Consider the following 115,343-nt stretch of genomic DNA (forward strand, 5'->3'; position numbering starts at 1 on the left):
GTGCCCGGCGACTCCGGGGACTCCCAGGCGTCGGTCCACTCGTTCTTCAGCAGCCGGGCGGGCTTGCCCGTCCACGACCGGGAGCGCACGGTGTCGCGGGAGGTGGCCTCCAGGATGCGCCGCCTGGCCATCTCGGGGGTGTCGGCCTCCTCGACGGTCAGCCAGATGGACCCGGTCCACACGCCCTCGGCGCCGAGCGCCATGCCCGCCGCCATCTGGCGCCCGTCGCCGATGCCTCCGGCGGCCAGCACCGGTACGTCCACGGCGTCCACGACCTGCGGGATGAGCACCATCGTGGAGATCTCACCGGTGTGCCCACCCGCCTCGGTGCCCTGGGCGACGACGATGTCCACGCCGACCTCGACCTGTTTGACCGCGTGGCGGGGGGTGGAGGCCAGCGCCGCCACCTTCACCCCTTTGGCGTGCGCCTGCTCGACCACGTCGGCGGGCGGCGGGCCGAGGGCGTTGGCCAGCAGCGCGATCGGGTGCCTCAGCGCCACCTCGACCTGCGGCCGGGCGGTGGCGTCGGTCCAGCCGAGCAGGACCTTGCCGGCGTCGGAACCGGACAGCTCCGCGACGCCGTGCGCGGCCAGCAGGCCGTCGACGAACGCGCGGTGGCCGTCGGGGATCATCCCCTGGAGCCGTTCCACCAGGTCCCCGGAGGAGTCGGCGCCCAGCTCGGCCCCCGCGTAGGAGGCGGGCATGACCACGTCGACGCCGTACGGCCTGCCGTCGACGTGGTCGTCGATCCACTTGAGCTCCGTCTCGAGCTCTTCCGGGGTGAAGTAGAGGGCGCCGAGCACGCCCATCCCGCCGGCGCGGCTGACCGCGGCGACGACGTCCCGGCAGTGGCTGAACGCGAAGATCGGAAGCTCGATGCCGAGCATGTCCGTGACACGTGTCCGCATGCGCCCACGGTACGGTCGCGCCCAGCTAACTGCAACGCGTTCTAGTCTAGAACCTTTCGTCGGTACCGCCGGAGAGGCCGTCGGCACCGCCGGGGGACTTCGCCGAGAACATGTTTCAGCGGGGCATCCTGCGCCAGATCGCGCGGGGCAGCACGCGCATCACCGCGAAGACCGCCCGCAGCCTGCCGGGCACCCACACGACCTCGGCCTCCGAGCGCAGCCCGGCGATCACCGCGTCGGCGACCTGGCCCGGCGTGGAGGACATCGGCGCGGGGGACATGCCCGCGGTCATCCTGCCGACGACGAAGCCGGGCCGGACCACCATCACCCGGGCGCCCGAACCGTGCAGCGCGTCGCCCAGCCCCTGCGCGAAGCCGTCCAGGCCCGCCTTGGCCGAGCCGTACACGAAGTTGGCCCGGCGCACCCGCACCCCGGCCACCGAGGAGAGGACCACCAGCGTGCCGTGACCCTGCTCGCGCAGCCGGCGGGCGGCGAAGAGCCCGGCGGACACGTGCCCGCCGTAGTTGACGGCGACGGCCCGGGCGGCGGCCACCGGATCGGCGTCGTAGGCCGCCTGGCTGCCCAGCACCCCGAAGGCGGGGATCACCACGTCGAGGTCGCCGACCAGTTCCGCGGCGGCCTCGATCACCTCACCGTGCGTCTCGGGGCGGGAGGCGTCGAAGTCCAGCAGGTGCACCTCGGCGGCGCCGATCACCGGGGGGGTGTCACCGGCGTCACGGGCAGCGAGCACGACCCGGCGGGCGCCGTCGCGGACCAGCCGCTCGACGATCGCCAGCCCGATCTCACTGCGCCCGCCCAGCAGCAGCACGGTGTCCACCGCGCCCAGGGCGTTTCTCATCGGGCAAGCCTCCCAGCGAGTTTCACAGGCCCGCGCCGCACAGCCGGCCTCACAGCAGGAGCCTCCTGGCCAGGTCGGAGCGGAACACCCCGCCGGGATCGGCCCCCTCGCGGACCTTACGCCACTCCCCCAGCCGCGGATACATCGCGGCCGCCGTCTCGGCCGACATCCGCGAGTCCTTGGCCAGGTAGACCCGCCCACCCGCCTCGGCGACCCAGCCGTCGAACTCCCGCAGCAGCGCGGCCAGCCCGGCGCGGCCCGCCGGGATGTCCAGGGCGAGCGTCCAGCCGGGGATCGGGAACGACAGCATCCCCGGCGTGCCGGGGCCGAACCGTTTGAGCACGGTGAGGAAGGAGACCACGCCCTCGGCCGACAGCCGGGAGACGATCCGCCGCAGCGTCGCCTCCGCACCGGCCGGCACCACGAACTGGTACTGGACGAAGCCACGCGGACCGTAGACCCGGTTCCAGCCGTCCACCGAGTCCAGCGGGTGGAAGAACGGCGCGAGCCCCTGCAGGAGGCCGGTCGCGGGACGCGCCCGGCGGTACCAGGCCTCGTTGAACGCCCGCACGGTCACCGGGTTGAGCAGGCCGCCCGGCGCCCAGGGCGGGGCCTTCAGCCGGGCGGCGGGCGCGAACGCCAGCGGGTCGGCGCCGCGCGGCAGCTCCTCGCGGCCCGCGTGGTCGCCCCGGGTGAGCACGCTGCGGCCCATCCGGCCGCCGGAGGCGAGCAGGTCGATCCAGGCGACCGTGTAGCGGTAGCGGTCGTCGGTGGCGGCCATCGTCTCCAGCGTGTGGTCCAGGTCGCGGGTGCGCTCGACGTCCACCCGCATGCGCGAGGTCTCGATCGGGACGCACCGGAAGACCGCCTCGGTGATCACGCCGGTGAGCCCCATCCCGCCGACCGTGGCCCAGAACAGGTCGTCGTCCGGCGTGAGGGTACGGCCGGCGCCGTCGGCCGTGACCAGGGTGAGGGAGCGCAGGTGGGCGCCGAAGGAGGAGTCGGCGTGGTGGTTCTTGCCGTGCACGTCGGCCGCCACGGCCCCGCCGACCGTCACGTGCCGGGTGCCCGGCGTGACCGGGACGAACCAGCCCCGGGGTACCAGGGCGGCCATCAGGTCGTGCAGGCTCAGCCCGGCGGCCGCGGTGACCAGGCCGGTGCTCTCGTCGATGGACCACGAGGTCAGCGCGGTGCAGTCGAGGACCAGTCCCCCGGCGTTCTGCGCCGCGTCGCCGTAGGAGCGGCCGAGTCCCCGGGCGGCGACGCCCCGGCCGGGGGCCCGCCGTACCAGCTCGGCGACCTCCCTCGCGGAGCGGGGGCGGGCCAGGCGCGCGGGGGTCGGTGCGGTACGGCCCCAGCCGGTCAGGAAGGTCATGGCAGATAGATCCCGAGGGCGAGCGAGACGAGCAGGAGTGCGACGAACGCCTGGATGTGCCGGTCGCGCAGGGCGAGCTCCTCGGGCTCCTCCCCCACTCCCCGGTCCACCAGCAGGTTGTGCCGTAGGACGATGAGCACGAAGGGGACGATGCTGATCCCGTGGAACGGCCCCGGGTGGTCGCTGAGCGCCCACAGGCAGTAGGTCACGATCATGGCGCCGGAGGACATCATACGGACGCCCGCCAGGTATCCGGGAGTGTAGGCGGCCAGGATGGCCCGCGTGGAGCCGCCGCCGGAGGCGCGCAGCTCGGCCTCGCGCTTGCCGGCCACGAGCTGGAGCGAGCCGAGCGAGACCACCACGAGGAACCAGCGCGTCACCGGCACGTCCACGGCGACCGCCCCGGCGTAGGCGCGGACCACGTGACAGGCCGCGACCGCCACCAGGTCCACCACCTCCCGGTGCTTGAGCCAGTAGGTGTAGGAGAAGGTCAGCACCAGGTATCCGGCGACCACGGCCGGAAGCCGCCAGCCGCCGGACAGCGCGGCGACCGCCGGAGCCAGCGCCACGAGCAGGACCCCGGCGACCCGCGCGAGCCGTACCGGGACCAGGCCGGCCGCGACCGGGCGGTGCCGCTTGCGCGGGTGCCGACGGTCGGCCTCGACGTCGGCGGCGTCGTTGAGCAGGTAGGTGCCGCTCGCGGCCACGCAGAACGCCGCGAAGGCGACCAGCGAGCCCAGCAGCCCCTGGACGGTCACCAGCACCCCGGCCGCCGCCGGGGCCGCGAAGACCAGGACGTTCTTCAGCCACTGGCGCGGCCGGCAGGCCCGGACGAGAGCGGCGGGCGAGAAACCGCGGGCAGCGCGCGCGGCCGCCGGCGGGTCCGCCGGCGGCCGCGCGACCACCGTTTCCTCGTTCACCGTCCCGGCTTGTCAGGCCCTGCCGGCACCGCGGACCGCGAAGAACCCGCCGGCCAGCAGGGCGACGCCCAGCACGAGCAGGACGAGCGGGATCGTCACCTTGATCATGGTGATCTGGCTCTTGCCCTCGGTGGCGTTCTTCACCAGGTCGTTGACCGTCTGGGGGGTCATCTTCGCCGTCGCCACGAAGGCGACGGTGCTCTTGGCGCCGTCCTGGGTCTTGAGGACCTCGTGGCGCTGCTGCTCCTGCTTGACCGGCGAGCCGGTGGTGGGCTCGATCCAGTACGTGTTCTTACCGTCGTAGAACCGGTCCACCTGGATGTCGCCCGTCGTGTCGGTCACCCCCAGGATCGAGGCGGGGACGGTGCGGGTCTCGGTCTTCGTCGGCGGGACGTCCTGCTCGAACCGGTAGACCCGCAGCCCGTTGACCGTCTCCTCGTCGACGAACTTGGCGTCGAAGGCCCTGCCGGCGGTGGAGTTGAAGACCTTGTAGGTCTTCTTCTCGACGTCGAACGGGAACTTGTAGATCTGGCCCTCCATCTTGACGGGCTTCTTGTCGATGTTCACCGCGCAGCAGTCGACGCCCTCGCCGGTGTATTTGTTGAAGGCGCTGCGCCGCTCGCCGAAGGAGACGTCCGGATTGCCGTTGGTCACGTCGCTGACCGCGGTGAACTCGTCCCAGACGACCCGGTCGCCCTGGGACTGGGAGACGTCTCCGCGGGTGGTGACGGTGATGCCGAGGTCGCCGGTCATCACCTTGAGAGCCTTGGGGTAGAAGTATTGGGCCCCCTGGGCCTCCAGCTTGCTCACCCCGTACTGCGCGGCCGGAGCCGCGATCAGGCTGCCGCCGATCTGGAAGCGCACCAGCGGTGCCAGCACGATGAGGAACGCCCCGACGGCTATAAGGACTACTCCGACGATCCGGCGCATCTACCCTCCTGGGGGGATCACAGCTTGGGGGGTTTAGGGGGAGATTTGTGGATTAACAAAGCTACTGGCCAGTATGTTAGGTGGCGAGAGTGACCGACGTCACGAGGGATGCGGAAAAGTGACCGAAACAGGTTCTACATTCGGGTCCCTCTCCCGGCGGGATCTCCCCGCGCGCCAGGACGGCCCTCCCGGACACCAGGACGACCTTCCCGAGCACCGGGACGACTCTTCCGGACGTCAGGACGAGCTCCCCGCGCGCCGGGACGGCTCCCCGGGGGGCCTTCCCCGCACCGGCGGCCACCTGGACGCCCTCGACGGCGTGCGCGCCGTCGCCTCGCTCGCGGTGCTCGTCTTCCACGTGGCGACCGAGTCCGCGACCGCGCTGGAGGAGGGTTTCGGCGGCGCACTGCTCGCCCGCGGCGACGTGGCCGTGCCGATCTTCTTCGCCCTCTCCGGGCTGCTGCTCTACCGCCCCTTCGCGGCGTCGCTGCTGCTCGGCGGCGCCCCCGTCCGCACCCGGGCGTACCTGTGGAAGCGGGCCGTGCGCATCCTGCCCGCCTACTGGCTGGTGACCGTCACGGCCATGCTCATCTGGTCGCGCGACCACCTGTCCGACGGCTGGACCTGGTTCCAGCTCCTCACCCTGAACCAGAACTACGTCACCGACCCCTGGTGGTTCGCCCTGGGACCGAAGGGCCTGGCCCAGATGTGGAGCCTCTCGGTCGAGGTGGCCTTCTACGTCGCGCTCCCCCTGATCGCGGCGGGCCTGGCGGCCTTCGCCCGGCGCGGCGGCGAGGACGTGCGCGCCCGCGCCGGACGGCTGCTCGCCGGCCTGGGCGCGTTGGCGGCGCTGTCCTTCGCCTGGACACTGCTGAGCTACTACCCGCAGTACCGGCCCTACCTGAACGTCTGGCCGCCCAGGTCGATGATCTTCTTCGCCGCCGGGATGGCCCTGGCCGTGGTGCTGGTCTGGGTGGAGGCCGACCCGGACGAGAGCTCCCCGGCGCGGCGGTTCAGGAGGGCGGCGGCCGCCTCCCCCGGCTCGTGGTGGCTGGTCGCGGCCATGGCGTACGCGCTCGCGGCCTCCCCGGTCACCGGGACCCGATTCCTCGGCATCGACGGCGTCTGGTCGGGGATGTTCGAGCTGGTCCTCTACACGGCCGTGGCGTCCTGCCTGCTCGTCCCGGCCGCGCTGCCACCGCCGGGCGACTCGCCGGTCAGGCGCCTGCTCGCCAACCGGGTGATGGGCTTCCTCGGCCGCGTCTCCTACGGCGTCTTCCTCTGGCAGTTCGTGGTGATCTACCTCTGGTACGGGTTCACCGAGCAGCAGCCGTTCTCCGGCGGCTTCCTGGGCAACCTGGCGGCCGTCACCGCCGTGACGCTCGTGCTGGCCACCCTGACCCACCGGCTGGTGGAGCGGCCCGCCCGCCGTCTGAACCGCGTCGTCTCCCAGCCCGGCCGGCCGCCGTCGACCCGGCCGTAGGGTCACGGACCTTTAATTAGTATGCACAAATACCTCTTCGCCGCCATCGCCGAGGTGCTCGGCGACGCCGTCACCCCCGAGGTGGCCGAAGCCTGGGAGGAGGTCTACTGGCTGATGGCGGAGGCGCTGATCGCGCTGGAGGCCGGCCTCCGGCGCGACCCGGGCGAGAGCTGGCTGCAGGCGACGGTGACCGAGCGGCGGCCGCAGACCGCGGACGCGGTCTCCTTCACCCTGCGGCCCCAGACCTCGCTGTCCTTCAAGCCCGGCCAGTACGTCAGCGTCGCGGTCACCCTGCCCGACGGCGCGCGGCAGATCCGGCAGTACAGCCTGTCGTGCGCCCCGGAGCGGGACGACTGGCGGATCACCGTCAAGCGGGTGCGCGGCGACGACACCCCGGACGGTGAGGTGTCCGGCTGGCTGCACGCGAACGTCCGGGCCGGCGACGTGCTGACGGTCTCCGCGCCGTTCGGCGACCTGACCCTGCCCGAGGGCGACGCCCCGCTGCTCCTCGCCTCGGCCGGGATCGGCGCCACCCCCGTCCTGTCGATGGTCGATCATCTGGCGGCCACCGGCTCCACCCGCCGGGTCACCGTCGTCCACGCCGACCGCACCCCGGCCGACCACACCCACCGGGGCGAGCTCACGCGGCTGGTCGCCGCCCTGCCCGGCGCCACCCTGCACCGGTGGTACGAGGAGGCGGGCGACTGCTCCTGCCGGCCGGCGCCGAACGTCGGCCACGTCGACCTGGCCGGGATCGACCTGCCCGACGGACTGGTCGCCTGCCTCTGCGGGCCGCTGCCGTTCATGCGCGCCGTCCGCTCCCAGCTGCTCCGGCGCGGGTTGCCCGCCTCGGACATCCACTACGAGGTGTTCGGCCCCGACCTCTGGCTCGGCCGGGACTGACCGGGGCCTGCGACCCGGACCGCGCGGCCGCCGTACGGCGGGGCTAGGAGGACGGATCACCCTCGGCGGCCGGCGTGCCCAGGGCCACGGCGGCCAGGCAGACCGGGGCCGTCGGGTCGTCCATCACGATCCGCATCCCCCGGCTCACGGCCGTCACCGGAAAGTGGATCAATCCGCCGGGCGTCTTCCGCAGGTTGAGCACGATGCGCTCCTGCCCGACCTCCACGGTCACCGAGACCGGCCGGTCGGCCGAGTAGGCCAGGCCGCCCGCGGTGGCCGGCCCGCCGAAGGAGAGCGCGTCCGGGAAGACGGCGGCCCCGTTCACCACCGGTAGGCAGAGCTGGTCCTCGGCCCGGGCTGCGAAGAAGCCGAAGACCTTCATCCGGACCAGTTCGCCGTCCCGGTTGAAGACCCGGGCGTCCTCGGTCGGCTCGGGATGGGCCATCCTCGCCCGTACGGCGGGACGGGCCAGCGGGGCGAGCAGCCGGTCGCTGAGCCGCCGGTCGCCGTTCCACGACAGCACGATGTCCCCGGGGAGCGGGGTCGGGTAGATCACGACGTTGTCCGGTGCGGCGGCGAGCTGCGCGGCGGCGGTGTCCAGGTAGGCCCGGACGCGCTCGCCGCTGAGGGTCTCCCGGTAGGTCACGGTCGAGATCACCGACAGCACCAGGTAGGCCCCGGTGGTCAGCCCGGCGACCAGGACGAGCGGGGCCCGGGCGGGCAGCGCGCGGCGGTAGGCGCCGTCCTCCCCCTTGACCGGCAGCAGCGCCAGGCCCAGACAGACCGCCAGGACCACGGCGGCGTCGGCGACGTAACGGGTCTCCGCGCCCACCAGCGCCACGTGGCCGCCCCGGGCGATCACCGTCGGGACGGCGTCGGCGAACAGCAGGTAACCGGCCAGGACGATCCACGCCCGCAGCGCTCGGCGCCGGTGGACGACCGTGACCGCCAGCAGTGCCGCCAGCACCGTCCAGGAGAGGGCGACGACGGCGTCGGAGGGGCCGGCCAGGCCACCGGTCGGGGTGACCGGCGCCCACGTCACCGGGCCGCCGACCGCCCCGCTGGGGAACGTCCGGCCCAGCAGGCGCGAGACCAGGCCCACGGCCACGTCGGGATCGGGCACCGACGCGCCCTCGCCCGGGGCGGTCCCCATCCTGGCGAGGTAGACGATGGTGTAGGCGGCCATCACCATCACGTGCGCCGACCACAGCCGCCAGTGCCACCGCACCTCGCGGCACATCGACCGGACCCAGCCGGTCTCCCGGTCCCGGAGGAAGGCCGTGGTCAGCGCGTAGAGCAGGAAGGCGACGAAGACGCCCTTGGTGCTGAAGGCCATGCCGGCCACGCACCAGGCCAGCGCGTGCCGGCCGTACCGGGCGCCCTCCCCGCGGGTGAAACGGACCTGGGCGGTCAGCGCGAGCACCAGGACGAGCTGGAGCGGGACCGCGTTGACGGCGGCCGCCCACCAGCCGAACGCCGGGACCGTCAGCGGGGAGAACAGCAGCAGCGCCAGCGGCGGCAGGATCGCCGGGCGGGTGCCGAACAGGGTCCGCAGCAGCCGGAGCGCGAGCACGCCGAGCAGTGTCTGCGCGGCGAGGGTGACGGCGGCCACCAGCAGCCAGTCGTAGGGGGCGATCCGCGACAGCACCCAGGTCAGCGCGATCGCGCCGGGCATGAAGTGGCCCTTGTGCACCCGGGTCACGTAGTCGAGGGTGAGGCCGTTCTCGTAGGCGTTGCCCACGAACAGCAGGTCGTCCTCGACGAAGTAGGAGTCGCGCAGGATCAGCGCCCGCAGGACGAGTGAGGCCACGATGAGGGCGACCGCGGCCGGCAGCACCGGGCCGCGCAGGGCCGCCAGCCAGCCGGGCAGCGTGATCCGCAGCGCGGGCGGTTCCGACCGCCCGGTCTCCATGGCCTCCACCGGCTCTCCCTCTGATCCCGCGCTCCGGCGGGACACCCTACGAGCAGGACAAGATTGCTATCAATGCGGTGTTATGCTCCGGCGCACCCGATCTGTTTGACTCGGTGAAGAGCTGATCTGTTCGACTCTGTCGGGACCTGATCCGTTCCACATCTGTCCGACTCCGTGGAGGAGCAGCGTTGGAGATCCCTCAGGCACCGTTCCGGGCCACGCTGGGCCGGTCGGTCAGGTTGCTCGGCGCCTTCCGCAAGGAGCAGAGCGACCCCGACTTCTTCTACGGCATGCTGGCCCGCGACACGGTCGCCCAGCTCGCCGCCTACACCGAACTGGACGGCGCGCTCGTCGCCGACGTCGGGGGCGGCCCGGGCTACTTCACCGACGTGCTGCGGGCCGTGGGCGCCCGCCCGGTGTGCGTGGACTGCGACGCCGGCGAGATGCTGGCCCGCCAGGGCGCCGCCCCCGAGGGGGCGGTGCTGGGCAGCGCGCTCGACCTGCCGCTGGCCACCGGTTCGGTGGACGTCTGCTTCTCCTCCAACGTGCTGGAGCACGTGCCCGACCCGTGGCGGATGGCCGACGAGATGGTCCGGGTGACCAGGCCGGGCGGCGTGATCTACCTGTCGTTCACCAACTGGCTGTCGCCCTGGGGCGGTCACGAGACCTCTCCCTGGCACTACCTCGGCGGCCACCGCGCCGCCGCCCGCTACACCCGCAAGCACGGCAGGTCCCCCAAGAACGTCTACGGCGCGAGCCTCTACCCCGTCTCGGTGGGCGCGGCGCTGCGCTGGGCCGGCCGGCAGCCCGACGCCACGGTCCTGGACGCCCTGCCCCGCTACCACCCGCGCTGGGCGACCCCGGTGATCCGCGTCCCGGGGCTGCGCGAGATCGTGAGCTGGAACCTGCTGCTCATCCTGCGCCGGCACTGACCGCCCCCGCCGGACCGCCGCCGGCCGCCCTCGGGGGGACCGCCGGCGCCCGCGCCGCGCCGCCGGCCGGCCTCTCCGGTACGGCGGCGCCGAGCACCACCGCCCGCAGGCAGGCGGAGCCCCCCGGGACCGAGATCCGCACCGGACCCCGGGCGATCTCGGCCGGGAAGTAGACCCGGTCCCGGCCGGCCCGGAGCAGGACCTCGCTCCGCCGGCCGCCCCTGAGCACGGTCACCGGGGCGTCCCGCGACACCCGGTAGTCGATGCGGACGATGTTCCCCGCGCGGGCCTCGGGCAGGTCGGCGACGGCCGTACCGCCGCGCAGCGGGAGGCAGGAGCCGGCCGGCGCCGCCACGTACCCGCCGAAGACGGTGGCGGGCACCAGGTGGCCCCGGTCGTCGAAGGTCACCGCGCGGTGGGCCGCCCCCGGACGGCTGATCCGCTCGCGCAGCGCGCCCCGGGCCAGCGGGCTGAGCGCCCGGGAGGTCAGCCGGTCCTCCATCGCCTGCCAGGGGAACATCAACCTGTCGGGCAGCAGGGCGGGGTAGACGCCCGTCTCCGGGCCGAGCGCGGCCAGATCCGCGCGGGCCGCCTCGAAGTAGGCGCGGTTGGCCTCGCCCGGCAGGCCCCGGGCGAAGCCCGAGGCCGACACCAGGGCGAGCACCACATAAGCACACACGGCCGGCAGGACGGACAGGGAGACGGCCTGCGAGGACCCGCCCGCCGGGGGCGGCGCCCCGGTGCCCGAGGGCGCCTCCCCCGGCGGAGGCTCGGCCCTCGGGGACGGACCCCGCGGCGAGGGGCCCGGCCCGGGTGGGAGATCCCGCCACGGCATCAGGACCAGGGCCAGGCAGACGGCGAGCACGGGCATCGCGTCGGCGATGTAGCGGCTCTCGGAGGCCGACCCGGGTCCCGTCCGGACGATCATGATCAGCAGGCCGTCGGCGACCAGGAGATAGCCGGCCGCCAGCGCCCAGGCGGGGACCGCCGCGGGGCGCCGGCGGCAGGTGCCCGCCACGACGGCGGCCAGGACCAGCCAGGCCACCGCGACCTCGACCGGCCGGTGGGCGACCAGCGGCCCGGTCGTGGTCTCCGCGCCCCAGCTCAGCGGGCCCCCCACGAGCAGGGTCGGGACCGTGCCGCCGAAGAAGGTCCCGGCGTAGTCCGTCGCCGTGTAGAAGTCCGGGAACGCGAACCCCTGGCCGCCGGCCCGCCCGGCGGCCAGGACGTAACCGAGGAGGTAGGCGCCGCCCACCGCCAGGTGGGCCGCCCACAGGCCCAGGTGCCTGCGCGCGGCCCCGATCACGCCGTGCTCCCGGGCCGACAGCAGCACCGTCAGGAGCAACAGCACCGGCGGGATGAGGAGCGCCTTCTCGAAGAAGAGCAGGCCGGCACAGGTCCAGGCGACCCCCGCGAGCGCGTGCCGGAGCCCGCCGGTGCGGATCAGCAGCACCTGGGAGCACATGGCCATGAGCATGGCCACCTGGAGGGGCAGGATGTTGAGCGCCGCCGCGAACCAGGTGCCGGCCTGGAAGTTGGCCGGCGCGAACAGGAAGAAGGCGAGCGGGACGAGGATGAGCGGCCGGGCGCCGCACAGCAGGCGCAGCAGCCGGTACAGCGCCAGGGCCGCCGCCGCGCACAGCGCGAGGATCACGGCCGAAGCCAGCGTCCAGCCGTAGGGGGAGATCGCCGTCATGACGCGGACCAGCGCGAGTGAGCCCGGCATCAGGTGGCCGATGTGCACCCGGAGCAGGTGATCCCAGCCGAAGGGCTCGGCCACGGCCCGCCCGATGAAGACGATGTCGTCCTCGGCGAAGTAGGACCGGCTGAGCAGCCATCCCTTGAAGGTGAGCCCGGCCAGCAGCAGGAGCGCCGCCGTGACCGCGAGCCCGTGCCGCCGCACGGAGGCGCTCCGCGCCCAGCCCGGCAGCCGCAGCTCGACCTCGACCGCGCCGCCGCTCATGCGCGCTCCCGTCCCGGCCGCTCCGCACCGGCCGCACGCGCCTGCGGCCCGGTCTCCTCCGGCCCGGGGGGCCGGGGCGGTCTGCGGGGACGGCGGCCCAGGAACGCCAGTACGAGTCCGGCCGCGAGGAAGAGGCCGGGCAGCAGGTCGCGGACGGCGAGCACCCACCGGGTGAAGGCCCGCGCGTCGGCGGCCCTGCCCCTGACCTCCTCGGGGGGCATCGACAGGTCCGCCCGGAGGCTCACCCTGCGCTCGATGCCGTCGGGGGTGCGCAGGCCCTGGCGGTGGCTCTCCCGCACCTTGACCGTCATGCCGCTCTCCGGTTCGACCCAGATCGTGCGGGTCACCTGGGCGTAGCGGGAGACGCCGATGGCCCGCCACTCGGGCAGGCCCAGGACCTTGCCGGGGAACTGTCCGGGGATGTCCTCGATCTTGATCGGGCCCGCCGTGTAGGTGTAGCGGTAGGTCCGCAGGCCCTCGACCTGCTCCTGCTGCTCGTAGCGGAGCGGGACCGCCGTGCGCAGCACCGTGTCGTACATCGGGTAGGAGCGCGGCTCGGCGCGGAAGGGCAGCCGGAAGGCCAGGCCCGTCTGCCGGGCCCTGGGGTCCTCGTCGACGTACTCCCCGCAGCAGGCGACCGCCATGCCCGTCCTGCGGTCGAAGGCGGTCCTGCGCTCGTGATAGTCGATCCGGTCGCCGGAGGCGGTGGTGAGCGAGGCGAACTCCACCCACACCGCCGTGCCGGCGTCTCCGGCGCGGGTGTCCCCGCTCACCGTCCTGGTGGACACCAGCGGGACGTGGGCGTGGGAGGTGAGGGTGGCGGTGTCGAAGTAGTCGGCGTCCCGGGCGACCAGGTGGTAGGTCGTGCTCTGCTCCAGCGGCAGCACCAGGACGCTGTCGTAGACGTAGAAGCGCAGCAGCGCCGCGAGGGTGACGAGGAAGGCGCCCGTGCCCGCGAGCACCGCCCGGGAGGTCGCGGAGCGGATGACCGGCCGGGAGGCCGCGGAGCGGGTCACCGGCCCACCGCCACCGGCCCGGACCGGCCGGCCGGGGCGGGCCGCGCCGGAGGAGGCGCGGCCGGGACCCGCTCGGGGACCGAGGCCATCAGCCATGCGAGCGTCAGCAGGCAGAGCACCTGCGGCACGGCGCCGGTCAGCGGGCCGGCGAGCGCCGCGGTCGCCTCGGCCCCGCCGTACACGGTGCCCGCGGCGAGCGCGAGACCGGCCAGGCCGGGCGGGACGGCGAGCACCCAGGGCGCGGTGGCCGCGCCCGCGAGGCCGGGCAGCGAGGTGAGGCGGGCGTGCCTGGCCCGGGCCACGGCCCCCAGCCAGGCCCACAGCGCCAGCGCCCCGGTGACGATCGCGGCGCCCGCGGCGCCGCCGGTCCACAGGCCGACGAGCGGGGCGAGCGGCCAGATCCAGGCCGCGCGGACCGCGGCGGGCGCCGTCGCCGGCGGCGGGGCCGTTCCGGAGGGGCGGACGAGCGCCAGCGCCGCCACCAGGAGCACCAGGATCCAGCCGCCGAACAGTGCCGTGCGGTAGGCGGAGTCGGGCTCGTAGCGCATGGTCACCACCCCCTGCCCGGCGGGCAGCTCCCACGCCTGCCGCCAGCCGTCCAGCCTGGCCGGCGGCAGCCGCCTGCCGTCGAGATATGCCTGCCAGCCGGCGTTGTGGTTCTCGTTGACCACCAGGTAGGAGGGGACCGAGGTGGAGACCCGCACCCGGCGCTCCCCCTGCCCCCACGACTCCGCGACGGTGGGCGCCGCCGAGACGGCGCCGGGGGCCGCCTGGGCGGCGGCGGACCGGACGACGACCGACTCGATCCTGAAGGCGTCGGTGGCGGCGGCGGTGATGCGCGCCGTGCCCGTGCCCAGCTCGACCGGATCGCAGGCGCGGTAGCCGAGCGGGCGGCCGTTGACCACGTCGTCCAGCGTGCCGTCCACGATCTCGGTGGGCACGGCGTTGCCGTTCACGGTGAGCGTCGGACCGTAGCCGCAGGGCAGTCGCAGCGGGAACGGCGCGAGCGAGCCGACCGGCTTCACCCCTGGGATGGTGACCTCCGCCACCTCGATCGCCCGGGACGCGGGGGCGGTGAAGCCGATCACCAGGCGGTCGGTGCGGATCGGCGAGAAGGCGACCCGCCCGTCGGCGCCGATCCAGCCCTGCACCGTACGGCCGCCGCCGCTCACGCTCACCTTGACCGGCGGCTGCCCCAGGAACGAGTCGGGGAACAGGACCATGATCTGCGAGATCCTGATCTTCTTCCGGAGCTTGACGGTCAGGGTCGGGTGGCGGTCGAGGGGCTGGGCGTACCAGAGCGTGGTCAGGTCCCCGTCCATGGCCGCGCGGCCGAGCACCGCCGGGTGGTCGGTCACCATGGAGGAGGCGCTCACCTGGGGGAAGACGCCGGCGACAGTGGTCAGCAGCCGGGCGGAGAGGGGATCGGTCAGCACGGCCCTGCCGGTGACGGTCAGCTCCCCGTCGTCACGGACGGCGAAGGTCCGGTCGAAGCCGCGGCCGTCCTCGCCCGTGATCTCCAGGGAGGGCGAGCAGGTCCAGCTCGCCGATCCACGCATGCAGGCGGTCGCCGCGCCCTGGCGGGTCAGCAGCACCGTGCCGGGGTCCGCCGCGCCGTCGGCGGGGACGGCGATGCTGCGCGTGGCCCGCACGCCGGGGATCGCGACCTCGGTGATGCCGACGCGGGTGCCGACCCGGATCCTGGGCTCGGAGGCGAGCTTGGTGACCCGGATCCGCAGCCAGGAGGTCCGGCCGGCCGGCGGGTGCAGGAGCTGCGGGTCGGCGGTCTCCTGGACCGGCACCAGGCGCGTGCCGCCCTCGGTCTCCAGGGCGACCTCCGCCACGGGCGGCCCCAGCGTGCCCTTCTCGAACGCGACGGTGATCCGGGGCATGTCGACGCGCTCGACGAAGCGCGCCTCCAGCCACTCCCCGACCGCGCCGTTCCAGCCGTCGGAGCGCCACCCGGTGCGCGGGTCGCCGTCGAGCGCCGCGTACGGCTGGCGTCCCGGATCGCGCCCGCCGGCGGCCCCGATCCCCGATTCGGCGGAGGAGGCTCGCACGTCCTCGATGCCGGAGTAGCGGGCGGTGGCGGTGGCGTCGGCCCAGGCGGGGTCGGTGAGGTCGCTCTGCCGGCCGCGCTCCAGCGGCTGCTCCTCGGTGAGCGTGGCGGTGGCGATGCGGCGCAGATCGCCGAAGACGATCTCGCGCCGGCGCAGCGTGTCGGTCACCACCCGCCGGCCCGGAGGCGTCGTGGCCGTCCCGGGCTCGTCGCCGATCATCATGGGCCGGTCGTCGTCGAGCAGCCCCTCCTCGGCCAGGGCGAGCGCCGCCTCGGGGGCCCCGGCGACCCGGAGCGTCCCGTCGCGAGGGACGGTGGCGACCGGCGGCGCGGGGTCGGGGACCGCGTAGACCTCCAGCGCGGGATAGGGCTGCTCGACCCAGCCCGCGGCCGTCGGGCTGGACCTGGCCCCGACCTCCGGCCCGAAGGCGGCGACCCGGCGCAGGCCGGTGGAGTCCGTGAGGGTCTGGTGGACCCGCGCGGGCCAGGCCGTGCCGAGGCTCTGGCGGGCGAGGTCGTTGCGGACCAGCAGGTGGGTGACGCCGATCCGGCGCAGCGCCGAGGTGAGCCCCGGCGAGCCCCGGCCCGTGGCGAAGCGCTCGTCCACCGCCTGGACCAGCCGGGCCAGCCCCGGCGAGCCCCAGGGGACGTTGGTGTGGGTGGCCCAGCGCACGGTCAGCAGCGACTGCATGGGCTCGTCCATCGGGCGGCCCCACAGATACTCGCCCCGGCGCGAGCCGGGGACGGCCAGGACCATGCCGTCGCCGGTGTTGCGGTTCAGCCAGGTCGCGGCGTCCCTCCAGTAGGAGGGGATCTCGGCGAACGCCCCCGTGGGGGTGACCCCCGCGGCGACGGGCAGCGTGGTGAGGGCGACGAGCCCGGCGGTGGCGGCGAGGACGGCTCTGCGCAGCCGCGCGGGAGCGGTCAGGGGCAGCGCCGCCAGGCCCAGGGCGAGCGGGAGCCGGATGAGGGCGTCGAATTTGTGCAGGTTGCGGAAGGGCGCGAGGGGGCCGTCCAGCAGCGCCCTCACCTGGCCGGTCCACGGATGGGCGAGCGCGTCGGCGTGCCCGGCGGAGACGATGACGACCCCGGCCAGCAGGCTGATCGCGAGGAAGGCCCGCTCCGGGGTCGCGCGGGCGGCGATCCCGGCGAGGCCGCACCCGGCGGCGAGCGCGGTCAGCGCGATCAGCACGGGCCCGGTCGCCTGCGCGAAGGCCGCCGGCAGCCACGCCTCCCCGTCCACCGGCAGGAACGCGATCCAGCTCGACGTGCCCCGCAGGACGTTGATCAGCGAGGTGACGCTGGTGGTGGCGCCGGCGGTCTCGATGAACGGCAGGAAGGAGAAGATGTAGCGGCCCATCACCAGCAGCGGCGCCAGCCACCACATCGACACCGCGCCCACGCAGCCCAGCCACCACAGCAGCAGGCGCCGCCGGCGGCGCCCGCCGCGCCGGGTCAGCAGGTACAGCAGCGGCACGACGAGCACCGCCAGCTCGGCCACCGCGTTGACCCCGCCGGCGAACAGGAACGCCAGGGCCGACAGGGCCGCCGCCCGGCGCGGGCTCGCCTGCGGCCGGGTGCCGTGCACGAGCGGCAGCAGGATCCAGGGCAGCACGGCGCTCGGCTGGAACTCCGAGGAGTTGACCCCGATCAGCGCGACGGCGTGCGGGGCCAGGGCGTAGGCGAGGCCGGCTAGGACCCGGGTGGCGGGGGTGCCGGCGCCCATCGCGCGGGCGACCCGCTCGACGCCGGCGAACGCCGTGCACAGCACCAGCGTCATCCACAGGCGCTGGATGTTCCACGGGGGCATGTCCAGCGCCTGGAAGAGCGCGTAGAACGGCCCCATCGGGAAGAGGTATCCGTAGGCCTGGTTCTGCAGGTGGCCGAAGAACGCGCCGTCCCACAGGTGGACCGCCCGGGCCAGGAAGCCGAGGGGGTTGAGCGCCATGTCGAGCTTGGTCTCGGAGATCACCTGACCGGGCGAGGTGTTGAAGGCGATGGCTCCGAGCAGCAGGAAGCCCGCCAGCATGTGCAGCCGGTGCCGCAGCCGGGCAGGCCCGGCGTCCACGCTGTCAGGGGTCAATGCGGCACTCAAGTGGGGTCGGTCTCACCTACGGCGAGACGGAGATCGGCGGTCCGGGCCGGCGAGCCCGCGGACCGGTCCCGGCGACCGGCCGTGGGGAGTTCTGTGGCGATGAGCCTGGTTATCGTAGCGCCGGTTCTCCCCCAGGTGAACTCCCCCGCCCAGGCCCTGCACGCCCGCTGGATCTCCGTGCGCCGCACCGGGTCGGCCAGCTCCCCGATCGCCCGGTCGACCACGTCGGCGAGCGCCTCGCCGTCGCGGACCAGCCAGCCGGTCACCCCGTCCTTGACGGAGTCGCGCAGCCCGGCGACGTCGTAGGCGACCGTGGGCACCCCGGAGGCGGCGGCCTCGATCACGGTCAGGCCCCAGCCCTCGAACTCCGAGGCGGTCACGTTCAGCAGGGCCGAGCCGAGCACGGCGTTCTTGTCCGGCTCGCTGAGGAAGCCGTGCAGGTGCACCCGGCCGGAGACCTCCAGCTCGGCCGCCCGGGCGGCGAGGGCCCCGGACTCCGGGCCGCGTCCCACGACGTGCACGTGCAGGCCGGGCCGGCGCTCGCCCAGCTCGGCCGCCAGGGAGACGACGCGCTCGACCCGTTTGTGCCCGACCAGCCTGCCCAGGTAGAGCAGGGCGGGGTCGCCGGGCAGGGCGTGCCGCGCGGCCGGGCGGGCCGCGGGGGCGCCGTTGGGCACGACCTGGATCGGGGCGAGCCAGCGCAGCCGCGTGCGGAGGTCCTCCCGGGACGACTCCGAGACCGTGACCGTCGTGCGGCGGCGGTAGAGCAGCCGCGCCACCGGCCCCTCTACGAAGCAGCCGATCCTGGCCAGCCACGGTGGGAGGAAGGCGTGGAACTGCCGGTCGTGCACGTGGTGGACCAGGCAGATCACCACGGTACGGCGGCGCACCACCAGCGGGGAGAAGAAGGGGACGCCGTTCATCGAGTCGATGACCACGTCGAAGCGGCGGCGGCGCAGCAGGAGCCAGAGCGGCACGAGGAGGTAGACGAGGTAGCGGTTGCCCATCCTGCGCAGCTCGACGCCGTCGCGCCGCTCGGACCTGGCCTGGCCCGGCTCGCGGGCGGTCGCGAAGTGGACCGAGGCCCCCTGGGCGGTCAGGTGGCGGCTGACCTGCCAGGCGTACTCCTCGGCGCCGCCCGCCACCGACTGCTGGGGTTCGCGGAAGTTCAGCACCGCCACCCGGACCCCGCGTAACGGAGCCTCGGGGGCCGGTACGGCCTGCACGCTCGGGCGGGGCCACTGCGGGGCCGGCGGGCGCGGTCCGGCGCTCGGGGTCCCGCCGGAAAAGGCCACGGTGTCGGCCACGGTGTCTCCTCGTCCTCTACGGCGACGGCGCGCCCGACTCAGGGCATGGCGGAGCCACACCCCGTTCCTGATGACTGGTGCTCAAGCCCGGCGGGCTGGAGAGAAACGGCGTCCGGGGCCCTCAGGCCCGGCGGATCACCTGTCGCCGTAGTTGTACAGCGGCCGGTTGGGCGGCTCCGGCGTGGGCGAGGCCACGTTGACCACTGCCACGGAGGCACCGACCGCAAGGACGGCCCCAACGGCCAGGGCTGCGATCACTCGTATCACTGAGCTCTCCCTCTAAAGTCCTGACAGTGTGCCGAGAGTAGAACGTGATTCATCTCATAGGCCATAGCCTTAGTGAAACCGTGACAAAGAAAGTTACCGCCGGGTACTTCCAGGAGCTGCGGATACACGAGCTCAAGAGCGTGGATCAAGACGTAGCAGGCGGAGTTCGCGGCCCTGGAAGACGGTCGCGGCACCTTGGAACGTGTTATCGCCAGGCTCCGCCAGCACGTAGCGGATCCCGAGGGCCGCCAGCGCCGCCGCCCGCTCGCCCGGTCCGGCGCGCAGCGCCGTCTCCGCCGCGGTGACGGCCGGGTCCTCCGCCGCGACCCGCAGCCGGCCGCCGCCGGGCAGCCCCACCAGCAGCGCGTCGTTCCAGAGCACCCGGCGCCGGAACATCTTGGTGGCGGGGTCGAGGACCACCCGGTGGCCGTTCCACGCGAACGCCCGGTGCGCCCCCCACGGCAGCGACAGCAGTGCCCCCGGCGCCGGGTCGGCGTTCACGATCGCCTGGACCCGGCGCCACTCGTCCGGGTAGTCGACCGCCGCCAGCCTGCCGAACGCGCCCAGCGCGAACGTCGGCAGGACCAGCACCGGGACGGCCACCGCGACCGCCGCGACGGCGCGGGAGCCCCACCGCGCGACGGCACCGGCCAGGCCCACCGCCTGGAGCAGGACGAACGGGGCCAGGTAGAGCTGCCCGTCACGCAACGGCCCGAACCCGGGCCACCAGGCGATCAGGCCCTTCAGCGGGCCCGGCGCCCAGGCCCCCGCCAGCGCCACCGCCAGCCCGGCCCCCGCCGCCACCGCCAGCCCGGCCCGGTACGGCGGCGGTTGCGGGGTGCGCAGCCGGGCGAACCCCCAGAGCGCGACCGCGGCCAGTGCCAGCCGTACGAGCGCCGACCACCAGGACCCCTGCCCCGGCACGACGGCGTTGGCGTTCCAGATCCCGCCGAGCGTCAGCAGGCTCCCGGCCGTCCCGAGCGGCCCGTCGGCCCGGGCCGCGAACGCCTGGACCCCGGCGGGGTCGGTGACGGCCCGGCTGAGCAGGGCGGGCACCAGCCAGGGCAGGCTCAGGCACCCCAGCGCCAGCGCGGCCTCCGCCACCCGCCGCGCCCTCGCCGGGAGAGCGGGGGCCGGCGCGGCCGCCGCCGTCGCGAGCACGGCCAGCGCGGAGACCAGCATCGCCTGGAACCCGCCCACCGCGGCCGGGATCAGCGCGGCGACCAGGCGGAGCCGCCCGCCGAGCGCGACCGCGCGCACCGCCCAGGGCAGCCCGGCCACCCCCAGCAGCAGCGCCCACTGGCCGAGCAGGAGCCGCTGGGCGAGGTATGCGTTCCAGGCGTAGAAGGCCGCGGCCGCCAGCCGGGGGCCGAGGCGCCGCGAGGGCACCAGGGCGGCCGCGCCCGAGGCGGCCAGCACGAAGATCCCGATCAGGATCGCCTTCTGGACCGCCTGCGCGGGTACGACGCGCGAGAGCAGGGCGACCACCAGGTCGCTGGGCACGGCCCGGGGGAAGCCCGCCCCCGGCGGGATCAGCGGCGGATCGGGCACGAACACCATGTCGTACCTGAGCACGTATCCCGGTCCCAGCGCGGGTCCGAGGGCGAGCAGCCCGAGCAGCAGCCCGAGCAGGGCGGGCGCGGACCGGTTCACCGTCTCGACCCACCCACTGCGCATAGTGACCGACTTTAGGCGGTGCCTAGGGATATGTCCGCAGGCACCGCCTCAGCCGGCTACTTGCCCGGCTCGGGGTCGCGGGGCAGGCCGAGCATGCGCTCACCGATGATGTTCAGCTGCACCTCGGTGGTGCCGCCGTAGATCGTCATGGCGCGGGTGGCCAGGACGGCGCGGTTCCAGTAGCCCGCGTCGCCGAGCTTCATGTCGGCGGCGACCACGGCGGAGGCGCCGAGCAGCCCGACCGCGCACTCCGAGACGTGCTGGGCGTGCGAGGTCGACAGGAGCTTGCGGACCGAGGCGTCGGCGCCCGGCTCGGCACCGGTGAGCTGCTTCAGCGTCACCCGCAGGCCGAGGGCGTTGATCGAGTGACCCTCGCAGACCACCCGGGCCAGCTCCTGGCGCTCGACGGGGGTGAGCTCGCGGCCGAGCCTCCCGGCCAGCCCGACCAGGTCGGGGACCGACGAACCGGTGCCGCCGGAGCCCGAGGAGAGCGAGACCCGCTCGTTGGACAGGGTGTTGCGGGCGACCTTCCAGCCCTGGCCGACCTCCCCGACGACCAGCTCGTCCGGGACGAACACGTCGTCGAGGAAGACCTCGTTGAACAGGTTCTCACCGGTCATCTCGGTCAGCGGCCGGACCGTGACGCCCTGGCCCTTCATGTCGACCAGGAAGTAGGTGATGCCGTCGTGCTTGGAGCCCGCCGAGGAGTTGCGGGCGATGCAGATGCCCCACTCGGCGACGTGGGCGACCGAGGTCCAGATCTTCTGGCCGTTGAGCCGCCAGCCCCCCTCGACCTTCTCGGCCTTCATCTGCAGCGAGGCCAGGTCGGAGCCGGCGCCCGGCTCGGAGAAGAGCTGGCACCAGATCATCTCGCCGCTCAGCGTGGCGGGCAGGAAGCGCTCCTGCTGCTCGGGCGTGCCGTAGGCGGCGATCGACGGGACCACCCAGGCGCCGATGATCATCTGGGGCAGCTTGACGCGGGCGGCCTTGAGCTCCTGGAAGATGAGCACCTGCTCCAGCGGTCTGGCGTCGCGGCCCCACGGCCTGGCCAGGTGCGGCATGACGTAGCCGGCTTTGGCCAGCGCCCGCTTCTGCTCCCTGCCCTCCAGCTTGGCGATCTCGGCGATCTCGGCCCGGATCTCCGCGCGCAGCGCGGCGGCGTCGTCGGGCAGATCGATCTCCATCTCCCGGCTCACCCCGCTCAGCGCCAGCGAGGCGACCGTCTCGGCCCAGTCGGCGGAGGGGCCGAGCAGCGCGCGCAGGGTCAGCGCGCGGCGGTAGTAGAGGTGGGCGTCGTGCTCGTAGGTGTAGCCGATGCCGCCGAAGATCTGGACGGCGTCCTTGGCGCACTGCACGGCGGCGTCGGGGGCGACCACGCCCGCGATCGCGGCGGCGTAGGCGGCCTCGCCGGCGGCTCCCTCGGTCGCGCCCGCCTCCCCGCCGGCCCCGCGGCCGGCCCGCTCCGCGGCGCGGGTGGCGTCCCATACGGTGGCCCGGGCCTGCTCCAGCGCGACGAGCATCCGGGCGGCCTTGTGCTTGATGCCCTGGAACTGGCCGATCGGACGGCCGAACTGCACGCGCACCTTGGCGTACTCCGACGCGGCGCGCACGCACCACGACGCGACGCCCGCGGCCTCGGCGCCGAGCAGGATCGCGGCCAGGTCGAGGACGTCCGGTCCGTCCAGCCCGTCCAGCACCCGCCCCGCCGGCACGGCCACCTCCTCCAGTTCGACCTTCGCGACGCCGCGGGTCAGGTCGAGCGAGCCGAGCGGGGTGACGGTCGCCGCGGAGGCGTCCAGCGCGACCCACTCCTCGCCGCGGTCGGTGCTCACCGGGAGCACCAGGACGTCGGCGAGCGTGCCGCCCAGGACCGGCTCGGCGACGCCCCGGACGGTCAGCGTGCCGTCCTCCCCGTGGGTCCCGGTGATCGAACCGGTCAGCGCGACCGCGCCGGTCAGCGTGCCGTCGGCCAGGCCGGGCAGGAGCTCGCCCCGGGCCTTGCCGTCGGAGGCCAGGATCACGGCGCCGGCGAGCACGGTCGGGACGTAGGGGCCGGGGGCGACCCGCTCGCCGAGCGCCTCGACGGCGACGGCGGCCTCCAGCAGGCCGTAGCCGCTGCCGCCGTACTCCTCCGGCAGGTGCAGGCCGAGCAGCCCCTGCTCGGCGAGGCCGGGCCAGAAGGCGGGGCGCTCCTCGGTCTCCGCCGCGACGGCCGCGCGCACGGTCTCGGAGCGGATGTTCCGCTCCGCCCAGCCGCTCACCGACTCGTGGAGCGCCTCGTGCTCCTCGCTCAACCCGATCGCCATGACAGCCTCCAGACACGGTTCAGTGGCAGAACCATATTCTAGAAGGTGGTTCCATCACAACGCGCGGACACTCGCCACCAAAGGTGCGATATCAGCCCAGAGCTGCTTGCGCGTGTCGGGCACGGTCACGAAGAGGATGGCGGGCTTCCGGCGGCCCACGTCCAGCAGCGCGAGCGCCGCCTGGGAGCTGCGCACAGCCCCCTTGACCCGGTAGGTCACCCGGTAGCCGAAGGTCCAGCCCCTGCCGGCGACCGGCTCCTGCGAGGCGGTCCAGGCGACCCTGCTGCCCGCCGGGTAGTGCTTGCGGACCGTCCACCTGACCGCGCTCAGCGCCGCCTTGCGGAAGTCGGCGCCGGTCTTCAGCGCGGCGGCCGGCGCCGCCCCGGGGAGCGGGCCGGAGGCGGCCATCGTGCGCGGCAGCCGCGCCGCGCCCACCAGCTGGCCGGCCGAGAACGACGGGATGGCGCCGAGCGCCCACGGGCCGCCCAGCCTGGCGTAGGTGATCGCGGCCTTGGCGTCGGTCACCGAACCCAGCACCGGACTCGGCGTGCCCGGCAGCGGCTGCAGGGCCTTCACCCTGGGCACGCCGGGCAGCGTGATCGTGGGCACGGCCCGGGGGAGCATCGGCTCGGTGGCGGCGTCGGCCTGCGGGAGCGGCACCGGATCGTCGGGCTCGTCACCGGCGAACAGCACGAAGGCCCCGACGATCGCCGCGGCGCTGACGACGGCGGCGACGACGCTGATGGCCGCCCGGAATCGGGCGACGCCCGTCCGCGCCGGCGGAGCGGGGTGCGGGACCGGGCCGGCTCCGCCGGGCACGCCGCGGTTACCGAGAGTGCCGGAGGGGTGGGACGGATCAGGGTCGGGGAACGCTCCATCGGAGCCGCGCCGCGAGACGAGCACGGCCTCCTCCCCGTCTCCGATGGGGAAGCGCCGGGGCACCCGGGTGCCGATCATCGCACCGTCATCGTCACGGACAGCGGGTATAGGTGCCGTGAGCGCCTCATAGGACGGGACATATCTCTCACGAGAGCGCCCGGAGGAGTTTCCACCAACGTCCGCCATAGGCGTCACATTACGTCACCTCCCGTGATCGATACACCGGCTCACAATTACACTTAAGCCACGAGGTGCCCATTTTCCCTGGTGATGTCTGCCCTCTTCCATAAACAGAATGTCGTTCTGTATGGTCACGCCATGAGGGGCTTCTACGAGATCGCCGTGGCCGACCCCGGACGCGTCGCCGTCGTCGCGGGCACCGCCACGACGTACGGCGAGCTTCACGCCCGGGCCAACCAGGTCTCCCACGGCCTCCTCGCCCGCGGCACCCGGCCCGGCGACGCCGTGGTCACGGTCCTGCCCAACGGCGCCGACGCGGTCACGATGATGCTCGCGACCTACCAGATCGGCGCCTACCACGTCCCGGTGAACTGGCACTACACCGCCGAGGAGGTCGGCTACATCGTCACCGACTGCGCGGCGCGCGTGGTGGTGGGCTCCGGACGCCACGCACACGTCCTGCCGGCCGGCTCCGTGGAGCCCGGCGACCTCGCCGCGGGACGGCCCGCCGCCCCGCCCCGGGAGCGCCGGGCCGGATCGATGATGCTCTACACCTCCGGCACCACCGGCAGGCCCAAGGGCGTCCGGAGGCGGCTGATCGATCTCACCCCCGAGGACCTCCACCCGATCCTGACGCGCAAGAGCTGGCGGCACTTCGCGCTCCCGCCCGACGGCGTGCACCTGCTGCTTTCCCAGCTCTACCACTCCGCCCCGTACGGCCAGGCGATGATGGCCCTGCAGCTCGGTCACACGCTCGTGGCCACCGAGCGGTTCGACGCCGAGGAGACGCTCGGGCTGATCGAGCGGCACCGGGTGACCAACACGTTCATGGTGCCGACCATGTTCCACCGGCTGCTGGCCCTGCCCGCGGAGATCAGGGAAAAGCATGATTTATCGTCATTGACTCACCTCTATCACGGCGCCGCCCCGTGCCCGCCCGCCACCAAGCAGGCGATGATCGACTGGCTCGGCCCGGTGCTGTGGGAGTACTACGGCTCGACCGAGGCCGCCGTGGCCACCATGGTCTCCTCGGCCGAGTGGCTGGAGCGGCCGGGCACGGTCGGCCGGGCGATCGACGGCATGGAGTTCACGATCCTCGCCGACGACGGCACGGAGCTCCCGCCCGGCGAGCCGGGACTGGTCTACATCGGCGGCATCAACCGGTTCGAATACCACCAGGACCCGTCCAAGACCGCCGCCGCGATGCGCGGCCGCCTCTACACCCCCGGCGACATCGGCTACCTGGACGGGGAGGGCTACCTGTTCCTGTGCGACCGGCGCACCGACCTGATCATCTCCGGCGGGGTGAACATCTACCCCGCCGAGATCGAGGCCGCCCTGCTGGAGCACCCCGCGGTGGCGGACGTGGCCGTGATCGGCGTGCCGGACCCGGAGTGGGGGCAGCGGGCCGTCGCCCTGGTCCAGCCGGCCCCCGGCGCCGAGCCCGGCCCCGGCCTCACCGCCGACCTGCTGGCCCACTGCGCGCCCAGGCTGGCACGGCTCAAGCATCCCCGCGTGATCGAGTATCGCGACCGGCTGCCGCGCACCCCCACCGGCAAGCTGAGCCGCAGCAGCCTCCGGGACACGTATCTTCCATCCTGAGCTGGGAAGATATCCCTTCATGGGGGGATCGACTTCACGTGTCGTGCTGGCCGCCGCCATCGCCGTGGCGCTCGCCGGCTGCGGCCAGAGCACACGATCGCAACCGTCCGGCACGGCCACCGAGCCGACCGGAGTCCCGCCCCCGGCCTCGTCCCCGGCCCAGACCCAGCCCCAGGCCCAGCCCCCGGGCGGCCCGGCGGCCCTGGAGGGCGCCTACGAACGGGTCATCACCAAGGTGCTGCCCTCCATCGTGCAGATCACCACGGAGAGCGGTCTCGGCTCGGGCATCGTCTACGACAGCTCCGGGCACATCATCACCAACGCCCACGTGGTCGGCCGGGCCAAGCGGTTCGAGGTGACGCTCGCCACCGGCGGCACCCCCCGCCGGGCCGAGCTCGTGGAGTCCTTCGACCTCGGCGACCTGGCCGTGATCAAGGTGAACGACCCCGCCGGACTGAGGCCGGCCGTGTTCGGCGACTCCGGCAAGCTGCGGGTCGGTCAGATCGTGCTGGCCATGGGCAACCCGCTGGGCCTGTCCGGCAGCGTCACCGACGGCATCGTCTCGGCGCTGGGCCGTACGGTCAGCGAGCCCACGGACGGCGGGTCCCCCGGCGCGACGATCGCCGGCGCCATCCAGACCTCGGCCGCGATCAACCCCGGCAACAGCGGCGGCGCCCTGGTCAACCTCTCCGGCGAGGTCATCGGCATCCCGACCCTGACCGCCGTCAACCCCGAGCTCGGCGGCGGGCAGGCCCCGGGCATCGGCTTCGCGATCCCGTCCAACACCGCCACCGACATCGCCCGGCAGATCGTCGAGACCGGCAAGGTCGCCAACACCCACCGGGCCGCCCTCGGCGTCACCATACAGACCGTGATCGGCTCCGGGGGCGGTCCCGTGGGCGCCGGTGTCGTGCGCGTGTCCCGAGGCGGCAGCGCCGACCAGGCGGGCATCAGGCCCGGTGACGTGATCGTCTCGATCAACGGCACGCCCACCCCGACGGCCCAGGCCCTGTCGGAGATCATCGCCGCCCTCCGCCCCGGCGACCGGGCCAAGGTCGAGCTCCTGCGTCCCGACAGGTCGTCCTCCACCGTCACCGTGACCCTGGGCGAGCTGCCCGGCGGCTGACCGGCCCGCTCACCGCCGGGCCCTCCGCGAGCGCGCCGGGGCCCGGCCGCTCCGGGCCGCGCGCCGGGGCGGGACCGCTCGGGCGCGGGGCAGGCCGTACGGCCGGCCCTCGGGTGCGGGGCAGGCCGTACGGCCGGCGGGAGCGAGGGAGGGCACTGTCCCGCCACAGCCGGGAGACACGGGCACCGGCGGCGCGGGGCAGGCCGTACGGGAGCGCGGGAGGGCGCTTCCTCCCGCGGTCACCTGGCGGTGAAGACGATCTCGACGCGGCGGTTCCTGGCCCGGTTCTCCTCGACCGGCCTGCCGTCGACGAGGTTGGGCGCCTTCGGCCGCCGCTCGCCGAGGCCGGTGGCCTCGAAGGTCACGTTCTGCCCGGCCAGCAGGTCCCGCAGCGCCCCCCGCACGGCCTGCGCCCGCCGCAGGGACAGCCGGTCGTTGTAGGCGTCGGTCCCCTGGTCGTCGGTGTGCCCCAGGATCTTGATCAGGCCGCCGGCCGACTCCGCCTTGATCCGGCCGGCGACCCCCCGCAGCCGTGCCGTCGCCTTGGCGGTCAGCGCGGCCCGGTCGAGGGCGAACAGCACGTCGCTGGTGAGCGCCAGGGTGACCGTCCGGCCCTGCTTCGACTCGCTCTCGCTACCGTCCAGGGACTCGGACTCGGCCAGGATGTCGTCGACCGGCAGGAGGAGGTCCTCCACCGGGGCCGTGGCGTCGGCCGGCGGGTCCGGCTCCGCCCACGCCGCCGGCCCGGCTCCGGCGACGAGCCCGCCGGCCAGCACCGCGGCGACCAGGGCACGCCGGGCGCGGTCAGGAGATCGGGACATCGGTGAACACCCCGAGGACCGGGAACTCAATGTTGATCTTCTCTACGTCCGACGGCGGCGCGGCGTACGACGCGTACAGCGGCAGGACCTCCCCGGGCTCGGTCGTGATGTCGTACTCCGAGCACAGGCACTTGGTGGCACCACCGGTGCCGGTGCGGGCGGGCCGGTAGCGCTTGGCGTTGACGGGGTCGACGAGGTTCACCCCGGCCACCGTCAGGCCGAGATAGGCGGGCGTGTCTCCCATCAGGCTGCTCATGTTCCACTTGGTGTCACCGGTGTTGGTGATGGTCCAGCTCAGCGTGGTCAGCCGTCCCTGCCGCCGGAGACCGGTGACGTCCACGGTCAGCTCCGCCCCGCCCGCCTTGACCTGGCGGGTGGCGATCACCTCCCCCTGCTGGGGCGGCGCGCTCGCCTGCGACTCGGGCCGGGCCTGCTCCTGCGTCCCGGACGGGGCCTGCTCTCCCTGCGACGGAGCGCCGGAGGCGGCCGTCCGGGCCGCCTGCCGGGCCTGGCGCTCCTGCCCGCCACCGCCCTGCAGGTCGCCGAGCGCGCCGCACGCCGTCAGGGCCATCACCAGTCCGGGGGCGGCCACGGCGAGGGCGATCTTCCTTCGCATCCTGTGTCACCTTTGCTTTTTCGGGGGTCAGGGTCACGAATGTAGGGGGGCGACCTTCAGGATCCGTATAGCCCGCCGTATCCGCAGGTGGTGCGCTATCGACGCAGACCGCGGCGGCGACGCGCCTCCTGGGCGAGCTCCTCCGCCTCGGCCGTCCCTCGCCGATCGCCGAGAGCGTCGAACTCTGCCAGAGAACCGGCAATCGCGGCAAACGCCCCATCGATCTCATCAAGGTCGAGATCCGCCCCTGCCAGGACCAGGGACGCACGGGCGGCCCCCCGGCGGTCGCCGTACTCCTTGAAGATCGTCGACGCCTCCCGCGCCGCCGCCCGCGCCGCCTCCGGCACCCCCTCGGCACGCGCCACCCGGGCCAGCAACAGCAGGCCGGCGGCCTCGGGCAGCCGGTCACCCAGCCGCCGGTCGATGCGCAGGCCGCGCTCGGCGCAGTCCCGGGCGGCCGACACCCGCCGCAGGTCCAGGTGGAGCAGGGCCAGCTCGCGCAGCGTCGCCGCCTCGCCCCGGGGGTCTCCCAGCTCACGGTAGGCGTGGAGGCCGGCCGTCAGCAGCTCCTCGGCCCGCCGCAGCGTCCCCAGCGCGCGCAGCGCGTCCGCCCGGCCACGCGCGTCGCCGGCCGCCTCGAACGCGGCCAGGCACTCGGCCAGGCACCGCTCCGCCTCGGCGGGACGGTCCTGGGCGGCGAGGACCAGGCCGAGCCGGTGGCGCGCGCGGGCCTCCTCCGGCCCGTCGCCCAGCTCCCGGAAACGGGACAGCGCCGCCTGGAGGGCCCGCGCCGCCTCCTCCAGACGGCCCTCGATCCGGTGCAGGTCGGCCAGCGCCCTCAGCAGCAGCGCCTCGCCGTGCCGGTGCCCCGCCAGCCGCGCGGCCTCCAGGCCGGTCCGGTTCGTCGCGTGCCAGTCCTCGTGGTGGGCGCGCAGTTCGAAGAACGGCGTCAGGTAGAACGCCAGCCGCCAGGCCGCGTCGGCCAGCCCCGCGCGGTGGAAGTCCGCGACGGCGGCGACCAGGAACCCCCGTTCGGCCCCGAGCCACCGGGCCGACTCGCGCAGGTGCGCCGTCTCCAGGGCCGGGCTCCACTCCGCCGTGCGTGCCACGGTCTGGCCGGTGCCCGGCTCGGCCGGCAGCAGCAGGGTGCGGGCCCGCCGGACCCGCTCCAGAACCTCACGCGCCACCACGGCGAGCACCCGCTCGGCCGTGCCCTCCTCCTCGACCAGGCGCTCGGCGGCGTAGAGCCGGGTCAGATCGTGCCAGCCGTACCGCTCCTGGCCCGCGTCGTCCAGCCCGCGCGCCTGGAGCAGGCCGGCCCCGGCCAGCTCCTCCAGCTGCCGCTCCACCCGCAGGCCGCCGAACGCCGCGGCGGCGGCCCACGGCGCGACGTCCGGCGCCGACAGCGACCCGAGGCGCCGCAGCAGCCGCTGCTCCTCCTCCGCCAGGCCCCGGTAGCCGAGGCCGAGACTGCCCCGCACGGCCAGGTCCCCCGCCGTCAGCTCGTCCAGCCGCCCACGCTCGTCGCCCAGCCGGCCGGCCAGGTGCTCCAGGGTCCAGCCGGGCCGCCGGGCCAGCCGGGACCCCGCGATCCGCAGCGCCAGCGGGAGCCCGCCGCACAGCTCGGCGATCCGCCGCGCGGCCTGCGGCTCGGCCCGCACCCGTGCCTCCCCCGCCACCCTGGCCAGCATCGTCACCGAGTCGGCGGTGCCGAGCACGCCCAGCTCGAAGGCGCGGGACGCCTCCAGCCCGTACAGCGGTGACCTGCTGGTCACCAGCGTCAGGCAGCCCGGCCCCGTCGGCAGCAGCGGCCTGACCTGGGACTCGCCGACGGCGTCGTCCAGCACCACCAGCAGCCGCCGGGTGGCCGTCATGCTGCGGTAGAGCCGCACCCTGTCCTCAAGGCCGGCGGGGACGGCCCCCTCGGGACAGCCGAGGGAGCGCAGCAGATCCTCCAGCACCCCGCCCGCACCGGCCGGACGGCTGCCCGCGCGCAGCGCGGCGTGGAGGCGGCCGTCGGGGAACTCCGCGCCCAGCAGCGTGGCGGCGTGGACCGCCACGGCGCTCTTGCCCGACCCGGCCGGCCCGTGCAGCACCAGATGGACCGGGGCGCCGCCGGCGGCGGTCGCCTGCCCCGCGATCCAGCTCAGGACCTCCGCGCGGCCGGTGAAGTCGGCGATGTCGGGCGGCGTCTCGTGCGGGACGGCGCCGCGCTCCCCCGCCTGCCCGGCCGGTCCCCGCCCGGCCAGCACCCTGTCGTGAGCCGCCCGCAGCTGCGGGCCCGGCTCCAGCCCCAGCTCCTCCACCAGCACGCGGCGGGCGTCCTGGTAGGCCGCGAGCGCCTCCGACCGCCTCCCCGCCTGGTGCAGCGCGAGGATCAACTGTCCCCAGGCGCGCTCCCTGAGCGGGTAGGCCGCGACGAGCGCGCGGAGCTCGCCGACGACCTCGCCGTGGCGTCCGAGCGTCAGGTCCAGGTCGATCCGCTCCTCGGCCGCGCTGAGCCGCAGCTCCTCAAGCCGTACGGCCTGCGTCCGCCGCAGCTCGCCGGAGTCGACATCGGCCAGCGCCGGTCCGCGCCACAGCCCCAGAGCACCGCGCAGCCCGTCGGCGGCCTCCGCCGCGCGCCCGGCGTCACGGGCCCGGCGCGCCTGCTCGACCATGCGCTCGAAGCGGTGCGCGTCCACCTCCTCGGCGGGGATCGCGATCAGGTAGCCGCCGGGAGCCGTGCGGATGGTCTCGGCCCCGACCAGGCGGCGCAGCGCGCTCACGTAGACCCGCAGCACCGACTCGGCCGAGGCCGGCGGATCGTCGCCCCACACCACGGCGGTCAGGCGGTCGAGCGTCACGACGTGCCCCGCGCGCAGCAGCAGGGCGGCCAGGAGCGCGCGGTGCTTGGCCGGGCCGGGGGTCAGGACCTGGCCGCCGTCGAGGATCTGGAGCGGCCCCAGCAGACCGAACCGCATGCGGCTACCCCTCCGCCGGGCGCGCGTCGAACGTACCGAACCTGACCCGCACCGCCGCGTCGCCGTCCGGCGCGGCGTGCACGCCGATCTTCCCCGGGCCGTGGGGACTGCCGTCGACGGCCTGCCCGGCCATGGCCTCGTTGACCCACACGCGCAGGACGAGCGCCGACCCGTCGGGCCGGCATTCGGCGACGATCCGGTTGTCGGCCGACTTCTTGATGTCCGCGTTCCCGGCGGGGCCGTACAGGACTGCGCCCTTCTGCCCCGCCCGCCTCTTGGTGATCGAGACCGTGCCGGAGCCGCTGACCGTGAACTCGTAGCGGTCGCCGCCGCCGGAGTCGCCCCGGCACCAGACGCCGAACTCTCCCGTCCCCCCGGTCAGCCGCGCCGAGCTGCTGATGACCACTCCGCCCTCGGGCTCGTCCGGCGCGGGCGCCGACTTCCACAGCCGCCAGCCCGGGTTCACGGTCAGCAGGTAGGCCCCGCCGGTGACCTCCGCGCGCCCGGCGTCGGTGGCGCCCACCGACCAGGAGTGGTCCGCGCCGCCGAAGTCGGCGTGGAAGGGCCACGTCCCGCCGGAGCGTCCCATGGCCCACCACGTCACCGCCCCGGCCGCCACCGCCACGACGGCCAGAGCGGCGGCCAGACCGGCGAGCAGCCGCCTGCGCCGCCCGCTCCGGGCGGTGTGCCCCGGGCCCTGCCCGGCCGCCCCGGCCACCCCGGGCGCCCCGGCCGCCCCGGCTGCCCCGGGCAGCGGACCGAGGTGGCCCGTCCAGGTCCGCTCGACCACCTGGGTGGCCGTCGCCGGTGTCATGTCCCGGCCGCCGACCAGCTCGCCGAGCAGGTCGCGGGCGCTCGGCCGGCCGGCCGGGTCCTTGGCCATGGCCCGCTCGACGAAGCCGCGCAGCCGCCCGTCCAGACCGTCGAGATGCGGCCCCTCGTTGACGATCCGGTAGAGCACCTCCGCGGGCGCCCCGCCGCCGAACGGCAGCCGCCCGGTCCCCGCGAACGCGATCACACCGCCCCAGGCGTAGATGTCGGCCGCCGGGGTGAGCGCCTCCCCGCGCACCTGCTCGGGGGCCATGAACGCCGGCGTCCCCACGACCGCCTGGCTGGCCAGGCTGTCCCCGTCGACCAGTTTCGCGACCCCGAAGTCGATCACTCGGGGGCCCAGCGGCGAGAGCAGCACGTTCGACGGCTTGAGGTCCCGGTGGATCACTCCCGCCCCGTGGATGGCGTTCAGCGCGACCGCGATGCCGACCGCGAGGGCCTCCAGGTCGGACCCGGCCATCGGCCCCTGGTCCCGTACGGCCTGCGCCAGGTCGGGACCCTTGACGTATTCGGTGACGAGGTAGGCCACGTCCCCGTCGAGCCCGGCGTCCAGCACGGGGGCCGTGCAGAAGCGGGCCACCAGGCGGGCGGCGGCGACCTCTCGTTCGAACCGCCGCCGGAAGGCGGGGTCGCGCGCCAGCTCCGGATTGATCACCTTCACCGCGGCCAGGCCGCCGGTCGGGGTGGTGGCGAGATGCACGGTGCCCATGCCGCCGCGCCCGAGCACGCGCCGGAGCAGGTAGCCGCCGATCACCCGCGACTCGCCCGGTGCGGCCCGTTCCGAAGGATTCATCGGAGTCAGCGTAGCTTTCCGGCGTTCTGCGCACTTTCCGGTATCCCCACCCGCGCCACCGGGAGGGGCCGCCGTCAGTCCTGGTCGACGGTGCTCATCAGGGACTCCGGATAGCGCTCGCCCGAGGCGGTCCCCAGCGCCTCCAGCGCCTCAGCCTCCCCGGGGGTGAGCGTGAGACCCGCCGCCGAGGCGTTCTCCGCCACGCGGGAGGCCCGCCTGGTCCCCGGGATCGTCACGACGTCCTCGCCCCGCGACAGCACCCAGGCCAGGGCGAGCTGGGCCGGGGTGACGCCCTTGGCGGCGGCGAGCTCGGCCACGGCGGCGGCCAGAGCCTGGTTCCGGGTGAGGTTCTCCCCCTGGAAGCGCGGGTCGGCCCGCCGGAAGTCCCCCTCGGGCAGCTTGTCGGGGGTGGCGAAGGAGCCGCCGAGGAACCCGCTGCCCAGGGGGCGGTAGGCGACCAGTCCGACGCCCAGCTCGCGCAGGGCGGGCAGGATCGAGGTCTCGACGTGGCGCTCCCACAGCGAGTATTCGGTCTGGAGGGCCGCTATCGGGTGCACGGCACAGGCCCTGCGGATCGTGGTCACGCTCGCCTCGCACAGGCCGAGGTGGCGCACCTTGCCCTCGGCGACCAGCTCGGCCATGGCGCCGACGCTCTCCTCGATCGGGACCTGGGGATCGACCCTGGCCAGGTAGTACAGATCCACGTGGTCGGTGCCCAGCCTCCGCAGGGAGCCGTCGATCGCCCGCCGGATGTGGGCGGGGCCGCCGTCGATCCTCATCCCGCCGGGGCCGCGCACGCTCCCGGTCTTGGTGGCCAGCACGGCCTGCGCCCGCCTCCCCTGGAGGGCCTTGCCGACGATCTCCTCGCTCGACCCGCCGCCGTAGAAGTCGGCGGTGTCGAGCAGGGTGACGCCCAGGTCGAGCGCCCGGTGGATCGCGTGGACGGACTCGCTCTCGTCGACCGGGCCGTACGAGCCGCCCATGCCCATCGCGCCGAGACCGACCGCGCCGACCTCCAGGGTTCCAAGCTTCCTCACGACTGGCTCCGTTCCGTTTGCCGTCTATCGACAGGAAGACGCTAGCCGGCTAATTATTAGCCGTCAATTCATTAGCCGACCAGCTATCATCGGAAGGTGACCGAGATCCTTGATCTGATGACCACGACCCACAAGGCCCTGCGCGCCGTCGCCGAGGAGTCGATGCGCCGCCACGGCCTCCACCTGGGCCAGAACCTGGTCTTGGCCGCCCTGTGGGAGCAGGACGGCCGCACCCCGGGCGAACTCGCCGCCCTGCTGAACGTCACCACCCCCACCGTGGTGAAGATGGCCACCCGCATGAGCGCCTCGGACCTGCTGGTCCGGCGTCGCGACGACGCCGACAACCGCCTGGTCCGGCTCTATCTCACCGATCGGGGACGGGCCCTCCAGTGGCCGGTCACCAGCGACCGGGAGTCGCTCGAACGCCACATCACCCGGGGCCTGACCGACGAGGAGCTGCGCGCCCTGACCTCCGCCCTCGGCAAGGTCCGCGAGAACGCCAGATCACTCGGCGCTCCCCCACTCGACCACACGGCCGAAGCCTGACCTCACGGGCCGGCCGGCGGGTGATGTCGCCTGCCACCTTCACGGGACCACCGCTCCGGCCGGACCACGCCGGCCGCACCTCACCGGTGGGCGTCGGGGACGAGGACGACCTTGCCCGTCGTCGCCCGTGACTCCAGGGCGGCGTGCGCCGCGGCCGCCTGCGACAGGGGGAAGGTCTGGAAGGCGGGCAGCATGATCCCGTCGGCAGCCGCCGCGAGCGCGCGAGCCTCGTCGGCGGGCCTGTCCTGACCCTCCAGCAGCAGCATCAGCGCGTCGGTGAAACGCACGCCGCGCTCCTTCAGCTCCGCCTCCTCGGGCCGGAACTCCTCCCGCGAGGCCGCGCCGATGGTGACGTAGCGCCCTCCCTCGGCCAGCAGCCCGAAGGCGGCGCGCCCCTTGTCGCCCTCGACACCGTCCAGCACGACCGTGACGCCACGCCCGCCCAAGGCGTCGCGGACGATGTCCGCCCAGTCCGGCAGGTTGTAGTCGACGGCGATGTCGGCTCCGAGCTCTCGCACGTCCGCCGTCTTCGCCGCTCCGCCCGCCACGCCGATGACCGTGGCGCCGAGGCGGCGAGCGGACTGGACGGCCAGACGGCCGATACCGCCGGCCGCGGAGGTGATCAGGACCACGTCGTCGGAGGTGAGATCGGCGATGTCGAGCAGGCCGACGGTGGTGGTGCCGGTGACGACCATGGTGACGGCGGCCTCGTACCCCAGTCCGGCCGGAATCCGGTGCAGGGACGAGACGTCGGCGACGGCGAGCTCGGCGTAGCCTCCCGGCCCGCCCCGCGCGGTCACCACCTCGGCGCCGATCCAGGTCTCGTCCACGTCCGGCCCGACCGACTCGACGACACCGGCCACCTCTCCCCCGAAGATCGCCGGGAGTTCGGGAAGCGGCGGACCGATCTCCAGCCCTTCCCGCATCGCCGTCTCGATCTGGTGGACTCCCGCGGCCCGCACCGAGACGCGGACCTCGCCCGGCCCCGGTACGGGATCGGGCACGGTCTCGTAACGGAGGTTCTCAGCGGGCCCGAACACATGCAGCACGACGGCGCGCATGACCGTTCCTTCCGGTAGATCTACTGAAGAACCCCTACTCTGTGACCTCAACTTAACTTGAGGTCAAATCTCGCAGCGGGTGCCGGGGAGTGACCGCTCGAAGATGAGGCGCGCGCTGTCGCGGAACATGGATGACACGCTCTCCATGGATCCGCTTCCGGACAGCCCGCAGGCCCGACAGAGACCGAAGGGCGGCCGGGTCGGCGATGACGCCGACCCGACCGCCCTTGGACGATCTGCCCCGCACGCTCGGGCGCGGGACGGGGGTGGAGGTGGCGGGAATCGAACCCGCGTCCTTCAACTCCAAGACAGGGCTTCTCCGGGTGCAGCCTGCTGTGCTTTTCTCAGCCCCGGCGTTCACACAGGCAAGACGCCGACGGGCTCAGCCACTGTTTGATTTCCCGATCTTCCCCGTGGCCGGGTCGATCGGTTGAGCCTCCTAGCGATGCCGGATCCGGGCCGGAGGCGCTCCCGGGCCGGCAGAGGTCACTCGCTGCTTAGGCGGCGAGGGCCAGGCGAGCCTGGCTGACCTCAGAGTGCGTCTTATTGGCACTTGTTGGTCGCGGTCACAGTGTTAACGAGGTTATGTCCGCAGTCCTCGACCCGCTTCTCCTGACTTGCAAAGCCAAAGTCGAAACCAGTCACCCCCCTGTTGAATTGTCAACCCGGCTCCGAAGAACCGAGCCATCCGAAGATACCTGTTACAACACGGGTAACGCCAACTCAATTCCCGTCCGGCGAGCCCGGCAGGTCCGGCGGGGCCGGAGATGCCGAAACCCCGGGAGCGCGGGACTGTCGCACGCGCCCCCGGGGCCGACCGGCAGGGTCGAGCCGGTCCGGACGGCAGGGCCTCCCCCGAGACGGGGCCCTGATCTCATCGCGGCGACTGAGCCCGCAACCCCCCAAGCGGTGCCCAGTCACTTAGAAGGACGCACACAGGGCACGCGATGGTTGCTCGACGTGAGGAGAATATTCCGCTGGGTCACAGGTGGTGCGTACAGGCCCTGCGTGACTCCCGTCACAGACGGCGCACACAGATCTGCGCGGCCCCGTCACAGGCGGCACGCGCAGACCCTGCGCGACTCCCGTCACCCGGCACGCGCAGCCCCTGCGCAACCCTCGGTCACAGACCCGCGTGCAGCCCCTGGAAGAACCGTCCGGCGATGGCCGCCCCCGCCGTGGGGTCGGAGCTCTCGGCCAGCACCGCCACCGCCACGTCCTCCTGCCAGCCGGCGAACCAGGCCATCGGCTTGCGGCCCTGCATCACTGAGGCGGTGATGCCGGAGACCGGGTCGCCCGGGGCCGCCGCCGCGCGGGCCGACCCCGAGGTCACGCCGGCGCGCATGAGCGTCTTGAGGGTGTCGATCGTCCTGTCGTCGATCTTGATCGGGTCGGGGGCCTTCACCGCCTCGGCCTCGGCCGAGGGATCGGGCGTCTTCGGCTCGGTGACCAGGACGGGCGGGTGCCAGGTGCCGGTGGGAGAGGCGATCGCCCCGGCGACCAGGGCCATGGACAGCGGGCTGACCAGGACGTTCTGTCCGGCGATGGCCTTGGCGGTGGCCGCGTCGTTGATCAGCGGCCGCATCTTGCCGCTGAAGGTCTTCAGCGGCAGGTCCCACTGCGAGCCGATGCCGAACCGGGCGGCGCTGGCCTCCAGCTCCGCGCCGTCGATCCGGCGGGCCAGCGAGGCCAGCGCGGTCACGCAGCCGGTGGCGAAGTTGCCCTTGAGGCTCAGCGTGCTCCCGGCGGGCGGCGAGGCCTGGTGGAACTCGGCGCCGCCGACGGTCCGGTCGACCGGGCAGGCGAGCTTCTGCTTGAAGTTCACCTGGGCCTTGAGCAGCCCCTCGACGGACATGATCGAGAAAAGGCCGCCCGCGCGGAACTTCCCGGCGAGCGCGTGCCGCTCCTGGTGGTATTCCTTCGTGGTGCTGACGGCCAGCACGTTACCGGTCGAGGCCTGGACCGCGACCAGCATGGCGGGCAGACCGCCGCCGAGCAGCGCGGTGTCGGCGACCTTCTGGATGGGCCGGTCGAGGGTGGTGCGCACCGAGGCGGTGGACCGGTTGGGCCGCCACTTGCGCAGCTCGGCGACCGGCTTCAGCGTCTTGAGGTCCAGGGTGATCACACGGGTCTCGGTCGAGCCGGTGAGGTATTCCTGGTAGGCCTTCTGCAGCCCGCTCCGGCCGACCGTGTCTCCGGCCCGCTGCGGCCCGCCGAGCTGCTGCTCGGTCTCCGGGGTGACGGCGGTGACGGTGCCGACGAGCTGGACGGGCGAGGCGGGGGCGAGCGGCAGCGGCTCGGCGGTCATCTTGATGCCGGGGATGGCGTCGAGCTGCTGGCGGAGCTGGGCGTATTTGGTACGGCCGAAGGTGACCAGCGGCACCTGGACGTTGGGGATCGCCGACCGGATCCTGCTCAGCAGGCGGTCCTGCGGGAATCCGGTGATCTTGGAGAGCTCCCGGCAGACGGCGACCTCGTCCTTCAGCAGGGACGGGATGACGTTGGCCACGTAAAGCGTCTGCTCGTCCTGGAGCGGGTCGTTGTTGCGGTCGAGGATCGGCTGGCGCCCCTGGGGGGTGACGTCCACGGCGAACCGCTGGCCCTCCTGGAGCTGGGGGTGGAGCACGCTGGGCGACCAGTGCACCTTCCAGTGGCCGCCCACCAGGCGGAGCGGGAGCTTGCCGGTGTATTCCCAGAGGGGGTTGTTCTCCCCCAGGTCGACCTCGGCCTCGAAGTCGGCCTCGGTCTGCTCCCCCGCGCCCCGGATCCCCTTGAGCTTGAAGCGGAACGAGGCCGCGTCGAGATGGATCTTGGCGTCCTGCAGGGCCTGACGGACCGCCTTCTGGTCCCCGTCGGTGCGCCGGGCGGCCATGGCGTAGTCGCCCGTCTGCCAGCCGACCAGGAAGTCGCGCACCGCCTCGTGGGCCGACGGCTCCTCGAAACACGCGGACAGCATGGGGGCCGTCGCCGCCAGCACGAGCGCCGCGGCAACGGTCCGCCGAGCCTTCCCCGTCACGATTACCTGTTCCTGTACCTCAGCGAGCGGGCCATCTCACGCTTGGCCTGCTTCTCGGCCAGCGTCTGCCGCTTGTCCCAGTCTTTCTTGCCCTTCGCAAGGCCGATCTCGATCTTGGCCTTGCCGTCCTTGAAGTAGATCGCGAGCGGCACCAGGGTGAGGCCGCCCTCCTTGGTCTTCGAGACCAGCTTGTCGATCTCCTTACGGTGCAGCAGCAGCTTGCGGGTGCGACGCGCCGCGTGGTTCGTCCACGTCCCCATGGTGTATTCGGGGATGTGGACGTTGATCAACCAGGCCTCGCCGTCCTTGATGACCGCATAACCGTCGATGAGGGAGGCGCGGCCAAGGCGCAGCGACTTGACCTCGGTGCCCTGCAGCACGAGACCAGCTTCGTAGGTGTCCTCGATGTGGTAGTCGTGCCAGGCACGCTTGTTCTGGGCGATGACCTTCCGCCCGGTCTCACGTGGCATGCCCACGAGCCTACCGGGGACCGGGGCGGTGAACCGCGCCGGAGAGCGGGAGGGCGCTCAGCGAGCGAGCCGGAAGCACGGCCGCGTCACACCCGCAGGTAGCGGCGGAGCGTGACGAACGAGGCCAGCACACAGATGAGCACACCGATGATCATTGTAAGGGTGATCACCCCGGCCAGGGTCTCCCAGGACAGCTCGCTGTTGTTGAACAGGTAGATCTGCACCCCGTCGAAGATGAAGACCTTGCTGACGATCAGCAGCACCGCCGCCACCACACCGCCGATCAGGCCGGCGATGACCCCCTCCATCACGAACGGGAGCTGGATGTAGAGGTTGGAGGCGCCGACCAGGCGCATGATCCCGGTCTCACGCCTGCGGTTGTAGGCCGACAGGCGGACCGTGTTGCCGATCAGCAGCGTGGCCGCGAAGACCAGGACGATCGCGATCACCAGGGCCGCCCAGCGGAGCTTCTCCAGCAGTCCGAAGAACTTCTCCAGGAACGTCTGCTGGTTCACCACGACCGAGACGCCCTTGACTCCGGTGAGCTGCTGGACCACCGCCTCGTAGGTGTCGGGGTCCTTCAGCTTGACCCGGAACGACTCCGGCATGTCCCCGACCTGGATCGCCGAGAGCATCACGGTGTTGTTCTTGTTCTGGGCCTTGAAGTTCTCGTAGGCCGCCGCGGCGTCCTCGAACTCCACGGACTGGACCTGCTGCATGCTCTCGATCTGCGTCTTGAGCGCGGCCCGCTCCTGCTCGTTGACGCCGCCGCTGCCCTTGCACTGCGGGAAGGGGTCATTCTTCTTGCACAGGAAGACCGAGAGCTCGACCTTGTCCGTCCAGTAGTCCCTCATGCTGGAGATCTGGGAGTTGATCATCAGACCGACGCCCAGCAACGCCATGCCGATGGCCACCGTCACGATGACGGCGATGGTCATCGTGAGGTTACGGCGGAGGCCGATCCAGACCTCGGAGAAGATGAAGTTTGCCCGCATGCTCTTCCTGTCGCTGTCTCTGGTCCTGGTGTCTCAGTACGCCTGGCCGTACACGCCACGCGACTGGTCTCGGACGATCTTTCCGTCCTCCAGTTCCACTACGCGCTTGCGCATGGAGTCGACGATGGCCGCGTCGTGCGTGGCCATGACGACGGTGGTGCCGGTCCGGTTGATCCGGTCGAGCACCTTCATGATGCCGATGCTCGTCGCCGGGTCGATGTTTCCGGTCGGCTCGTCAGCAAGCAGGATCATAGGCCGGTTGACGAAGGCGCGGGCCATCGCGACCCGCTGCTGCTCGCCGCCGGACAGCTCGTCGGGCATCCGGTGCGCCTTGCCCTCCAGGCCGACGAGCTCGACGACCTCGGGCACGACCTTGCGGATGAACCGGCGCGGCTTGCCGATGACCTCCAGCGCGAACGCGACGTTCTCGTAGACGTTCTTGTTCGGCAGGAGCCGGAAGTCCTGGAAGACGCAGCCGATGCGGCGGCGCAGGTGCGGGATCTTGAAGTTGGACAGTCGGGCGAGGTCCTTGCCGGCCACGTGGATCGCTCCCGAGTTGGGGCGCTCCTCCTTCAGGACCAGGCGGAGAAAGGTCGACTTCCCGGACCCCGAAGGGCCGACGAGGAACACGAACTCGCCCTTGTCGACATCGACGCTGACGTGGTCCAACGCGGGCCGGTTCTGGTTCGCGTAGACCTTGGTGACATTATCAAAATGGATCACGGGCGCATCACGGCATGCCAGTCTAGGGGTTAGGACGGTCGCAGGAGTGGCAGAGGTCCACTTCCGCCTCTCGCCGGCCGGGGGGCGCCGGTCTTTACTCTTGATCGACGTTCCGGTTGGCCGGAGCCCAGTCTAGGGGGAAGACTGGCATGGAAAGTCCATAACGGAAACAAAACGATTCGGCGCCCGGTAACGACCACATAAAGTGGTTCTGACCTCGGAGAGGTCGGAGAGGGAGGACATCATGAGCTGTGAGGACCTGGTCTGCGCGGGGTGCGCCCACCCTGTCGCGGAGGGCCGCTGCCCCATGTGCCGCGCCAACCGCGAACGGATGCACCAGCACGGGATGGGCGGGATGACCCCGGCGCTCGTCTCGCTGGCGCTGCTCGCGCTCTTCTTCCTCACCCTCGCCCTCAGGCACCTGACGGGCGCCTGAGGCTCCGCGGGCACCCCAGGGAGCCGCTGAGGCGCTCTCAGGGCACCCCACACGCGCCCGGGGTGCCCGCCGGCTACTGCTCGGCGCCCGACTCCTGGCGGCGGGTCCACCGGATCTCGGCCTCGATGAACTCGTCGAGGTCGCCGTCGAGCACCGCGCTCGGGTTGCCGGCCTCGGTGCCGGTCCGCAGGTCCTTGACGATCTGGTAGGGGTGCAGCACGTAGTTGCGGATCTGAGTGCCCCACGAGGTGGTGGACTCGCCCCGGATCTCGTTCAGCGCCGCGGCCTCCTCCTGACGCTTGCGCTCCAGCAGCTTGGACTGCAGGACCGCCATCGCGGTCGCCTTGTTCTGCAGCTGGGAGCGCTCGTTCTGGCAGGAGACCACGATGCCGGTGGGCAGGTGGGTCAGGCGGACCGCCGAGTCGGTGGTGTTGACGCCCTGACCGCCGGGGCCGGAGGAGCGGTAGACGTCGACGCGCAGGTCGTCCTCGTTGATGTCGATGTGGTCGGTCGTCTCGACGACCGGCACCACGTCGACGCCGGCGAAGGAGGTCTGGCGGCGGCCCTGGTTGTCGAACGGGCTGATGCGGACCAGCCGGTGGGTGCCGTGCTCGCCGCGGAGCGTGCCGTAGGCGTAGGGCGCCTTCACGGTGAAGGTCGCCGACTTGATCCCGGCCTCCTCGGCGTAGGAGGTCTCGTAGACCTCCGTCGGGTAGCCCTTGCGCTCGGCCCACCGGATGTACATCCGCAGGAGCATCTGCGCCCAGTCGGCCGCGTCGACGCCGCCGGCCTGGGAGTTGATCGTGACGACCGCCTCACGCGCGTCGTATTCGCCCGACAGCAGGGTGCGGACCTCAAGGGCGCCGATGTCGCTCCTGAGGGACTCCAGCTCGCGGTCGGCCTCCTCGCGGGTGTCGGCGTCGTCCTCGGCGGCGGCGAGCTCGTAGAGGACCCCCAGGTCCTCCAGCCGCTGCCCGAGGGACTCGATCCTGTTGACCTCGCCCTGCAGGTAGGAGAGCTTGCTGGTGACCTGCTGGGCCCGCTCCTGGTCGTTCCACAGGTCGGGCGCGGCAGCCTGCTCCCCGAGCTCCTCGATCTGCTTGCGCATCACGCCGAGGTCGAGCACGTCCTGGATGCTGTTGAGCGTGCCGGTAAGCTCGTTGATCTCTTCTGCCGGATCGATGAGTGCCACGTCTGTAAAGGGTACGCGACCGCCGAACCCCATTGTGTACGGCTCCTGCCCCCGCCATGGCTAGCATGGGCCCGCGAGGGGACCATCGGGAGGCGGACGTGCGGGAACGTGGGCGACGGGATCTGCTCGTGCTCGCCCTGAGCCTGGTGACCGCGACCGCGGCGTGCTCGGGCTCCGGCGGCGCCGCGCCGGGCCAGAGCCCCCGCGGCACCGGCGTCACCTCGGCCCCCGCCGCCCTGCCCGCGCCCCGGGTCACGCTCGCCGAGGCGGAGAAGGCGCTGGCCGGCATCCTGGGCGCCGAGGGGGTGCTGAGCCGCGCCACACCGCGTCAGGAGGCCGACGCCAGGAACATGGCCGAGCAGACCCGCGACGGTCAGGAGGCCCTCGCCCTGGCCGCCCTCAACAGCTCGCGGGGCGCGCCGCCCCACTACACCTGGGGCAGGCCGCAGCTGCTGGTCCCGCGGGTGCAGCGGAGCCCCTTCTGGTTCGCCGCGATCGTCAGCCGTGAGGACGCCGCGGGCAGCACCCGCCCCGCCGTGCTGACCCTGATCAAATACGGCGGCGAGCGGTGGTACCTCAGCTCCGCCTCTCTGCTGGAGCCCGGCGTGCGGCCGCCGGAGATCGCCAAGGACGCGGAGGGCTACACCACCGCGCTGGGCTACGAGGACACGAGCGTCGAGATCAGCCCGCGGCTCATGGCGCCGCTCCACGCGACCTCCGCCGAGGAGGGCACCGCGGGATTCACCGCCGGGCTGATCGAGCAGGGCCCGCACACCACCGGCTACGCCGACGAGATCTCGACCAAGCGGCTGGACTACAAGAAGGACGACTGCCTCGGCTACGACTCGATCTTCGCCGCGAGCAACTACCCCGTGCACGCGCTGCGCACGGCCGACGGCGGCGCCATGGTCACTTACTCGCTCATCAGGACCACCACCCTGACCTCCAAGGTCGAGCCCTGCGCGGAGATCGTGGTGCCGCCGAGCGCCCGGGGGCTGATCTCCGAGCGCCGCGCCTCCAAGGAGCTGCGCACCGTCGAGACCCAGCAGTACGTGAGCACCGTCCCGGCCAAGAACAGCGGCCGGCCCGCCAAGATCATCGGCTATCTGGGCGGCATCACCAAGGCGTTCGTCTCCTGACGGAGGCCGCCGGGAGGACCCGGTGACCCGGTGATCCACGTGGCCGGCGGACGCCGCCCGGACCACCGGGCGGCCTTCCGCCTGCGGCGGTCCGACGGCACGCGGCCGGGCGCCCGTTCCGCCTGCGGCGGTCCGGCGGCGCGCGTCACGGCCCGGGCCCCCGCTCGGGGTCCGGGCCGTGTCGGGCCGCGCGTCGCCGTACCGGCCCTGTCGGGCCGCCCGTGCCGGTTGTTCACCCGGCGCGGGCCGTACGGGCCCGCGCGGGTGCTCAGGCCTCGCTGTGCGGCAGGCTGGTGGCGGTCACCAGCGTGCGGATCGCGCGCAGCGCCACCGACAGCGTGGCGAGATCGAAGTTGTCGCTCTCCCAGATCTCCGACAGGGTCTGCCGGGCCCGGGCCATCGCCGCCGAGTTGACCTCGATCCAGCTCGCCAGGCGCTCCTCCGGCGACAGGCCGGGCGCGCTGTGCGCCAGGACGTCGCGGGTGAGCGTGGCGTGCGCGGCGTAGAGGTCGTCGCGGAGCGCGGCCCGCGCCATGGAGTTCCACCGGCTGTCCCTGGGCAGCGCGATGATGCGCTCGCGCAGCCCGGCGAGCTGGAGCCGGTCGGCCAGGTCGAAGTAGACCTCGGCCACCTCGTTGACCGGCCGGCCGAGGTGCGCGGCCGCCTCCACCAGGTCGAAGGTGGAGTAGGCCGGGACCATCGCGGCGACCCGCTCGGCGAGCTCGGCCGGCACGCCCCGGGCGACGAAGCTGTCGCGCCGCTCCTCGAACGCCGTCAGGTCAGAGCCGGTCAGCAGCTTGGGCAGGTGGGTCAGCAGCCCGTTCATGCCCTTGGCGAAGAAGCTCACCGTGGAGGCCAGGTCCAGCGGCGCGCGGCGGTTGCCGAGCAGCCAGCGGGTGCCGCGCTCGGCCAGCTTGCGGGCCTCCAGCTCCATGGCGATCTGGGTTGAGGTGTCCACCTTGTTGTCCAGCTCCTCGATCTGCCGCCAGAAGCTGGGCAGGTCGAAGACCTCGCGGGTGACGAGGTAGGCGCGGGCGATGTCCGACGTGGACGCGCCGCTCTCCTCGCCGAGACGGAACATGAAGGTGGTCCCGCTGGAGTTGACCAGGTCGTTCACCACGCCGGTGGTGATGATCTCGCGGCGGAGCGGGTGGGCGTCCATGTAGTCGCGGAAGCGCTCGCGCAGCGCCGTCGGGAAGTAGGACACCAGCCAGGACGCCAGGTAGGGGTCGTCGGGCAGGTCGGAGCCGAGGATCTCGGCGTCGACCACCAGCTTGGTGTAGGCCAGCAGCACCGAGAACTCCGGCGCGGTCAGCCCGAGCCCGGCCTGGCGCCGCTCGGCGAGCGTCTTGTCCGACGGCAGGAACTCCAGCTCCCGGTTGACCAGGCCGGCCCGCTCCAGCTTGCGGAGCTGGCGCGAGTGGATGTGCAGCATCTCGGTCGCCTGCGCGCGGGCGGCGGCCAGCACCACGTTCTGGTCGTAGTTGTCCCGCAGGACCAGGTCGGCGACCTCGTCGGTCATGTCGAGGAAGAGCTGGTTGCGCTGCTTGTCGGTGAGCTCGCCGTCGCGGACCGCCCGGTCCAGCAGGACCTTGATGTTCACCTCGTGGTCGGAGGTGTCCACGCCCGCCGAGTTGTCGATGAAGTCGGTGTTGACGAGCCCGCCGTTGAGGGCGAACTCGATCCGGGCGAGCTGGGTGAAGCCCAGGTTGCCGCCCTCGCCGATCACCTTGCAGCGCAGCTCGGAGGCGTCGACCCGCAGGCCGTCGTTGGCCTTGTCGCCGACGTCGGCGTTCGACTCGCTCGACGCCTTGGCGTAGGTGCCGATGCCGCCGTTCCACAGCAGGTCCACCGGGGCCCGCAGGATGGCGCTGATCAGGTCGTTGGGGGCCAGCGAGGTCACCTCGTCGGCGATGCCGAGCGCGGCGCGCATCTGCGGGGAGAGCGGGATCGACTTGGCCGTGCGCGGCCAGACGCCGCCGCCCTGCGCGATGAGCGAGGTGTCGTAGTCGGCCCACGAGCTGCGCGGCAGCGCGAACAGCCGGGCCCGCTCGGCGTAGCTGCGCGCGGCGTCCGGGTCGGGGTCGACGAAGACGTGCCGGTGGTCGAAGGCCGCGATCAGCCGGATGTGCTGGGAGAGCAGCATGCCGTTGCCGAACACGTCGCCGGACATGTCGCCGACGCCGACCACGGTGAAGTCGGTGGTCTGGATGTCCACCCCGGCCGTGCGGAAGTGATACTTCACCGACTCCCAGGCGCCGCGGGCGGTGATGCCCATGGCCTTGTGGTCGTAGCCGATCGAGCCGCCGGAGGCGAAGGCGTCCCCCAGCCAGAAGCCGTACTCCTTGGCCACCGCGTTGGCGATGTCGGAGAACGTCGCGGTCCCCTTGTCGGCGGCGACCACCAGGTAGGTGTCGTCCCCGTCGTGCCGGACCACGTCGGCGGGCGGGACCACCTGGCCGTCGACGAGGTTGTCGGTGATGTCCAGCAGGCCGGAGATGAACATCCGGTAGCAGGCGACGCCCTCGGCCAGCACGTCCTCCCGCGCGCCTGACTTCGGCGGGTTCTTCACGACGAAGCCGCCCTTGGAGCCGGTGGGGACGATGACGGTGTTCTTCACCATCTGCGCCTTCACCAGGCCGAGGACCTCGGTGCGGAAGTCCTCCATCCGGTCCGACCAGCGCAGACCGCCGCGCGCGACCTTGCCGAAGCGCAGGTGCACGCCCTCGACCCGGGGCGAGTAGACGAAGACCTCGAACTTCGGCCGGGGCAGCGGCAGCACGCTGATCGACGGCGAGTCGAGCTTCAGGCTGATGTACGGCTTGCGCTCGCCGTCCACCGTCTGGAAGGCGTTCGTCCGCAGCGTGGCGTTGATCATCTCCAGGTAGGCCCGCAGGATGCGGTCCTCGTCCAGGGAGGCCACGTCGTCCAGGGCCCCGAGGATCTCCTCGTTCAGCGCCTCGCTCAGGTCCGAGCGGACCTCCTCCGAGCGCCGGGGGTCGAGCCTGGCCTCGAACAGCCGCACCAGCAGCCGGGCGAGCCGTACGTTGCCCAGCAGCACCCGCTCGATGTAGTCCTGGCTGAACGTGGTGCCGGCCTGGCGCAGGTACTTGGCGTAGATGCGCAGGATCTCGGCCTGCTCCCAGGTCAGGCCGGCGGCCAGGACGAGCCCGTTGAAGCCGTCGCTCTCCACCCGGCCCCGCCACAGCGCGCCGAAGGCGTCCTGGAACAGCCGCTTGAACTCGTCCCTGTCCACCTCCGAGGAGGGGGTGTAGCGCAGGCCGAAGTCGTAGATCCAGGCGTCGTTGGTCGCCGGGTCGTTGTCGCGGTCGATCTCGTAGGGCCGCTCGTCGACCACCTCGACGCCCATCCGCTGGAGCAGCGGCAGCACGTGCGACAGGGAGATGGGCGCGCCGATCCGGTAGAGCTTGAACCGGCGCTCGCCCTCGGCGGCGTCGTAGGGCTCGTAGAGGTTCATCCCGATCTCGTCGGAGGAGGCGGCGAGCGCCTCCAGGCGGCGCAGGTCGGCGACCGCCAGCCGGGCCGGGAAGTCGGCCTTGTAGCCCTCGGGGAAGGCCGCGGCGTAGCGGCGGATGAGGCCGGGCGCCTCCTCCTCCGAGCCCAGCTCGGCGATGGCGGTGGCGAGGTCGTCGTCCCAGGAGCGGGTGGCGGCGGCCAGCTTGGCCTCCAGCTCCTCCACGTCGACGGCGTCGGCGTCCAGCGGCCTGCCCCGCTCGCCGCGCACGACCACGTGCAGCCGGGCCAGGGCGGACTCGCCGATCATCGCGCTGTAGTCGAAGGCGGTGCCGCCGACCGTCTTGAGCAGGATCTCCTGCATCTTGACGCGGATCTTCGTGGTGTAGCGGTCACGCGGGAGGTAGATCAGGCAGGAGATGTAGCGGCCGTAGTCGTCCGGGCGGAGGAAGACCTTGACCTGCTTGCGCTCGCGGAGCCTGAGCACGCCGAGCGCGATCGGCAGGAGCTGCTCCACCGAGGTCTGGAAGAGCTCGTCGCGGGGGAAGGTCTCCAGGATCTCGATGAGGTCCTTGCCGTCGTGGCTGTCGGAGGCGAGCCCGGCCAGGACGAGGACCTCGGCCAGCTTGCGCCGGAGCACCGGGATGCGGGAGATCGACTCGCTGTAGGCCACGTGGGTGAGCAGGCCGAGGAAGCGCCGCTCGCCGACGACCTCACCGGAGGCGTCGAAGATCTTCACGCCCACGTAGTCCAGGTAGGCCGGGCGGTGCACGGTGGCGCGCGTGTTGGCCTTGGTGATGATCAGCATCTGCTGCTTCTCGCGGGCCTTGGCGCGCAGCTCCGGGGAGAGCGCGGCGAAGCTGTCGGAGCCCGCCTTGTCGTGGCGGAGGATCCCCAGGCCGGTCCCCGGCACCGGGCGCAGCCTGTCGCCCTCCTCGCCCCCCTCCAGGCGGTATTCGCGGTAGCCGAGGAAGGTGAAGTGGCCGTCGGCCAGCCAGCGCATCAGCTCCAGGCTGTCCTCGACCCCCGCCAGGTCCAGCGGCGGCGGGTTGACCGACACGTCCTCGGCGGTCTGCACGGCCAGGGCCCGCATCTTGACGAAGTCCTCGACGGCGTAGCGGACGTCCTCCAGGACCCGCTGCAGGTCGGCTTCGAGCCCCTTGAGCGTGGCCTGGTCGGCCTGCCTGTCGATCTCGAAGTGCATCCAGGACTCCACGAGCATCTGCCCGGTGACGTCCTGCTCCTCGGGGCCGAGCAGCTTGCCGGTCATGTCCCTGCGCACCCGCATCTGCGGGTGGATGACGAGCTGGATGCCGATCTGGTGGCGGTCGAGCTCCATCGTCACGGAGTCGACCAGGAAGGGCATGTCGTCGGTGACCACCTCGACGACGGAGCATCCGGGGTCCCAGCCGTGCTCCTCCAGGCTCGGCGTGTACGCCCGCACCATGGCGCGGCCCTGGGGGCGCTTCTCGGCGAGCTGCCGCTGGGCCATCGCCGGGCCGTACACGTCGACCTGGTTGCGGCTCAGCAGGTCTTCTGGCGCGACATGCCGGTAATAGAGCCTGAGGTAGGCGAGCGCCTCCTCAACACCCACATGGTCGCTGCCCGGTGTGTGCGCGCACGTTTCGGCGGCACTCCTCAGCAGCTCGTCCTTCGCCTCGTCGAGCGGCATGTCGCTCTCACTCCTTTGTGAGGGGGTTTTGCATATTTGATGGGGATCTAGGACCAAGTCCGTAGTTCCCACAGAAAGGGGAAGTAATGCGGGCGCGGGCGGCGCTCTCCGGGACGGGACGTCCATGGCGGAGCACCCGGCCCCGCCGCGGTCCGCCACCCGGCCGCCGGCGCGCGAGGCGTCCGCGGCGGGAGGATGGTCTCGTCGTGGGTGAGCCGGTCCTCGGCCAGTCGTCGCGGGTCGTCATGTGACCCGCGGTCCCTCGCCGCCATCGGCGGAGAACCGGAGGTCTCCTGGTCGGAGACGGCGGGTCGGCGCCGGGAGAGGACGGTGGGACAAGCATCCCACACGGCCGCCCCGGAAGGGCGGCAGCGCCGCCTGGCGCGTCCGGACGCACCGGCGCCTGTCAGGCAGTCCAGACAGCTCACGTCTCTCCGCTCACCGGACATGGCCCGCGGCACAACACCTCCAGCGGCCATCTGCCCCGATCCCCGTTGACCGGAGCATGCCGCCGCTCCTGATATCACCCGAAAAGCCGTAAAACGTCAACGTGACGGCCCGCCGTCTCCGGAGCGGCCCCAGACGGCCCCTCCCGGCGGCTCCTGCCCGGTCCCGGGAGCGGGATCCCCTCCTGTCCTTCAATCGTAGAGCCCGCGGCGGGTGCGTTCGATGGCTTCCCGGGACTCCGGTGGAGCCGACGCGTCCCGCGCCCGGCCCACGAAGTGATGGGAATGTGACCAACCAGCCGGGCCGGGCGGCCGTCTCAACGGGCAGGCAGACGGAACTCTCGGGGAGACGAACATGCGGCCCGCTCCGGACAGGCGGACATTCCTTCGGATCGGCGGCATGGCCGCCCTGAGCGTGGGGGCCGGGCTGCCCGCCCGGGCGGTCCCCTCCCGCTCGGACTGGAACGCCCTGGGGAGGGGACTGGAGGGCACCCTCGTCAGGCCGGGCGACGCCTCCTACGACACGGCCCGCCGCCTGTTCAACCCCGCCTTCGACGCGGTACGGCCGGCGGGCGTGGCCTACTGCGCCACCCCCTCCGACGTGATCGAGTGCGTCGGCTTCGCCCGGCGGGCGAACGTGCCCCTGGCCGTGCGGTCGGGCGGGCACTCCTACGCGGGCTGGTCCACCGGGACCGGCCTGGTCGTCGACGTCTCCCCGATGAACAAGGTGGGCTATGCCTCCGGCCGGGCGACGGTCGGGGCGGGCGCCAAGCTCGTCGACGTCTACGACAAGCTGGCGGCGCGCGGGGTCAGCATCCCGGCGGGCAGCTGCCCCACGGTCGGGGTGAGCGGGCTGGCGCTGGGCGGCGGCATCGGCGTGGTGTCCAGGAAGTACGGCCTGACCTGCGATGTGATGGAGTCCGTCCAACTGGTCACGGCCGACGGCCGGCTGCTGACCTGCGACGCCGATCACAATCCCGACCTCTACTGGGCCTCACGGGGCGGGGGCGGGGGCAACCTCGGCGTGGCGGTCTCCTTCGGCTTCCGGACCCACCCCACCCGCGAGGTCACGGTGTTCTTCCTGCACTGGCCGTGGGCGAAGGCCGCCCGGGCGCTGCGGGCCTGGCAGGCGTGGGCGCCCACGGTGCCGGACGAGCTGTGGTCCACGATGCACCTGAGCCGCGACGGCGGGACGGACGTGCAGATCGGCGGCCTCTACCTGGGCGGCAGGGCGGACTGCGAGCGGCTGCTGGACCGGCTGGCCGACCGGATCGGCCCGGTCTCCTCCAGCTACGTCCGGCAGACGTCCTACCGCCAGGCAATGATGATCATGGCGGGCTGCTCCACGCTGTCGGTCTCCCAGTGCCACCGCGGCGGCTCCCTGCCCGGCCAGACCCGTGACGGCAGGCTCTCGCGCGACGACTTCAGGGCCAAGTCGCACATGGCCTACCGCCCGCTGTCGGAGGCCGGCGCCAGGGCGCTGGTCGCGGAGGTCGCCCGGCCGGGCAGCCACACCGTGCTCCTGGACGCCCTCGGCGGCGCCGTCGGCCGGGTCCGCCCGGAGGCCACCGCCTTCCCGCACCGGGCGGCCCTCTACAGCGTGCAGTACTACGCCCACCGCGCCGGGGCGGCGGGCTGGGCCAGGGCGGCGCACGCCCGGATGCGCCCCCACTTCGGCGACCACGCCTACGTGAACTACGCCGACGCCGAGCTGGGCGGCTGGCGCGCGGCCTACTACGGGGCGAACGCCGGCCGGCTCGCCCGCGTCAAGGCCGTCCACGACCCGGGCCGCCTCTTCCGCCTCCCCCAGGGGATCTAGGCCCGCTCACCCGGGGACCCGGGAGGCCCAGGCCCAGGGCGGGGTCTCGGGGCCTCAGGGTCTGCCGGGCTCGCGCGGCGGCCGGTGCTCGGCGGCGATGCCGATGTGGCGGGACCCGGCCGGCCGGGGCTCCGCGTCGTAGGTGGCGGCCCCCAGCCGGATGACCGTCTCCGAGGCCTGCCGCTCCATGCTCTCCAGGCGTTCGAGGTCGGCCGCCGGGACCAGCGCCACGAGCGGTTTGCCGTGCCGGGTCATGACGATGCGCTCCCCGCCGTACGCGGCACGGTTCACCAGCTCGGCGAAGTCCGAGCGGGCCTGCGTCACCGGGATCTCTTCGGCCATGCCTCCAGCATAGCAGTCTGTGCATAATGTACATTTTAAATGTTCTGTACAGAATGGAGGCGCGCATGAACGGATTCACCGACCGCCACGTCCTGCCGGACCTCGTCGAGCGGACCAGCTACGGCACCACCGTGACGGATCCCTACTCCAAGCTCCTCGCCGGACGGATCATCTTCCTCGGTGCCCCGATCGACGACACCAGCGCCAACGACGTGATGGCGCAACTGCTCTATCTCGACTACAGCGACCCCGGACAGGACATCTCGCTCTACATCAACTCCCCCGGCGGCTCGTTCACCGCAATGATGGCGATCTACGACACCATGCAGTACGTCACGGCGGACGTGGAGACCGTCTGCATGGGCCAGGCCGCCTCCGCCGCCGCCGTCCTGCTGGCGGCCGGGACGCCGGGCAAGCGGATGGCCCTGCCGCGCTCGCGCGTCCTGATCCACCAGCCCTCCGGTGAGGCGCAGGGATCCTTCGGCGACCTGGAGCTGCACGCCCATGAGCTCCTGCGCGCGCGAGAACTCATGGAGATACTCCTGGCCAGGCACACCGGGCAGAGCGAGGAGCGCATCCGGCGCGACATCGAGCGGGACAAGGTCCTGGACGCCGACGGGGCCGTCGCCTACGGCCTCGTCGACGTGACGGTCCCCGCCCGCGAGGCGACGGCCTCCTCCCCGGAGTAGGCCCCGCCCCCGGACCAGGTCCCGGGACACCGTCCCGTCCCGCCTGGGCGCGAGCGCTTGTACGGTGTGCCGGACGGCTCGGGAGGGACAGTGATCGCAGCGGCACGCACCGCCTGGCCCTGCTCCGTCCTGACCCTGACCCTGGTGGCCCTGTCCGTCGGCCTCGCCGCGCTCAACGAGACCGGGGTGTGGGCGCTGAGCCACCTGCTGTTCGTGGGGGCCTGCGCGCTGGCGGGCGGGCTGATCGGCTCGCGCCGGCCGGAGCACGTGGTGGGCCGGCTGCTGGCGCTGAGCGCGTTCTGCTTCGCGCTCATGGAGGTCTGCGGCCAGTACGCCATCCTCGGCCTGCTCACCCGGCCGGGACTGCCGCTCGCCCAGGCCATGGCGTGGCCGCAGACCTGGCTCTGGGTGCCGGCGAACCTGTCGCTCGTCCTCGTCCCGCTGGTCTTCCCCGGCGGGAGGCTCTCCTCGGCCCGCCTGCGGCTCCCGGTCCGCGCGGTGGCCGTCGCCGCGGCGCTCACCATGGCGGTGGACGCGCTGCGGCCCGGGGAGAACCACCAGGTGGGCACCGGCACCGGCGTGGTCAACCCGCTCGGGGTGGCCGAGCTGGCCCGGGTGGCCCCGGCGGCGGAGACGGCGATGACGGCCCTCATGGCGGTGGTCTTCCTGGCGGGCGGGATCGACCTGCTCGTCAGGGCGTTCCGGAGCGGCGAGCCCGAACGCCGCCAGATCAAATGGCTGACCTACGCGGTCGGGCTCCTGGTGCTGGTCGTCGCGGCCCGGCTGGCGGTCGGGCTGACCGACGGGGCCCCGGAGGCGATCTGGCCGGCCACCAACTCCCCGTGGGAGCTGCCCGGCGCGCTGGGCACGGCGCTCATGCCCGTCGCCATCTGCATCGCGATCCTGCGCCACCGGCTCTTCGACATCGACCTGGTGATCAACAGGACGCTGGTCTACGCGCTGCTGTCGGGCTGCGTGACCGGCGGGTACGTGGCCGTGGTGGGCTACCTCGGCGCGATCTTCCCCACCGGGGACCTGCCGGTCTCCATACTCGCCGCCGGACTCGTGGCACTCGTCTTCGCGCCGCTGCGGGAACGGCTGCAGAGCGGGGTCAACCTGCTGATGTACGGCGAGCGGGACGACCCCTACGCCGCGCTCACCCGGCTGGGCCGCCGGCTGGAGAACACCGGGGAGCCCGGCACCGTGCTGGCGGGGGTCGCGCGGGCGGTGGCCGAGGCCCTGCGCCTGCCGTACGCGGCGGTGGAGACGGCCGCGGGCGCGCGGCACGCCTCCGGCACGGCCGTCGGCGACCCGGTACGGCTGCCGCTGACGCACAACGGCGAGCGGGTCGGGGACCTCATCCTGTCGCCCCGGCCGGGAGAGACCGGGTTCGGCCCCCGCGACCTGCGCGTGCTCACCGTCCTGGCCGGGCAGATCGCGGTGGCCGTGCACGCCGTACGGCTCTCCGCCGACCTGCGGCACTCGCGGGAACGGCTGGTGATGGCGCGCGAGGAGGAGCGCCGCCGCCTCCGGCGCGACCTGCACGACGGGCTCGGCCCCACGCTGGCCGCGCTGACCATGCGGGCCGAGGCCGTGCACGACCTGGTCGAGGACGGGCCCGCGCGGCGGCTGCTGGCCGACATCGTCGGCGACGCCGAGGCGGCGGTGGCCGACGTGCGGACCCTGGTGGACGGGCTGCGGCCGCCCGCGCTCGACTCCCTCGGTCTGCTCGGCGCGCTCCGCGCCCACGCCACCCGGCAGCCGCCCGGCCTGCGCGTCGCCGTGCACGCGCCGGACGGCCTGCCGCCGCTGCCGGCCGCGACGGAGGTGGCGGCCTACCGCATCGCGACCGAGGCGCTGGCCAACGTGCGCAGGCACGCGGCCGCGACCCGCGCGGAGCTCCGGGTCGAGCTGGCCGGAGGCACGCTCAGACTTGAGGTGTCCGACGACGGCGGCGGCCCGGGACCGGCCGGGGACGGCGGGAGGCGGCCGGGCGCGGGAGCCTCGGGCCGCACCGGGGTGGGGCTGGCGTCGATGCGCGAGCGGGCCCTGGAGTTGGGTGGATCGTGCACGGTCGAGGAGCGTCCGGAGGGCGGGACCCTGGTCAGGGTCGTGCTGCCGGCGTACGAGGAAGAGGACGCCGGTGATCCGGATCTTGCTGGTTGACGACCATCCCGGGTTCCGCGCCGGGCTGCGCGCCCTGCTGGCGGCGGCCGAGGGGATCGAGGTCGCCGACGAGGCCGCCAGCGGGGAGCAGGCGCTGGCCCTGGTCGGGCGGGCGCAGCCGGACGTGGTCCTGATGGACCTGACGATGCCCGGCATGGGCGGGATCACGGCGACCGAGCGGATCGTCCGCGACCACCCGCACATCCGGGTGATCGTGCTCAGCATGTCGGACGACGACGACTCGGTGTTCGCCGCCATGCGGGCCGGGGCCCGCGGCTACGTCCTCAAGGGGGCGCGCAAGGCGGAGCTGGTCCGGTCGGTGCAGGCGGTGGCCGAGGGGGAGGCCATCTTCGGCCCGGCGATCGCCGCCCGGCTGACGGGCTACTTCACCGAACGGGAGCGGAGCGAGCCGGCGCTGCCCGAGCTGACCCGGCGGGAACGGGAGATCCTCGGCCTGGTCGCCGAGCACCTGACCAACCCGCAGATCGCGGCCAGGCTCGGGTTGAGCCAGAAGACCGTGCGCAACCACGTGTCGGCGGTCTTCGCCAAGCTCCAGGTGGCCGACCGGGCCCATGCGATCATGCGGGCGAGGGAGGCGGGGCTGTGAGGCCCGCACGCCAGTCGGCGTCCGGCATCCGCAGCACGCGCAGCGCGACCCAGCCGTAGGCGGCCAGGTGGAGCAGCGCGCCCGCGGACTGCACGGCGGGCGGGCGGTCGGCCGTCACGAACGGCACCAGCGTCCCGGCGAGGGCGGCCAACGGCACCCACCAGGGGGCGATCCGGGCCACCACGAGCCCGGTGAGCAGGGTCAGCAGCCCCACGTGGACCAGGAACCCCGGCAGCAGCATGCCGAACAGGAACCCCGGCAGCTCGCCGGCCCGCGCGGTGACCGCCTCCGCCTGCGCGTCGGGCAGGGCCTGGGCGAGGGCCAGGTCGTAGAAGTCGGTGGTGAAGAGCGTCAGCGCGTGACCGGCGCCGAGCAGGCCGAACACGGCGCCGACGTTGCCGGTCCCCGGGGCCCTCCCGCGCAGCAGGTGGGCCAGGCCGAGCACCACCGGGATGAGGCTGAGCGCCGCCCAGAGGTAGAGCAGGCCGCTGACCTGGACGAGGGCCGGGTGCTCGCGGAAGACGGCGGGATCGTGGTCGGCGGCCGGGGGCGAGGTCAGGAAGGCCAGGAACTCCAGCACCGGCCAGGCGAGCAGCGCGATCCCGGCGACGATCCGGCGGAACGAATCAGGATTTTTCATCACCTGTCCACCGGACCGGAGCCCCGTCCCGGACCGCCTGAGCCCGTGTCCCACCCACCCGGGAGGATTGTCCCCCGGGGTGATCCGGGAGCCGCCCCGGCTGCCGTGAACACCCCGCCGGCCGGGAGGCGTCCCTCGGAGGGATCCCTTTCGGCCGGGAGGCGTGACCCGGCGGAGAAAGGCCCGGCGGCCGGGGGCGTGACCCGGCGGCAGCCCCCACCGAGGAGACACCGACTGGGGAGGCGTCCCTCGGAGGGGACCCCTGCGGCCGGGGGCGTGACGGCCGTAAACGAGTGGATTCCCCGGTGGCCGGGTCGGCAGGATCGGGGCATGCGCAACTGGCCCCTTTTCCGGCTCCGGGTGACCACTCCCCGGCTGGAACTCCGGATCCCGTCCCTCGACGACCTGGACGAGCTCGCCGACCGTGCCGCCGAGGGCGTTCACGGGCCGGGCTTCATGCCGTTCACCTTCCCCTGGAGCGACGCCGCGCCGGCCGAGCGGGCGCGCAGCACCGTCCAGTTCCATTTCGGCCAGTGGGCCGGCTGGTCCCCGGAGAAGTGGAGCTGCCTGTTCGTCGTCGTCGACGGAGGCCAGGTGGTCGGCATGCAGGAGGTGTCAGGCACCGACTACGCGGTGACCCGCGAGGTCGCCACCGGCTCCTGGCTCGGGCGGCGCTTCCAGGGACGGGGCATCGGCACCGAGATGCGCGCCGCGGTGCTCCACCTGGCCTTCGACGGCCTGGGCGCCTCGCAGGCGACCTCGGCGGCGTTCGCCGACAACCACGCCTCCTACGCGGTCTCGCGCAAGCTCGGCTACCGCGACGACGGCATCCAGATGCACAACCGCCTGGGCAAGGCCGTCGAGACCCGCCGCCTGCGCCTGTCCCGCGACGACTGGAGCACCCCGGCGGGGTTCGAGATCCACGGTCTCGGCCCCTGCCTGCCGCTGTTCGGCGCCGGCGAGGACCCGGCCGGCTGAACCCCGCCGGCGGCCCGTCTCACTCCTCCAGAGGGGCGAAGTGCGGCAGGACCTCGGGGTTGGCCATGGCGTCGAGGTTGGCGGCCTTCTCCGGAGGGACGCCGAGGAGGATCTTGCGGACGGGCACCTCCAGCTTCTTGCCGCTGAGGGTGCGCGGGATCCCGGGGACCTCGATGATCTCGTTCGGCACGTGCCGGGGGGACAGCGCCTCCCGCAGGGCCCCGCGCAGCCGCGCGACCAGCTCGTCGGACAGGGCCGCCCCCTCGGCCATGGTGACGTAGAGCAGCAGGCGACCCTCCTGGCCGAGCTGCCCGGTGTCGATCACCAGGCTGTCGGCGATCTCGTCGAAGCGCTCCACCACGCGGTAGAACTCGCTGGTGCCCATCCGGACGCCGCCCCGGTTGAGGGTGGAATCGGAGCGGCCGTAGATCACGCAGCCGCCGTCGGGAAGGATCTTGATCCAGTCGCCGTGCCGCCAGACGCCGGGGTAGTCGGCGAAGTAGCTCTCCCGGTATCTCGTCCCGTCGGGGTCGTTCCAGAACATGACCGGCATCGACGGCATCGGCGCGGTCAGCACCAGCTCGCCGACCTCGCCGACCACCGGCGTGCCCGACGGGTCGAAGGACTCGACCCTGGCCCCCAGGCAGCGGCAGGGGATGACGCCCGCGCGGACCGGCAGCAGCGGGGCCGCGCCGACGAAGCCGGTGCAGACGTCGGTGCCGCCGGAGAAGGAGCCGAGCTGGATCTCCGGCAGCGCCTCGTGCACCCAGGCGAATCCCTCGGGCGGCAGCGGCGAGCCGGTGGAGCCGAGGCCGCGCAGCGCCGTGAGCCCGGAGGGTCGCAGGTCCGCCTTCATGGACGCGATCAGGTAGGGCGCGCCGGTGCCGAAGTAGGTGACCCCCTCCTCGGCGGCCAGCCGCCACAGCGCGTCGGTCCCCGGATGGGTGGCCGACCCGTCGTAGAGGACCACCGCCGAGCCGACCAGCAGGCCGCCGATGAGGTAGTTCCACATCATCCAGCCGGTCGTGGTGTACCAGAAGAAGACGTCGTCCTCGCCCAGGTCCTGGTGGAAGGCGAGCGCCTTGAGGTGCTCCAGCACCACGCCGCCGTGCCCGTGCACGATCGGCTTGGGCAGCCCGGTGGTGCCGGAGGAGTAGACGATCCAGAGCGGGTGGCCGAAGGGCACCGGCTCGAACTCCTGCGGCCCGGCCGTCTGCCGCAGCTCCGCCCAGCTCAGGACGGGGGTGCCGGCCTCGTCCGGGAGCTGTCCCCCGTCCGGCGCGCCGGCTCCGTCCGGCGTCGTCATCCGCACCCGCGCGACGAGGGTCGGCAGCTTGGCCGCGATGTCCTGGACGACTCCGGCCCGGTCGAACCGCCTGCCGTTGTAGTCGTAGCCGTCGACCGCGATGAGCACCTTCGGCTCGATCTGGGTGAAGCGGTCGATCACGCTGGGCGCGCCGAAGTCCGGGGAGCACGACGACCAGATCGCGCCCAGCGAGGCGGTGGCGAGGAACGCGACCAGCGTCTCGGGCACGTTCGGCGCGTACGCGGCGACCCGGTCCCCCCGGCCGACGCCCAGCCCGGCCAGGCCCGTGCGGACCCGTGCGACCTCCTCGGCCAGCTCGCCCAGGGTGAGCGTCCGCCGGCCGCCCCGCTCGTCGCGGAAGACCACCGCGGGCCGGTCGGGCTCGGAGGCGGCCCGGCGCAGCGCGTTGGCCGCGTAGTTCAGCGTCGATCCGGTGAACCATTCGGCGCCGGGCATCGTCCCGGATATGACGGGCCCGTCACCACGCTCACCCACGACATCGAAGTAGTCCCAGACCGACGTCCAGAACTCGGCCGGGGCGTCCACCGACCACTGCCACAGGGACTCGTAGTCACCGGGGCGGCCGAGCCACTCCATGTAGCGGGTGATCCTGGCTTCTCTCACGACCTCCGGGGTGGGTTCCCAGAGCAGCGCACCTTCCTCAACCATGGCCCCATCCTCTCGGCGGCTCGCCGGAATGTCATCCCCCGGGACCACACACCCTCGGGGCGTACGGTGTGGGTCAGCCACGTAACCGCTCCACGGCGGCCCGCGCCGCGGTGCCGATCACCGCGTCGGCGCGGGGCTGGTTCTGCGCCGTGCCGTAGGAGCGGGTGAAGACCGCGACCGCGTAGCACCCGCCGTCGGGATACTCCACCACGCCGACCTCGTTGCGGATCGTGGGCAGCGTGCCGGTCTTGCCGCTGACCGCGACGTCGTCGTAGGGGAAGCCGGCGGCCAGCCGGTGCGGCCAGACCTGCAGGCCGAGCAGTCCGCGCATCGAGGCGCACGACTCGGCCGAGGCCGCCTCGTCGCGCCAGATCATGCTGAGCAGCCGGGTCATGTCGCGCGGGGTGCTCCGGCTGGTGCGCGCGGGGTCGAGCGCCCGGAGCCGGGCGATCACCGCGGGGTCGGTGGGCATCTCCTCCTGCCCGGCGTCCTCGACGATGCTGGCGAACAGGCCGCGGCAGTCGTGCTCGACCCATGTCCCGGCCAGGCCCGCGGCGGCGAGCATGGCGTTGACCGCCGGCAGGCCGACCCTGCGGACCAGGGTGTCGGCGGCGGTGTTGTCGCTCACCGCCATCATCAGGTAGGCCAGGTCGCGCAGGGACATCGTCACGTCGTCGGCCATGACCGACACTCCGGTGGGCCCGGGGGTGTGGCCGTCCGCCATGACCGTCACCCGTTCGGACGGCTCCAGCCGTCCGGCGTCGGCCTGCCGGAAGAACTCCACCAGCAGCGCCACCTTGAACACCGAGGCCAGCACCACCGGCTCGTCGGCACCGTGGGTGACCTCGGCCCCGGTGTCGACGTCCACCGCGTGCAGGTATCCGGTCACCCCGGCCGCGCGGAACAGCGCGCCGAGGTCGCTCATGCGAGGAATCCAGAGGAGGGCCTGGCACGGACCCGCCGCGCCGGCGCCGCACCGTCGTCCGTCATCCCGGCTTTCTCCTTCAGCACTCGTACGGCCACCGCCCCGAAGGCTACGGCAGCGTCCGCGGCCTGCCCCCGCCAGGCCGTGGACACCCGCCAGGCCAGCGGGCTGCCCAGCAGCGGCCTCCACCGCAGTCCGGGCAGCTCCACGCGGGGCCCGAAGGCGACGGCCGTGCCGGCCAGGACCAGCCCGAGGGTCTGCGCCTCGTGCACCTCCTCCGGGACGTATCCGTGGTGGCGGCACTCGGCGAGCGTCTCCTCGTGCAGGCCGGGCTCCCGAGGGAAGAGCACGAGCTGCCGGCCGGCCAGATCGGCCAGGTGCACCGACGACAGCTCCGCGAGCGGGTCGGCCTCGGCCAGCACCACGCCGGGACGCTGGACGAGCACCGGGCCGAAGCTCAGCCCGGGGGCGGCCACCGGATGGCGGAGCAGGCCGACGTCCAGGGTGCCGTCGGTGAGCGCGATGACCTGGTCGGCGCTCCACATCTCAGCCGGGGCGAGCCGTACCTCGGGCACGCGCTCGCGGAACCCGGCGATCAGCGCCGCGATCACCGAGGATCCCAGGTCGGGCGGGACGCCCACGCGCAGCGCCGCGCCCTCCCCCCGCCCGGCCAGGTCCCGCAGCCGGTCCACCCGCGCGACGATCTCGCGGGCCTCGGCCAGCAGCAGCCGCCCCGGCTCGGTCAGCCGGACCTGGCGGCTGGAGCGGTCGAACAGCCGCACGCCGAGCTCCTCCTCCAGCCGCCGGATGCGCTGGCTCAGCGGCGGCTGGGCCATGCCCAGCCGGACGGCCGCGTTGCCGAAGTGCAGCTCTTCGGCGACGACCGTGAAGTAACGCAGATGCCGCACGAGGTCCATGAACAGCGATTATATCTATTTTCATATTGATATCACCTGCATACCAATATTGGACATATATGACATCCCTCTGGTCTCCTCGGTCCGCGAAGACAAGGGGGACGATCCATGAACCTGAAACACCTGGCGGCGGCCGTGCTGGTGCCGGTCACCGTGATCGGCGCGGGCGCCTGGGCGCTGCGTACCCAGGGGTCGGCCGAGGAGACGGCCCAGGAGTTCCTGACCGCCTGGGCCGGGCAGGACTACCCGGCCATGCGGGCGCTCACGGTCGATCCGCCGGGTGACTTCGACCGGTGGTACCGGCGTTTCCGCACCGACCTGAAGCTGTCCAAGGCCGCTTTCGCGGTCACCGGGGGCACCGGCTCCAAGGTCACCTTCCACGCGACGCTGGACGGGCCGGTGGACTGGTCCTACGACGGCTCGCTGACCCTGGTCGAGCACGAGCGGGCCTGGCGGGTGAAGTGGAGCCCGGCGGCGCTCCACCCCCGGCTCAAGGCCGGCCTGCGGATGAGGACCGTGCTGGTCAAGGCCGAGCAGGCGCCGGTCCGGGCCGCCGACGGGACCCGTATCGACACCGCGGGCACACCGGGCTCGGTGCAGCAGCTCGTCGAGGGGCTCAAGGAGAAGTACGCCGCCCGCCTCACCGGCGCCGCCTCGGCGCGGGTGGACCTGGTCCGGGGGACGGAGCGGGTCGCCACACTGGCCACCGCCGAGGCCGTGGCGGGCAAGGAGCTGCGGACCACGATCGACCTGCGCGTCCACCGGGCCGCCGCGGCGGCCTTGGAGAAGGTGACCAAGCCCGCCTCCCTGGTCGCGCTGCGGCCCTCGACCGGGGAGATCCTGGCCGTGGCCAACAAGCCCGGCGGGTTCAACCGGGCGCTGCTCGGCCACTACCCTCCCGGCTCGACCTTCAAGGTGGTCACGGCCTCGGCCCTGGTCGCCGACGGCATGACCGCGGGCGAGCGGGTGCCCTGCCCCGCCGAGCAGAACATCGGCGGCTTCCCGTTCCACAACGCCGGGTTCAAGGACTACGGCACGATCGCCCTGCGCGAGGCGTTCGCCCACTCGTGCAACACCACGTTCGGGCGGCTCAGCGTGGACCGGCTGGGCGGGGATCGGCTGGCCTCGGTGGCCGCGAGCTTCGGCTTCGGGGGTCCGGTGGAGCCCGGCGTGCCCGCCGTACGGGCGCAGTTCCCCGACCCCAAGGACGACACCGACCTCGCGTCGGCCTCGATCGGGCAGGGCCGCGTCCTGACAAGTCCGCTGAACATGGCCACCGTCGCCGCGGCGATCGCCGACGGCGCCTGGCGCCCGCCCCGGCTGGTCGACGCCGGCCTGCTTCCGGCGGCCCAGCCGAGGAAACTGGAGCCGGCCGTGGTGCGGGCGCTGCGCACGCTGATGCCCGCGGTGGTGGTGGAGGGCACGGCCAGCGCGGTCTCCTTCCCCCCGGGCACGGCGGGCAAGACCGGGACCGCCGAGTTCGGCTCCGGCAAGGAGCCCCCCTCGCACGCCTGGTTCATCGGCTACCGGGGCGACCTGGCGTTCTCGGTGATCGTGGAGGGCGGCGGCGCGGGCTCCACGGTGGCCGCCCCCGTCGCGGCCCGGTTCCTCGCCGGGCTCGCCTAGCCCCGGCCGTCGAAGATCGAAAAGGGGCTTGGCGGACCGTGTCCGGGCGTGCTTCCCTGAAGGATGAGTGATCCTTTGCACGAGCGCGACCAGGCCGCGGCGGCCCTGGAGCTGGTGGCCGGCGCCGTCCGGCCCTACCTTGACACGCTCGACGACCGCCCCGTCCACGATCACGGGGCCGACGGGCTGCTCGACCTGCTCGACGGCCCGCTCTCCGAGCGTGGCGAGGGCACTCTCGACAGCGTCGGGCAGCTGCTGCGGGTCGGCACCGCGGCGGCGACGCACTCCTCCGGACCGCGTTTCTTCCACTTCGTCGTCGGGGGGTCGACCCCGGCGGCCCAGGCGGGCGACTGGGTGACCTCGCTGCTGGACCAGGCCGGGGGCCTCTGGCTGACCTCGCCGTTCGCCGCCCGGGCGGAGACCGTCGTGCTGCGATGGCTGAAGGACCTGTTCGGGCTGCCGCGGTCCTACGGCGGCGTGCTGACCCCGAGCGCGACCTTCGCCAACCTCACCGGGCTGGCGTGCGCCCGCCAGTGGTGGGGCGAGCGGCACGGCGCCGACGTGGCGGCCGACGGGCTGGCCGGACTGCCGCGGATGCCCGTGCTGGCCGGCGGCTACCTCCACCCCAGCAGCCGTAAGGCGCTGCTGACGCTCGGCTGCGGCCGGGACGGCGCCCGGATCCTCGCCCGGGACCGGGCCGGCCGGGTCGACCTGGCGGCCATGGAGCGGGAGCTCAAGCGGATCGACGGCCCGGCGGTGATCGTCGGGAACGCGGGCGAGGTGAACACCGGTGACTTCGACCCCATCGACGACCTGGCGGACCTGGCCGGACGGTACGGCGCCTGGCTGCACGTGGACGGCGCATTCGGACTGTTCGCCGCGGCCTCGCCCCGCCTGTCGCACCTGGTCAAGGGGGTGGAGCGGGCGCACTCGGTGACCGCCGACGGGCACAAGTGGCTCAACGTCCCCTATGAGAGCGGGTTCGCGTTCGTCCGCGACCCGGAGCTCATGGGCCGGACCTTCGGCCCGTGGGGCGCGGCGTACCTCCCCGGCGGCGACGACCAGCACGTCAACTACAACTTCCTGGGCCCGGAGTCCTCCCGCCGCGCGCGGGCGCTGCCCATCTGGGCGACCCTGCGGGCCTACGGCAGGCAGGGCCACCGGGAGATGGTCGAGCGCCACCACGGGCTCGCCCTGCGGCTGGGCGGGATCGTCGAGGAGGCCGCCGACCTGGAGCTGCTCGCCCCGGTACGGCTGTGCGTGGTCTGCTTCCGCTACCGCCCGCCGGGCGTCCCCGAGGAGGAGCTGAACGCGCTGAACGCGTGGATCGGCCAGGAACTGCTCGCCGACGGCCGGGTCTACGCCGGGACCACCACCTACCGGGGGATGACCGCCCTGCGGCCGGCCATCCTCAACTGGCGCACCACCGAGGCCGACATCGACCTGCTGGCCTCGGTCATCCGCGAGATCGCCGCCCGCCGTACGGGATGAGCCGCCGCTAGCCGGCCCTGCGGGCCGGCGAGGTGAGCCCGGCCACCGCGGCGACGACCTCGGAGGGGTTGGACAGGTCGGGCAGGACCACGTCGGCCCCCGCCTCGTGAAGCTCGGCCGGGAGGGAGCGGCCGGTGGCGACCGCGATCATGGACGCCCCGGCGATCTTGGCCGCCTGGACGTCTCTGGCCGAATCACCGATCATCACGGTGTTACCGCCGTCGAAGGTCCCGCCGTGCTTCTGCCTGGCCCGGCCCTGCGCGACCTGGAGCAGGGTGGCCTTGGGGTAGACCTCCTCGCCGTAGCCGCCGACCTCGAAGTCCACGTGCCGGTCCAGGCCGAAGGCGGTCAGCTTGTGCACCGCGTTGCTCTTGATCGTGCCGGTGAGCACCGACTGGACCACGCCGTCGAGCCTGGCCACCGCCTTCAGCGCGTCGGCCGCCCCGGGCATCATCCGGCCGTCCTTGGCCAGGCGCTTGCGCCTGGCTCCGAAGGTCTCGGCCAGCGCGTCGAGGAACTTCGGGAGGTGGCCGTCGTCGGCCACGACCCCGTTGAGGGCGAGCATCTCGAAGACGATCTCGGAGTCAGGACGCCCGTTGTGCTGGGTCAGCTTGACCAGGGGCCGTCCGGTGACCTGCCGGAAGGCCTCCGCGTAGGCGTCGCGGGTGACGATGGACACGTCGACCAGCGTGAGATCGACGTTCCACAGGACGAGGCGGCTAATCGTGGGCCTCCCGGAATGGGTGCGGATGCCCAGAGTACGGCCATCGCCGTCCCCGTCCGCCATCGATGCCCAGACCGTCCGGTCACGGGGGGACGGTCCCGGACCGCGGTCCCGGGCGAGGGTCACGGATGGACCGCGGTCCCGGACGGGCGGCGGTCCCGGGCGGGCAGTGCCGGAGGGGCGGTGGATCGGGGCGGGTTCAGGCGTAGCCGACGGCGTCGGCGAGGGTGTCCACGACCGGGACGCCCAGCGCCTTCAAATCCGCCCGGCTGGTCATGCCGCCGGTGTAGAGGACGGCCCGCGCCCCGACGTGCCGGGCGGCGTGCGCGTCGTCCACGCTGTCGCCGATCACGAGCACGTCGGCGGGGTCGACCCCGAGCGCCGCGAGATGGGCCACCATCGAGTCGGCCTTGTGCCCGCCGGACGCGCTGCGCAGCCCGTCGATCCGGGTGAAGTGCCGGTCGATGCCGAACTCGGCGACCTTGGGCCCCAGCCGCTCGTGCGCCCACATCGACAGCAGCGACTGCCTGCCGCCCTCCCGCTCCCAGCTCGCCAGGGTGGAGGCCGCGTCCGCCGCCAGACCGCACTCCAGCATCAGCCGGTGGTAGTTCTCGTGGAAGCCGAGATCGAGCCGCTCCCACTCGCCGTCGAGGAGCGCACGGCCGAGCATGCGCTCGTAGGCCGTCCAGATCGGTCGGGTGTAGACCGCACGGAAGCGGTCGACGTCGTAGGAGCCCAGCCCGTAGGGCTCGAACACCGCGTTCGTCGCCCCGACGACGGCGTCGACGTCGTGGAAGAGAGTGCCGTTCCAGTCCCAGACAATATGCTTCGTCATATCGGCTCAAGCCTAGCCAGTCGGTCGGACATTTCGCCGCCCCGCACCGCACGGGCGGCCCCCGCGAGGCGTGGACCCCGCGGCGGGCCGGGGTGCCCGGCCCGCCGCGGGGTCCACGCTCACCGCGCCACGGGGGCGCTCAACCGCAGGCCTTGCCGGTGGTGCCCTGCCCGTTCTGGCCGCCACGGCCCCCGTTCCAGCGCACGTGGACCGAGCCCCACGCGCAGATGCGGGGGGCGTACATCATGTCGCCCCAGTGACGGCCGCCGTTGCCCGCCTTGAACCTGAAGGTGTCCGAGCCGCGGTCGGTGTAGACGCTGATCGTGCCCGAGGCGGAGCTGGAGGTCGAGACCTCGGTCCAGTTGGTCTTGCAGGACCTCGACCACATGAGCTTGACCGTCCCGACCGTCTCCCTGGCCGGAGTCTTGACGGCGGCCGTCCGCACCACCTTCGCCGAGGCGGCGCAGCCCTCGCGGTAGGGGTCCTTGTGGTCGTAGGTGTGCGCGTCGGCCGGGGACGCCGCGAACAGGGCCAACCCGGCCGCGGCGACCGTGGCCGTGACTACTCGGATCTTCACTGACATCCGCTCCTTCTCGTCATGAGGCTGGCTGGACCGGAGCGATCTTAGCCACGATGGTCACGAAAAGGTGGGAAATTATTCATTTTTCGGTAATGGCGGTAAACCTAAGGGCCGGCTCCCGCGTCGTCGCGCGCTCAGTCGAGCAGGTCGGGGATCTCCTGTGTGGCGTACCACATCAGCTCGTGGGCCTCGGCGCCGTCCACGGTGAACCTGGCGTCGTCGTCACCGCGGTCGGCCGCGGGCAGCGCGGCGACGGCGGCCTCCACGTCCTCGGCCGCGGTCGGGTCGTCCACGTGGACCGCGGCGATCTTCGACAGCGGGACCGGCGCCGACAGCCGCACCCGGGCGCGCTCCTCCAGCCCGGCGCCCACGCTCACGACGTCGTCCGGCACCTCGGCGGCGATCACCACCCGGCGCGCGGCCACCTCCACCCCGTCCGCGCGGTCGGCGGCCAGCATCCGCAGGGACGCCCTGGCCGCCTCGGTCAGGGCGACGTACTCCAGCTCCTCGGTGTCACCCGAGACGTACCACTCGACCAACGCGGGGGTGACCGCGTAGCCGGTCAGCGGGGCCGGGCCGAACTCCCCCAGGGTGACCACACGGGCCAGCGCGGGGAGCGTGCCCGGCAGGTAGACGCGCATCCATGCCTCGATCTTCTGCTCCGACACCGGCGCCGGTCCGGCGCCGATCACCCATCGAGTGTGCCAGCCCCGGCGACCCGGCCGCGAGATCCGGGGTCCGGAAGGGGGCGGCGAGCCGGACGGCGGGCCTCAACGCAGCGGCACGCCGAAGAGCCGCTCCAGCTCGGCGATGGTCAGCTCGGGCTCCCGGTGGTGCACGCCCACGATGCCGAGGGCGCGGGCGGCCGTGATGTTGGCCTCGATGTCGTCGACGAACACGCATTCGTGCCCCGCCAGGCCGACCCGGCCGAGCGCGTGCTCGAAGATCCTCGGCTCCGGCTTGCGCATGCCGATCTCCCCCGAGATGACGACCGCGTCGAAGACCTCGTCCCAGCCGTCGCGGGGATACTCGTTGGCCCAGGAGTTGGACAGCAGGCAGGTCCGCAGCCCGGCGGCGCGTGCCTCGCGGAGCATCACGTACATCGCGTCGACCCGCTGGAACCCGGCGAACATCCTGGCCAGCAGCCCCTCCGCGACCGGCGGCACGCCGTCCGTCGTGATCAGCCTGGCAGCCAGGTCCCGCTCGAAGTCCAGGCCGGAGATCTCACCCCGCTCCAGGGCGTGGATCGTGTTCTCTCCGCTCTCGGAGCCCTCGTAGGCGTGCAGGATCAGCTCCCGCATCACCTCGCGGTAGTGGGCGGCGTCGATCCGGTCGGCGGCGATCCAGTCGGCGATCGCCTCGGACATCCCCACGGTGAGCACGCCTCCCCAGTCGATCAGCACACCCTTGAGCATCCCGCCTCCTCGTCTAGAACCGGCTCCAGATTAGGCATGGCCGGTGAGTGAGCCGGAAAGGGGTGGTGCGAAACTGACCGCCATGGACTTCGCGCTCAGCACGAAGGCGGAGGAATACCTCGCCAACCTGACCGATTTCATGGTGTCTCATGTGTATCCGGCGGAGCCGGTCTATCACGAGTGGCGGCTCGCGAAGGGCCACGGCAACCACGACCTGCCCCCGGTCGTCGAGGGCCTCAAGGCCGAGGCCCGCTCGCGCGGCCTGTGGAACCTGTTCCTGCCCGACGAGTCCGGCATGTCGGTGCTCGACTACGCCAGCCTGGCCGAGGTCACCGGCCGCTCCATCGACCTCGCCCCCGAGGCGCTGAACTGCGCCGCCCCCGACACCGGGAACATGGAGGTCCTGCACATGTTCGGCTCGCCCGGACAGCGGGACCGCTGGCTCAAGCCCCTCCTCGCCGGGGAGATCCGCTCGGCGTTCGCGATGACCGAGCCCGCGGTGGCCTCCAGCGACGCCACCAACATCTCCACCTCCATCACCCGCGACGGCTCCGAATACGTGATCAACGGCCGCAAGTGGTTCATCACCGGCGCGGCCGACCCGCGCTGCGAGATCATGATCGTGATGGGCAAGACCGACCCGGACGCCCCCACGCACCGCCAGCAGTCGATGATCCTGGTCCCGATGGACACCCCCGGGGTGGAGATCGTGCGCCATCTGCCGCTCTTCGGCTACCAGGAGCAGCACGGCCATTCCGAGATCACCTTCACCGACGTCCGGGTGCCCGCCTCCAACCTCATCGCGGAGGAGGGCGACGGTTTCCGCATCGCCCAGGCGCGCCTGGGACCGGGCCGCATCCACCACTGCATGCGGGCGATCGGCATGGCCGAGCGCGCCCTGGAGCTGATGTGCTCCCGCGCCGCCAACCGCGTGGCCTTCGGCCAGACCCTCGCCCAGCAGGGCGTCGTCCAGCAGCAGATCGCCGAGTCCCGGCTGGCCGTCGACCAGGCCCGGCTGCTCACCCTGAGGGCCGCCTGGCTGATCGACACCGTCGGCGCCAGGGCCGCCGCCGCCGAGATCTCCGCCATCAAGGTCGTCGCCCCCAGGATGGCCTGCGAGGTCATCGACCGCGCCATCCAGGTCCACGGCGGCCTGGGCGTCTGCGACGACGTGCCGCTCGCCATGATGTACGCCCAGGCCCGCGCCATGCGCATCTTCGACGGCCCCGACGAGGTCCACATCCGCGCCGTCGCCCGCAGGGAGCTCAAGCCCTACCTCCTGTGAGGCCCCGGGCGGGCGACCATCCCGGAGGTTTCCCGCCGAATGTCCGATTCGATGGCTGGACGGCGTTTCAGGCCCGCGGTTCGAGGAAGGCTAGGAGAAGAGTGGCCCCAGGGCCAGATGGCCGCAGGTGAGAGGCGCCATCGGCCGCCCGCGGGCGCCACCCGGACCGATCCCTCGACTCCTTCTGAGGAGGGGCGATGACCGTAGGCCAGACGGCTCGCGGAACGCGTGCCCGCACGTCGGCGCCGTCCGCCACGGCCACCGGGCGCAGGACCACCGCGGCCGCCGGGCGTAAGACCACCGCGGCCGGGAAGACCACCGCGGCCGGGCGCAGGAGCGCCACGGCCGCCGGGCGCAGGACGGCGGGGCGCACGTCCGCGGAGAAATCCACCGGGCACCGGACCGCCGGGCGCAGGCAGGCGGAGCACGGGCACGACGGACAACAGTTCACGCTGAACCTGCCGATGATGACCGTGCAGTTCCGGCCTCCCCAGCTCCACCTGCCCCAACTCCATCTGCCCCAGCTCCACCTGCCGCGCGTCAGCCGGCAGGAGGCCGGCCAGGCCATCGACGTCGCCAGGTCGTTCCTCCCGCCTCCGGAGCGGATGGCCTACTACGGCGGGCTCGGCGCGCTGGCGGTGGTGGGAGTGGTCGAATGGCCGGTGGCGGCCGCGATCGGCGTCGGAACGCTGATCGCCCAACGCGCCCGCAGGGAGGGCGGGTCCGCTCCCCGGACGCCCGCTCCCCGGGCATCCACCACCCGGGCATCCACGCCCCGAACATCCGCTGCCCGGACATCCACTGCTCGGGCATCCACTGCTCGGGCATCCACGCCCCGGGCGTCCGCTGCCCGGACCGCGGCCTCCTCAGGCCACGCGAGCGCGTCCAAGTGATGACGGCCCGGTGAGGCGGCCGGCCTGGCCGTCGCCCCGTCGCGGCCTGACGGCCTGAGTTTCCCTGCTGGAGAGCCGGATGTTCCTGTCGCGTGTGCTGACGCTTCCCACCGAGGCACTGTGGAGCGTCCTGCCCGGCGCGGTACGGGACACCCTGCCGCGCCCGCGCGGCAGGCGGACCTGTCCCGGCGGGTTCCACCTCGACCTGCGCGTGATCGGCGGCCCGGGCACCGCACAGGCGGCACGGCGGCTCGAAGGGCTGCTGCTCGCACTGGAGGGGGTGGAGCGGGCGGAGGTCAACGGCGCGCTCGGCGCCGTCTTCGGGGGATGCGACGAGGGCCTGGTCGACCTGGAGGAGCTGACGTCGATCGTCGAGGAGCTCGACACCCTCGGCGCCCTCGGCACCGAGGAGGACACCGGCCGGGACGAGGAGCAGGACCGGGTGTCGTCGCTGTCCAGCGTGGTGGAGCAGCACACCCGCGCCGGCATCAGGCTCGGCGCGAGCCTGATCGGCACCGGGCTGGCGTTCGCCGGGCGCGCGGCCCGCCTGCCGCCGCTGCTGCCCGCCGTGCCCACCCTGCTGCACCTGGCCGAATCCACCCCCGCGGTCCGCGCCGGGCTGGAGCGCCGCCTCGGCCGACCGGCCACCGGCGCCCTGTTCACGGCGGCGAACATCGTCACCAACACGCTCGCGCTGCGCCCGCTGGGGCTGCTGATCCACTCGGTCTCCTCCGCCGGCCGCTACCTGGAGGCGCGTGGCACGCAGCAGGCGTGGGAGCTGCACGGGCAGAAGCTGGCCTCCCGGGAAGGGACCTACCGGCACACCCGCGCGGCGCGGCGGCCACGCCCGGCTCCCATGGCGCACAGCCCCGTGGCACGGTTCGAGCGCGCCGTGGCGCCGGTGGCGCTGGGCGCCTCGGGGCTGACGCGCCTCATCAGCGACAGTCGACGGCGGGGACTCGCCATGATGGTCTCGACGACGCCCAAGGCGGCCAGAGCGGGCCGGGAGTCCTTCGCCTGCGCGGTCGGGCGCGCGCTGGCCGGGCGCGGCATGGTCGTCCTCGACAGCGAGGCCCTGCGCCGCATGGACGGCATAGACACCGTCGTCCTCGACGCCGCCCTGCTCGACACGGGCGCCTGGGCGATCGACCGCGTCGTGCCCCTCGTCGACGGCGTGGACTCCGACGAACTGCACGCACGGCTCTACACCCTCATCGACTTCACCGATCCGGGCGCGCGGCGGGAACGCGACACCTGGACGGCCGAGCCGCTGGCGGACCTGGCCGGGCTCGTCCCGGCGGCGGACGTCCCGCATTGGCAGGCCCGCGCGCTCCGGGCCGTCGGCGTGCGGCGGGAAGGCGCCCTGGTCGCGGTGGCCGGACTGGCACCGGAGGTCGATCCACTGGCGGACGCCGTCGTCGCCGCGGCCGGGAGCGGGTGCACCGTGCTGCTGGCGGGAGGCGGCCGGGGGCTCGGCAGCCGGCTCGCCGTCGAGGAGGTCGTGCCGGGCGGTCCCCGGCTGGCCGCGTCGGTCCGCGCGCTCCAGGCGGCCGGTCACGGGGTCGCCGTGGTGTCGAGGCGCTCCGCGGCGGCGCTGGCCCAGGCCGACCTGGGCATCGGTGTGCTGAGCCGGTCGGGCCGCGTGCCGTGGGACGCGGACGTGATCGGCGAGCTCGACGGGGTCCACCTGCTCCTGAGCTGCCTGGCACCGGCCAGGAGGACGAGCGAGCAGTGCGTGTGGCTCAGCGTGGCGGGGGCGGCCGTCGGGGCCACGCTGACGGCCGCCGAGGCGCGGGAGGCGGCGGTGCGCAGGGCTCAGCTCGCCAACGACTGCACGGCGCTGGCCGCGATCGCCGTGGGTGAGTGGGCGGGCCGCAGCGCCGGGCGGGGGGCGTCCCCGGTCCGCGCCGACCGCACTCCGTGGCACGCCATGCCGGTCAAGGACGTGCTGTCCCGGCTGGGCTCCTCGCCCGGCGGGATCACCGAGGCGGAGGCCCGGCGGCGCAGGACCGCACCGGGGCCGGGCGGCCTCGAGACCCCCGATTCGCTGCTGCGGGTGTCGGTCGAGGAGCTGGCCAATCCGCTGACCCCGGTGCTGGCGGCGGGCGCGGGCGTGTCGGCCGTGGTCGGCTCGGTCTCCGACTCGGTGCTGATCGGCACGGTCCTGGTCGTCAACGCGCTCATCGGCGGGGGCCAGCGGTTCGCCGCCGGCCGGGCGCTGCACCGGCTGACCGAGACCGTCGCCGTCCGCGTACGGCTCCGCCGTCCCCACACGAGCGTGGGGGCGACCGTCGACGACCTCGTGGCGGGCGATGTCGTCGAGCTGCGCGCCGGCGACACCGTACCCGCCGACTGCCGCGTGCTCAGGGCGGTCGGCCTGGAGGTCGACGAGGCGGCTCTGACCGGCGAATCCCAGCTCGTCGCCAAGTCACCGGCCCCCGTCAGCGCCCCCGCCGTCGCCGACCGCAGCTCGATGGTCTACCAGGGCACGACCGTGGCGGCCGGCCATGGTCTGGCCGTGGTCGTCGCGGCCGGCGAGGCGACCGAATCGGCCCGGACCGCGAGGCTCGTCGTGGACAGCCGCCCGCCGACCGGCGTGCAGCTCCGGCTGCGGGCGCTGAGCCGGAAGGTCCTCCCGGTCGCGATCGGCTCCGGCGTCGCCCTGCTCGTCACCGACCTGCTCCGCGGCAGATCGCTGCCGGAGGCGCTCGCCCCCGCGGTGGGCCTCGCCGTCGCCGCCGTGCCCGAGGGGCTGCCCTTCGTCGCCTCGGCCGCGGAGCTGGCCGCCGCCCGGCGGCTGTCGACCCGTAACACGCTGGTGCCCGTCCCCTCCACGATCGAGGCGCTCGGCCGGGTGAACGTTCTCTGCTTCGACAAGACGGGGACGCTGACCGAGGGGCACATCAGCCTGCGGTGCGTCTCGGACGGGCGCGCCGAGCGCCCGATGGAGGAGCTGCCGCCCGGTCTGAAGCGGATCGTGGCCGCCGCGCTGCGCGCGAGCCCGCGCCATGAGGACGGGCGGCCCATCCCCCATCCGACCGACCGGGCCGTGCTGGACGGGGCCCGGCGGCTGCACGTCACCCCCGAGGACGGGCCGGGCACCTGGCGGAGGGTCGACGAACTCCCCTTCGAGCCGGGGCGCGGCTACCACGCCGTGCTCGGGCTGGGCGGCTCAGGGCACCTGCTGAGCGTCAAGGGCGCTCCGGAGGTCGTCCTCACCCGGTGCGTGAGCGTGCTCCGCGACGGCGGCCCCGTCCCGCTCGACGGAGCCGCCAGGGCCGGGCTGGAAAGGGAGATGGACCGGCTCGCCCGGCAGGGGTACCGGATGCTCGCGGTGGCCGAGCGTCCCGCCTCGGACCGGCGCGACCTCGACGAGTCCCGCATCGGAGAGCTGGTCTTCCTGGGCTTCCTCTGCCTGGCCGACCCCGTCCGGCCCACGGCGGCCGAGAGCGTCGACCGCCTGACGCGGGCGGGGGTCCGGATCGTCATGATCACAGGCGACCACCCGACCACCGCCGAGGCGATCGCCGCCGAGCTCGGCGTGCTGAACGGCGCGCGGATCATGACCGGGCCGGAGCTGGACGGCCTTGACGACGACGCCCTGACGGAGGCGCTGCCGGAGGTGACGGTCTTCGCCCGGACCACTCCGGCGCACAAGGCCCGGATCGTCGAGTGCCTGCGCCGCTCCGGCATGGTCGTGGCGGTGACCGGCGACGGCGCCAACGACGCCCCCGCGATCCGCGCCGCGGACGTGGGGATCGCCCTCGGGTCCCGGGCCACCCCTGCGGCGCGGGCCGCCGCCGACGTCGTGGTGACCGACGACCGCATCGAGACGATCGTCGACGCGATCATCGAGGGCCGGGCCATGTGGAGTTCGGTCCGCGACGCCCTGAGCATCCTGCTCGGCGGCAACATCGGGGAGATCGTCTTCGCGGTCGGCTCCAGCCTGGTCACCGGCCGCAACGTGCTGAACGCCCGCCAGCTCCTGCTGGTCAACCTGCTCACCGACATGCTGCCGGCGATGGCGGTGGCCGTCCGGCCCCCGGCGGCGACCAGCCCCGAGCGGCTGCTCGCCGAGGGCCCGGAGGCCTCGCTGGCGGCCTCCCTGACCCGGGACATCTACCTGCGCGCCGCCATCACGGCGGGCGCGGCCGGGGTCGCGTGGTCGATCGGGCGGATGACCGGCACGCGGCGGCGGGCGGGCACGATCGGACTGGTCGCCCTGGTCTCGGCCCAGCTGTTCCAGACCCTGGCCCTGGGCGGCCGGGACCGCATGGTCGCGCTGACCGCGCTGGCGTCGCTCGCCGTTCTGGGCCTGGCCGTCTCGCTCCCGGGCCTGTCCGGGTTCTTCGGCTGCCGCCCGCTCGGGCCCGTGGGGTGGGCCGTCGCCCTGGGGAGCGCCGCCGCCGTCACCGCCGCCGGGATGGCGTTGCGGGCGCCGGGCCGCGAGACGTCATCGACCGTTCACTGAACAGTCACCTCAAGGCGGATTTTCATATAACTTCTTCCTGAAATATCCCCTTAAGAGCTTTTTAGTGGCCGTGAGGTTGTTATGTCCGAATTCCTGGCCTCGGTTCTCGCCAAGGCGGCCTTCCTCCTGCTCGAAGCGCTCGTCATGCGCATCGTGCAGTCCCTCGTGCTGGCGATGGCCCGGCGCGGCGGGCTCCAGCCCGTGTAGCGGAGCCCCGCCGGGCGGACCCGGCCGCGTCAGCGGGCCCGGCTCTGGATGAGCTGGGCGACCTTGCGGTGCTCGGCCGAGCGCAGCACCCGCTCGGCCCGGGCCGGGTCGGCGACCGGCGCCCCGTCCAGCAGGCCGCGGGCCGCCTTCAGCTTCAGCAGCCGCCGGACGGACTGGTCGAGCCGGGCGGCGGAGATCTTCCCGGACTTCACCGCGGTCAGCACCGCCTGGTACGCCTTGGGGAAGTCCGGCGGCATCAGCAGCAGGTCGGCTCCGGCCTGGATGGCCCGCACGGCCACCTGCCCGTCGCCGTACTTCTTGCGCACCCCCGCCATGTCCAGCGCGTCGGTCGAGACGACCCCGTCGAAGCCGAGCTTCTGGCGGAGCAGCCCGGTCAGGATCGGCTTGGAGAGCGTGGCCGGATCGCCGGACGGGTCGAGCTTGGGCATGACCACGTGGGCACTCATGATCGCGTCGATGTTCTTGCCGATGGCGGCGGCGAACGGGGGCGCGTCCAGCTTGCTCCACTGCGACAGGGAGTGCTGGATCACCGGCAGCCCGGTGTGGCTGTCGACGTTGGTGTCGCCGTGGCCGGGGAAGTGCTTGGCCGTGCTGGCGATCCCGGCGTCGTGGAAACCCTGCACCGCGGCGGCGACCATCGGCGCGACCTTCTTCGGGTCCGAGCCGTAGGCCCGGGGGCCGATCACCGGGTTGCGCGGGTTGACGTTGACGTCGGCGACCGGGGCGAAGTCGAGGTTGATGCCGAGGGCGCGCAGCTCGGTGCCGGTGACCTCGGCCGCCTTGCGGGCCAGCGAGGGATCTCCGGTCGAGCCGATGACCGAGGCCCCGGGCATGTCGGTGACCAGCGGGGCGAGCCGGGAGACCCGGCCGTTCTCCTGGTCGGCGCCGATCAGCAGCGGGATCTCCGGCGACGCCTTCTGCAGCCCGTTGGTCAGCGCCACGATCTGCCGGGCGTTCTTGACGTTGCCGGCCCAGGGGAACAGGATCACCCCGCCCGGCCGGTATTTGGCGACCGCCTTGGCCGGGGTGCCCACCCCGAACCGCGCCTGGTTCTCCCCCGACGTCGTGTCCGCCGCCGCGCCGTACAGCACGGGCATGAAGAGCTGCCCGACCTTGTCCTCCACGCTCATCCGGCCGAGCACGGCCTCGACCTGCGAGCCCCCCGAGGGCTTGGGCGTGGCCGGCGGCGGGGGGACGGCGCCCGTGGTGGCGTCGGCGACCTGCCCGGCCGCGGGCCTGACGGGCGGAGTCGCCGCCGCCCCCGCGCACCCGGCCACCATAGTGGCGATCACTGCCAGACCAGTCGTACGAATGCACCGAACCATGGGACCCACGCTATCCGCGCCGGCGACCGGAGACACCCGGCCTGACCACTTACGTGGATCCCGCCCCTTCCGTCACAGGGCCAGTCCGGCCAGTCCGGGCAGATGGGCGCGGGCGGCGGCGCGCGCCTCCTGCGCGGAGACGGCGGTCATCGCGGACTGCGCGGCCAGGAGACACTGCTCCCGGGTGTGCCGCGACAGCGCCGCCCGTACGGCGGGCAGCGCGGGGGCGGCCATCGACAGCGAGGTGACGCCGAGCCCGACCAGCACGCAGGCGAGGACCGGGTCGCCCGCCGCCTCCCCGCACACCCCGCACGGCCGGCCGCGTTCGCCGGCCCCGGTCACGGCCAGGGCGACCAGGTCGAGCAGCGCGGGCTGCCAGGCGTCCTGCAGCGCGGTCAGCGCGCCCACCTGCCGGTCGGCGGCGAAGGTGTATTGGGCCAGGTCGTTGGTGCCCAGCGAGAAGAAGTCCGCTTCCTGGGCCAGGTCGGAGGCGCGCAGGGCGGCCGACGGGATCTCGATCATCACTCCCGCCTCCGGCAGTCCCGCCTCCCTGCAGGTCGCCACGTACCAGGCGGTCTCCTCGGCGGTGGCGACCATCGGGGCCATCACCTGGAGCTTGGCCGAGGAGCGGGCGGCCGCCCTGGCCAGGGCGGCGAGCTGGGTGTTCAGTATCTCCGGGTATGCCCTGAGCAGCCGTAGCCCGCGCTGCCCCAGCGCCGGGTTCGGCTCCGCCCCCGGCGGCGGCAGGAAGGCCAGCGGCTTGTCGGCCCCCGCGTCGAGCGTCCGCACGATCACCCTGCCTCCCGGGAAGGCGTTCAGCACCTCCAGGTAGGCGGCCTCCTGCTCCTGCTCCGACGGCGCCGCCGTCCGGTCCAGGAAGAGGAACTCGGTCCGGTAGAGGCCGACGCCCTCCGCGCCGTGCTCCAGGGCGGCCGCCACGTCGCGCGGCCCGCCGATGTTGGCCAGCAGGGGGACTGCGTGCCCGTCGGAGGTCATCCCCGGCCCGGTGGCGGCCGCGAGCACGGCGTCCCTGGCGGCGGCGGCGTTCCTCGCCGTGACGACCTCCTCCTCCGTCGGCGCGGGCCGTACGAGCCCGGAGGCCCCGTCCACCAGCACCGGCGTGCCCGGCGCGATCGCGGTCGCCCCCGGGCAGGCGACGACGGCGGGCACCCCCATCGCGCGGGCGAGGATCGCGGTGTGGCTGGTCGGCCCGCCCTGCTCGGTGACGAAGGCGGCCACCACGTCCCGCGACAGCAGCGCGGTGTCGGCGGGGGCCAGGTCGCGGGCGATGAGGACGTACGGCTGCGCCGCCCGGGCCGGCAGGCCGGGCACCGGCAGACCCTCGATCACCGCGATGGCGCGGTCCCTGACGTCGTCCAGGTCGGCGGCGCGCGCGCCCAGATATCCCCCCGCCGCGACGAGCAGCTCGCGATAGGCGCCGAACGCCTCGTAGACCGCGCGGGCCGCCCCCGTGCCCGCGTCGATCAGCTCGGCCACCCCGACGGCGAGGCCGGGGTCACGGGCCATCAGCGCCTGGGCGCCCAGGATCTCCTGGGCCTCGCCGCCCGCCCGGGCCCCCCGCTCCTCCAGGTCGGCGGCGACCCGCTCCAGTGCCTGTGCGGCCCTGGCCCGCTCCGCCCCGGCGTCTCCCCCGTGGCGGGTGCCGGGCTCGGGCACCGGAGCCTCGTGCGCCATGACGTAGCCCGGTCCGAGGCCGACCCCCGGACTCACGCCCACCCCCGAGAGCGCGGTCATGGCGCCGAGGCTATGAGGGCGAGTTTGTCCACGATCTCCTCGGCGCCCTCGCCCTCGGCCGCGATCACCACGGTGTCGCCCTGGCGGACGTCGAGCGACAGCACCGCGAGAATGCTCTTGGCGTTCACCGGCTGGCCGCCGCCCTTGGCGACGGTGACGTCCACCGGCGCCGCCGCCGCGGTCTGCACGAACGTCGCCGCGGGGCGGGCGTGCAGACCGACCTCGGACTCAACGGTGACTTGGCGCTGGGCCACGTGCTCCTCCTGCGAAATCAGGCCGGGCGGTCTAGACCGCCCGGCTCATCCATGGGCCGGCGGGGGCCATTCGACCCCCGTCAGATCGGCGACGACGATATCCGCCTCGGTGAGTTCGGTGCCCGCGTGGGTCGTCGCTATGCCCACACACCTCATACCCGCCGCCTTGGCCGCCGCAATCCCGGCGATCGAGTCCTCGAACGCGACGCAGTGCGCCGGGTCGACGGAGAGGCGGCGGGCGGCCAGCAGGAACCCCTCCGGGGCGGGCTTGCCCACGACCACGTCGCGGGCCGACACGAGGACCCGCACCAGGTCGCGTATCCCGACCTCCGCCAGCCGCTCCTCCGCCCACTCCCGGGAGGCGGAGGTGACGACCGCGATCGGCGAGCCGTACGCCGAGACCCTGCGGACCAGGTCGGCGGCGCCGGGCACCGGCACGACGGCGGGCAGGCCGGGATGGTCGTTGAAGGACATGACCTCGCTGATCAGGTCGTCGATCCGCCTGCCGGGGAAGAGGTGGGCCCGCTCGGCCAGGACGTCGCGCCCGCGCCGGCCCATGAACCCGCGCAGCACGACCTCGTCGTGGACCACCCCGTGGTTGTCGAGCAGCATCGCCCACATCGCCATGCTCCGGTGCTCACTGTTGATCAGTGTGCCGTCCAGGTCGAACAGCGCGGCGTCCATGGCCGTCCTCGCCTCCAGGTCTCCGTCGTCCCCGCGGAAGGTGCTCCTGTGAGCGACCAACGCCCGCCGCCCGGAACCTCATCCCGGGCGGCTCACCTCCACAGGAAGAGTTCGTCTCCCGTGCGGACCGCGCCCTCGGCGAGTGTGGTGACGGACCCCTCGGTGGCGTCCAGCGCCACGACGGGGCAGACGGGGGAGCGACCGCCCGCCTCGACCTCCACGGGGTTCCACGCCACCACGGGCTGTCCGGCCCCCACCCGGTCCCCCTCGGACACCAGCAGCTCGAAACCCTCCCCCTTGAGCTGCACGGTGTCGATGCCCAGGTGGACCAGGACTCCCCGGCCGTCGTCGCCGACGACGACGAACGCGTGCGGGTGCAGTTTCACGATCTTGCCGGTGATGGGCGAGACCGCCTCGCCCGGCTCCCTGGCCGGCTCGATCGCCATGCCGGGCCCCACCAGGCCCTCCGAGAACACCGGGTCGGGCACCGCCCCAAGACCCACGGCCGCCCCCGCGACCGGGGCCAGAACTGTGGTCATCACACCCCCTCGGCCGTCCCCGCCGCGAGGGCGGGGACGGCCCGGCCCTCATCAGCCGATGATGTCCTCGATGTCGCTGGCGATCGTGTCCGCCTCCGGGCCCACCACCACCTGGACGATGTTGCCCGCGGCCATCACCCCGTGCGCTCCGGCCGCCTTGAGGGCCGCCTGATCGACTCTGGAGGCGTCACGCACCTCGGTGCGGAGCCGGGTGATGCACGGTTCGATCTCGATGATGTTGTCCGCACCACCGAGCCCCGCGATGATCGCGTCGGCGTTGGCCGCCATGTCGCCCTCCAGTCGTCATCGGTCTTTGACCAGGCTAAACGACGCCGAAAGATCAGTCGGTCTGGGTTACCTTGTTGAGGCCGCGGGGGGCGTCGGGGTCGATGCCCAGCCGGCGCGCGAGTGCCTCGGTCAGGAGCTGGCCGGGGACGATGAGGCCGAGCGGGGCGACCCACTCGGGGAGGTCGGGACCGTTCAGCGCGGCGGTGGCCACCGAGGAGAGGCCCGTGCCGCCGCCGACGGTGAAGGCCGAGGCCCCGGCGCCGGTGACCCGCTCGGCGAGCGCCACGGTCCCGGCCAGGGTCGGACCCTCGCCGGCCGCGACCAGGATGGCCGGGGTGTCCTCGTCGACCACGGCGATCGGGCCGTGCAGCAGGTCGGCGTAGGACAGGCCCATGGCGTGCAGGTAGCACGCCTCCTTGAGTTTGAGCGCCAGCTCAAGGGCGGTGGAGAAGGCCAGGCCGCGGCCGGAGACCACGACCCCCGGCTTGTCGGCCAGGCCCTCGACGATCGCCTCCAGGTCGCCCGGCTCGGAGATCAGCTTCTCCACCGCGTCCGGCACCCGCTGCAGGTCGGCGGGGTCGACGTCGGCGCCCAGGCCGAGGCCGAGCACGGCCAGCGCGGCGAGCTGGGTGGTGTAGGTCTTGGTGGCCGGGACGGCCTTCTCCTCGCCCGCGAGCGTGCACAGCGCGAGGTCGGCGGCCTGGGCGAGGGGGCTCTGCTCGCCGCCGTTGGTGATGGCCACGGTCTTGGCGCCGCAGTCCTTGGCCCAGGCGAGGGTCTCGACGATCTCCTCGGTCCGGCCCGACTGGGAGAGCGCGACGGCCAGGACGCCGTCAAGGTCCAGTTTGCGCTTGTAGGTGGTGGCGATGGAGGGGGCGGCGAGCGTGGACAGCCGGCCCGTGTGCGCTTCAGCCAGATAACGGCCGTAGACTGCGGCATTGTCGGAGGTGCCGCGGGCGATGAACAACAGCTGACGGGTCTGCCCGGCGAGCTGCTCCACCTCCCCGACCCTGGGGAGGAGGGCGTCCAGCGTGGCTCGCAACGCAGCAGGCTGCTCGGCGATCTCGCTGCGCATCTTGGTCGTCATCTAGCGCTCATCCTTCGGTTCGGAGTGGCGAGATCGGGCCGTTATCGATCCGTCGCCGGTCCGTACATTGACACCCTTTTCCGGCCTGTGGTCTAGTCCGGACTAGACCAGTACGTACCATAACTCATCACTACATCTCAGATCGAGAGGGGAGGATCTCATGGCTCAGATCGATCCCGACAGCCCGGTGCCGAAGTATTTCCAGCTCCGGGAGATCCTGCTCGACCTCATCGAGAGCAACGAGCTGGCGATCGGCATGGCGATCCCGTCCGAGCGCGAGCTCTGCCAGCGCTTCGGGCTGTCGCGCATGACCGTACGGCAGGCCGTCGACCACCTGGTCTCCGAGGGCAGGCTGCAGCGCGTCGCGGGCAAGGGCACCTTCGTGGCCCGCCCCAAGATCGAGATGGCCCTCCGGCTGACCTCCTTCAGCGACGAGATGCGCGCCAGGGGCATGGAGCCCGGCTCCCGCGACCTGGACCGCCGGGTGGTCAGGGCCAGCGCGCACCTCGCCCGGGAGCTCGGCATCCAGCCCGGAGACGAGGTGCACTTCATCGAACGGCTGCGCACCGCCGCCGACGAGCCCATGTGCATCGAGCGGGCCCACATCCCGGTCTCCCTCGCGCCCGACCTCGACACCCACGACCTGACGGGCCGCTCCCTCTACGCCCTGCTCGAGACCCGCTACGGCCTGGTGCTCGACGCGGGCGAGCTCACCATCGACGGCGGCATAGCCGACCCCGGAGACGCCGACCTGCTGAAGCTGCCGCGCGGCGGGGCCGTCCTGCTGCTCCAGCGGCGCTCCTTCGCCGGAGGCGTCTGCGCCGAACTCGGGGTCTCCACCTACCGCGCCGACCGCTACCAGCTCCGCACGGTCCTGGAGATACCGGCCCGTCGCTCCTGACTCCCCCCTCCTCCCTCCCCCACCCCCCTGGAGGAAAGTCCGATGAGTTCCACCTCAGCGGACGCGGGTCTCCCCGCCCCGTCCCCGGCCGGATCCGCCGTGATGAGCGTGCTCCAGCGGCTGGGACGCTCCCTCATGCTGCCGATCGCGGTCCTGCCGGCCGCGGGCCTGCTCCTCCGGCTCGGGAAGGACGACCTCGTCGGCCGGACCGACAACCCCTTCCTCGACGACGTCGCCCACGTCCTCGAAACCGCGGGCGGCACGCTCTTCGACAACCTGCCCATCCTGTTCGCGATCGGCGTCGCCATCGGGTTCGCCCGCAAGGCCGACGGCTCCACCGCGCTGGCCGCGCTCGTCGGCTACCTGGTCTTCCACGCCGTCAGCATGACCATGTTCTTCAACCTCTTCGACGACAGGCTCAGAGCCTCCATCTCCAGCCGGCTGTTCGACCCGGCCAACCCGGGCGTCCCGGAGGTGGTGCTCAACCTCGGCGCGCAGAACCCCACCCGGGTGCTCGGCGGCATCGTCATGGGCCTCGTCTCCGCGCTGCTGTGGCAGCGCTACTACCGCACCAAGCTGCCCACCTGGCTGGCCTTCTTCGGCGGACGCCGCCTGGTGCCGATCCTCACCGCCTTCGCCGGGCTGGTCCTGGGCGTCCTGTTCGGCTCCGTCTGGCCGATCATCGGCACCTGGCTGCGCGCCTTCGGCACCTGGCTGGCCGAGAACAGCACGGTCGGCGCCGGGGTCTACGGCATGGTCAACCGCGCGCTGCTCCCGCTGGGCCTGCACCACATCGTCAACAACGTGGTCTGGACCCAGGTGCCGGAGTGCGTGGTCGACGGCAAGCAGCTCGCCGGCGACCTGGTCTGCTTCAACAACGGCGCCCCGGGCTACGGCGGCTTCGAGGCGGGCCTCTACCCGATCCTCATGTTCGGCCTGCCCGCCGCGGCCGTCGCCATCTGGCGGGCCGCGCCGAAGCACCGCCGCGCCGCGGTCGGCTCGATCATGATCTCCGCCGCGCTCACCGCGTTCCTCACCGGGATCACCGAGCCGATCGAGTTCGCCTTCATCTTCGTCGCCCCGGTCCTGTTCGTGGTGCACATCGTCCTGACCGGCATCTCCCTGGCGATCGCCTCCGCCCTGGGCGCCAAGCTCGCCTTCAGCTTCTCCTCCGGCCTGATCGACCTCGTCCTGTACGGCACCGCCCCCAACGCCCAGGGCGTCCCGATCCTCATCGTGATGGGTCTCGTATACGCGGCGATCTACTACGCCGTGTTCAGTTTCCTGATCAGGAAGCTGAACATCATGACCCCGGGCCGCGAGCCCGAGCCCGACGTCGACTCCGGCGAGTCCGCCGCGGCGGCCCCCACCGGCCGGGCCTGACCCCGCCCGGCCTCCGGGCCGGTGCGGCGACCGGCCGCGGCGCTCCCGTTGTGTATTCACGACGGCGGGTGGTAGATACCAACCATCCCCCTGCACGACGCGGCACGCAGGGGGTTGGGGATGGGCACGGCAGCCGTAGAACGCGGCCCGTCGATGTGGTCGTCGGTCTTCGCGATACTTCAGCGCATCGGGCGCTCGCTGATGATGCCGATCGCGGTGCTGCCCGCCGCCGGCCTGCTGCTCAGGTTCGGTCAGGAGGACCTGCTCGGCCGGACCGACAACGCCTTCCTCGACCAGGTGGCCGGCGTCTTCGCCGCCGCCGGCGGCGCCCTGTTCGACAACCTGCCGCTGCTGTTCGCGGTCGGCGTCGCGATCGGGTTCGCCCGCAAGGCCGACGGCTCCACCGCGCTCGCCGCGGTGGTCGGCTACCTGGTCTTCGACCGGGTCAGCCGGACCCTGTTCTTCACCGCCGCCCCGGCCTCCGAGGTCTACAAGAAGATCGCACTGAACGTCGTGGGCCCCGACGGGCGACCCCTGCCCATGCTCAACCTCGGCGTGCAGAACCCCACCGGCGTCCTGGGCGGGATCGTCATCGGCATCACCGCCGCCCTGCTCTGGCAGCGCTACTACCGGGTCAAGCTCCCCTCCTGGCTCGCCTTCTTCGGCGGGCGGCGGTCCGTCCCGATCGTCACCGCCGTCGCCGCGCTGCTCCTCGGTGTGATCTTCGGCCTGCTCTGGCGGCCGGTCGGCGACTGGCTGGCCCTCGTGGGCGACTGGCTGGCCGCCCACGGCACCGCGGGCGCGGGCGTCTACGGTGTGGCCAACCGCCTGCTCATCCCGATCGGCCTGCACCACTTCCTGAACACGATCGTCTGGTTCACCCTCCCCGAGTGCCGGGCCGGGGTCGAGGGCGCGACCAGGAACGCCTCCGGCGACCTGAACTGCTACTTCGCCGGCCAGGACGGCGCCGGGATCTTCATGACCGGCTTCTTCCCGGTGATGATGTTCGGCCTGCTGGGCGCCGCCATCGCGATGTGGCAGGCGGCTCCGCACGGCAAGCGCGCGACCGTCGGCGGCATCATGCTGTCGGCCGGTCTCACCTCGTTCGTGACCGGCATCACCGAGCCGCTGGAGTTCGCCTTCATCTTCGTGGCGCCCGTGCTGTTCGTGGTGCACGCCCTCCTCACCGGGCTGTCGATGGCCCTGATGGCCGAGCTGGGCGCCCGGCTCGGGTTCACCTTCTCCGGCGGCGCCATCGACATGCTCCTCAACGCGGGCAAGTCCAACACCCACCGGGTCGGCCTGATCATCGTCTTCGGCCTGATCTACGCCTTCGTCTACTACCTGCTGTTCACCGTCCTGATCAGGAGGCTGAACCTGGCCACCCCCGGCCGCGAGCCGGAGGACGCCGACGCCCCGCCCGGCGGCGCCGGCCCTCCCGTCCCCTGAGCGGTGTTTCGGCCGACCCTCGGAGATCACGGCTCATTCCGGAACCCGCTCTCCCCGGTCGGGGACCGCTCCAGCTTGGGGTCACCTTCTCCGCCTAACCCGGGCGAAACAGCGGGGATCACGGGGAAGTTGGCGGCCGATGTATCTGGACAGGGGACCGGAAACTCCTAGATGTGTCAGTACAGCCGACGAAAACCGGAGTTGCCATGTCCCGTACGCCACGGCCGGTCCCCCTCCCCCGGGTCGCGCCGTCCCCCTCCGCCGAGCCGCCCTACGACGACGAGCGGCCGTCAGGAGACCTCCCGGCCGCCCCGCCGTACGTCCAGGGGGCACTCGCCCTCGCCTACGGGCCCGAGCCGGCCGAGCCCCCGGCCCGGAGCCCGTTGATCTGGGGGCCGCCGGGCGCGGTCCCCGACGAGCGGCGGCTGCGCGCCCTCGGCCAGGCCGTCGCCGAGGTCCTGTCCGGCAGGCGGCCGCCGTCGAGCGTCTCCCCGCACATGACCGGCCGCGCCCACGCCGAGCTGGTCAGGAGCGGGAAGATCATCAACTGTGCGCGGCCGCCGCTGGTCGGCACGGCGCACGTGTCCCAGCCCAAGGACGGGGTCGTGGAGATGTGCGTCCTGGTGCACTGCGGGGACCGGCCGCGCGTGCTGGCCCTGCGGCTGGAGCGCCGGGGTGTGCAGTGGCTGTGCACCGACGTCGAGACGACCCCCTGACCGCACGCCGTACGGCGGTGGCCCGCATGCGACCGGTGATCCCGCGCGACCGGTGAGCGCTTGTCCGGCAGGGCGCCGGCGGACGGTGACCGCGTGGCCGGAAGGGCGCCGGCGGACGGCGGGAAAGCCGGAGGGCCCGCACGCGGTGTGCGGGCCCTCCGGTCAGCGCTCGGTCAGCGCTCAGACCTCGACGTTCCGGGGGTCGCCGTGGCAGCGCTTGTACTTCTTGCCGGAGCCACAGGGGCACGGGGCGTTGCGCTCGACGTTGCCGTAGGCGTCACGCTCGGCCTTGGTGCTGACCCGGGTGTGCTCGACCTCGCCGGCCTCACCGGGCGCGGTGTATTCCAGCTCGGAGGGGCGCTGCGGGCCGCGCAGGCCGCGGGCGATGATGGAGCGGGTCTCCGTGATCGCCTCGTCCTCGTGCGCGTGGTCGTGCTCCTCGACGATCGGATTGGTCTGCACCTCGACCTCGAGGTTGAACAGATAGCCGACCGACTCCTCCTTGATGCCCTCCAGCATCTGGGAGAACATGTCGAAGCCCTCGCGCTGGTATTCGATCAGGGGGTCGCGCTGCGCCATCGCGCGCAGGCCGATGCCCTCCTGGAGGTAGTCCATCTCGTAGAGGTGCTCGCGCCACTTGCGGTCGAGGACCGACAGGATGACCCGGCGCTCCAGCTCCCGCATGGTCTCCGGGCCGAGCTCCTGCTCGCGGCGGTCGTAGGCGGCCATGGCGTCGGCCTTGATCTTCTCGTTGAGGAACTCCGCGGTGAGCTCCTCGCGCCCGCCGCCCTCCTCGATGAGGCCGTCGATGGTGAGGGTGGTCGGGTAGAGCTGGCCGAGCGCCTTCCAGAGCTTGTCGAGGTCCCACTCCTCGGCGAAGCCCTCGGCGGTGGCACCGGCGACGTATTCGTCGATGACGTCGTTGATGAAGCCGCGGATCTGCTCGTGCAGGTCCGCGCCCTCCAGCACCCGGCGGCGCTCGGCGTAGATCACCTTGCGCTGCCGGTTCATGACCTCGTCGTACTTCAGAACGTTCTTGCGGATCTCGAAGTTCTGCTGCTCGACCTGGTGCTGGGCGGAGGCGATGGCCTTGGAGACGATGCCCGACTCGATCGGGACGTCGTCCGGGATGTTCAGCCGCGTCATGATCATCTCGACCCTGGCCGAGTTGAACAGGCGCATGAGGTCGTCTTCGAGCGAGAGGTAGAAGCGCGACTCGCCCGGGTCGCCCTGACGGCCGGAGCGGCCGCGGAGCTGGTTGTCGATGCGCCGCGACTCGTGCCGCTCGGTGCCCAGGACGTAGAGGCCGCCGAGCTCGGTGACCTCGTCGTGCTCGGCCTTCACGGCGTCCTTGGCCTTCTCCAGCGCCTCGCCCCACGCCTTGTCGTACTCGTCGGGAGTCTCGACCGGGTCCAGGCCGCGGTTGCGCAGCTCCACGTCGGCGCGGAAGTCGGGGTTGCCGCCGAGCATGATGTCGGTGCCTCGACCGGCCATGTTGGTGGCGACGGTGACGGCGTGCTTGCGGCCCGCCTCGGCGATGATCGCCGCCTCACGCGCGTGGTTCTTGGCGTTGAGGACCTCGTGCTTGACGCCCTTGCGCCTGAGCTCCTTGGCCAGCCGCTCGGACTTGGCCACGCTCGTGGTGCCGACCAGGACCGGCTGGCCCCTGTCGTAGCGCTCCTTGATGTCCTCGACACAGGCCAGGAACTTGGCGTCCTCGGTCTTGTAGACCACGTCGGCCTGGTCCTTGCGGATCATCGGCCGGTTCGTCGGGATCGGGACGACGCCGAGCTTGTAGGTCTGGTGGAACTCGTTGGCCTCGGTGGCCGCGGTGCCGGTCATGCCGGAGAGGGTGGTGTAGAGGCGGAAGTAGTTCTGGAGGGTGATCGTGGCGAGAGTCTGGTTCTCGTCCTTGATCTTCACGCCTTCCTTCGCCTCGATGGCCTGGTGCATGCCCTCGTTGTAGCGGCGGCCGTGCAGCACTCGCCCGGTGAACTCGTCGACGATCAGGACTTCACCGTCGGTGACGATGTAGTCCTTGTCCTTCTTGTAGAGCTCCTTGGCCTTCAACGCGTTGTTGAGGAAGCCGACCAGGTGGGTGTGCTCGGGCTTGTAGAGGTTGTCGATGCCGAGCCAGTCTTCGACCTTCTCCACGCCGGACTCGAAGATGCCGACCGTGCGCTTCTTCTCGTCGACGGCGTAGTCGCCGGTGTTCTCCTCGCCGTCCTTGCCCTCGGTGCCCCGGCGGAGCCGAGGAACGATCTTGGCGAACTCGGCGTACCACTTGCCGGACTGCTCGCCGGGGCCGGAGATGATCAGCGGCGTCCTGGCCTCGTCGATGAGGATCGAGTCGACCTCGTCGACGAGCCCGAAGTTGTGGCCGCGCTGGACGCACTCCTCCAGCGACCAGGCCATGTTGTCGCGCAGGTAGTCGAAGCCGAACTCGTTGTTCGTGCCGTAGGTGATGTCGGCGTTGTACTGCTTGCGGCGCTCGTCCGGAGGCATGTTGGCCAGGATCACGCCGACCTCGAGACCGAGGAAACGGTGGATGCGGCCCGTCTCCTCGGCGTCGCGCTTGGCGAGGTAGTCGTTCGTCGTGATGACGTGGACGCCCTTGCCGGAGATGGCGTTGAGGTAGGCGGGGAGCGCACAGGTGAGGGTCTTGCCCTCACCGGTGCGCATCTCGGAGATGTTGCCCATGTGCAGGTTGGCCCCGCCCATGATCTGCACGTCGAAGAGGCGCTTGCCCAGCACACGGCGGGAGGCCTCACGGACGGTGGCGAAGGCTTCGGGAAGCAGGTCGTCGAGCGACTCGCCGTCGGCGTGACGCTGCTTGTAGTCAGCGGTCAGCGCGCGGAGTTCGGCGTCGGTCAGGCTCTTGAAGTCGTCCTCAATGGAGTTGACCTGTTCGGCGATCCGCTTGAGCTTACGCAGAAGCTTGCCTTCGCCTGCGCGAAGAATCTTATCGAGAAAGGCTGGCACTTTAGGTAAAGCTCCTCGCAGGTCTTCCGTGGCCGGACCGGCCCGGATGAGGACGAGACACGGTTCTCCGCTGCCATCGTAGGCGGTTCTACCACCAGACACAGCCACCCTGAAAGACGCTCTTCGCGTCCGGGGAGTTCCCCGCGCCCTTTTCATTGGGAGTAGTAGCCAGCCTAAAGGGTATGCCCGTTTGCGCATACGTAGGGCGAAGACGCAGCCCACGGGCGCGTCGCGCCCCGAGGGGACCCGGAGGACCTGGAAAGACGCCGCCCCGGCCGGCCGTGACCGCGGTCGCGCCGGGCTCCGCCGCCGGCGGGACGGCCCCTCGCCTCCCCGAGCCGCGGGCGGCCGCCGGCCGGATGGGCGCGACGCGCGCCGGCTCCCCGACTCCGTGCCCGCGACACCTTCCAAATAACACCGGCGTAGCCACTTTGTCGGTGTGTAGCGCTAACCTCGGCGTCATGCTGACGTTCCGCCCCCTTCCCGGCTCCTGCGGGGGCCGACCATGACGGTCACGCCCTCAGCCGAGACGGTCACGCTCTCCGCCGACGAGGCGCGCCGGATCATCCTCCGCGCCCAGGGCCTCCTCGGCGCCGACGCCCGGCGCGGCGGCGCCCCCGCCACCCTGCGACGGCTGGGAGCCGTCCAGCTCGACACGATCTCCGTCCTGGCCCGCTCCCACGAGCTCGTCGCCTACGCCCGCCTCGGCGCCGTCGGCAGGCAGAAGGTCGAGCGCGCCTACTGGGACGACCCGGCCCAGGCCTTCGAATACTGGTGCCACGCCGCCTGTGTCCTGCCGATCGACGACTGGCCCCTCTACGCCTTCCGGCGCCGGTACTACCGCGCCAGGAAATACCGCTGGCACGAGCTGCCCGACAGCGTCGACAAGGTGCTTGAGCAGGTGCGCGAGAGCGGTCCCATCACCACCGCCGACATCGGGGGGGCCAAGAACGGCGGGCCGTGGTGGGACTGGTCCGACTCGAAGATCGCCATCGAGTGGCTGCTCGACACCGGCACGGTCGTCTGCACCCGGCGCGTCGGCTGGCGTCGCGTCTACGACCTGGCCGAACGCGCGGTCCCCGAGCACCTCCTGGCCGAGGACCTCACCGACGCCGAGTGCGTCACCCGCCTCACCGGGATCGCCGGTCGCGCCCTCGGCGTGGCCACGCGGGCCGACCTGGTCGACTTCCTCCGCCTCAGGCCCGCCGCGGCCGCTCTCCTGGACGGCGCGCTGCGCGACGGCGGCGCGGGCCTCGTCCCGGTCCGCGTCTCCGGCTGGCCCGACCGCTCGGCGGACGCGTGGGCCGACCCCGCCGCGCTGGAGACCGAGCCACGGGGCCGCCACCGCACGACCCTGCTGTCCCCGTTCGACTCCCTCGTCTGGGACCGCGCCCGGACCGCGCGCGTTTTCGGCTTCAACCACCGCCTTGAGGCATACGTCCCCAAGGAGAAGCGCGTCCACGGCTACTTCACGATGCCCGTGCTGGCCGGAGGCCGGCTGATCGGCCGGGTCGACCCCGCCCGCGAGGGCTCGACTCTGGTCGGGCGCCAGGTCAGCCTCGAACCCGGGGTCAACCAGCGCAAGGGCGCCGAGGCGCTGGCCGGGGCGCTGTGGGAGGCCGCGAGCTGGGTCGGCTGCGACGACGTCCGTGTCGACCGCGTCGACGCGCACCTGTCGGCACCTCTCCAGCAAGCGCTGATCCGCTGACCCGCGGGTCCATAGATCTACGACCCTGCGGAGCCACGGATCCGGGGCTCCATGGACCCGCGGCTTCACGGACCCGCGGATCTGTGAACCTGCGGAGCTGCGGCCCTGCGGATTGTGAACCTGCGGAGCTGCGGCCCTGCGGGTCCGCGGGCCGGCCGGTCCGCGGGCCCCTGGTCCGCGGGCGCGGCGCCCCTCGCCGGGGCGCCGCATCCGGCGCGTCAGGTGATCTCGAGCATCCGCTCGCGGACCGCGTAGACCACCGCCTCCATCCGGGAATGGAGCTGGAGCTTGTCCAGGATGTTGCGGACGTGGTTCTTGACGGTGTTCTCGGAGATGAACAGCTGCTTGGCGATCTCGCGGTTGTTCATGCCCTTGGCCACCAGGCGGAGCACCTCCATCTCCCGTTCGGTCAGACGGGGGACGGGGAGCTGGGGCGGCCGCTCGGCCTCCTTGCGGCTCATGTTCGCGAACTCGGTGATGAGCTTGGCGGCCATCGCCGGATTGATCAGCGACTGCCCCTCGTGGACGCCGCGCACGGCCTCGGGGACCTCGTCGAGCTGCACGTTCTTCAGCAGGTAGCCGGTGGCACCCGCCTTGATCGCCTCGAAGAGGTCCTCCTCCTCGTCGCTCACCGTCAGCATGATGATCCGCGTGCTCGGCACCGAGGCCTTGATCTCGCGAGCGGCCTCGATGCCGCTTCGGCGGGGCATCCGGACGTCCATGAGCATGACATCCGGGGTGAGGCGGTCGGCGAGCTCGACCGCCTCCTGGCCGTCGCTCGCCTCGCCCACCACCTCGATGTCCGCCTCGGCGGCCAGAGCCATTTCCAGGCTGCGCCGGATCAGCGCGTGATCATCGACGATCAGCACGCGGATCGGGTCACCGCTCCTGGTAGAGCGGGCCGTCTCGTCGGGTTCCGTCACGCCTCCTCCTCGGGGGGCCAGAGCCGTTGGACCGCCATGATTACACGGGTTCCGGGGTCCTCGGGTTGGGCGGAGAGGATCTTCGAACGCGTCCGTCAGGGTTCGACGAGCCGCAGCACGCCGTAGTTGTAGCCCTGTCGCAGGTATACGACGCTGGGCAGACCGCTCTCCTTGTCACGGAACAGGTAGAAGTCGTGCCCCACCAGCTCCATCTCAAGCAGTGCCTGGTCGATGGTCATCGGGTCGGCCCGGTGGGTCTTCTCCCGGACCACCAGCGGCCCGTCACCGTCCATGTGGATCGGGACGATGGCCCTGTCGTCGGAGAGGTCGCCGGCGGGGCCGGCCTCGACCTCCGGCTCGGGCTCCTCACTCGGCCGCGAGGGTATGGCCTCCAGGGTCTCCGCGAGGGCGGTGGCGGCCAGTTCGGCGAGGGAGGGGGGGCAGTGGTTGCCGTGGTGGATCTTGCGTCGGTCAGCGAGGCGCCGGAGTCTTCCCTCAAGCTTCCCGAGTGCTATGTCGAGTGCGGCGAAGCGGTCGTCGGCCGTGGCCTCGGCCCGGACGGCGGGACCGCGGGAGTGGATGGTGAGCTCGACCCGCTCGCGCTGTCCGGTGATGCGGGGATTGCTCTCCTTGGTCACCTCCACATCGACGCTTATGAGCTTGTGGTCCAGACGCTCGATCCTGGCCAGCTTGGTAGTCACGTGGTCGCGGAATCGGTCACTCACTCCGGTGTGCCGACCCTTGACGATGATGTCCATGCACGGACCCCCTTCGAACCTCGACGGTGGTACTGCTGCGGCACCCGCTCGGCCGACCTGGTCTTCGTCCCCACATCCGCCTGCTGAGGGTTTCGCAGCTCTTTGCCACTACATGCCCTTCTCTTCTGGCGAGGAACATCTGGCTCCTCGGGAAGGCAGGACTTACCTCTAAGCCGCACCGTGATCGATCGACAAAGAGTCGTCTTACGTGGACCGTTTAGCCTGCGGCTGGCATCGGCTAACCGAGCCGGCCCCTTTGCGGGGGTCGGTCCGGCGCAACCACGGACCCGAGCGGGTGCCATGGCTCAGACGCTATCCGCATCCAGACCGAATGTCAGCTTGGACATCGGCCAAGTGATCACTTTGCGTGATCGTCCATCGGGCGGCCGGCCGGCGAGGCGGTCGCCCGGGGCGCTCGATATCCCTATATACAAGTGCTTCTCGCACCGATTGAGCAGCCGCGAATCCTTGATCGAGACAGGGAGGTGTGGCTCTTCGGTGAGACCCTTCACCCGCCCGCTCTTTACCCTCCGTCACGGAGACTGCTCTGCCGCCTCCGGCGTGTCGCGGCGACCGTGACGGCGAGCGGGACCGCCACACCCGCCTCACGCAGCGCTCTGGCCGCTTCGGCGATCGTCGCGCCGGTGGTGACGACGTCGTCCACCAGCACAACCGGCCCTCCACCGCCCCAGGAGCCCGGCAGGGGCCCTTTCCGGCCGCCCGTAACCACGAATGCCAGAGCGAGATTCTCGGCCCGCTGGAGCGAGCTCAGCCCCGCCTGGTCGGCCACCCGGCGGCGCTGGGCGAGGACCCCCGCCACGGATGCCGGCCACCCGGCGGCGCGGAGGTGTCCGGCGGCCAGCGAGGCCAGCCGGGCCACCGGATCGTGCCCGCGCCGCCGCAGGGCCGGGCGGGCGCTCGGCACCGGGACGAGGGTGAGCGGCCCCTCTCCGGCCGCGGCGGCGGCCGTCAGCGCCAGGGCGCCGGCGAGGGGGTGGGCCAGCGCCGTGCGACCGCGTTCCTTGTAGGCGAGGATCGCCCGCCGCGCGGCACCCGCGTATTCGGCCGCCGACCAGCACTCGGGCAGGCCCGGCGGGGACGGAGCGGGCATCCGGCACGCGGGCTCCCCGTGCAGCCGCGCCGCGCAGCGGGGGCAGAGGAGGGCGCCGGGCGCGTCGCATCCGGCGCAGCGGGACGGCAGGAGCAGGTCCAGCAGGGCTGTCGGCACGGACCCACGGTGCCAGCCGCCACCGACAGACCACTCGTCCCGAGGAGCCCGAGGACCCCCGAGGAGGCCGGCAGGCCGCTCGTCCCAGCGGCCCGCCGGCGGGCGGCTCAGCCCAGGGGGTAGGCCGGGGAGGAGGGGCCGTCCTTCTCGGTGAAGGCGATGGATCCGGTCTCGTCCTTGACCATGGGTTCCCACTTGGCCGAGTTGCGGTTCCAGTAGAGGACCTGCCGGTTGCCGTTGTCGTCCTCGGCCCCGGCCAGCAGGGAGCCGTCCAGGGCGGTGATGCTCTCGATCCGGGAGTCGGAGGCCAGGGTCTTGGGCTCCGCGGTGGCCGACGCCTCCAGCAGGTCGGACTTGCCGGTCAGCACATAGAGGGTCTTGCCGTCCTTCCAGGCGATGTCGTCGATCGTCTGGCTGTCGCCGCCGTTCACCACGGGCTGCAGGTCGGTGATCCTGGTGCTGCCCTCCCGGCCGACGACCGTGCCGATCGACACCTGCTCCTCCAGGCCGTTCTTGATCACCACCGCGACGTGCACCCCGTCCCGGGCGACCTTGAGCGACTTGACGTAGACCGTGTCCAGATCGGGCGCCGCGACCCGGTAGTGCTGCCTGCCGTCGTGCCGCATCACCACCGAGGTGTGGTCGTCGGGCCGGTCGACCGTCCACAGGGTGCTGTAGCGGTCCCAGGAGGGCGGGGTGAGGGAGTCGCCGGTGACCCAGTCCTGCCACTCGCCGCCCGCGACGAGCGGCGCGACGGAGATCTTCTTGCCGTCCGCCGACAGGGCCGCCACCTGCTTGTGCCCGCTGATCGCCGGACTGGTGCGCGTGTCGTTCTTCTCCCCCGCCCGGCCCTGCACCGGCTGGCCGACGTTGTCCTTGCCCAGGATCCGCAGGGCGCCGCCGGCCAGGTAGTAGGGGTGGACGTCGCGGGGGGCCGTCCAGGGGTCGAAGTCCGAGTGCTCCTGGGCGTCGATCGTCAGCGGGGCTTCGGAGGAGTAGTACGGCCTGCCGTCCACCTTGACCTCGAAGCCCCAGCCGCCCTTGGTCAGCTCGGCGAGCGTCCCGGCGAGCTGGGCCGACATCTGGCCGATCCGGTCGGAGTCGACCGGCTTGGTCAGGTTGATGACGACGCGGTTGTCCTCCGTGGTGACGCCGATGAGCTCGGTGCCCGGCCGGAAGGCGGAGTTCACCGCCTTGCGCAGCAGGCTGCTGGGCCCCTTGAGCAGCCGCTCGACCGCCGACTTGGCGAAGTTGGAGGTCGGGTCGATGGGGACCCGGACCTGGTCGACCACCAGGCCGTTCCACGACGAGTCCAGGAAGTAGAGGTCGACCCTGAGGTAGGCGCGGTCGACGTCGGCCTCCGACAGCAGCAGCCCGTCGGGCGCCGCGCTGATCCGCCACCCCTCCGGCCCCTTCACCAGGGTGAAGGGCTCGTTCAGGCTCCTGCTCCTCGGCCAGTAACGGCCGTCCTGGTCGATCATCGCCGTCACGGTGCCCTTGAGCGTGACCCGGGTCTCCTTGTCGCCCTCCTGCGCGGGCGGCGGCTTCTCGTATTCGTCCTGCTTGTCGTCCTGCTTGTAGACCGTCACCCCGCTCTGCGGGTTCCACTCCTTGGCGAAATCCTGGGTGAGGTATTTGCGCGCGACGTCACGTCCGGGGTCGTCGACGCTCGCCATCGCGGACCTGAACCCGGTGACGACCTCCTCGGGCGACCAGTCGGCGCTCGGCGGCATGGCGATCACCCGCGCGTACGGGTCACCCAGCGGGTTGCCGTTGCGCACGTTGTCGACCGCGACGGACCTGCCCCCGGTGGGGATGACCGAGCAGGCCGTGCTCGCGCAGGTCAGCATCATGACCAGGCCGGCCGCCCCCACTCGCCGTCCTGTCCTAACCCGCATCGTCTCCCCCATCGGCGACCGCCGGTGACAGCACCGGGGTCATGTGTCCCCGCCACGTCCGCCGCATCTCCACCTCGGGCGGGACCAGCGACAGCGGCGATCCCCGCAGCGGCGCCCCGGCCACCCGGGGCAGCGAGAGCCGGAACTGCGACCCCTCGCCCTGCGCCCCCCACGCCTGCAGCCAGCCGCCGTGCAGCATCGCGTCCTCGCGGGAGATCGCCAGGCCCAGGCCGGTGCCCCCGATCGTCCGCGCGCGCGAGGGGTCGGCCCGCCAGAACCGGTCGAAGACCATGTTCTCCTCCCCGGGTTTGAGCCCCACCCCGTGGTCCCGCACGGCCACCGCCACCGCGTCGCGGTCCGCGCCGACCGAGACGACGATGTCGCGGCCCTCGCCGTGCTCGATGGCGTTGAACAGCAGGTTGCGCAGGATGCGCTCGACCCGGCGGCTGTCCATCTCGGCCATGCACGGCTCGCTCGGCAGGCGCAGGTCGAACCGGGTGGAGTGGCGCTCGGCCAGCGCCTCGGAGTCGGCGACCGCGCGCAGCACCACGTCTCTGACGTCGACCGGGTCGACGTCCAGCTCGGCCGCGCCCGCGTCGTAGCGGCTGATCTCCAGCAGGTCGGCGAGCATCGACTCGAACCGGTTGAGCTGGTTCTGCATCAGTTCGGCCGAGCGGGCGGCCATCGGGTCGAAATCCTCACGGGCGTCGTAGAGCAGGTCGGCGGCCATCCGCACGGTGGTCAGCGGGGTGCGCAGCTCGTGCGAGACGTCGGAGACGAACTGCCGCTGGACGTGGGAGAGCTCCTCCAGCTGGTGGATCTTCAACGCCAGGTTGGCGGCCATCTCGTTGAAGGAGGTGGCCAGGCGGGCCAGGTCGTCCTCGCCGCGGACCTTCAGCCGCTCGTCCAGGCGCCCGGCGGCCAGCCGCTCGGCGGCCTGCCGCGTCAGCCGTACCGGAGTGACCACCTGGCGGGTGACCAGTGAGGCGACGGCGGCCAGCAGCAGCACCAGGGCGACCCCGACGACGACGAGCATCCGCAGGACCGAGTTGAGGGTCTCCTCCTCCTTGTCCAGCGGGATCAGGTGGTAGATCTCGTATCCGCTGTCCAGCATGGTGCCGGAGGTGTCGAGGCGGGTGCCGATCACCAGGCCCCGCGTCGGCTCGCGCGTGCCCTCGTAGTACAGGTCCCCGTAGTGGATGCTGTTCTGGCCGGCCTCCTTTTTGAACACCTCGTCGCGCAGCCCGGACGGGATGCTGCTCGCGTCGATGTTCGTGGTGCCGTAGAACTCCCCGGGCCGGTTGTCGTTGCGGATGATCACCGAGTAGCGGGTGGCGGACCCGGCGGACCCGGCGCGTCCGGCGAGGGCCTCCACCGCCTGGCCGAGCGGGCTGTCACCGCCCCGATGGAGCAGGTCGCCCGAGTCGGCGGACGGCTTGGAGTCGTCGCCGAGCGGCTGGTTCAGATAGCTGAGCACCGCGATCCGGTCGGCCTGCGCCTCGCTCTTGGCCGCCCGTTCCCGGGCCTCCAGCGTCGTCGCGATGATCTGCTGCATGAGGAAGACCCCCAGCACGGCGACCACCGCGATGGAGATGACCATCGTGCTGGTGACGACGCGGAGCTGCAGGGAGCGGCGCCAGACCCGGCGCACGCCCCCCGCGGCGCGGCGGGCCCGCCGGCGGACGCCCCGCACCACCTGGCGCAGGGTACGGCGGCGTTTCTTCGGGGAGGAAGGCATGTCGGGGGTCCCGGGGGATCCGCGCAGGTCAGGCCGGGCCGGCCTTGTAACCGACCCCGCGGACCGTCACCACGATCTCGGGGTGCTCGGGGTCCTTCTCGATCTTGGCGCGGAGCCGCTGGACGTGCACGTTGACCAGGCGGGTGTCGGCGGCGTGCCGGTATCCCCAGACCTGCTCCAGCAGGACCTCGCGGGTGAAGACCTGGCGCGGCTTGCGGGCCAGTGCGACCAGCAGGTCGAACTCCAGCGGGGTGAGGTTGATGGTCTCCTCGTCGCGCTTGACCGAGTGGCCGGCGACGTCGATGGTGATGTCGCCGATCTGGAGGATCTCCGGCGTCGGCTCGTCGGTCCGGCGCAGCCGCGCGCGGACCCGGGCCACCAGCTCCTTGGGCTTGAACGGCTTGACGATGTAGTCGTCGGCCCCCGACTCCAGGCCGAGCACCACGTCGATGGTGTCGCTCTTGGCCGTCAGCATGACGATCGGCACACCGGACTCGGCGCGGATGCGACGGCAGACGTCGATGCCGTCGGCGCCGGGCAGCATCAGGTCGAGCAGGACCAGATCCGGCCGGGTGTCGCGGAACGCGTCGAGCGCCTTGTCACCGTCGGAGACGAAGGAAGGTTCGAAGCCCTCCCCGCGCAGCACGATGCCGAGCATCTCGGCGAGAGCGGCGTCGTCGTCGACGACCAGCACGCGTCCTTTCATGGCCCCTCATTCGTTTTACGCAGTTTGGGAGTTTTCGGGGTAAACGGCACGGTCGTCGAAGATTACCCTTGCCCGGCCACTGGATGACACCGGGCGACGATCAGCCTTCCAAATGCCGAATTTTAGGCGCACACAACGTGAAGCGCGTAGTGGTGCCCCCGTGCGGCCACTTCCGGCCCCGGCGACTGCGGACGCCAAGCGGAGGTGGTCACGTCCCCAGTCTGCGGTAAACGACCGTGTCTCGGCCATCCCTCCGGCATCTCCGCCGATCTCCGGGGCGAGAAACATCGTCGAGATCTCCCGAGCACCACAATCGGTGTGTCCACATGTCAGGATTGGGATATGTCAGACGGTCACGGCTCCACTCCCGACACGCCACCCGGCTGGGCGTCCAACCAACCTCCGCCGTACGGCAACGCCCCGGGGTCGCCGTGGACCGCGCCCGGCTCCGCGCCGGGCGTGCCGGGCGTGCCGCCGCCGCAGCAGCCGCAGCCCCCCTACGCCCCGCCGGGCCCGCCGTACCAGCCGGGCCCGTCATACCAGCCGGGCCCGTCATACCAGCAGGGCCCGTACGGCCCGCCGCCCCACGGCTACCACACGCCCCCCGCGATGCGGCCGGGGATCATCCCGCTGCGCCCGCTCGGCCTCGGCGACATCCTCGACGGCGCGATCAAGCTGATCCGCTCCAACCCCGGCGCCGTCCTGGGCCTGTCGGCGATCGCCGCCGCGCTCGGGGCGATCCCGGTGTCGATCGGCCAGGCGCTGCTGCTGGGCCAGGCGGGCGCGGCCTTCGACGACCCCTCCGCGCTGGAGAACCAGGAGGTGGGCTTCCTCGCCCAGTACGGCGGGACCCTGATCTCCTACGCGATCCAGTTCATCGCGGTCACCCTGCTCACCGGCGTGCTGACCCGGATCCTGGGCCGGGCGGTCTTCGGCGGCAAGATGACGGTGGGCGAGGCCTGGAAGCTGACCCGCGGCCGGGTGCCCACGCTGTTCGGGCTGGTGATCGTCGGCATGGTGCTCCTGCTGCTCCCGCTGGCCCTGGTCGTCGCGATCGTCGCCGGGCTCGGCGCGGCGGGCGCCGACCTCGCGGCGCTGTTCCTGGTGGGCGCGCTGGTGGTGCTGGGCTTCGTCGCCTACTCGCTGTTCATCACCACCCGCCTGGCGCTCGCGGCGTCGGTGGCGGTGCTGGAGCGGCGCGGCGTCGTCGACTCCCTGCGCAGGTCGTGGCAGCTGGTCAGCGGCGGTTTCTGGCGGACACTCGGCATCCTGTTGCTGACCCAGATCATCGCGGGCGTGGTCGCCCTGGCGCTCTCCTTCCCCTTCACCCTCGCGGGGACCTTCGTCGGCATGTTCGGCGCGGGCTCCACCGGTTCGCTGATCGGCGCGGCGGTCCTGATCGCCGTCGGCGGCACCGTCAGCGCGATGATCACTTACCCGTTCCAGGCCGGCGTCAACGGCCTGCTCTACGCCGACCGGCGGATGCGCGCCGAGGCGTTCGACCTGGTGCTGCAGACCGCGGCGATCGAGCAGCAGCGCCAGGGCTGGGTGCACGCCTCCGCCGACGACCTGTGGGACCCGTCCGTCACGCCCGGTGGAGCCGGCCGGGGAGCCCCGTGGCACAGTTCCTGAGCCATCTGACGCTCCTGACGTCCCCGGTCGGCATCGACCGGGACCAGGCCCGGCGCGAGGCGGTCCAGGAGCTGCTCAAGCCCGAATACGCCAGGGAGTCACCGGTCGACCGCGTCACGCGGGCCGTGGACCAGTTCCTGGGCGACCTGCTGGACCAGGAGTCCGTGGGCACCGTCGGCAGCGTGGCCGCGCGGGTCGTCCTGGTCGTGCTCGTGATCGCCGCCGTCGCGGCGGTCATCGTGATCGCGCGCAGGACCGCCGGAGGCGGCGCCGCGCGCCAGGAGGGGATCTTCGGAGACCGCCGCCGCACCGCCGCCGAGCACCGCGAGGCCGCCGAACGGCTGGCCGCCGAGGGCCGGTGGGCCGAGGCCGTCCGCGAACGGCTCAGGGCCGTCGCCCGGGACCTGGAGGACCGCGTCATCGTCGACTCGACGCCCGGCCGCACCGCGGGCGAGCTGGCCGCCGAGGCGGGCCGCGCGCTGCCCGCCCTCGCCTCCGAACTGGCCGCCGCGGCCCGGGTCTTCGACGACGTCACCTACGGCGAGGCGCCGGGCACGGCCGAGTCCTACGGGCTCCTGCGCGACCTCGACGAGCGCCTGCGCACGGCCCGGCCGACATTCGGCGCCGCCGCGGAGGCGGTGACCTCATGAGCCTCGCCGCCGCCCCGGGGACCGGGTCGACGTCCACCTCCCCGACCACCGCGGGCCTGTGGCGCAGTGGCCGGGGCTTCCTGCTGGTCGCGCTGATCGTGGTCGCCGGCGCCGTCATCGGCGTGCTGCTCAGCGGCTCCGGCGCGGGCCGGCCGCTCGACCCCGCCGACACCTCGCTGTCCGGCGGCAAGGGGCTGGCCCAGCTGCTGCGGGCCCACGGCGTGCGGATCACCCGGGTCACCTCGGTCGCCGAGGCGGAGGCCGCCGGCCCCGGCGACCGCACGCTCCTGCTCAGCGACACCTCCTTCCTCACCGAGGAAGAGGCCGAGCGGCTCGGCGCGATCCGCGCCGACCTGCTCGTGGTCGGCGCGCAGCCACACCAGGAACTGCTCACCCCGGGCATGAGCCCCACCGAGGACGTGCGGGCGCGCTCCCGGGAGCCCCGGTGCGACCTGCCGGCCGCGACCCGGGCGGGCAGCGCCCACATGGGCGGCACCGCCTTCACCGTCCCCGCCGCAGCGACCGGCTGTTACCCGGCCCGCGGCGCGTCCACCCTGGTCAGCCACACCGGCGGGGGCAGGACGGTCACGGTCGTGGGCGACGGCGCGTTCATGACCAACCTGCGGCTGGCCGAGGACGGCAACGCCGCCCTGGCCCTGAACCTGGCCGGGGCCAGGCCCGCCCTGACCTGGCTGGTGGCCCCCGAGGCCGCCGCGGGCACCACGGGCGAGAAGGGCTTCTACGGCCTGATCCCCGAGGGGGTCAGATGGGCCGTGGTGCAGTTGGGCGTCGTGGTCGTCCTGCTGGCACTCTGGCAGGGCCGCCGGCTCGGCCCGGTGGTGGCCGAGCGGCTGCCCGTCGTGGTCAGGGCGGCCGAGACGGTGGAGGGCCGGGCCAGGCTCTACCGGGCCAGGCGTGCCCGCGACAGGGCCGCCACCGCCCTGCGCACGAGTTTCGTCGACCGGGTCACCCCCCGGCTCGGCCTGCCTTCGGCGGCCGGGCCGGAGGCGAAGGTCGAGGCGATCGCCGGACGGACCGGGCAGGCGGGCTTCCACGTGGGCGCCGCCCTGTACGGCCCGCCGCCGGCTGACGAGGCCGGGCTGGTAGCCCTGGCCGCATATCTGGACATGTTGGAGAGGCAGGTCAAAGAGTCGTGAGCGAGTGTAGCGAGCGGGCCCTCAGGCACGGCGCCGCCGTGCGGCCGGAGCCGGCAGAGGAGGCTCGGTGACCACGCCACCGGAGCACGGCGGCCCGGCGGAGACGCCCGGCGCGGACGCCGCCCGAGACGCGCTGGGGAGCCTGCGCGCCGAGGTCTCCAAGGCCGTCGTCGGCCAGGACGCCGTGGTCACCGGGCTGGTGATCGCGCTCCTGTGCCGGGGGCACGTGCTGCTCGAAGGCGTGCCGGGCGTGGCCAAGACCCTGCTGGTCAGGACGCTGGCGGCGGCGCTCTCGCTGGACTTCAAGCGGGTGCAGTTCACTCCCGACCTGATGCCGGGCGACGTCACCGGCTCCTTGATCTACGACGCGAAGACGTCGGAGTTCGAGTTCCGGCAGGGGCCGGTCTTCACCAACCTGCTGCTCGCCGACGAGATCAACCGCACGCCCCCCAAGACGCAGGCGGCGCTGCTGGAGGCGATGGAGGAGCGGCAGGTCAGCGTGGACGGCAAGCCGCGCCGACTGCCCGAGCCGTTCATCGTGGCCGCCACCCAGAACCCCGTCGAATACGAGGGCACCTACCAGCTGCCCGAGGCGCAGCTCGACCGGTTCCTGCTCAAGCTGACCGTCCCGCTGCCGCCCCGCGAGCAGGAGATCGCGGTGCTGGAGCGGCACGCGCTGGGCTTCGACCCGCGCGACCTGTCCCACGTCAAGGCCGTGGCCACCATCGCCGACCTGGACGCCGGCCGCGCGGCGGTCAGCCGGGTCCACGCCGGCCCCGAGGTGCTCGGCTACATCGTCGACATCGCCAGGGCCACCCGCCAGTCGCCGTCGCTGCAGCTCGGCGTCTCGCCGCGTGGCGCCACCGCGCTGCTGGCCGGGGCCCGGGCCTGGGCCTGGCTGTCCGGCCGCTCCTACGTGACCCCGGACGACGTCAAGGCGCTGGCCAGGCCGTCGATGCGGCACCGGATCCAGCTCCGCCCCGAGGCCGAGCTGGAGGGCGCGACCGCCGACGGCCTGATCGACGCCATCCTCGCCTCCGTCCCCGTCCCCCGCTGAGCCGATGGCACTGACGGGACGGGCCGCCCTGCTGGCTCTGCTGGGCACGCTGGTCGTGCTGTTCGCCCCCCGGCCGGGACCGGCCGTGGCCGGGGTGGCGCTGCTCCTGCTGGCGCTGGTCGCGGTCGACCTGCTGCTGGCCGCGGGCGTGCGTCCGCTGCGGTTCACCCGCTCGGGCGACCGGCTGGTACGGCTCGGCGAGTCCGCCACGGTCGAGCTGGTCGTGGAGAACCCCGGCCCCCGCCGGGCCCGGGGGGTGCTCAGGGACGCCTGGCCCCCCTCGGCCGGGGCCGGCCCGCGGCACCTGCCGCTGGACGTCCCGCCCGGTGAGCGCCGCCGCCTCACCATGACTCTCACCCCCACCCGCCGGGGTGACCGCGAGGCGGTCACGGTCACGGTGCGCACGCTGGGTCCGCTGGGCATCGCGGGCCGCCAGGGCTCCCACCGGGTGCCCTGGTCGGTGCGGGTGCTGCCGCCGTTCCTCAGCCGCAAGCACCTGCCCGCCAAGCTGTCCAGGCTCAGGGAGCTGGAGGGCCAGCACCCGTCGATGGTCAGGGGGCAGGGCACCGAGTTCGACTCGCTCCGCGAGTACGTGGTCGGCGACGACGTCCGCTCGATCGACTGGCGGGCCACCGCCCGCCGCAACGACGTGGTGGTCCGCACCTGGCGGCCCGAGCGCGACCGGCGGGTCCTGATCGTCCTGGACACCGGGCGCACCTCGGCCGGCCGGGTGGGCACGGCCCCCGTCCCACTGGCCGGCCGGCGGGACGGGTCCGGCGGCCGGTACGGCGCGGCGGCGACCGTGCCGGGCTGGCCTCGGCTGGACTGGTCGATGGACGCGGCGCTGCTGCTGGCCGCGCTGGCCGCCCGCGCCGGCGACCGGGTCGACTTCCTGGCCTACGACCGCGCGGTGCGCGCCTGGGTGTCCGGCGCCAGCCGTACCGACCTGCTGTCGTCGCTGGTCAACAGCATGGCACCGCTTGAGGCCGAGCTCGTCGAGGCCGACTCGGCCGGCATGGTCGCGGCCGTCCTGGCCCGGGCCAAGCGGCGCTGCCTGGTCGTCGTGCTGACCGACCTGAACTCGGCGTCGCTGGAGGAGGGGCTCCTGCCGATGCTCCCCCAGCTCTCCTCGCGGCACCTGGTGCTCCTGGCCGCCGTCTCCGACCCGCAGGTGGCCGCCATGGCCGCCGGGCGCGGCACGGCCGAGCTGGTCTACGACGCGGCGGCGGCCGAGCACCAGAACGCCGACCGGCGCAGGATCACCGCCCGGCTCCGCCGCCAGGGCGTGGAGGTCGTGGACGCCACGCCGGAGCAGATCGCGCCCGCCCTGGCCGACGCCTACCTGGCGCTGAAGGCGGCGGGCCGGCTGTGACCGCCGGGTGGCGCGGCCCTCAGCCGGCGCTCGGCGCGAGGTCGGGGGCCCGCTCCAGGTCGCCGGTCTCCTGGGCGGCCAGGGCCCGGCGGCCGAAATAGATCACGTAGGCGAGGAAGGCCGCCTCGGCGACCACTCCGATGCCGATGCGCGCCCAGGTGGGCAGGCCGGAGGGGGTGACCAGCCCCTCGATGAGCCCGGAGACGAGCAGCACCACGACCAGGCCGAGGGCCACGCTCATGACGGCCCTGCCCTGTTCGGCGAGGGCCTCGCCGCGCTTGCGGGGACCGGGGGCGACGACGGTCCAGCCCAGGCGCATGCCGACGGCCGCGGCGAGGAACACCGCGGTCAGCTCCAGCAGGCCGTGCGGGGTGATCAGGCCGAAGAAGATGTCCAGCTTGTCGCGCGAGGCCATCAGCCCGGCGGAGACGGCCACGTTGAGCGCGTTCTGCCACAGGATGTAGGGGATCGGCAGGCCGAGCAGGATGGCCATGATGATGACCTGTATCGAGACCCAGGCGTTGTTGACCCAGACCTGCCCGGCGAAGGAGGCCGCGGGGTGCTCGGAGTAGTAGTCGGCGAAGTCGTGTTCGACGAGCCGGGTGATCTCCTCGGGCGTGGCGATCGCGGCCTGGACGCCGGGGTCGCCCGCCACCCAGACGGCGACGACCGTGCTGACCAGGACGAACGCGGCGGTCGTGCCGAGCCACCACCAGCGGGCCCGGTAGGCGACCACCGGGAAGGAGACCGTGAAGAAGCGGACGAACTCCCGCCAGGCGGGGGTGTGCGCTCCGGTGACCGCCGAGCGGGCCCGGGCGACCAGCGCCGACAGGCGGCCCACCAGGATCGGGTCGGCCGACCCCGAGCGCACGATGGACAGGTGCGTGGCGACCCGCTGGTAGAGGTCCACCAGCTCGTCGATCTCGGCGCCGTTCAGCGACCTGCGGCGCCGGATGAGATCCTCCAGGCGGTCCCAGGCCGGGCGGTGCGCGCTGACAAAGGCGTCGATGTCCACCCGGAAAGCGTATCCACAGTCCCGCCTCCGAGACGGCGGACGGGTCCGTCGCCCGGCGGCTCCGCGCGGGGCCGGCGCCGCCCCGTCCCACGCCGCGGGGGGCGGGGACGGGACGGCGGCGGCCGAGGATCAGAAGGCGACCCCGCACCGCAGCAGCACGTTGGCGTACGGCCGCGCCTCGCCGGTGCGCACGACCAGCCGGCTGGATCGGGCCAGCCGCTTGAGCTCCTCGTGCGGGACGTAGGTCAGGTCCGGCAGGCGGGTGCTGAGCAGGGCGTCGCATCCGGCGTTGGCCGTACGGACCTCCCGGGCGGCGGTGGCCCCCTCCACGACGAGCTCGGCGAGGATCCCGTCGAGCACGTCGGCGAAGGCCGGGATGCCCGGCAGGAAGGCGAGGTCGACCACCTCGACGCCGGGCGGCAGCGGCATCCCGCTGTCGCAGACGAGCAGTTCGTCGGTGTGACCGAGGCGGGCGAGCGCGCCCGACAGGGCGGAGTTGAGGATCCCCGTGCGTTTCACAGGACCTCCAGATCCTCCGGATACGGATAGGAACTCTGCGCGCCGGGCGCGCGCACCGAGGCGGCGCCCACCCGGACCGCGAAGGCGGTGGCGTCGGCCAGGCCGTCGCCCCGGGCCAGGCGCCAGGCCAGCGCCCCGGTGAAGGCGTCACCGGCACCGGTGGTGTCGACGGCCTCCACCCGGGGGCTCGGCACCGCGGTGACCGTGCCCGGCTCCGCGACGACCGCGCCGTCGGCCCCCAGCGTGAGGACCACCGAGCGGGGACCGAGCGCGAGCAGGGCCCGCGCCTGCTGTTCGGGCTCGCCGGGCCCGCCGAGCAGGAGCGCGGCCTCGTGCTCGTTGACGACGAGCGGGTCGCAGACCGCCAGCAGCTCGTCGGGGACCACGGCGGGCGGCGACAGGTTGAAGACCACCCGGGCCGCCGTCCGGGCGGCGGCCACCACCGTGGCGAGGGGACTCTCCAGTTGCAGGGAGACGACCCGCGCCGAGGCCAGCAGGTCGGCCGCCGCGGCGATGTCGTCCTCGCTCAGCCGCGCGTTGACCCCCGGCGACACGATGATGCTGTTGTCCCCGTCCGCCCCGACGGTGATCACCGCGACGCCGCTCGGCCCCGGGGTCTCGGTGAGACGGTCCAGGTCCACGCCGTCGCCGGAGAGCGCCTTGCGCAGGAACTCGCCGTGGCCGTCGGAGCCGACCCTGCCGAGCAGGGCCACCCGGGCGCCGAGCCGGGCCGCGGCGACGGCCTGGTTGGCGCCCTTCCCGCCGGGATAGGTGGCCAGATCGGAGCCGATCACGGTCTCGCCCGGCATGGGACGCCGAGCGACACGGATCACCAGGTCGGCGTTGACCGACCCCACGACGATCATTTCGAACGGCGGCGCCGACTCCTCCCCGCGCCGCCCGCCGGCGCCCTCGGGCGCCGGCCCGGCGTCGTCACCGCGGGCGGTCATCACGAGCCCGCGAACTCTGCGACGTTGTCCTTGGTCACGGCCTTGACCGGCACGGCCACCGTGGCCTCGACCTTCTCTCCCTTCGCCGCCTTGATCGCGCCCTGCACGGCCTGCTGGCCGAGGAGCTGCGGCTGCTGGGCGATGCTGGCGTTCATCGTGCCGGCCTCGATGGCCTTGAGGCCGTCCGGGGTGCCGTCGAAGCCAACGATCTTGATCTCGGCGCCCGCCTTGGCGCCCAGCGCCTTGATCGCGCCCAGGGCCATCTCGTCGTTCTCGGCGAACACCCCGGTGATGCCGGGGTTGGACTGCAGCAGGTTGGTCATGACGTCCAGGCCCTTGGTCCGGTCGAAGTCGGCGGGCTGCTGGGCGACCACCTGGATGTTCGGGTACGCCTTGATCCCCTCGGTGAAGCCCTGGCCGCGGTCGCGGGAGGCGGAGGTGCCGGGCACTCCCTGCAGGACGGCGACCTTGCCCTTCTCCCCCATCTGCTTGGCCAGCTCCTGGGCCGCCAGCTTGCCGCCGGCGACGTTGTCGGAGGCCACGGTCTGGGCCACGGTGGCGCCGTTGACCACGCGGTCGACGGCGATCACCGGGATCTTGGAGCGCTCGGCGGCCTTCACCGCGGGCCCGGCGGCGTCGGAGTCGACCGGGTTGATGATGATCGCCTTCATGTTCTGGCTGGCGAAGTTCTGGATCTGGTTGACCTGCTGCGAGGCGTCGTTCTGGGCGTCGGTGACGGTCAGCGCGACCCCCTGCTTCTTGGCCTCGTCCTCGGCGCCCTTGCGGAGCTGGACGAAGTAGGGGTTGTTCAGGGTGGAGACCGACATGCCGATCTTGACGTCTCCCCCGGCCGCCGCGGATTCCCCGGAGCCGGAAGAGGAGGAGGACGAGCCCGAGCCACAGGCCGTCAGCCCCAGGGCGAGCGCGGCGCCGGCCGCGACGAGAGTGATGGTGCGTTTCATGGTGTTCCCCCGATGGGTTCAGTTGGTTCCACGGCGGCGCAGGGTGTCGAGCAGGACCGCGAGCGCGATCACCACTCCGATCACGACCTGCTGCCAGAAGGCGGAGACGGAGAGCAGGTTGAGGCCGTTGCGCAGCACCGCGAGGATGAGCGCGCCGACGAAGGTGCCGAAGGCCCGGCCCTTGCCGCCGGACAGGCTCGCCCCGCCGATGACGACGGCGGCGATGGCGTCCAGCTCGTAGCCGGCGGCCGCCTGGGGCTGGGCCGAGGCCAGCCGGCTGGCCAGGACGATGCCCGCGACCGCGGCGAAGAGCCCGGACAGGGCGTAGGTGACGAGCTTGCGCCGGTTGACGTTGATGCCGGACAGCCGGGCGGCCTCCTCGTTGCCGCCGATGGCGTACATCGCGCGCCCGGTGTAGGTCCGGTTCAGGATCACGGCCGTGATGACGCCCATGACCACCATGACGACGACCGGGACCGGCAGGTAGTCGCCGATGGTGTCGCCCAGGTGGGAGACCGCCTCCGGCATCGCGATCGGACTGCCCTGGGAGATCACCAGGGCCAGACCGCGGGCGATGCCGAGCATGGCCAGCGTGGCGATGAACGGCGGCAGCTTGCCGTAGGCGATCAGCGCGGCGTTGACCAGCCCGCACCCGAGGCCGACGACGAGGGCGATCACGGTGGCCAGCGGCCACGGCAGGCCCGTGTCGGTCGCGGTCCAGGCCAGCACGATCGCCGAGAGGGCGGCGACGGAGCCGACCGACAGGTCGATGCCGCCGGTGATGATGACGAAGGTGGCGCCGAAGGCGAGGATCGCGGTGACCGCCGCCTGCACGCCGACGTTGAGCAGGTTGGTCACGGTCAGGAAGTCGCCCGACAGCAGCGAGAGCGCGACCGCGAGCACGACCAGTGCGACCAGTGCGCCGTTCTCGCCCAGCCACGCGGTGGCCGGCGGCTTGCGGCCCGGGGGCTTGCGCTGCAGCACGTTAGTGGACACGAGCATCCTCCACCTCGGCGACGGCCAGGGCCATCACCGAGTCCTGTGTAGCCTCACCGGCGGCGAGCTCCCCGACGAGCCGGCCGCGGGCCATCACCAGCACCCGGTCGCTCATGCCCAGGATCTCGGGGAGATCGCTGGAGATCATGAGCACCGCGTGCCCGGAGGCGGTGAGCGAATTGATCAGTTGATAGATCTCGACCTTGGCCCCCACGTCCACACCCCGCGTGGGCTCGTCGAGGATGAGCACGCTCGCCTTGGCGAGCAGCCACTTCCCGATGACGATCTTCTGCTGGTTGCCGCCCGACAGCGTGCGGACCTCCTGGCCGAGGCCGCTCATCCGCACGCCGAGCTGCTGGGCCACCTCGGCGGCCGCCCTGCGCTGCCCCGTCCTGTCGACGAAGCCGCCGCGGCTGGCCCGCCGCAGCGTGACCAGGCCGAGGTTCTCCCCCACGTCGGCGCCGAGCACCAGTCCCTGGCCCTTGCGGTCCTCCGGGACCAGGCCGAGGCCGGCCTCCATGGCGGCGTGCACGTCGCCGCGGGCCAGCGGGCGGCCGTTCACCAGGACCTCGCCGGAGTCGTAGGCGTCCGCGCCGAAGATCGACCGCGCGACCTCGGTACGGCCCGCGCCGACCAGTCCCGCCAGGCCCACGACCTCCCCGGCGCGCACCTCGAAGGAGACGTCGGCGAACTCGCCCTCCCTGCGGAGCCCCCGCACCTGCAGGAGGGGGCCGCCCGGCGGCGCCGGCTCCCGGGGATACTGCTGGTCGATCGGGCGGCCGACCATGAGCCTGACCAGCTCGTCCTCCGGGGTGGTCGCCGGGACCTCGGCCACCGAGCGGCCGTCACGCAGCACGGTGACCCGGTCGCCGATCTGCGGGATCTCCTCGAGGTGGTGGGTGATGAACACGATCGCCACCCCCTGCTCGCGCAGCTGCCGGACGATGCCGAACAGCCGCTCGACCTCGGTGGTCGTGAGCACGGCGGTCGGCTCGTCCATGATGAGCACGCGGGCGTTCAGGCCCAGCGCCTTGGCGATCTCGACCATCTGCATGCGCGCGATGCCCAGCCGCGCCACCGGCGTGCGCGGGTCGACCTCGACGCCGACCCGCTGCAGCAGCTCCCGCGCCTGCTCGTGCATCCGCTTGGTGTCGACGAAGCCGAAACGGCGGGGCGGACGCCCGAGGGCGAGGTTCTCCCCGACGGTGAGCTGGGGGACCAGGTTGAACTCCTGGTAGATGGTGGCGATGCCGAGCCGCTGCGCGTCGCCCGCGGTGCGGATCTCGACCGGCTCCCCGTCGACGAGGATCCGCCCTCCGTCGGGGTGGTAGGCCCCGGAGAGCATCTTGATCAGCGTGCTCTTGCCCGCGCCGTTCTCCCCGAGCAGCACGTGGACCTCGCCGGAGCGGAGGCTGAAGTCGACCCCGTCCAGCGCGACCACACCCGGGAACCCCTTGCGCAGACCTTCGACCCGGAGGATCTCGTCGTTCACGAGACGTTCCTTCCTTCCCCACATGATTGGCGGACCACCAGGACGGCGGGCAGGGCCACCGACTCGGCCGGCCGCCCGCCGAGACGGTCGAGGATCACCCGCACGCCCCGCTTCCCGAGCTCGGCGGCGGGCTGGCTGATCGCGGTCACCGGAGGGGTGACGTGCGGGAACCACGACACGTCGTCGAACGACGCCAGCGCCACGTCCTCGGGGATGCGCAGGCCGCGCGCCCGTATCTCGTCCAGCGCGCCCAGGGTCATCAGGTTGTCGCCCGCGAAGATCACCTCGGGCGGCTCGGGGAGGTCGAGCAGCCTGGCGGTGAGCGCGCGGCCGCTGCCCGAGCGGAAGTCCCCCGCCTCGATGTATTCCGGGCGGATCTCCAGGCCGTGCTCGGCCATCGCCACTAGGAAGGCGTCCGTCCGTTCCCGGCCGGTGGACAGCCTGGCGGGGCCGGAGATGAAGCCGATCCGCCGGTGCCCGAGTTTGCGCAGGTGGGCGACCAGCGCCCTGATCGCGTCGGTCCCGTCGACCCGGACCGACGGCACGTGCACGCCGGGAAGCGTGCGGTCCAGGAAGACCAGCGGCCCTCCGGACCGCGCGATCTCCTGCACCAGCGGTGTGACCTCGGCGGTGGGGCAGATCAGCAGGCCGTCCACCCGCTGCTCCAGGAGCGTGCGCACGTAGTGGTCCTGCTCCTCGGCGCGCTCGTCGGCGTTGCCGATGATCACGGTGTAGCCGGCCGCCCGCGCCGCGTCCTCGACCGCCCTGGCCAGCTCGGCGAAGAACGGGTTGACGATGTCGCCGATGATCAGGCCGAGGGTCTTGGTCGCCTCGGTGCGCAGTGAGCGCGCCACCGCGTTGGGGACGTAGCTGAGCTCCCGCATCGCGGCGTAGACCCGGGTCCGGGTCTCCTCCGTCACCGACGGGTTGTCGTTCAGAACCCGGGAGACCGTGGCGACGGAGACGCCCGCGTGCGCGGCCACATCCTTGATACGTGCCATCAGCCCTCCATGTAATCGATTACATCAGAGTATGTAATCGATTACATGGATGTAAACCAGAGAATATGTGACCTGCGTCACAATCCGGATGCGTACCGGCCGTCGGCGAGCGCTCCGCCCAGGAGCGGCAGCCGGCGGCGCCGTTGCCGAGCGAGCCGTTCGAGATCGGCCGCCCGCTCGCCCCGCGGCGGCGCCTGCCCACCGGTCCATGCCCGTGACAACACCGGTCCCGTCCCCAACAGAGGCGGGCGGGTTCCCCTGCCGCGGGGTCAGGGTCGGTTCGGGGTCAGGCCGGGGTGATCCCCGTCGAAACCGGGCAGGCCGGGCCGACAGACTCCAATGGAGTTGATCACCGCCCTTTCACATGGAGTTCCCCCATGCGCCGTTCCCTGGCCCTGCCCCTTGCCGCCGCCGTGACGTTCGGTCTCGTCGCCGCGCAGGCCGCCACCGCGCAGGCCGCCCCCGCCGAGCCCGCCACGGGCCTGGACCGCACCGCCCTGCGCGCGGCGATCACCACGCGACCGGGCGACGGTATCGCCGGCGTCGTGGCCGAAGTGCACAACAACGGGCAGCGGTGGCGGGGCACGACCCGGGACGTCGTCACCAGTAAGCGGATCAGCCGCGACGCCCATTTCCAGATCGGCAGCATCAGCAAGGCCATGGAGGCGGTGATCCTGCTCCAACTGTCCGCCGAGGGCCGGATCGACCTGGACCAGAGCATCCAGCACTACCTGCCCGGACTGCTGCCGCAGGAGCGGTTCAAGGAGCCGATCAGCGTACGGCAGCTGCTCAACCACACCAGCGGCCTGCCCCAGGACTTCGAGGGCGCCCCGGCCCCCTCCCCGGACGAGGAGATCGAGCTCCGCCTCGACTACCTCACCTTCGACGAGGTGATCCAGCAGACGCTCCACCCCGAGGGCAGGCCGGCTCCCGGCCCGCGTTTCCACCCCGGCACCCGGCAGGAGTACAACTCCTTCGGCTACCGCGTCGCCGGCAAGCTCATCGAGGACATCACCGGGCACTCGTACCAGCACGAGGTGAGCGCCCGCATCCTGAAGCCGCTCAGGATGCGGGACAGCAGGGCCGCCGTGCCGGGCCGCAGCACGCCCGTGCCCCGGCCGTACCTGCCCGGCTACCTGCCCAGGAGCAACGGCGAGCTGGTCGACGTCAACGTGCAGGGCGGGCTGCCCGCCAGCATGACCTCCACCACCGGCGACCTGGACCGCTTCATCTCCGGCCTGTTCGACGGCCGGCTGCTGCGCCCGGCACAGGCCGCGGAGCTGTTCGCCGTGCCCAAGGGCGCCGACGGCGAGCCGCTGCCCTACGCCGACGGCTCCATCTGCAACACCGGCCCCGGCAAGGGCACGGCCTGCTTCAGCGTCGGCCTGATGTACGTGCCGCTGCCCGACGGCTCGCTGCTGTGGGGCAAGATGGGCTCCGAGCCGGGTTACCGCAGCGGGGTCTTCGCCTCCCGCGATCTCAAGCGGCGCGCGGTCTACTCGATGGGCACCTCCTCCCCCACCAACGGCGCCCTGGCAGTGGTCCAGCGCCTGGCCCTCGCCGCCTTCAGCGGCTGAAAGGCCGGACCGACCGGCATGGGCGTATGTCGGCGACTCCGTCCGGAACCCGCCGCCCCGCCCACCGGTCTCGGCCGGGAGAGATCACGCCGGGTTGAGGCCGTCGACCCCCTTCATGTACGCGCTGTAGATCAGCCGGTCGTCCGCAGAGAATTGTTTTACATCGAAGTACAGGAATCCGAAATCCCGGAAGGCGACGTTCCTTCTGTTGTACAAATCATCGTTATTGGTGGACCAGCATCCGAGGTTCTCCTTGTTGCTCGGATTAAGGATCTGAAACTGGTCGCCGTCGAAGGACCCACACCGCTTCCACTGAGTCGCGGTCATCGTGTCGTAGACGTCATACAGTCCGCAGGCGCCCGTCACGGGCCTCCAGTTGAAAAAGCGGGTGGACGGCCCCACCGTCGCGGTCATCACAAGGCTGCCGGTGGAGGAGTGGCAGAAGTTCCAGCGCAGCGCTTCAGCGGTCGTGGGAGCCGCCGCGTAGAGCCACGTGCCGCCGCTGCCCGCCGAAACGTATCGGTTGAAACCCGTGTTGTAGAGATATCCGACAAAAGTCGCCCCGGTGGAGTAGGTCTCCCAGGTCAGCCACTTGCTCGCGAGGGTCGGGTGGAGGCCGGCCAGCTCCCGCTCAAGGTCCGTCGCCTCCTCCTGCGGCCTGTCCTCGGACTTCCGGATCTCCTGCACCCGTGTCAGCACTTCGACTCGGCGCTGCGTCAGTTCTTCCAGGGTCGATCCTTTGGATGGTCCGCCGTTCATGAGGAATTCCGAGACGGCCCGGCCACCGGTGGTGATACCCGAAGCGCACAATCGCATAACTCCATGACCAGGCAATTTGCGCCCACCGATTGATTGAGCGCTCCGCGGCCGAGCCGGCTCATACCCCGGGCACGAGCTGGAACCGCACGCCGAGCGCCGGGCCGCGGCACCTCGGGCAGGAGGGGCCCGTCCCGCCACGGGTAAGGTGCTGACTGTGTCCGATGTCGTAACCGGCGAGGCCGTCGTCGTCGAGGTCCGGACCGCCCAGATTCCGAGCAGGGCCGCGGCGCTGCTCATCGACATGGCGGTCCAGCTCGTAACGCTGTTCGGCGCGTCCTTCGTGGTCGGCGCGCTGGTCTTCACCACCGACGAGGCGCTGACGACGATGATCTACATCGCGCTCACCGTGCTCGTGCTCGTCGGCTATCCGGTGATCTTCGAGACGCTCTCGCGCGGCCGCAGCCTCGGCAAGCTCGCCCTCGGGCTCCGGGTGGTCAGCGACGACGGCAGCCCCGAGCGGTTCCGGCAGGCCCTGTTCCGGGGCCTGGCCGGAGTGCTGGAGTTCTGGACGCTCAGCGGCGCGCCCGCGCTGATCAGCTCGCTGATCTCGGAGAAGGGCAAGCGGCTCGGCGACATCTTCGCGGGCACCATCGTGATCTCCGAGCGCGGCCCCCGGCAGTACGGCCCGCTGCTGGAGATGCCGCCGCAGCTCGCCGCGTGGGCGGCGACGCTGGAGCTGTCGCGGCTGCCCGAGGGGGTCGCCGCCACCGCCAGGCAGTACCTCATGCGCTGGCACGACCTGTCCCCGGTGGTCCAGCACGAGATGGGCGCGCGCATCACCGCCGAGATGTCGGCCTTCGTCTCGCCGCCCCCGCCACCGGGCGTGCCGCCGTTCGCCTACCTGACCGCGGTCCTGGCCGAGCGCCGCCGCCGTGACCAGGTACGGCTGGCCCGCCAGGCGGACGCCCGGCGGCATCCCGCCCAGCAGCCGTCCCAGGCCCGGCGGCAGGGGCCCGACCCCTACCAGCCGCAGCCCGGCCCGCCGGCACCCGGGCCGCACCAGCCCCACCGGCAGGCGCCCGCACCCGAGCCCTACCAGCAGGCTCCCCATCAGCCGCAGCCCCAGCGGGCACCCGGCCCCATGGCGCCGCCCGCGCCCAGCTCTCCCGGTCCCACCCCCGGCGGCTTCGTCCCGCCCGCCTGAGCCCGGGGCGCACGCCGTACGGACGCGGGAAGGGGCGGCGGGAGACTCCCGCCGCCCCTTCCGCCGGCGATCAGCGGCCGCCGGTGATCAGCGACCGTGCGCCACCGGTGATCAGTGGCCGTGTCCCTGCCGGTAGGAGGCCTGGGTCTGCACGTTCAGCCGGTCCAGGCGGACGCTCCTGGCCGGATCCGTGCGCCGGTCGCTGACTTTGAGGACGTCGAGTCCGTGGTGGAAGTCGCTGCCGTAGATGTAGCCGTTGTAGTAGTAGGCCGACCAGATGCCGCCCCCGCCGCCGTTCGGCTCCGGACCGCGCTCGAAGAAGCCGATCTCCTGCGGGTTGGCGGAGTCGGTGAAGTCCAGGATCGAGACACCGCCCTGGTACCACGCCTGGACCATGATGTCCTTGCCCTTGACCGGGATCAGCGAGCCGTTGTGCGCGACGCAGTTCTCGGTGTCGGCCTGGTATCGCGAGATCTTGAAGTAGCTCTTGAAGTCGAGCCGGCCGTTCCTGATGTCGAAGATGGCGTCGGCGCCCCGGTTCGGTCCGGTGGCCTCGTTGCAGGTGGCCCCGCCGCCGCCGCCGAGCTCGTCGGTGAAGACGACCTTGGTGCCGGTGTTGTTGAACGTCGCCGAGTGCCAGAACGCGAAGTTCGGGTCGGTGACGCGGGCCGTGACCACCGGGTTCGCCCGGTCGGAGATGTCGAACAGCACGCCGTCGCCCATGCAGGCCCCGGCTGCGACGTCCTTCTCCGGGTAGACGGTGATGTCGTGGCAGCCGCTGGTCGGCAGCAGCAGACCCGGCTGGGTCTCGTTGCCTCCGTCGGGGAAGACCACGGGGGTGGCGACGACCGCCGCGGCCGCCGGGTCGCGCAGCGGCACCTTGACGATCGAGATCTTGTCGTGCGGCGGCTGGCAGTCGGGGAAGCTCGCCGACGGGTTGTAGGAGGAGGCATAGAGATAGACGTTGCGCCGGTCGCGGCCCTTGCCCGGGACGAGGGTCAGGGTGTGGGAACCGCAGTTGGTCTCCACCGCCTTGACGTACTTCGGATTCTTCTTGTCACTGATGTCGAAGATCCGGATGCCCTCCCACGACTCCTTGACCGACGCGCTCTGCGCGACGCTGTTGCAGGAGTCGTCGCTGCGGGAGTTGTCGACGGCGGTGAAGAGCAGGTCGCCGTAGACCGACACGTCCATCTGGGAGCCGGGGCACACGACGCTGCTGACGACCCTGGTCCGCTCCGGGCGGCTGATGTCGTAGATCGAGAAACCACCGTAGTTGCCGACGTAGGCGTAGTCGCCCTGGAAGGCGATGTCGGTGTTGATGGTGGTCTCCAGCCCGGCGGGCTTGGGGACGTTGGCCACATGTGACACGTTCGGGCTGGTGACGACCTCGCCGACCGGCGGGATGTCGGCGGCCTGGGCGGACACCGCCGGCATCAGCAGCGCGGCGGCGGTGGCCACCACGGCCGACGTCCGGCCGATTCCACGGAGAGCGAGCACCCGGTACCTCCATTGTGGGGAGACGTAAAGTGCGGAGAACCGACGAAATTGTCCTTCTTAACCGGCAAAGAAACCAGATGTCAGCTTGTAAGGATAAGAATCTGGTTTGACGCCTCACTCTACGTGTAACAGGTCACCGGGACCCGTGAACCGCCACCGGGCCCACCCGGTGCGGGCGGTGGGGACCGCGGCCCCCACCGCCCAGAGGTGATCAGTCGACCGCCCAGAGGTGATCAGTCGTCGCCGTGGCCGTGCTCCCGGTAGGAGGCCTGGGTCTGCGCGTTCAGGATGCCGACCTTGACGCCGTTGGCCTTGTTCGTGCGCGGGTCGTTGATCTTGAGGACGTCGAGCCCCAGGTTGAAGTCGCTGCCGTAGATGTAGCCGTTGTAGTAGTACGCGGACCAGAATCCACCGCTCAGCGCAGGGGCGGTGCTGTCGGGGCCGCGCTCGAAGAAGGCGATCTCCTGCGGGTTGGTGGAGTCGGTGAAGTCCACCACCGAGATGCCGCCCTGGTACCAGGCCTGGACCATGATGTCCTTGCCCTTGACCGGGATCAGCGAGCCGTTGTGCGCGACGCAGTTCTCGGTGTCGGCCTGGTGGCGCGAGATCTTGAAATAGCCCTTGAAGACGAGCCGGCCGTCCTCGATGTCGTAGTAGGCGTTGGCGCCGCGGTTCGGGCCGATCGCCTCGTTGCAGGTGGCCGCGCTGCCGCCGCCGAGCTCGTCGGTGAAGACGACCTTGGTGCCGGCGTTGTTGAACGTCGCCGAGTGCCAGAACGCGAAGTTCTCGTCGTCCCGGGCGGTCGCGGTGACCTTCGGGTTCACCGGGTCGGAGACGTCCATCAGGATGCCCTCGCCCATGCAGGCGCCGGCGGCCATGTTCTTCTCCGGGAAGACCGTGATGTCGTGGCAGCCGGTGGTCGCCGACGTGCGGTAGGGGTACTGCTGGGTCGGCTCACCGGGGTTGCCGCCGTCGGGGAACAGGTTCGGGGTGGCGACGACCGCCGCGGCCGCCGGGTCGCGCAGCGGCACCTTGACGATCGAGATCTTGTCATGCGGCGGCTGGCAGTCGGGGAAGCTCGCCGACGGGCTGTAGGAGGAGATGTAGACGTAGACGTTGTCCCGGTCGCGGCCCTTGCCCGGCAGGAGGGTCAGGGTGTGGGAACCACAGTTGGTCTCCACCGCCTTGACGTACTTCGGGTTCTTCTTGTCACTGATGTCGAAGATCCGGATGCCCTCCCACGACTCCTTGACCGACGCGCTCTGCGAGGTGCTGCTGCAGGAGTCGTTGTTGCGGGAGGAGTCGACGGCGCCGAAGAGCAGGTCCCCGTAGACGGCCATGTCCATCTGCCCGCCGGGGCAGACCACCGAGCTGACCAGGGAGGTCCGCTTCGGCTTGCGGACGTCGTAGATCGAGAAACCGCTGTAGTTGCCGACATAGGCGTAGTCGCCCTGGAAGGCCATGTCGGTGTGGATGTCAGTGAGCGTGGCCGGCTTGGGGATGTTGGTCACGTGCTCGACGTTCGGGCTCATGACGATCTCACCGGGCGCCGGGATGTCGGCCGCCTGGGCGGGCACCGCGGACAGCGCCATCGCCGCCGCGACTCCGGCTACTACCAGGAAGCGGCCTGACAGGCCCTTCC

At 72.6% G+C, this 115,343-nt stretch carries 91 protein-coding genes and 1 other RNA gene (2 of these 92 only partly in view); 31 read left to right on the plus strand and 61 right to left on the minus strand.

Features of this window, described 5'->3' with window-relative positions; genetic code table 11:
• From ACZ6R6_RS03055 to pgfA (ACZ6R6_RS03075), 5 genes are all read right to left on the minus strand, one after another.
• Positions 1-908 carry the 5' portion of an NAD(P)H-dependent flavin oxidoreductase gene (locus tag ACZ6R6_RS03055; protein ID WP_470089721.1) on the minus strand. Its footprint begins 205 nt before the window's first position, so only the first 908 of its 1,113 coding nucleotides appear in the window; the start codon lies at positions 906-908; its stop codon lies beyond the left edge, outside the window.
• Between the two features lie 115 nt (positions 909-1,023).
• On the minus strand, positions 1,024-1,767 hold the full coding sequence (locus ACZ6R6_RS03060) for a decaprenylphospho-beta-D-erythro-pentofuranosid-2-ulose 2-reductase (RefSeq protein WP_470089723.1): 744 nt from the start codon (positions 1,765-1,767) through the stop codon (positions 1,024-1,026).
• Between the two features lie 49 nt (positions 1,768-1,816).
• Complete coding sequence (locus ACZ6R6_RS03065; protein WP_470089725.1) at positions 1,817-3,142, minus strand: FAD-binding oxidoreductase; 1,326 nt, start codon at positions 3,140-3,142, stop codon at positions 1,817-1,819.
• A complete protein-coding gene (locus tag ACZ6R6_RS03070; RefSeq protein WP_470089727.1) occupies positions 3,139-4,062 on the minus strand; it encodes a decaprenyl-phosphate phosphoribosyltransferase in 924 nt (307 codons plus the stop codon). The genes ACZ6R6_RS03065 and ACZ6R6_RS03070 overlap by 4 nt, the downstream gene beginning before the upstream one ends.
• Before the next feature lie 12 nt (positions 4,063-4,074).
• Positions 4,075-4,992 carry a cell envelope lipid trafficking protein PgfA gene (pgfA, locus tag ACZ6R6_RS03075; protein ID WP_470089729.1) on the minus strand — a complete coding sequence of 306 codons (918 nt, stop codon included), beginning with the start codon at positions 4,990-4,992 and terminating at the stop codon, positions 4,075-4,077.
• 118 nt (positions 4,993-5,110) lie between these two features.
• Between pgfA (ACZ6R6_RS03075) and ACZ6R6_RS03080 the strand changes: the two genes are divergently transcribed.
• Positions 5,111-6,475 carry an acyltransferase family protein gene (locus tag ACZ6R6_RS03080; RefSeq protein ID WP_470089731.1) on the plus strand — a complete coding sequence of 455 codons (1,365 nt, stop codon included), beginning with the start codon at positions 5,111-5,113 and terminating at the stop codon, positions 6,473-6,475.
• 21 nt (positions 6,476-6,496) lie between these two features.
• A complete protein-coding gene (locus tag ACZ6R6_RS03085; protein WP_470089733.1) occupies positions 6,497-7,378 on the plus strand; it encodes an FAD-binding oxidoreductase in 882 nt (293 codons plus the stop codon).
• A 43-nt stretch (positions 7,379-7,421) separates the two neighbouring features.
• Here ACZ6R6_RS03085 and ACZ6R6_RS03090 read toward each other — a convergent pair whose 3' ends face one another.
• The gene (locus ACZ6R6_RS03090) at positions 7,422-9,299 is read right to left on the minus strand and encodes a hypothetical protein (RefSeq protein WP_470089734.1); all 1,878 of its coding nucleotides are present in this window, start codon (positions 9,297-9,299) and stop codon (positions 7,422-7,424) included.
• Between the two features lie 185 nt (positions 9,300-9,484).
• Here ACZ6R6_RS03090 and ACZ6R6_RS03095 point away from each other — a divergent pair, with 185 nt between their 5' ends.
• A complete protein-coding gene (locus tag ACZ6R6_RS03095; protein ID WP_470089981.1) occupies positions 9,485-10,222 on the plus strand; it encodes a class I SAM-dependent methyltransferase in 738 nt (245 codons plus the stop codon).
• On the opposite strand, the gene ACZ6R6_RS03100 is transcribed toward ACZ6R6_RS03095, so the two are convergent.
• The 8 genes from ACZ6R6_RS03100 to ACZ6R6_RS03135 form a co-directional block, all read right to left on the minus strand.
• The gene (locus tag ACZ6R6_RS03100; RefSeq protein WP_470089735.1) at positions 10,203-12,185 is read right to left on the minus strand and encodes a hypothetical protein; all 1,983 of its coding nucleotides are present in this window, start codon (positions 12,183-12,185) and stop codon (positions 10,203-10,205) included. The two genes, ACZ6R6_RS03095 and ACZ6R6_RS03100, sit on opposite strands and share 20 nt — an antisense overlap.
• Entirely contained in the window at positions 12,182-13,201 is a 1,020-nt protein-coding gene (pgfA, locus tag ACZ6R6_RS03105; RefSeq protein ID WP_470089737.1) for a cell envelope lipid trafficking protein PgfA, read from the minus strand. Before pgfA (ACZ6R6_RS03105) ends, ACZ6R6_RS03100 begins: the two co-directional genes overlap by 4 nt.
• Complete coding sequence (locus ACZ6R6_RS03110; RefSeq protein WP_470089739.1) at positions 13,198-17,343, minus strand: alpha-(1->3)-arabinofuranosyltransferase domain-containing protein; 4,146 nt, start codon at positions 17,341-17,343, stop codon at positions 13,198-13,200. The genes pgfA (ACZ6R6_RS03105) and ACZ6R6_RS03110 overlap by 4 nt, the downstream gene beginning before the upstream one ends.
• A gap of 8 nt (positions 17,344-17,351) precedes the next feature.
• On the minus strand, positions 17,352-18,662 hold the full coding sequence (locus ACZ6R6_RS03115) for a glycosyltransferase family 4 protein (protein ID WP_470089740.1): 1,311 nt from the start codon (positions 18,660-18,662) through the stop codon (positions 17,352-17,354).
• A 135-nt stretch (positions 18,663-18,797) separates the two neighbouring features.
• Positions 18,798-18,929, minus strand: coding sequence for a hypothetical protein (locus ACZ6R6_RS03120; RefSeq protein ID WP_306858894.1), 132 nt, complete (start codon positions 18,927-18,929; stop codon positions 18,798-18,800).
• A gap of 132 nt (positions 18,930-19,061) precedes the next feature.
• Complete coding sequence (locus ACZ6R6_RS03125; RefSeq protein ID WP_470089742.1) at positions 19,062-20,606, minus strand: MmpA family trehalose lipid delivery protein; 1,545 nt, start codon at positions 20,604-20,606, stop codon at positions 19,062-19,064.
• 56 nt (positions 20,607-20,662) lie between these two features.
• The gene (locus ACZ6R6_RS03130; protein ID WP_470089744.1) at positions 20,663-22,912 is read right to left on the minus strand and encodes an acyl-CoA dehydrogenase; all 2,250 of its coding nucleotides are present in this window, start codon (positions 22,910-22,912) and stop codon (positions 20,663-20,665) included.
• 54 nt (positions 22,913-22,966) lie between these two features.
• On the minus strand, positions 22,967-23,869 hold the full coding sequence (locus ACZ6R6_RS03135) for a hypothetical protein (RefSeq protein WP_470089746.1): 903 nt from the start codon (positions 23,867-23,869) through the stop codon (positions 22,967-22,969).
• A 240-nt stretch (positions 23,870-24,109) separates the two neighbouring features.
• Here ACZ6R6_RS03135 and ACZ6R6_RS03140 point away from each other — a divergent pair, with 240 nt between their 5' ends.
• Positions 24,110-25,573, plus strand: a complete 1,464-nt coding sequence (locus ACZ6R6_RS03140; RefSeq protein ID WP_470089748.1) for an AMP-binding protein — start codon at positions 24,110-24,112, stop codon at positions 25,571-25,573.
• Between the two features lie 19 nt (positions 25,574-25,592).
• Positions 25,593-26,699 carry a S1C family serine protease gene (locus ACZ6R6_RS03145; protein ID WP_470089750.1) on the plus strand — a complete coding sequence of 369 codons (1,107 nt, stop codon included), beginning with the start codon at positions 25,593-25,595 and terminating at the stop codon, positions 26,697-26,699.
• 239 nt (positions 26,700-26,938) lie between these two features.
• On the opposite strand, the gene ACZ6R6_RS03150 is transcribed toward ACZ6R6_RS03145, so the two are convergent.
• The 5 genes from ACZ6R6_RS03150 to ACZ6R6_RS03170 form a co-directional block, all read right to left on the minus strand.
• The gene (locus tag ACZ6R6_RS03150; protein WP_470089751.1) at positions 26,939-27,520 is read right to left on the minus strand and encodes an OmpA family protein; all 582 of its coding nucleotides are present in this window, start codon (positions 27,518-27,520) and stop codon (positions 26,939-26,941) included.
• Complete coding sequence (locus tag ACZ6R6_RS03155; RefSeq protein ID WP_470089753.1) at positions 27,504-28,136, minus strand: hypothetical protein; 633 nt, start codon at positions 28,134-28,136, stop codon at positions 27,504-27,506. Before ACZ6R6_RS03155 ends, ACZ6R6_RS03150 begins: the two co-directional genes overlap by 17 nt.
• Before the next feature lie 95 nt (positions 28,137-28,231).
• On the minus strand, positions 28,232-31,099 hold the full coding sequence (locus ACZ6R6_RS03160; RefSeq protein ID WP_470089754.1) for an AfsR/SARP family transcriptional regulator: 2,868 nt from the start codon (positions 31,097-31,099) through the stop codon (positions 28,232-28,234).
• A 4-nt stretch (positions 31,100-31,103) separates the two neighbouring features.
• Complete coding sequence (locus ACZ6R6_RS03165; RefSeq protein ID WP_470089756.1) at positions 31,104-32,723, minus strand: serine/threonine-protein kinase; 1,620 nt, start codon at positions 32,721-32,723, stop codon at positions 31,104-31,106.
• Positions 32,724-32,797: 74 nt separating this feature from the next.
• Entirely contained in the window at positions 32,798-33,760 is a 963-nt protein-coding gene (locus ACZ6R6_RS03170; protein WP_470089758.1) for an aldo/keto reductase, read from the minus strand.
• A gap of 96 nt (positions 33,761-33,856) precedes the next feature.
• Between ACZ6R6_RS03170 and ACZ6R6_RS03175 the strand changes: the two genes are divergently transcribed.
• On the plus strand, positions 33,857-34,306 hold the full coding sequence (locus ACZ6R6_RS03175) for a MarR family winged helix-turn-helix transcriptional regulator (RefSeq protein ID WP_470089760.1): 450 nt from the start codon (positions 33,857-33,859) through the stop codon (positions 34,304-34,306).
• Between the two features lie 80 nt (positions 34,307-34,386).
• Here ACZ6R6_RS03175 and ACZ6R6_RS03180 read toward each other — a convergent pair whose 3' ends face one another.
• The 6 genes from ACZ6R6_RS03180 to ftsE all read right to left on the minus strand — a co-directional run bounded on the left by ACZ6R6_RS03180 (position 34,387) and on the right by ftsE (position 40,571).
• Positions 34,387-35,367 carry a zinc-binding dehydrogenase gene (locus ACZ6R6_RS03180; protein ID WP_470089761.1) on the minus strand — a complete coding sequence of 327 codons (981 nt, stop codon included), beginning with the start codon at positions 35,365-35,367 and terminating at the stop codon, positions 34,387-34,389.
• 264 nt (positions 35,368-35,631) lie between these two features.
• Positions 35,632-36,016, minus strand: a transfer-messenger RNA (tmRNA) gene (gene ssrA, locus ACZ6R6_RS03185).
• Between the two features lie 474 nt (positions 36,017-36,490).
• Positions 36,491-38,383, minus strand: coding sequence for a penicillin-binding transpeptidase domain-containing protein (locus ACZ6R6_RS03190; RefSeq protein WP_470089762.1), 1,893 nt, complete (start codon positions 38,381-38,383; stop codon positions 36,491-36,493).
• 2 nt (positions 38,384-38,385) lie between these two features.
• Positions 38,386-38,853 carry an SsrA-binding protein SmpB gene (smpB, locus tag ACZ6R6_RS03195; RefSeq protein ID WP_306875276.1) on the minus strand — a complete coding sequence of 156 codons (468 nt, stop codon included), beginning with the start codon at positions 38,851-38,853 and terminating at the stop codon, positions 38,386-38,388.
• An 86-nt stretch (positions 38,854-38,939) separates the two neighbouring features.
• On the minus strand, positions 38,940-39,848 hold the full coding sequence (gene ftsX / locus ACZ6R6_RS03200; RefSeq protein WP_470089764.1) for a permease-like cell division protein FtsX: 909 nt from the start codon (positions 39,846-39,848) through the stop codon (positions 38,940-38,942).
• Between the two features lie 33 nt (positions 39,849-39,881).
• Positions 39,882-40,571: a cell division ATP-binding protein FtsE gene (gene ftsE / locus ACZ6R6_RS03205; RefSeq protein ID WP_012888192.1), complete on the minus strand. Its 690-nt coding sequence runs from the start codon at positions 40,569-40,571 to the stop codon at positions 39,882-39,884.
• 244 nt (positions 40,572-40,815) lie between these two features.
• Here ftsE and ACZ6R6_RS03210 point away from each other — a divergent pair, with 244 nt between their 5' ends.
• Positions 40,816-41,007, plus strand: a complete 192-nt coding sequence (locus tag ACZ6R6_RS03210) for a hypothetical protein (RefSeq protein ID WP_306858936.1) — start codon at positions 40,816-40,818, stop codon at positions 41,005-41,007.
• Positions 41,008-41,080: 73 nt separating this feature from the next.
• On the opposite strand, the gene prfB is transcribed toward ACZ6R6_RS03210, so the two are convergent.
• Positions 41,081-42,199 (minus strand): peptide chain release factor 2, encoded by a 1,119-nt coding sequence (gene prfB, locus ACZ6R6_RS03215; protein ID WP_306858938.1) that lies wholly within the window; start codon positions 42,197-42,199, stop codon positions 41,081-41,083.
• Positions 42,200-42,297: 98 nt separating this feature from the next.
• Here prfB and ACZ6R6_RS03220 point away from each other — a divergent pair, with 98 nt between their 5' ends.
• The gene (locus ACZ6R6_RS03220; RefSeq protein WP_470089767.1) at positions 42,298-43,338 is read left to right on the plus strand and encodes a DUF8094 domain-containing protein; all 1,041 of its coding nucleotides are present in this window, start codon (positions 42,298-42,300) and stop codon (positions 43,336-43,338) included.
• A gap of 268 nt (positions 43,339-43,606) precedes the next feature.
• Here ACZ6R6_RS03220 and ACZ6R6_RS03225 read toward each other — a convergent pair whose 3' ends face one another.
• Positions 43,607-48,484, minus strand: coding sequence for an NAD-glutamate dehydrogenase (locus ACZ6R6_RS03225; protein WP_470089769.1), 4,878 nt, complete (start codon positions 48,482-48,484; stop codon positions 43,607-43,609).
• 846 nt (positions 48,485-49,330) lie between these two features.
• Here ACZ6R6_RS03225 and ACZ6R6_RS03230 point away from each other — a divergent pair.
• Complete coding sequence (locus ACZ6R6_RS03230) at positions 49,331-50,749, plus strand: FAD-binding oxidoreductase (protein ID WP_470089770.1); 1,419 nt, start codon at positions 49,331-49,333, stop codon at positions 50,747-50,749.
• 54 nt (positions 50,750-50,803) lie between these two features.
• Here the strand turns inward: ACZ6R6_RS03230 and ACZ6R6_RS03235 are convergent, their stop codons facing one another.
• Positions 50,804-51,091, minus strand: coding sequence for a type II toxin-antitoxin system Phd/YefM family antitoxin (locus tag ACZ6R6_RS03235; RefSeq protein ID WP_470089772.1), 288 nt, complete (start codon positions 51,089-51,091; stop codon positions 50,804-50,806).
• A 65-nt stretch (positions 51,092-51,156) separates the two neighbouring features.
• Here ACZ6R6_RS03235 and ACZ6R6_RS03240 point away from each other — a divergent pair, with 65 nt between their 5' ends.
• From ACZ6R6_RS03240 to ACZ6R6_RS03250, 3 genes are all read left to right on the plus strand, one after another.
• Positions 51,157-51,780, plus strand: coding sequence for an ATP-dependent Clp protease proteolytic subunit (locus ACZ6R6_RS03240; protein ID WP_470089774.1), 624 nt, complete (start codon positions 51,157-51,159; stop codon positions 51,778-51,780).
• 90 nt (positions 51,781-51,870) lie between these two features.
• Positions 51,871-53,946 (plus strand): sensor histidine kinase, encoded by a 2,076-nt coding sequence (locus ACZ6R6_RS03245; RefSeq protein WP_470089775.1) that lies wholly within the window; start codon positions 51,871-51,873, stop codon positions 53,944-53,946.
• Positions 53,933-54,553 carry a response regulator gene (locus ACZ6R6_RS03250; protein ID WP_306875278.1) on the plus strand — a complete coding sequence of 207 codons (621 nt, stop codon included), beginning with the start codon at positions 53,933-53,935 and terminating at the stop codon, positions 54,551-54,553. Before ACZ6R6_RS03245 ends, ACZ6R6_RS03250 begins: the two co-directional genes overlap by 14 nt.
• Here the strand turns inward: ACZ6R6_RS03250 and ACZ6R6_RS03255 are convergent.
• A complete protein-coding gene (locus tag ACZ6R6_RS03255; protein WP_470089777.1) occupies positions 54,525-55,193 on the minus strand; it encodes a hypothetical protein in 669 nt (222 codons plus the stop codon). The genes ACZ6R6_RS03250 and ACZ6R6_RS03255 overlap by 29 nt on opposite strands.
• A gap of 330 nt (positions 55,194-55,523) precedes the next feature.
• On the opposite strand from ACZ6R6_RS03255, the gene ACZ6R6_RS03260 reads away from it, so the two are divergent.
• Positions 55,524-56,171 carry a GNAT family N-acetyltransferase gene (locus ACZ6R6_RS03260; RefSeq protein WP_470089779.1) on the plus strand — a complete coding sequence of 216 codons (648 nt, stop codon included), beginning with the start codon at positions 55,524-55,526 and terminating at the stop codon, positions 56,169-56,171.
• Positions 56,172-56,190: 19 nt separating this feature from the next.
• On the opposite strand, the gene ACZ6R6_RS03265 is transcribed toward ACZ6R6_RS03260, so the two are convergent.
• The 3 genes from ACZ6R6_RS03265 to ACZ6R6_RS03275 all read right to left on the minus strand — a co-directional run bounded on the left by ACZ6R6_RS03265 (position 56,191) and on the right by ACZ6R6_RS03275 (position 59,988).
• Complete coding sequence (locus tag ACZ6R6_RS03265; protein WP_470089780.1) at positions 56,191-58,146, minus strand: acetoacetate--CoA ligase; 1,956 nt, start codon at positions 58,144-58,146, stop codon at positions 56,191-56,193.
• 73 nt (positions 58,147-58,219) lie between these two features.
• Positions 58,220-59,071: a serine hydrolase gene (locus tag ACZ6R6_RS03270; protein WP_470089781.1), complete on the minus strand. Its 852-nt coding sequence runs from the start codon at positions 59,069-59,071 to the stop codon at positions 58,220-58,222.
• Complete coding sequence (locus ACZ6R6_RS03275; RefSeq protein ID WP_470089783.1) at positions 59,068-59,988, minus strand: LysR family transcriptional regulator; 921 nt, start codon at positions 59,986-59,988, stop codon at positions 59,068-59,070. The genes ACZ6R6_RS03270 and ACZ6R6_RS03275 overlap by 4 nt, the downstream gene beginning before the upstream one ends.
• Before the next feature lie 108 nt (positions 59,989-60,096).
• Between ACZ6R6_RS03275 and ACZ6R6_RS03280 the strand changes: the two genes are divergently transcribed.
• Entirely contained in the window at positions 60,097-61,614 is a 1,518-nt protein-coding gene (locus tag ACZ6R6_RS03280) for a penicillin-binding transpeptidase domain-containing protein (protein WP_470089785.1), read from the plus strand.
• Positions 61,615-61,689: 75 nt separating this feature from the next.
• Complete coding sequence (locus ACZ6R6_RS03285) at positions 61,690-63,105, plus strand: pyridoxal phosphate-dependent decarboxylase family protein (RefSeq protein ID WP_470089787.1); 1,416 nt, start codon at positions 61,690-61,692, stop codon at positions 63,103-63,105.
• Between the two features lie 7 nt (positions 63,106-63,112).
• Here ACZ6R6_RS03285 and ACZ6R6_RS03290 read toward each other — a convergent pair whose 3' ends face one another.
• The 5 genes from ACZ6R6_RS03290 to ACZ6R6_RS03310 form a co-directional block, all read right to left on the minus strand.
• A complete protein-coding gene (locus ACZ6R6_RS03290; RefSeq protein WP_470089788.1) occupies positions 63,113-63,892 on the minus strand; it encodes an HAD family hydrolase in 780 nt (259 codons plus the stop codon).
• Between the two features lie 136 nt (positions 63,893-64,028).
• Positions 64,029-64,664: an HAD family hydrolase gene (locus tag ACZ6R6_RS03295; protein WP_470089790.1), complete on the minus strand. Its 636-nt coding sequence runs from the start codon at positions 64,662-64,664 to the stop codon at positions 64,029-64,031.
• Positions 64,665-64,803: 139 nt separating this feature from the next.
• Complete coding sequence (locus tag ACZ6R6_RS03300; protein WP_470089792.1) at positions 64,804-65,241, minus strand: DUF2690 domain-containing protein; 438 nt, start codon at positions 65,239-65,241, stop codon at positions 64,804-64,806.
• A 137-nt stretch (positions 65,242-65,378) separates the two neighbouring features.
• On the minus strand, positions 65,379-65,885 hold the full coding sequence (locus tag ACZ6R6_RS03305; RefSeq protein ID WP_470089982.1) for a DUF6912 family protein: 507 nt from the start codon (positions 65,883-65,885) through the stop codon (positions 65,379-65,381).
• A 129-nt stretch (positions 65,886-66,014) separates the two neighbouring features.
• Entirely contained in the window at positions 66,015-66,659 is a 645-nt protein-coding gene (locus tag ACZ6R6_RS03310; protein ID WP_470089794.1) for an HAD family hydrolase, read from the minus strand.
• Between the two features lie 82 nt (positions 66,660-66,741).
• Here ACZ6R6_RS03310 and ACZ6R6_RS03315 point away from each other — a divergent pair, with 82 nt between their 5' ends.
• The 4 genes from ACZ6R6_RS03315 (at position 66,742) to ACZ6R6_RS03330 (ending at position 73,515) form a co-directional block, all read left to right on the plus strand.
• The gene (locus ACZ6R6_RS03315; RefSeq protein ID WP_470089795.1) at positions 66,742-67,944 is read left to right on the plus strand and encodes an acyl-CoA dehydrogenase family protein; all 1,203 of its coding nucleotides are present in this window, start codon (positions 66,742-66,744) and stop codon (positions 67,942-67,944) included.
• A gap of 197 nt (positions 67,945-68,141) precedes the next feature.
• Positions 68,142-68,837, plus strand: a complete 696-nt coding sequence (locus ACZ6R6_RS03320) for a hypothetical protein (RefSeq protein ID WP_470089797.1) — start codon at positions 68,142-68,144, stop codon at positions 68,835-68,837.
• A 79-nt stretch (positions 68,838-68,916) separates the two neighbouring features.
• On the plus strand, positions 68,917-73,308 hold the full coding sequence (locus ACZ6R6_RS03325; protein ID WP_470089798.1) for a cation-translocating P-type ATPase: 4,392 nt from the start codon (positions 68,917-68,919) through the stop codon (positions 73,306-73,308).
• Positions 73,309-73,389: 81 nt separating this feature from the next.
• Positions 73,390-73,515 (plus strand): hypothetical protein, encoded by a 126-nt coding sequence (locus ACZ6R6_RS03330; RefSeq protein WP_470089800.1) that lies wholly within the window; start codon positions 73,390-73,392, stop codon positions 73,513-73,515.
• A gap of 29 nt (positions 73,516-73,544) precedes the next feature.
• Here ACZ6R6_RS03330 and nagZ read toward each other — a convergent pair whose 3' ends face one another.
• The 7 genes from nagZ to ACZ6R6_RS03365 form a co-directional block, all read right to left on the minus strand.
• Complete coding sequence (nagZ, locus tag ACZ6R6_RS03335; protein WP_470089802.1) at positions 73,545-74,828, minus strand: beta-N-acetylhexosaminidase; 1,284 nt, start codon at positions 74,826-74,828, stop codon at positions 73,545-73,547.
• 105 nt (positions 74,829-74,933) lie between these two features.
• Positions 74,934-76,616: a phosphoenolpyruvate--protein phosphotransferase gene (gene ptsP, locus ACZ6R6_RS03340; protein WP_470089804.1), complete on the minus strand. Its 1,683-nt coding sequence runs from the start codon at positions 76,614-76,616 to the stop codon at positions 74,934-74,936.
• Positions 76,613-76,870 carry an HPr family phosphocarrier protein gene (locus tag ACZ6R6_RS03345; RefSeq protein WP_470089806.1) on the minus strand — a complete coding sequence of 86 codons (258 nt, stop codon included), beginning with the start codon at positions 76,868-76,870 and terminating at the stop codon, positions 76,613-76,615. Before ACZ6R6_RS03345 ends, ptsP begins: the two co-directional genes overlap by 4 nt.
• 45 nt (positions 76,871-76,915) lie before the next feature.
• Positions 76,916-77,614, minus strand: coding sequence for an HAD family hydrolase (locus tag ACZ6R6_RS03350; RefSeq protein ID WP_470089807.1), 699 nt, complete (start codon positions 77,612-77,614; stop codon positions 76,916-76,918).
• 32 nt (positions 77,615-77,646) lie between these two features.
• Positions 77,647-78,093, minus strand: a complete 447-nt coding sequence (locus ACZ6R6_RS03355; RefSeq protein ID WP_306858993.1) for a PTS sugar transporter subunit IIA — start codon at positions 78,091-78,093, stop codon at positions 77,647-77,649.
• A gap of 51 nt (positions 78,094-78,144) precedes the next feature.
• A complete protein-coding gene (locus ACZ6R6_RS03360) occupies positions 78,145-78,381 on the minus strand; it encodes a PTS sugar transporter subunit IIB (RefSeq protein WP_306858995.1) in 237 nt (78 codons plus the stop codon).
• A 52-nt stretch (positions 78,382-78,433) separates the two neighbouring features.
• Complete coding sequence (locus ACZ6R6_RS03365) at positions 78,434-79,468, minus strand: SIS domain-containing protein (RefSeq protein ID WP_470089810.1); 1,035 nt, start codon at positions 79,466-79,468, stop codon at positions 78,434-78,436.
• A gap of 160 nt (positions 79,469-79,628) precedes the next feature.
• Here ACZ6R6_RS03365 and ACZ6R6_RS03370 point away from each other — a divergent pair, with 160 nt between their 5' ends.
• From ACZ6R6_RS03370 to ACZ6R6_RS03385, 4 genes are all read left to right on the plus strand, one after another.
• Positions 79,629-80,369: a GntR family transcriptional regulator gene (locus ACZ6R6_RS03370; protein ID WP_470089812.1), complete on the plus strand. Its 741-nt coding sequence runs from the start codon at positions 79,629-79,631 to the stop codon at positions 80,367-80,369.
• Positions 80,370-80,411: 42 nt separating this feature from the next.
• A complete protein-coding gene (locus ACZ6R6_RS03375; protein ID WP_470089814.1) occupies positions 80,412-81,752 on the plus strand; it encodes a PTS transporter subunit EIIC in 1,341 nt (446 codons plus the stop codon).
• 120 nt (positions 81,753-81,872) lie between these two features.
• Complete coding sequence (locus tag ACZ6R6_RS03380; RefSeq protein ID WP_470089815.1) at positions 81,873-83,201, plus strand: PTS transporter subunit EIIC; 1,329 nt, start codon at positions 81,873-81,875, stop codon at positions 83,199-83,201.
• A gap of 206 nt (positions 83,202-83,407) precedes the next feature.
• Positions 83,408-83,917, plus strand: a complete 510-nt coding sequence (locus ACZ6R6_RS03385) for an Rv3235 family protein (RefSeq protein ID WP_470089817.1) — start codon at positions 83,408-83,410, stop codon at positions 83,915-83,917.
• 180 nt (positions 83,918-84,097) lie between these two features.
• Here ACZ6R6_RS03385 and secA read toward each other — a convergent pair whose 3' ends face one another.
• A complete protein-coding gene (gene secA, locus ACZ6R6_RS03390) occupies positions 84,098-86,899 on the minus strand; it encodes a preprotein translocase subunit SecA (RefSeq protein WP_470089818.1) in 2,802 nt (933 codons plus the stop codon).
• Positions 86,900-87,404: 505 nt separating this feature from the next.
• Here secA and ACZ6R6_RS03395 point away from each other — a divergent pair.
• A complete protein-coding gene (locus ACZ6R6_RS03395) occupies positions 87,405-88,607 on the plus strand; it encodes a winged helix-turn-helix domain-containing protein (RefSeq protein ID WP_470089819.1) in 1,203 nt (400 codons plus the stop codon).
• A gap of 218 nt (positions 88,608-88,825) precedes the next feature.
• Here the strand turns inward: ACZ6R6_RS03395 and ACZ6R6_RS03400 are convergent, their stop codons facing one another.
• From ACZ6R6_RS03400 to mtrA, 6 genes are all read right to left on the minus strand, one after another.
• Positions 88,826-89,530 carry a response regulator gene (locus tag ACZ6R6_RS03400; RefSeq protein ID WP_306859009.1) on the minus strand — a complete coding sequence of 235 codons (705 nt, stop codon included), beginning with the start codon at positions 89,528-89,530 and terminating at the stop codon, positions 88,826-88,828.
• A gap of 95 nt (positions 89,531-89,625) precedes the next feature.
• Complete coding sequence (hpf, locus tag ACZ6R6_RS03405) at positions 89,626-90,288, minus strand: ribosome hibernation-promoting factor, HPF/YfiA family (protein ID WP_470089821.1); 663 nt, start codon at positions 90,286-90,288, stop codon at positions 89,626-89,628.
• A gap of 523 nt (positions 90,289-90,811) precedes the next feature.
• Entirely contained in the window at positions 90,812-91,516 is a 705-nt protein-coding gene (locus ACZ6R6_RS03410) for a ComF family protein (RefSeq protein ID WP_470089823.1), read from the minus strand.
• A gap of 107 nt (positions 91,517-91,623) precedes the next feature.
• On the minus strand, positions 91,624-93,414 hold the full coding sequence (locus ACZ6R6_RS03415) for an LpqB family beta-propeller domain-containing protein (protein WP_470089824.1): 1,791 nt from the start codon (positions 93,412-93,414) through the stop codon (positions 91,624-91,626).
• Positions 93,404-95,152, minus strand: a complete 1,749-nt coding sequence (gene mtrB / locus ACZ6R6_RS03420) for an MtrAB system histidine kinase MtrB (protein WP_470089826.1) — start codon at positions 95,150-95,152, stop codon at positions 93,404-93,406. The genes ACZ6R6_RS03415 and mtrB overlap by 11 nt, the downstream gene beginning before the upstream one ends.
• 28 nt (positions 95,153-95,180) lie before the next feature.
• Positions 95,181-95,858: an MtrAB system response regulator MtrA gene (gene mtrA, locus ACZ6R6_RS03425; protein ID WP_012888151.1), complete on the minus strand. Its 678-nt coding sequence runs from the start codon at positions 95,856-95,858 to the stop codon at positions 95,181-95,183.
• Positions 95,859-96,200: 342 nt separating this feature from the next.
• Between mtrA and ACZ6R6_RS03430 the strand changes: the two genes are divergently transcribed.
• From ACZ6R6_RS03430 to ACZ6R6_RS03450, 5 genes are all read left to right on the plus strand, one after another.
• Positions 96,201-97,490, plus strand: a complete 1,290-nt coding sequence (locus ACZ6R6_RS03430) for a DUF7847 domain-containing protein (RefSeq protein WP_470089828.1) — start codon at positions 96,201-96,203, stop codon at positions 97,488-97,490.
• Positions 97,475-98,140 carry a DUF4129 domain-containing protein gene (locus ACZ6R6_RS03435; RefSeq protein WP_470089830.1) on the plus strand — a complete coding sequence of 222 codons (666 nt, stop codon included), beginning with the start codon at positions 97,475-97,477 and terminating at the stop codon, positions 98,138-98,140. Before ACZ6R6_RS03430 ends, ACZ6R6_RS03435 begins: the two co-directional genes overlap by 16 nt.
• On the plus strand, positions 98,137-99,297 hold the full coding sequence (locus tag ACZ6R6_RS03440) for a DUF4350 domain-containing protein (protein WP_470089831.1): 1,161 nt from the start codon (positions 98,137-98,139) through the stop codon (positions 99,295-99,297). Before ACZ6R6_RS03435 ends, ACZ6R6_RS03440 begins: the two co-directional genes overlap by 4 nt.
• A gap of 67 nt (positions 99,298-99,364) precedes the next feature.
• Positions 99,365-100,354 (plus strand): AAA family ATPase, encoded by a 990-nt coding sequence (locus ACZ6R6_RS03445; protein ID WP_306859029.1) that lies wholly within the window; start codon positions 99,365-99,367, stop codon positions 100,352-100,354.
• 4 nt (positions 100,355-100,358) lie between these two features.
• On the plus strand, positions 100,359-101,726 hold the full coding sequence (locus ACZ6R6_RS03450) for a DUF58 domain-containing protein (protein ID WP_470089833.1): 1,368 nt from the start codon (positions 100,359-100,361) through the stop codon (positions 101,724-101,726).
• A 19-nt stretch (positions 101,727-101,745) separates the two neighbouring features.
• Here the strand turns inward: ACZ6R6_RS03450 and ACZ6R6_RS03455 are convergent, their stop codons facing one another.
• From ACZ6R6_RS03455 to ACZ6R6_RS03485, 7 genes are all read right to left on the minus strand, one after another.
• Positions 101,746-102,741 carry a stage II sporulation protein M gene (locus ACZ6R6_RS03455; protein WP_470089835.1) on the minus strand — a complete coding sequence of 332 codons (996 nt, stop codon included), beginning with the start codon at positions 102,739-102,741 and terminating at the stop codon, positions 101,746-101,748.
• Positions 102,742-102,870: 129 nt separating this feature from the next.
• Positions 102,871-103,260 carry a D-ribose pyranase gene (rbsD, locus tag ACZ6R6_RS03460; protein WP_470089836.1) on the minus strand — a complete coding sequence of 130 codons (390 nt, stop codon included), beginning with the start codon at positions 103,258-103,260 and terminating at the stop codon, positions 102,871-102,873.
• Complete coding sequence (locus ACZ6R6_RS03465; RefSeq protein ID WP_470089838.1) at positions 103,257-104,210, minus strand: ribokinase; 954 nt, start codon at positions 104,208-104,210, stop codon at positions 103,257-103,259. Before ACZ6R6_RS03465 ends, rbsD begins: the two co-directional genes overlap by 4 nt.
• The gene (locus ACZ6R6_RS03470) at positions 104,210-105,172 is read right to left on the minus strand and encodes a D-ribose ABC transporter substrate-binding protein (RefSeq protein WP_470089840.1); all 963 of its coding nucleotides are present in this window, start codon (positions 105,170-105,172) and stop codon (positions 104,210-104,212) included. The genes ACZ6R6_RS03465 and ACZ6R6_RS03470 overlap by 1 nt, the downstream gene beginning before the upstream one ends.
• Before the next feature lie 18 nt (positions 105,173-105,190).
• Positions 105,191-106,174 (minus strand): ABC transporter permease, encoded by a 984-nt coding sequence (locus ACZ6R6_RS03475; protein WP_470089842.1) that lies wholly within the window; start codon positions 106,172-106,174, stop codon positions 105,191-105,193.
• Entirely contained in the window at positions 106,158-107,684 is a 1,527-nt protein-coding gene (locus tag ACZ6R6_RS03480) for a sugar ABC transporter ATP-binding protein (protein WP_306859042.1), read from the minus strand. Before ACZ6R6_RS03480 ends, ACZ6R6_RS03475 begins: the two co-directional genes overlap by 17 nt.
• A complete protein-coding gene (locus tag ACZ6R6_RS03485) occupies positions 107,657-108,661 on the minus strand; it encodes a LacI family DNA-binding transcriptional regulator (RefSeq protein WP_470089844.1) in 1,005 nt (334 codons plus the stop codon). The genes ACZ6R6_RS03480 and ACZ6R6_RS03485 overlap by 28 nt, the downstream gene beginning before the upstream one ends.
• A 377-nt stretch (positions 108,662-109,038) precedes the next feature.
• On the opposite strand from ACZ6R6_RS03485, the gene ACZ6R6_RS03490 reads away from it, so the two are divergent.
• The gene (locus tag ACZ6R6_RS03490) at positions 109,039-110,238 is read left to right on the plus strand and encodes a serine hydrolase domain-containing protein (RefSeq protein WP_470089846.1); all 1,200 of its coding nucleotides are present in this window, start codon (positions 109,039-109,041) and stop codon (positions 110,236-110,238) included.
• 84 nt (positions 110,239-110,322) lie between these two features.
• Here ACZ6R6_RS03490 and ACZ6R6_RS03495 read toward each other — a convergent pair whose 3' ends face one another.
• Positions 110,323-110,997 (minus strand): hypothetical protein, encoded by a 675-nt coding sequence (locus tag ACZ6R6_RS03495; protein WP_470089847.1) that lies wholly within the window; start codon positions 110,995-110,997, stop codon positions 110,323-110,325.
• A 214-nt stretch (positions 110,998-111,211) separates the two neighbouring features.
• Between ACZ6R6_RS03495 and ACZ6R6_RS03500 the strand changes: the two genes are divergently transcribed.
• Positions 111,212-112,201 (plus strand): RDD family protein, encoded by a 990-nt coding sequence (locus ACZ6R6_RS03500; protein ID WP_470089849.1) that lies wholly within the window; start codon positions 111,212-111,214, stop codon positions 112,199-112,201.
• 111 nt (positions 112,202-112,312) lie between these two features.
• On the opposite strand, the gene ACZ6R6_RS03505 is transcribed toward ACZ6R6_RS03500, so the two are convergent.
• Both ACZ6R6_RS03505 and ACZ6R6_RS03510 read right to left on the minus strand, forming a co-directional pair.
• The gene (locus tag ACZ6R6_RS03505; protein ID WP_470089850.1) at positions 112,313-113,701 is read right to left on the minus strand and encodes an LVIVD repeat-containing protein; all 1,389 of its coding nucleotides are present in this window, start codon (positions 113,699-113,701) and stop codon (positions 112,313-112,315) included.
• A 233-nt stretch (positions 113,702-113,934) separates the two neighbouring features.
• A protein-coding gene (locus tag ACZ6R6_RS03510) for an LVIVD repeat-containing protein (protein ID WP_470089852.1) crosses the window boundary here: on the minus strand, positions 113,935-115,343 show its 3' portion. 16 nt of this gene lie beyond the right edge of the window; 1,409 of the gene's 1,425 nt are visible here — the last part of the coding sequence; the start codon falls outside the window, past its right edge — the gene reads right to left on this strand; it ends in the stop codon at positions 113,935-113,937.

The organism is Streptosporangium sp. NPDC048886 (genome assembly GCF_055586905.1).

Bases quoted from the DNA above. Each gene is read 5' to 3' on its own strand.
- ACZ6R6_RS03060 (WP_470089723.1), bottom strand. From the start codon at position 1,767: ATGAGAAACGCCCTGGGCGCGGTGGACACCGTGCTGCTGCTGGGCGGG.
- ACZ6R6_RS03065 (WP_470089725.1), bottom strand. From the start codon at position 3,142: ATGACCTTCCTGACCGGCTGGGGCCGTACCGCACCGACCCCCGCGCGC.
- pgfA (WP_470089729.1), bottom strand. From the start codon at position 4,992: ATGCGCCGGATCGTCGGAGTAGTCCTTATAGCCGTCGGGGCGTTCCTC.
- ACZ6R6_RS03085 (WP_470089733.1), top strand. From the start codon at position 6,497: ATGCACAAATACCTCTTCGCCGCCATCGCCGAGGTGCTCGGCGACGCC.
- ACZ6R6_RS03100 (WP_470089735.1), bottom strand. From the start codon at position 12,185: ATGAGCGGCGGCGCGGTCGAGGTCGAGCTGCGGCTGCCGGGCTGGGCG.
- ACZ6R6_RS03125 (WP_470089742.1), bottom strand. From the start codon at position 20,606: ATGCGCAGTGGGTGGGTCGAGACGGTGAACCGGTCCGCGCCCGCCCTG.
- ACZ6R6_RS03130 (WP_470089744.1), bottom strand. From the start codon at position 22,912: ATGGCGATCGGGTTGAGCGAGGAGCACGAGGCGCTCCACGAGTCGGTG.
- ACZ6R6_RS03135 (WP_470089746.1), bottom strand. From the start codon at position 23,869: ATGATCGGCACCCGGGTGCCCCGGCGCTTCCCCATCGGAGACGGGGAG.
- ACZ6R6_RS03140 (WP_470089748.1), top strand. From the start codon at position 24,110: ATGAGGGGCTTCTACGAGATCGCCGTGGCCGACCCCGGACGCGTCGCC.
- ACZ6R6_RS03145 (WP_470089750.1), top strand. From the start codon at position 25,593: ATGGGGGGATCGACTTCACGTGTCGTGCTGGCCGCCGCCATCGCCGTG.
- ACZ6R6_RS03150 (WP_470089751.1), bottom strand. From the start codon at position 27,520: ATGTCCCGATCTCCTGACCGCGCCCGGCGTGCCCTGGTCGCCGCGGTG.
- ACZ6R6_RS03155 (WP_470089753.1), bottom strand. From the start codon at position 28,136: ATGCGAAGGAAGATCGCCCTCGCCGTGGCCGCCCCCGGACTGGTGATG.
- ACZ6R6_RS03160 (WP_470089754.1), bottom strand. From the start codon at position 31,099: ATGCGGTTCGGTCTGCTGGGGCCGCTCCAGATCCTCGACGGCGGCCAG.
- ACZ6R6_RS03165 (WP_470089756.1), bottom strand. From the start codon at position 32,723: ATGAATCCTTCGGAACGGGCCGCACCGGGCGAGTCGCGGGTGATCGGC.
- ACZ6R6_RS03180 (WP_470089761.1), bottom strand. From the start codon at position 35,367: ATGCGCGCCGTCGTGCTGCATGTGTTCGGGCCCGCTGAGAACCTCCGT.
- smpB (WP_306875276.1), bottom strand. From the start codon at position 38,853: ATGCCACGTGAGACCGGGCGGAAGGTCATCGCCCAGAACAAGCGTGCC.
- ftsX (WP_470089764.1), bottom strand. From the start codon at position 39,848: ATGCGGGCAAACTTCATCTTCTCCGAGGTCTGGATCGGCCTCCGCCGT.
- ACZ6R6_RS03210 (WP_306858936.1), top strand. From the start codon at position 40,816: ATGAGCTGTGAGGACCTGGTCTGCGCGGGGTGCGCCCACCCTGTCGCG.
- ACZ6R6_RS03225 (WP_470089769.1), bottom strand. From the start codon at position 48,484: ATGCCGCTCGACGAGGCGAAGGACGAGCTGCTGAGGAGTGCCGCCGAA.
- ACZ6R6_RS03230 (WP_470089770.1), top strand. From the start codon at position 49,331: ATGGCCGCCCTGAGCGTGGGGGCCGGGCTGCCCGCCCGGGCGGTCCCC.
- ACZ6R6_RS03235 (WP_470089772.1), bottom strand. From the start codon at position 51,091: ATGGCCGAAGAGATCCCGGTGACGCAGGCCCGCTCGGACTTCGCCGAG.
- ACZ6R6_RS03240 (WP_470089774.1), top strand. From the start codon at position 51,157: ATGAACGGATTCACCGACCGCCACGTCCTGCCGGACCTCGTCGAGCGG.
- ACZ6R6_RS03255 (WP_470089777.1), bottom strand. From the start codon at position 55,193: ATGAAAAATCCTGATTCGTTCCGCCGGATCGTCGCCGGGATCGCGCTG.
- ACZ6R6_RS03260 (WP_470089779.1), top strand. From the start codon at position 55,524: ATGCGCAACTGGCCCCTTTTCCGGCTCCGGGTGACCACTCCCCGGCTG.
- ACZ6R6_RS03265 (WP_470089780.1), bottom strand. From the start codon at position 58,146: ATGGTTGAGGAAGGTGCGCTGCTCTGGGAACCCACCCCGGAGGTCGTG.
- ACZ6R6_RS03270 (WP_470089781.1), bottom strand. From the start codon at position 59,071: ATGAGCGACCTCGGCGCGCTGTTCCGCGCGGCCGGGGTGACCGGATAC.
- ACZ6R6_RS03275 (WP_470089783.1), bottom strand. From the start codon at position 59,988: ATGGACCTCGTGCGGCATCTGCGTTACTTCACGGTCGTCGCCGAAGAG.
- ACZ6R6_RS03280 (WP_470089785.1), top strand. From the start codon at position 60,097: ATGAACCTGAAACACCTGGCGGCGGCCGTGCTGGTGCCGGTCACCGTG.
- ACZ6R6_RS03290 (WP_470089788.1), bottom strand. From the start codon at position 63,892: ATGGCGGACGGGGACGGCGATGGCCGTACTCTGGGCATCCGCACCCAT.
- ACZ6R6_RS03295 (WP_470089790.1), bottom strand. From the start codon at position 64,664: ATGACGAAGCATATTGTCTGGGACTGGAACGGCACTCTCTTCCACGAC.
- ACZ6R6_RS03305 (WP_470089982.1), bottom strand. From the start codon at position 65,885: ATGCGCGTCTACCTGCCGGGCACGCTCCCCGCGCTGGCCCGTGTGGTC.
- ACZ6R6_RS03310 (WP_470089794.1), bottom strand. From the start codon at position 66,659: ATGCTCAAGGGTGTGCTGATCGACTGGGGAGGCGTGCTCACCGTGGGG.
- ACZ6R6_RS03315 (WP_470089795.1), top strand. From the start codon at position 66,742: ATGGACTTCGCGCTCAGCACGAAGGCGGAGGAATACCTCGCCAACCTG.
- ACZ6R6_RS03320 (WP_470089797.1), top strand. From the start codon at position 68,142: ATGACCGTAGGCCAGACGGCTCGCGGAACGCGTGCCCGCACGTCGGCG.
- ACZ6R6_RS03325 (WP_470089798.1), top strand. From the start codon at position 68,917: ATGTTCCTGTCGCGTGTGCTGACGCTTCCCACCGAGGCACTGTGGAGC.
- ACZ6R6_RS03330 (WP_470089800.1), top strand. From the start codon at position 73,390: ATGTCCGAATTCCTGGCCTCGGTTCTCGCCAAGGCGGCCTTCCTCCTG.
- ptsP (WP_470089804.1), bottom strand. From the start codon at position 76,616: ATGACCGCGCTCTCGGGGGTGGGCGTGAGTCCGGGGGTCGGCCTCGGA.
- ACZ6R6_RS03355 (WP_306858993.1), bottom strand. From the start codon at position 78,093: ATGACCACAGTTCTGGCCCCGGTCGCGGGGGCGGCCGTGGGTCTTGGG.
- ACZ6R6_RS03360 (WP_306858995.1), bottom strand. From the start codon at position 78,381: ATGGCGGCCAACGCCGACGCGATCATCGCGGGGCTCGGTGGTGCGGAC.
- ACZ6R6_RS03365 (WP_470089810.1), bottom strand. From the start codon at position 79,468: ATGACGACCAAGATGCGCAGCGAGATCGCCGAGCAGCCTGCTGCGTTG.
- ACZ6R6_RS03370 (WP_470089812.1), top strand. From the start codon at position 79,629: ATGGCTCAGATCGATCCCGACAGCCCGGTGCCGAAGTATTTCCAGCTC.
- ACZ6R6_RS03375 (WP_470089814.1), top strand. From the start codon at position 80,412: ATGAGTTCCACCTCAGCGGACGCGGGTCTCCCCGCCCCGTCCCCGGCC.
- ACZ6R6_RS03380 (WP_470089815.1), top strand. From the start codon at position 81,873: ATGGGCACGGCAGCCGTAGAACGCGGCCCGTCGATGTGGTCGTCGGTC.
- ACZ6R6_RS03385 (WP_470089817.1), top strand. From the start codon at position 83,408: ATGTCCCGTACGCCACGGCCGGTCCCCCTCCCCCGGGTCGCGCCGTCC.
- ACZ6R6_RS03395 (WP_470089819.1), top strand. From the start codon at position 87,405: ATGACGGTCACGCCCTCAGCCGAGACGGTCACGCTCTCCGCCGACGAG.
- hpf (WP_470089821.1), bottom strand. From the start codon at position 90,288: ATGGACATCATCGTCAAGGGTCGGCACACCGGAGTGAGTGACCGATTC.
- ACZ6R6_RS03415 (WP_470089824.1), bottom strand. From the start codon at position 93,414: ATGCGGGTTAGGACAGGACGGCGAGTGGGGGCGGCCGGCCTGGTCATG.
- mtrB (WP_470089826.1), bottom strand. From the start codon at position 95,152: ATGCCTTCCTCCCCGAAGAAACGCCGCCGTACCCTGCGCCAGGTGGTG.
- mtrA (WP_012888151.1), bottom strand. From the start codon at position 95,858: ATGAAAGGACGCGTGCTGGTCGTCGACGACGACGCCGCTCTCGCCGAG.
- ACZ6R6_RS03430 (WP_470089828.1), top strand. From the start codon at position 96,201: ATGTCAGACGGTCACGGCTCCACTCCCGACACGCCACCCGGCTGGGCG.
- ACZ6R6_RS03440 (WP_470089831.1), top strand. From the start codon at position 98,137: ATGAGCCTCGCCGCCGCCCCGGGGACCGGGTCGACGTCCACCTCCCCG.
- ACZ6R6_RS03450 (WP_470089833.1), top strand. From the start codon at position 100,359: ATGGCACTGACGGGACGGGCCGCCCTGCTGGCTCTGCTGGGCACGCTG.
- ACZ6R6_RS03465 (WP_470089838.1), bottom strand. From the start codon at position 104,210: ATGACCGCCCGCGGTGACGACGCCGGGCCGGCGCCCGAGGGCGCCGGC.
- ACZ6R6_RS03470 (WP_470089840.1), bottom strand. From the start codon at position 105,172: ATGAAACGCACCATCACTCTCGTCGCGGCCGGCGCCGCGCTCGCCCTG.
- ACZ6R6_RS03475 (WP_470089842.1), bottom strand. From the start codon at position 106,174: ATGCTCGTGTCCACTAACGTGCTGCAGCGCAAGCCCCCGGGCCGCAAG.
- ACZ6R6_RS03480 (WP_306859042.1), bottom strand. From the start codon at position 107,684: ATGTGGGGAAGGAAGGAACGTCTCGTGAACGACGAGATCCTCCGGGTC.
- ACZ6R6_RS03485 (WP_470089844.1), bottom strand. From the start codon at position 108,661: ATGGCACGTATCAAGGATGTGGCCGCGCACGCGGGCGTCTCCGTCGCC.
- ACZ6R6_RS03490 (WP_470089846.1), top strand. From the start codon at position 109,039: ATGCGCCGTTCCCTGGCCCTGCCCCTTGCCGCCGCCGTGACGTTCGGT.
- ACZ6R6_RS03495 (WP_470089847.1), bottom strand. From the start codon at position 110,997: ATGAACGGCGGACCATCCAAAGGATCGACCCTGGAAGAACTGACGCAG.